This window comes from Clostridium moniliforme (assembly GCF_017873235.1).
GTDB classification, from domain to species: domain Bacteria; phylum Bacillota; class Clostridia; order Clostridiales; family Clostridiaceae; genus Clostridium; species Clostridium moniliforme.
Genome location: NZ_JAGGJZ010000001.1, coordinates 1 through 115,343 on the forward strand (window position 1 = coordinate 1; position 115,343 = coordinate 115,343).

At 26.4% G+C, this 115,343-nt stretch carries 117 protein-coding genes and 1 riboswitch (1 of these 118 running past the window's edge); of the genes, 28 read left to right on the forward strand and 89 right to left on the reverse strand.

Annotated elements, in window-relative coordinates; translation table 11 throughout:
• A partial coding sequence (locus J2Z53_RS00005; RefSeq protein ID WP_209795164.1) for a hypothetical protein occupies nucleotides 1-288 on the forward strand: 288 nt, incomplete at its 5' end.
• A gap of 22 nt (nucleotides 289-310) precedes the next feature.
• Here J2Z53_RS00005 and J2Z53_RS00010 read toward each other — a convergent pair.
• Nucleotides 311-700: a PadR family transcriptional regulator gene (locus tag J2Z53_RS00010; protein WP_209795165.1), complete on the reverse strand. Its 390-nt coding sequence runs from the start codon at nucleotides 698-700 to the stop codon at nucleotides 311-313.
• A 138-nt stretch (nucleotides 701-838) separates the two neighbouring features.
• Here J2Z53_RS00010 and J2Z53_RS00015 point away from each other — a divergent pair, with 138 nt between their 5' ends.
• From J2Z53_RS00015 to J2Z53_RS00085, 15 genes are all read left to right on the forward strand, one after another.
• Nucleotides 839-1,033: a hypothetical protein gene (locus J2Z53_RS00015; RefSeq protein ID WP_209795166.1), complete on the forward strand. Its 195-nt coding sequence runs from the start codon at nucleotides 839-841 to the stop codon at nucleotides 1,031-1,033.
• Between the two features lie 191 nt (nucleotides 1,034-1,224).
• On the forward strand, nucleotides 1,225-1,935 hold the full coding sequence (locus J2Z53_RS00020) for a pseudouridine synthase (protein ID WP_209795167.1): 711 nt from the start codon (nucleotides 1,225-1,227) through the stop codon (nucleotides 1,933-1,935).
• Between the two features lie 23 nt (nucleotides 1,936-1,958).
• Nucleotides 1,959-2,504 (forward strand): tRNA (mnm(5)s(2)U34)-methyltransferase, encoded by a 546-nt coding sequence (locus J2Z53_RS00025; protein ID WP_209795168.1) that lies wholly within the window; start codon nucleotides 1,959-1,961, stop codon nucleotides 2,502-2,504.
• A gap of 137 nt (nucleotides 2,505-2,641) precedes the next feature.
• Complete coding sequence (locus tag J2Z53_RS00030) at nucleotides 2,642-3,541, forward strand: MurR/RpiR family transcriptional regulator (protein ID WP_209795169.1); 900 nt, start codon at nucleotides 2,642-2,644, stop codon at nucleotides 3,539-3,541.
• A 297-nt stretch (nucleotides 3,542-3,838) separates the two neighbouring features.
• Entirely contained in the window at nucleotides 3,839-5,053 is a 1,215-nt protein-coding gene (locus tag J2Z53_RS00035; protein ID WP_209795170.1) for a BaiN/RdsA family NAD(P)/FAD-dependent oxidoreductase, read from the forward strand.
• A 73-nt stretch (nucleotides 5,054-5,126) separates the two neighbouring features.
• Entirely contained in the window at nucleotides 5,127-5,783 is a 657-nt protein-coding gene (gene cmk, locus J2Z53_RS00040; protein ID WP_209795171.1) for a (d)CMP kinase, read from the forward strand.
• Between the two features lie 10 nt (nucleotides 5,784-5,793).
• Nucleotides 5,794-7,701, forward strand: a complete 1,908-nt coding sequence (locus J2Z53_RS00045; protein ID WP_209795172.1) for a bifunctional 4-hydroxy-3-methylbut-2-enyl diphosphate reductase/30S ribosomal protein S1 — start codon at nucleotides 5,794-5,796, stop codon at nucleotides 7,699-7,701.
• Nucleotides 7,702-7,763: 62 nt separating this feature from the next.
• Nucleotides 7,764-8,621, forward strand: coding sequence for a GNAT family N-acetyltransferase (locus J2Z53_RS00050; RefSeq protein WP_209795173.1), 858 nt, complete (start codon nucleotides 7,764-7,766; stop codon nucleotides 8,619-8,621).
• A gap of 110 nt (nucleotides 8,622-8,731) precedes the next feature.
• Nucleotides 8,732-10,096 carry a tRNA (N6-isopentenyl adenosine(37)-C2)-methylthiotransferase MiaB gene (miaB, locus tag J2Z53_RS00055; RefSeq protein ID WP_209795174.1) on the forward strand — a complete coding sequence of 455 codons (1,365 nt, stop codon included), beginning with the start codon at nucleotides 8,732-8,734 and terminating at the stop codon, nucleotides 10,094-10,096.
• Nucleotides 10,097-10,209: 113 nt separating this feature from the next.
• Nucleotides 10,210-13,458 carry a DEAD/DEAH box helicase gene (locus J2Z53_RS00060; RefSeq protein ID WP_209795175.1) on the forward strand — a complete coding sequence of 1,083 codons (3,249 nt, stop codon included), beginning with the start codon at nucleotides 10,210-10,212 and terminating at the stop codon, nucleotides 13,456-13,458.
• A 295-nt stretch (nucleotides 13,459-13,753) separates the two neighbouring features.
• Nucleotides 13,754-16,438 (forward strand): DNA mismatch repair protein MutS, encoded by a 2,685-nt coding sequence (gene mutS / locus J2Z53_RS00065; RefSeq protein WP_209795176.1) that lies wholly within the window; start codon nucleotides 13,754-13,756, stop codon nucleotides 16,436-16,438.
• 13 nt (nucleotides 16,439-16,451) lie between these two features.
• Complete coding sequence (gene mutL, locus J2Z53_RS00070; protein ID WP_209795177.1) at nucleotides 16,452-18,419, forward strand: DNA mismatch repair endonuclease MutL; 1,968 nt, start codon at nucleotides 16,452-16,454, stop codon at nucleotides 18,417-18,419.
• Nucleotides 18,420-18,434: 15 nt separating this feature from the next.
• Nucleotides 18,435-19,367 carry a tRNA (adenosine(37)-N6)-dimethylallyltransferase MiaA gene (gene miaA / locus J2Z53_RS00075; RefSeq protein ID WP_209795178.1) on the forward strand — a complete coding sequence of 311 codons (933 nt, stop codon included), beginning with the start codon at nucleotides 18,435-18,437 and terminating at the stop codon, nucleotides 19,365-19,367.
• Between the two features lie 49 nt (nucleotides 19,368-19,416).
• The gene (hfq, locus tag J2Z53_RS00080; protein ID WP_209795179.1) at nucleotides 19,417-19,659 is read left to right on the forward strand and encodes an RNA chaperone Hfq; all 243 of its coding nucleotides are present in this window, start codon (nucleotides 19,417-19,419) and stop codon (nucleotides 19,657-19,659) included.
• Nucleotides 19,660-19,711: 52 nt separating this feature from the next.
• The gene (locus tag J2Z53_RS00085; RefSeq protein ID WP_209795180.1) at nucleotides 19,712-20,998 is read left to right on the forward strand and encodes a methionine gamma-lyase family protein; all 1,287 of its coding nucleotides are present in this window, start codon (nucleotides 19,712-19,714) and stop codon (nucleotides 20,996-20,998) included.
• A gap of 65 nt (nucleotides 20,999-21,063) precedes the next feature.
• On the opposite strand, the gene lexA is transcribed toward J2Z53_RS00085, so the two are convergent.
• Nucleotides 21,064-21,669, reverse strand: a complete 606-nt coding sequence (gene lexA / locus J2Z53_RS00090) for a transcriptional repressor LexA (RefSeq protein WP_209795181.1) — start codon at nucleotides 21,667-21,669, stop codon at nucleotides 21,064-21,066.
• 137 nt (nucleotides 21,670-21,806) lie between these two features.
• Between lexA and J2Z53_RS00095 the strand changes: the two genes are divergently transcribed.
• Nucleotides 21,807-22,232 (forward strand): hypothetical protein, encoded by a 426-nt coding sequence (locus J2Z53_RS00095; RefSeq protein ID WP_209795182.1) that lies wholly within the window; start codon nucleotides 21,807-21,809, stop codon nucleotides 22,230-22,232.
• Between the two features lie 115 nt (nucleotides 22,233-22,347).
• The gene (locus J2Z53_RS00100) at nucleotides 22,348-22,929 is read left to right on the forward strand and encodes a hypothetical protein (protein ID WP_209795183.1); all 582 of its coding nucleotides are present in this window, start codon (nucleotides 22,348-22,350) and stop codon (nucleotides 22,927-22,929) included.
• An 86-nt stretch (nucleotides 22,930-23,015) separates the two neighbouring features.
• Here the strand turns inward: J2Z53_RS00100 and J2Z53_RS00105 are convergent, their stop codons facing one another.
• The 7 genes from J2Z53_RS00105 to J2Z53_RS00135 form a co-directional block, all read right to left on the reverse strand.
• Entirely contained in the window at nucleotides 23,016-24,014 is a 999-nt protein-coding gene (locus tag J2Z53_RS00105; protein ID WP_209795184.1) for a tyrosine recombinase XerC, read from the reverse strand.
• Between the two features lie 798 nt (nucleotides 24,015-24,812).
• Nucleotides 24,813-25,202 carry a dihydroxyacetone kinase phosphoryl donor subunit DhaM gene (gene dhaM, locus J2Z53_RS00110; protein WP_209795185.1) on the reverse strand — a complete coding sequence of 130 codons (390 nt, stop codon included), beginning with the start codon at nucleotides 25,200-25,202 and terminating at the stop codon, nucleotides 24,813-24,815.
• A 101-nt stretch (nucleotides 25,203-25,303) separates the two neighbouring features.
• Nucleotides 25,304-25,930, reverse strand: a complete 627-nt coding sequence (dhaL, locus tag J2Z53_RS00115) for a dihydroxyacetone kinase subunit DhaL (RefSeq protein WP_209795186.1) — start codon at nucleotides 25,928-25,930, stop codon at nucleotides 25,304-25,306.
• 36 nt (nucleotides 25,931-25,966) lie between these two features.
• Nucleotides 25,967-26,965: a dihydroxyacetone kinase subunit DhaK gene (gene dhaK, locus J2Z53_RS00120; protein WP_209795187.1), complete on the reverse strand. Its 999-nt coding sequence runs from the start codon at nucleotides 26,963-26,965 to the stop codon at nucleotides 25,967-25,969.
• A 203-nt stretch (nucleotides 26,966-27,168) separates the two neighbouring features.
• The gene (locus tag J2Z53_RS00125; RefSeq protein ID WP_209795188.1) at nucleotides 27,169-28,689 is read right to left on the reverse strand and encodes a DUF2828 family protein; all 1,521 of its coding nucleotides are present in this window, start codon (nucleotides 28,687-28,689) and stop codon (nucleotides 27,169-27,171) included.
• A gap of 164 nt (nucleotides 28,690-28,853) precedes the next feature.
• Complete coding sequence (locus J2Z53_RS00130) at nucleotides 28,854-29,039, reverse strand: hypothetical protein (RefSeq protein WP_209795189.1); 186 nt, start codon at nucleotides 29,037-29,039, stop codon at nucleotides 28,854-28,856.
• A 21-nt stretch (nucleotides 29,040-29,060) separates the two neighbouring features.
• Nucleotides 29,061-30,962, reverse strand: coding sequence for an ABC-F family ATP-binding cassette domain-containing protein (locus tag J2Z53_RS00135; protein ID WP_209795190.1), 1,902 nt, complete (start codon nucleotides 30,960-30,962; stop codon nucleotides 29,061-29,063).
• A 109-nt stretch (nucleotides 30,963-31,071) separates the two neighbouring features.
• Here J2Z53_RS00135 and J2Z53_RS00140 point away from each other — a divergent pair, with 109 nt between their 5' ends.
• Nucleotides 31,072-31,926 (forward strand): S66 peptidase family protein, encoded by an 855-nt coding sequence (locus tag J2Z53_RS00140; protein ID WP_209795191.1) that lies wholly within the window; start codon nucleotides 31,072-31,074, stop codon nucleotides 31,924-31,926.
• Nucleotides 31,927-31,937: 11 nt separating this feature from the next.
• On the opposite strand, the gene J2Z53_RS00145 is transcribed toward J2Z53_RS00140, so the two are convergent.
• The 4 genes from J2Z53_RS00145 to J2Z53_RS00160 all read right to left on the reverse strand — a co-directional run bounded on the left by J2Z53_RS00145 (nucleotide 31,938) and on the right by J2Z53_RS00160 (nucleotide 34,074).
• On the reverse strand, nucleotides 31,938-32,591 hold the full coding sequence (locus tag J2Z53_RS00145) for a cysteine hydrolase family protein (protein ID WP_209795192.1): 654 nt from the start codon (nucleotides 32,589-32,591) through the stop codon (nucleotides 31,938-31,940).
• A gap of 22 nt (nucleotides 32,592-32,613) precedes the next feature.
• A complete protein-coding gene (locus J2Z53_RS00150; protein WP_209795193.1) occupies nucleotides 32,614-33,018 on the reverse strand; it encodes a hypothetical protein in 405 nt (134 codons plus the stop codon).
• A gap of 39 nt (nucleotides 33,019-33,057) precedes the next feature.
• Nucleotides 33,058-33,564, reverse strand: a complete 507-nt coding sequence (locus J2Z53_RS00155) for a DUF2179 domain-containing protein (RefSeq protein ID WP_209795194.1) — start codon at nucleotides 33,562-33,564, stop codon at nucleotides 33,058-33,060.
• 123 nt (nucleotides 33,565-33,687) lie between these two features.
• Nucleotides 33,688-34,074, reverse strand: a complete 387-nt coding sequence (locus J2Z53_RS00160; RefSeq protein ID WP_209795195.1) for a hypothetical protein — start codon at nucleotides 34,072-34,074, stop codon at nucleotides 33,688-33,690.
• Nucleotides 34,075-34,274: 200 nt separating this feature from the next.
• Between J2Z53_RS00160 and J2Z53_RS00165 the strand changes: the two genes are divergently transcribed.
• Nucleotides 34,275-34,553 (forward strand): hypothetical protein, encoded by a 279-nt coding sequence (locus tag J2Z53_RS00165; RefSeq protein ID WP_209795196.1) that lies wholly within the window; start codon nucleotides 34,275-34,277, stop codon nucleotides 34,551-34,553.
• A gap of 114 nt (nucleotides 34,554-34,667) precedes the next feature.
• Here the strand turns inward: J2Z53_RS00165 and J2Z53_RS00170 are convergent, their stop codons facing one another.
• The 4 genes from J2Z53_RS00170 to J2Z53_RS00185 all read right to left on the reverse strand — a co-directional run bounded on the left by J2Z53_RS00170 (nucleotide 34,668) and on the right by J2Z53_RS00185 (nucleotide 37,453).
• Nucleotides 34,668-34,862, reverse strand: a complete 195-nt coding sequence (locus J2Z53_RS00170) for a hypothetical protein (RefSeq protein WP_209795197.1) — start codon at nucleotides 34,860-34,862, stop codon at nucleotides 34,668-34,670.
• 117 nt (nucleotides 34,863-34,979) lie between these two features.
• Nucleotides 34,980-35,735 (reverse strand): exodeoxyribonuclease III, encoded by a 756-nt coding sequence (locus J2Z53_RS00175; RefSeq protein ID WP_209795198.1) that lies wholly within the window; start codon nucleotides 35,733-35,735, stop codon nucleotides 34,980-34,982.
• Nucleotides 35,736-35,812: 77 nt separating this feature from the next.
• Nucleotides 35,813-37,171 (reverse strand): PFL family protein, encoded by a 1,359-nt coding sequence (locus J2Z53_RS00180; RefSeq protein WP_407927649.1) that lies wholly within the window; start codon nucleotides 37,169-37,171, stop codon nucleotides 35,813-35,815.
• 12 nt (nucleotides 37,172-37,183) lie between these two features.
• Nucleotides 37,184-37,453: an ACT domain-containing protein gene (locus tag J2Z53_RS00185; RefSeq protein ID WP_209795200.1), complete on the reverse strand. Its 270-nt coding sequence runs from the start codon at nucleotides 37,451-37,453 to the stop codon at nucleotides 37,184-37,186.
• Between the two features lie 155 nt (nucleotides 37,454-37,608).
• Here J2Z53_RS00185 and J2Z53_RS00190 point away from each other — a divergent pair, with 155 nt between their 5' ends.
• Nucleotides 37,609-38,367 (forward strand): M15 family metallopeptidase, encoded by a 759-nt coding sequence (locus J2Z53_RS00190; RefSeq protein WP_209795201.1) that lies wholly within the window; start codon nucleotides 37,609-37,611, stop codon nucleotides 38,365-38,367.
• Nucleotides 38,368-38,461: 94 nt separating this feature from the next.
• Here the strand turns inward: J2Z53_RS00190 and J2Z53_RS00195 are convergent, their stop codons facing one another.
• Nucleotides 38,462-38,947 (reverse strand): QueT transporter family protein, encoded by a 486-nt coding sequence (locus J2Z53_RS00195; RefSeq protein WP_209795202.1) that lies wholly within the window; start codon nucleotides 38,945-38,947, stop codon nucleotides 38,462-38,464.
• A 287-nt stretch (nucleotides 38,948-39,234) separates the two neighbouring features.
• On the opposite strand from J2Z53_RS00195, the gene J2Z53_RS00200 reads away from it, so the two are divergent.
• A complete protein-coding gene (locus J2Z53_RS00200) occupies nucleotides 39,235-39,534 on the forward strand; it encodes a rhodanese-like domain-containing protein (RefSeq protein ID WP_209795203.1) in 300 nt (99 codons plus the stop codon).
• 70 nt (nucleotides 39,535-39,604) lie between these two features.
• Here J2Z53_RS00200 and J2Z53_RS00205 read toward each other — a convergent pair whose 3' ends face one another.
• Nucleotides 39,605-40,087 carry a QueT transporter family protein gene (locus J2Z53_RS00205; protein ID WP_209795204.1) on the reverse strand — a complete coding sequence of 161 codons (483 nt, stop codon included), beginning with the start codon at nucleotides 40,085-40,087 and terminating at the stop codon, nucleotides 39,605-39,607.
• Entirely contained in the window at nucleotides 40,080-40,781 is a 702-nt protein-coding gene (locus J2Z53_RS00210) for a radical SAM protein (RefSeq protein ID WP_209795811.1), read from the reverse strand. The genes J2Z53_RS00205 and J2Z53_RS00210 overlap by 8 nt, the downstream gene beginning before the upstream one ends.
• A 326-nt stretch (nucleotides 40,782-41,107) precedes the next feature.
• On the opposite strand from J2Z53_RS00210, the gene J2Z53_RS00215 reads away from it, so the two are divergent.
• On the forward strand, nucleotides 41,108-41,926 hold the full coding sequence (locus J2Z53_RS00215; protein ID WP_209795205.1) for a mechanosensitive ion channel family protein: 819 nt from the start codon (nucleotides 41,108-41,110) through the stop codon (nucleotides 41,924-41,926).
• Nucleotides 41,927-42,001: 75 nt separating this feature from the next.
• Here the strand turns inward: J2Z53_RS00215 and J2Z53_RS00220 are convergent, their stop codons facing one another.
• Nucleotides 42,002-42,664: a ferric reductase-like transmembrane domain-containing protein gene (locus tag J2Z53_RS00220; protein WP_209795206.1), complete on the reverse strand. Its 663-nt coding sequence runs from the start codon at nucleotides 42,662-42,664 to the stop codon at nucleotides 42,002-42,004.
• Nucleotides 42,665-42,890: 226 nt separating this feature from the next.
• Between J2Z53_RS00220 and J2Z53_RS00225 the strand changes: the two genes are divergently transcribed.
• Nucleotides 42,891-43,643, forward strand: a complete 753-nt coding sequence (locus J2Z53_RS00225) for an acyl-[acyl-carrier-protein] thioesterase (protein ID WP_209795207.1) — start codon at nucleotides 42,891-42,893, stop codon at nucleotides 43,641-43,643.
• Between the two features lie 189 nt (nucleotides 43,644-43,832).
• Here J2Z53_RS00225 and J2Z53_RS00230 read toward each other — a convergent pair whose 3' ends face one another.
• The gene (locus J2Z53_RS00230) at nucleotides 43,833-44,540 is read right to left on the reverse strand and encodes a B3/B4 domain-containing protein (protein WP_209795208.1); all 708 of its coding nucleotides are present in this window, start codon (nucleotides 44,538-44,540) and stop codon (nucleotides 43,833-43,835) included.
• A 47-nt stretch (nucleotides 44,541-44,587) separates the two neighbouring features.
• Nucleotides 44,588-44,682: riboswitch (guanidine-I (ykkC/yxkD leader) on the reverse strand.
• A gap of 193 nt (nucleotides 44,683-44,875) precedes the next feature.
• Here J2Z53_RS00230 and J2Z53_RS00235 point away from each other — a divergent pair.
• Nucleotides 44,876-46,288 (forward strand): DUF4317 domain-containing protein, encoded by a 1,413-nt coding sequence (locus J2Z53_RS00235; RefSeq protein WP_209795209.1) that lies wholly within the window; start codon nucleotides 44,876-44,878, stop codon nucleotides 46,286-46,288.
• Nucleotides 46,289-46,349: 61 nt separating this feature from the next.
• On the opposite strand, the gene J2Z53_RS00240 is transcribed toward J2Z53_RS00235, so the two are convergent.
• The 4 genes from J2Z53_RS00240 to J2Z53_RS00255 form a co-directional block, all read right to left on the reverse strand.
• The gene (locus J2Z53_RS00240) at nucleotides 46,350-46,829 is read right to left on the reverse strand and encodes a cupin domain-containing protein (RefSeq protein ID WP_209795210.1); all 480 of its coding nucleotides are present in this window, start codon (nucleotides 46,827-46,829) and stop codon (nucleotides 46,350-46,352) included.
• A gap of 21 nt (nucleotides 46,830-46,850) precedes the next feature.
• A complete protein-coding gene (locus J2Z53_RS00245) occupies nucleotides 46,851-47,462 on the reverse strand; it encodes a DNA-3-methyladenine glycosylase (RefSeq protein ID WP_209795211.1) in 612 nt (203 codons plus the stop codon).
• A 198-nt stretch (nucleotides 47,463-47,660) separates the two neighbouring features.
• Nucleotides 47,661-48,290, reverse strand: coding sequence for an alpha/beta hydrolase (locus tag J2Z53_RS00250; protein WP_209795212.1), 630 nt, complete (start codon nucleotides 48,288-48,290; stop codon nucleotides 47,661-47,663).
• Between the two features lie 101 nt (nucleotides 48,291-48,391).
• The gene (locus J2Z53_RS00255) at nucleotides 48,392-50,296 is read right to left on the reverse strand and encodes an FUSC family protein (protein ID WP_209795213.1); all 1,905 of its coding nucleotides are present in this window, start codon (nucleotides 50,294-50,296) and stop codon (nucleotides 48,392-48,394) included.
• Nucleotides 50,297-50,538: 242 nt separating this feature from the next.
• Here J2Z53_RS00255 and J2Z53_RS00260 point away from each other — a divergent pair, with 242 nt between their 5' ends.
• Complete coding sequence (locus tag J2Z53_RS00260) at nucleotides 50,539-51,561, forward strand: branched-chain amino acid aminotransferase (RefSeq protein ID WP_209795214.1); 1,023 nt, start codon at nucleotides 50,539-50,541, stop codon at nucleotides 51,559-51,561.
• Between the two features lie 92 nt (nucleotides 51,562-51,653).
• Here J2Z53_RS00260 and J2Z53_RS00265 read toward each other — a convergent pair whose 3' ends face one another.
• The 14 genes from J2Z53_RS00265 to purB form a co-directional block, all read right to left on the reverse strand.
• Complete coding sequence (locus J2Z53_RS00265; protein WP_209795215.1) at nucleotides 51,654-52,817, reverse strand: iron-containing alcohol dehydrogenase; 1,164 nt, start codon at nucleotides 52,815-52,817, stop codon at nucleotides 51,654-51,656.
• Nucleotides 52,818-53,130: 313 nt separating this feature from the next.
• Entirely contained in the window at nucleotides 53,131-53,448 is a 318-nt protein-coding gene (locus tag J2Z53_RS00270; protein ID WP_209795216.1) for a hypothetical protein, read from the reverse strand.
• Between the two features lies 1 nt (nucleotide 53,449).
• Nucleotides 53,450-54,988, reverse strand: coding sequence for a cobyric acid synthase (locus J2Z53_RS00275; protein WP_209795217.1), 1,539 nt, complete (start codon nucleotides 54,986-54,988; stop codon nucleotides 53,450-53,452).
• Nucleotides 54,989-54,999: 11 nt separating this feature from the next.
• Complete coding sequence (locus tag J2Z53_RS00280; RefSeq protein WP_209795218.1) at nucleotides 55,000-55,653, reverse strand: Dph6-related ATP pyrophosphatase; 654 nt, start codon at nucleotides 55,651-55,653, stop codon at nucleotides 55,000-55,002.
• A gap of 12 nt (nucleotides 55,654-55,665) precedes the next feature.
• Nucleotides 55,666-56,421, reverse strand: a complete 756-nt coding sequence (locus tag J2Z53_RS00285) for an ABC transporter ATP-binding protein (RefSeq protein ID WP_209795219.1) — start codon at nucleotides 56,419-56,421, stop codon at nucleotides 55,666-55,668.
• Nucleotides 56,422-56,429: 8 nt separating this feature from the next.
• Nucleotides 56,430-57,458: a FecCD family ABC transporter permease gene (locus J2Z53_RS00290; protein WP_209795220.1), complete on the reverse strand. Its 1,029-nt coding sequence runs from the start codon at nucleotides 57,456-57,458 to the stop codon at nucleotides 56,430-56,432.
• Nucleotides 57,439-58,362: an ABC transporter substrate-binding protein gene (locus J2Z53_RS00295; protein ID WP_209795221.1), complete on the reverse strand. Its 924-nt coding sequence runs from the start codon at nucleotides 58,360-58,362 to the stop codon at nucleotides 57,439-57,441. The genes J2Z53_RS00290 and J2Z53_RS00295 overlap by 20 nt, the downstream gene beginning before the upstream one ends.
• 33 nt (nucleotides 58,363-58,395) lie before the next feature.
• Nucleotides 58,396-58,992 carry a histidine phosphatase family protein gene (locus J2Z53_RS00300; RefSeq protein ID WP_209795222.1) on the reverse strand — a complete coding sequence of 199 codons (597 nt, stop codon included), beginning with the start codon at nucleotides 58,990-58,992 and terminating at the stop codon, nucleotides 58,396-58,398.
• Nucleotides 58,985-59,365: a bifunctional adenosylcobinamide kinase/adenosylcobinamide-phosphate guanylyltransferase gene (locus J2Z53_RS00305; RefSeq protein ID WP_209795223.1), complete on the reverse strand. Its 381-nt coding sequence runs from the start codon at nucleotides 59,363-59,365 to the stop codon at nucleotides 58,985-58,987. The genes J2Z53_RS00300 and J2Z53_RS00305 overlap by 8 nt, the downstream gene beginning before the upstream one ends.
• Nucleotides 59,366-59,377: 12 nt before the next feature.
• Nucleotides 59,378-60,130, reverse strand: a complete 753-nt coding sequence (locus J2Z53_RS00310; RefSeq protein ID WP_209795224.1) for an adenosylcobinamide-GDP ribazoletransferase — start codon at nucleotides 60,128-60,130, stop codon at nucleotides 59,378-59,380.
• A complete protein-coding gene (locus J2Z53_RS00315; protein WP_209795225.1) occupies nucleotides 60,117-60,677 on the reverse strand; it encodes a bifunctional adenosylcobinamide kinase/adenosylcobinamide-phosphate guanylyltransferase in 561 nt (186 codons plus the stop codon). The genes J2Z53_RS00310 and J2Z53_RS00315 overlap by 14 nt, the downstream gene beginning before the upstream one ends.
• A 26-nt stretch (nucleotides 60,678-60,703) precedes the next feature.
• On the reverse strand, nucleotides 60,704-61,804 hold the full coding sequence (gene cobT, locus J2Z53_RS00320) for a nicotinate-nucleotide--dimethylbenzimidazole phosphoribosyltransferase (protein ID WP_209795226.1): 1,101 nt from the start codon (nucleotides 61,802-61,804) through the stop codon (nucleotides 60,704-60,706).
• A gap of 105 nt (nucleotides 61,805-61,909) precedes the next feature.
• Entirely contained in the window at nucleotides 61,910-63,067 is a 1,158-nt protein-coding gene (locus J2Z53_RS00325) for an MFS transporter (RefSeq protein ID WP_209795227.1), read from the reverse strand.
• 111 nt (nucleotides 63,068-63,178) lie between these two features.
• Nucleotides 63,179-64,609: an adenylosuccinate lyase gene (purB, locus tag J2Z53_RS00330; protein WP_209795228.1), complete on the reverse strand. Its 1,431-nt coding sequence runs from the start codon at nucleotides 64,607-64,609 to the stop codon at nucleotides 63,179-63,181.
• Between the two features lie 167 nt (nucleotides 64,610-64,776).
• On the opposite strand from purB, the gene J2Z53_RS00335 reads away from it, so the two are divergent.
• Nucleotides 64,777-64,992 (forward strand): DUF378 domain-containing protein, encoded by a 216-nt coding sequence (locus J2Z53_RS00335; RefSeq protein ID WP_209795229.1) that lies wholly within the window; start codon nucleotides 64,777-64,779, stop codon nucleotides 64,990-64,992.
• A gap of 80 nt (nucleotides 64,993-65,072) precedes the next feature.
• On the opposite strand, the gene J2Z53_RS00340 is transcribed toward J2Z53_RS00335, so the two are convergent.
• From J2Z53_RS00340 to J2Z53_RS00525, 38 genes are all read right to left on the reverse strand, one after another.
• Nucleotides 65,073-65,333: an HPr family phosphocarrier protein gene (locus J2Z53_RS00340; RefSeq protein WP_209795230.1), complete on the reverse strand. Its 261-nt coding sequence runs from the start codon at nucleotides 65,331-65,333 to the stop codon at nucleotides 65,073-65,075.
• Between the two features lie 124 nt (nucleotides 65,334-65,457).
• Nucleotides 65,458-65,718 (reverse strand): stage V sporulation protein S, encoded by a 261-nt coding sequence (locus J2Z53_RS00345; protein WP_209795231.1) that lies wholly within the window; start codon nucleotides 65,716-65,718, stop codon nucleotides 65,458-65,460.
• 168 nt (nucleotides 65,719-65,886) lie between these two features.
• Complete coding sequence (gene rny / locus J2Z53_RS00350) at nucleotides 65,887-67,431, reverse strand: ribonuclease Y (protein WP_209795232.1); 1,545 nt, start codon at nucleotides 67,429-67,431, stop codon at nucleotides 65,887-65,889.
• Between the two features lie 309 nt (nucleotides 67,432-67,740).
• Nucleotides 67,741-68,799: a recombinase RecA gene (gene recA / locus J2Z53_RS00355; protein ID WP_209795233.1), complete on the reverse strand. Its 1,059-nt coding sequence runs from the start codon at nucleotides 68,797-68,799 to the stop codon at nucleotides 67,741-67,743.
• 147 nt (nucleotides 68,800-68,946) lie between these two features.
• The gene (gene pgsA / locus J2Z53_RS00360; protein ID WP_209795234.1) at nucleotides 68,947-69,537 is read right to left on the reverse strand and encodes a CDP-diacylglycerol--glycerol-3-phosphate 3-phosphatidyltransferase; all 591 of its coding nucleotides are present in this window, start codon (nucleotides 69,535-69,537) and stop codon (nucleotides 68,947-68,949) included.
• Nucleotides 69,521-70,867 (reverse strand): 30S ribosomal protein S12 methylthiotransferase RimO, encoded by a 1,347-nt coding sequence (rimO, locus tag J2Z53_RS00365; RefSeq protein WP_209795235.1) that lies wholly within the window; start codon nucleotides 70,865-70,867, stop codon nucleotides 69,521-69,523. Before rimO ends, pgsA begins: the two co-directional genes overlap by 17 nt.
• Nucleotides 70,868-70,964: 97 nt before the next feature.
• Nucleotides 70,965-73,334 carry an FtsK/SpoIIIE family DNA translocase gene (locus J2Z53_RS00370; RefSeq protein ID WP_209795236.1) on the reverse strand — a complete coding sequence of 790 codons (2,370 nt, stop codon included), beginning with the start codon at nucleotides 73,332-73,334 and terminating at the stop codon, nucleotides 70,965-70,967.
• Between the two features lie 105 nt (nucleotides 73,335-73,439).
• Complete coding sequence (locus tag J2Z53_RS00375; protein WP_209795237.1) at nucleotides 73,440-74,144, reverse strand: ClpP family protease; 705 nt, start codon at nucleotides 74,142-74,144, stop codon at nucleotides 73,440-73,442.
• Between the two features lie 71 nt (nucleotides 74,145-74,215).
• Entirely contained in the window at nucleotides 74,216-75,415 is a 1,200-nt protein-coding gene (gene dapG / locus J2Z53_RS00380; RefSeq protein WP_209795238.1) for an aspartate kinase, read from the reverse strand.
• 19 nt (nucleotides 75,416-75,434) lie between these two features.
• The gene (locus J2Z53_RS00385; RefSeq protein ID WP_209795239.1) at nucleotides 75,435-75,725 is read right to left on the reverse strand and encodes a YlmC/YmxH family sporulation protein; all 291 of its coding nucleotides are present in this window, start codon (nucleotides 75,723-75,725) and stop codon (nucleotides 75,435-75,437) included.
• 61 nt (nucleotides 75,726-75,786) lie between these two features.
• Nucleotides 75,787-77,064, reverse strand: a complete 1,278-nt coding sequence (locus J2Z53_RS00390; RefSeq protein WP_209795240.1) for a M16 family metallopeptidase — start codon at nucleotides 77,062-77,064, stop codon at nucleotides 75,787-75,789.
• A 48-nt stretch (nucleotides 77,065-77,112) separates the two neighbouring features.
• Entirely contained in the window at nucleotides 77,113-79,218 is a 2,106-nt protein-coding gene (locus J2Z53_RS00395; RefSeq protein WP_209795241.1) for a polyribonucleotide nucleotidyltransferase, read from the reverse strand.
• A gap of 78 nt (nucleotides 79,219-79,296) precedes the next feature.
• Nucleotides 79,297-79,560, reverse strand: a complete 264-nt coding sequence (rpsO, locus tag J2Z53_RS00400; protein ID WP_209795242.1) for a 30S ribosomal protein S15 — start codon at nucleotides 79,558-79,560, stop codon at nucleotides 79,297-79,299.
• 117 nt (nucleotides 79,561-79,677) lie between these two features.
• Nucleotides 79,678-80,607: a bifunctional riboflavin kinase/FAD synthetase gene (locus tag J2Z53_RS00405; RefSeq protein WP_209795243.1), complete on the reverse strand. Its 930-nt coding sequence runs from the start codon at nucleotides 80,605-80,607 to the stop codon at nucleotides 79,678-79,680.
• A gap of 22 nt (nucleotides 80,608-80,629) precedes the next feature.
• Nucleotides 80,630-81,505, reverse strand: coding sequence for a tRNA pseudouridine(55) synthase TruB (truB, locus tag J2Z53_RS00410; RefSeq protein ID WP_209795244.1), 876 nt, complete (start codon nucleotides 81,503-81,505; stop codon nucleotides 80,630-80,632).
• A complete protein-coding gene (locus tag J2Z53_RS00415) occupies nucleotides 81,493-82,479 on the reverse strand; it encodes a DHH family phosphoesterase (protein ID WP_209795245.1) in 987 nt (328 codons plus the stop codon). The genes truB and J2Z53_RS00415 overlap by 13 nt, the downstream gene beginning before the upstream one ends.
• 4 nt (nucleotides 82,480-82,483) lie before the next feature.
• Nucleotides 82,484-82,834 carry a 30S ribosome-binding factor RbfA gene (rbfA, locus tag J2Z53_RS00420; RefSeq protein ID WP_209795246.1) on the reverse strand — a complete coding sequence of 117 codons (351 nt, stop codon included), beginning with the start codon at nucleotides 82,832-82,834 and terminating at the stop codon, nucleotides 82,484-82,486.
• Nucleotides 82,835-82,853: 19 nt separating this feature from the next.
• The gene (gene infB, locus J2Z53_RS00425; RefSeq protein WP_209795247.1) at nucleotides 82,854-84,908 is read right to left on the reverse strand and encodes a translation initiation factor IF-2; all 2,055 of its coding nucleotides are present in this window, start codon (nucleotides 84,906-84,908) and stop codon (nucleotides 82,854-82,856) included.
• Between the two features lie 14 nt (nucleotides 84,909-84,922).
• The gene (locus tag J2Z53_RS00430; protein WP_209795812.1) at nucleotides 84,923-85,240 is read right to left on the reverse strand and encodes a ribosomal L7Ae/L30e/S12e/Gadd45 family protein; all 318 of its coding nucleotides are present in this window, start codon (nucleotides 85,238-85,240) and stop codon (nucleotides 84,923-84,925) included.
• Nucleotides 85,233-85,499 carry an RNase P modulator RnpM gene (gene rnpM, locus J2Z53_RS00435; protein ID WP_327786687.1) on the reverse strand — a complete coding sequence of 89 codons (267 nt, stop codon included), beginning with the start codon at nucleotides 85,497-85,499 and terminating at the stop codon, nucleotides 85,233-85,235. The genes J2Z53_RS00430 and rnpM overlap by 8 nt, the downstream gene beginning before the upstream one ends.
• Before the next feature lie 19 nt (nucleotides 85,500-85,518).
• Complete coding sequence (gene nusA / locus J2Z53_RS00440; protein ID WP_209795249.1) at nucleotides 85,519-86,613, reverse strand: transcription termination factor NusA; 1,095 nt, start codon at nucleotides 86,611-86,613, stop codon at nucleotides 85,519-85,521.
• A 19-nt stretch (nucleotides 86,614-86,632) separates the two neighbouring features.
• Complete coding sequence (gene rimP, locus J2Z53_RS00445; RefSeq protein ID WP_209795250.1) at nucleotides 86,633-87,094, reverse strand: ribosome maturation factor RimP; 462 nt, start codon at nucleotides 87,092-87,094, stop codon at nucleotides 86,633-86,635.
• 232 nt (nucleotides 87,095-87,326) lie between these two features.
• Complete coding sequence (locus J2Z53_RS00450) at nucleotides 87,327-91,673, reverse strand: PolC-type DNA polymerase III (RefSeq protein ID WP_209795251.1); 4,347 nt, start codon at nucleotides 91,671-91,673, stop codon at nucleotides 87,327-87,329.
• A gap of 80 nt (nucleotides 91,674-91,753) precedes the next feature.
• Complete coding sequence (gene ispG / locus J2Z53_RS00455; protein WP_209795252.1) at nucleotides 91,754-92,803, reverse strand: flavodoxin-dependent (E)-4-hydroxy-3-methylbut-2-enyl-diphosphate synthase; 1,050 nt, start codon at nucleotides 92,801-92,803, stop codon at nucleotides 91,754-91,756.
• Nucleotides 92,804-92,815: 12 nt separating this feature from the next.
• Nucleotides 92,816-93,829, reverse strand: a complete 1,014-nt coding sequence (rseP, locus tag J2Z53_RS00460) for an RIP metalloprotease RseP (protein WP_209795253.1) — start codon at nucleotides 93,827-93,829, stop codon at nucleotides 92,816-92,818.
• Nucleotides 93,830-93,840: 11 nt separating this feature from the next.
• The gene (gene dxr, locus J2Z53_RS00465) at nucleotides 93,841-94,998 is read right to left on the reverse strand and encodes a 1-deoxy-D-xylulose-5-phosphate reductoisomerase (RefSeq protein ID WP_209795254.1); all 1,158 of its coding nucleotides are present in this window, start codon (nucleotides 94,996-94,998) and stop codon (nucleotides 93,841-93,843) included.
• Between the two features lie 22 nt (nucleotides 94,999-95,020).
• Entirely contained in the window at nucleotides 95,021-95,983 is a 963-nt protein-coding gene (locus J2Z53_RS00470) for an AI-2E family transporter (protein WP_209795255.1), read from the reverse strand.
• Nucleotides 95,984-96,108: 125 nt separating this feature from the next.
• The gene (locus J2Z53_RS00475) at nucleotides 96,109-96,483 is read right to left on the reverse strand and encodes a phage holin family protein (RefSeq protein ID WP_209795256.1); all 375 of its coding nucleotides are present in this window, start codon (nucleotides 96,481-96,483) and stop codon (nucleotides 96,109-96,111) included.
• Nucleotides 96,484-96,649: 166 nt separating this feature from the next.
• Entirely contained in the window at nucleotides 96,650-97,444 is a 795-nt protein-coding gene (locus J2Z53_RS00480; RefSeq protein ID WP_209795257.1) for a phosphatidate cytidylyltransferase, read from the reverse strand.
• Between the two features lie 21 nt (nucleotides 97,445-97,465).
• Nucleotides 97,466-98,227 (reverse strand): isoprenyl transferase, encoded by a 762-nt coding sequence (locus J2Z53_RS00485; RefSeq protein WP_209795258.1) that lies wholly within the window; start codon nucleotides 98,225-98,227, stop codon nucleotides 97,466-97,468.
• 63 nt (nucleotides 98,228-98,290) lie between these two features.
• Entirely contained in the window at nucleotides 98,291-98,848 is a 558-nt protein-coding gene (gene frr / locus J2Z53_RS00490; protein WP_209795259.1) for a ribosome recycling factor, read from the reverse strand.
• A 14-nt stretch (nucleotides 98,849-98,862) separates the two neighbouring features.
• Nucleotides 98,863-99,573 carry a UMP kinase gene (gene pyrH, locus J2Z53_RS00495; RefSeq protein WP_209795260.1) on the reverse strand — a complete coding sequence of 237 codons (711 nt, stop codon included), beginning with the start codon at nucleotides 99,571-99,573 and terminating at the stop codon, nucleotides 98,863-98,865.
• Between the two features lie 72 nt (nucleotides 99,574-99,645).
• Nucleotides 99,646-100,554: a translation elongation factor Ts gene (gene tsf, locus J2Z53_RS00500; RefSeq protein WP_209795261.1), complete on the reverse strand. Its 909-nt coding sequence runs from the start codon at nucleotides 100,552-100,554 to the stop codon at nucleotides 99,646-99,648.
• Nucleotides 100,555-100,653: 99 nt separating this feature from the next.
• Complete coding sequence (gene rpsB, locus J2Z53_RS00505; RefSeq protein WP_209795262.1) at nucleotides 100,654-101,355, reverse strand: 30S ribosomal protein S2; 702 nt, start codon at nucleotides 101,353-101,355, stop codon at nucleotides 100,654-100,656.
• A 208-nt stretch (nucleotides 101,356-101,563) separates the two neighbouring features.
• Nucleotides 101,564-102,340, reverse strand: coding sequence for a GTP-sensing pleiotropic transcriptional regulator CodY (codY, locus tag J2Z53_RS00510; RefSeq protein ID WP_209795263.1), 777 nt, complete (start codon nucleotides 102,338-102,340; stop codon nucleotides 101,564-101,566).
• 191 nt (nucleotides 102,341-102,531) lie between these two features.
• Nucleotides 102,532-104,625, reverse strand: coding sequence for a type I DNA topoisomerase (topA, locus tag J2Z53_RS00515; RefSeq protein ID WP_209795264.1), 2,094 nt, complete (start codon nucleotides 104,623-104,625; stop codon nucleotides 102,532-102,534).
• A gap of 45 nt (nucleotides 104,626-104,670) precedes the next feature.
• Nucleotides 104,671-105,729: a DNA-processing protein DprA gene (gene dprA, locus J2Z53_RS00520; protein WP_209795265.1), complete on the reverse strand. Its 1,059-nt coding sequence runs from the start codon at nucleotides 105,727-105,729 to the stop codon at nucleotides 104,671-104,673.
• Nucleotides 105,730-105,745: 16 nt separating this feature from the next.
• The gene (locus tag J2Z53_RS00525) at nucleotides 105,746-107,275 is read right to left on the reverse strand and encodes a YifB family Mg chelatase-like AAA ATPase (RefSeq protein ID WP_209795266.1); all 1,530 of its coding nucleotides are present in this window, start codon (nucleotides 107,273-107,275) and stop codon (nucleotides 105,746-105,748) included.
• 102 nt (nucleotides 107,276-107,377) lie between these two features.
• Between J2Z53_RS00525 and J2Z53_RS00530 the strand changes: the two genes are divergently transcribed.
• Nucleotides 107,378-107,752 carry a YraN family protein gene (locus J2Z53_RS00530; protein WP_407927641.1) on the forward strand — a complete coding sequence of 125 codons (375 nt, stop codon included), beginning with the start codon at nucleotides 107,378-107,380 and terminating at the stop codon, nucleotides 107,750-107,752.
• 110 nt (nucleotides 107,753-107,862) lie between these two features.
• On the opposite strand, the gene J2Z53_RS00535 is transcribed toward J2Z53_RS00530, so the two are convergent.
• The 11 genes from J2Z53_RS00535 to smc all read right to left on the reverse strand — a co-directional run.
• Nucleotides 107,863-108,675 carry a ribonuclease HII gene (locus tag J2Z53_RS00535; protein ID WP_209795268.1) on the reverse strand — a complete coding sequence of 271 codons (813 nt, stop codon included), beginning with the start codon at nucleotides 108,673-108,675 and terminating at the stop codon, nucleotides 107,863-107,865.
• 22 nt (nucleotides 108,676-108,697) lie between these two features.
• The gene (gene ylqF, locus J2Z53_RS00540; RefSeq protein WP_209795269.1) at nucleotides 108,698-109,540 is read right to left on the reverse strand and encodes a ribosome biogenesis GTPase YlqF; all 843 of its coding nucleotides are present in this window, start codon (nucleotides 109,538-109,540) and stop codon (nucleotides 108,698-108,700) included.
• A 77-nt stretch (nucleotides 109,541-109,617) separates the two neighbouring features.
• Nucleotides 109,618-109,965 (reverse strand): 50S ribosomal protein L19, encoded by a 348-nt coding sequence (gene rplS, locus J2Z53_RS00545; RefSeq protein ID WP_209795270.1) that lies wholly within the window; start codon nucleotides 109,963-109,965, stop codon nucleotides 109,618-109,620.
• Between the two features lie 116 nt (nucleotides 109,966-110,081).
• A complete protein-coding gene (gene trmD, locus J2Z53_RS00550; protein WP_209795271.1) occupies nucleotides 110,082-110,798 on the reverse strand; it encodes a tRNA (guanosine(37)-N1)-methyltransferase TrmD in 717 nt (238 codons plus the stop codon).
• On the reverse strand, nucleotides 110,788-111,285 hold the full coding sequence (rimM, locus tag J2Z53_RS00555) for a ribosome maturation factor RimM (protein WP_209795272.1): 498 nt from the start codon (nucleotides 111,283-111,285) through the stop codon (nucleotides 110,788-110,790). The genes trmD and rimM overlap by 11 nt, the downstream gene beginning before the upstream one ends.
• A 154-nt stretch (nucleotides 111,286-111,439) precedes the next feature.
• The gene (locus J2Z53_RS00560) at nucleotides 111,440-111,667 is read right to left on the reverse strand and encodes a KH domain-containing protein (RefSeq protein ID WP_209795273.1); all 228 of its coding nucleotides are present in this window, start codon (nucleotides 111,665-111,667) and stop codon (nucleotides 111,440-111,442) included.
• Between the two features lie 51 nt (nucleotides 111,668-111,718).
• A complete protein-coding gene (rpsP, locus tag J2Z53_RS00565) occupies nucleotides 111,719-111,964 on the reverse strand; it encodes a 30S ribosomal protein S16 (protein ID WP_209795274.1) in 246 nt (81 codons plus the stop codon).
• Nucleotides 111,965-111,999: 35 nt separating this feature from the next.
• Nucleotides 112,000-113,355, reverse strand: coding sequence for a signal recognition particle protein (gene ffh / locus J2Z53_RS00570; RefSeq protein ID WP_209795275.1), 1,356 nt, complete (start codon nucleotides 113,353-113,355; stop codon nucleotides 112,000-112,002).
• A gap of 15 nt (nucleotides 113,356-113,370) precedes the next feature.
• On the reverse strand, nucleotides 113,371-113,700 hold the full coding sequence (locus tag J2Z53_RS00575) for a putative DNA-binding protein (RefSeq protein ID WP_209795276.1): 330 nt from the start codon (nucleotides 113,698-113,700) through the stop codon (nucleotides 113,371-113,373).
• A gap of 85 nt (nucleotides 113,701-113,785) precedes the next feature.
• A complete protein-coding gene (gene ftsY / locus J2Z53_RS00580) occupies nucleotides 113,786-114,700 on the reverse strand; it encodes a signal recognition particle-docking protein FtsY (RefSeq protein ID WP_209795277.1) in 915 nt (304 codons plus the stop codon).
• Nucleotides 114,701-114,724: 24 nt separating this feature from the next.
• Nucleotides 114,725-115,343: the final stretch of a chromosome segregation protein SMC gene (gene smc / locus J2Z53_RS00585; RefSeq protein WP_209795278.1), read on the reverse strand. The gene runs 2,939 nt beyond the window's last position; the window shows 619 of its 3,558 coding nt (coding positions 2,940-3,558); its start codon lies beyond the right edge, outside the window; its stop codon occupies nucleotides 114,725-114,727.

The window sequence follows — 115,343 nt, forward strand, 5'->3', positions numbered from 1 at the left end:
ATAATTGTTTCAATAATAATTTTGTTTATTACAAAAAGAATAAATAAAATTATTAGAATAGAAAATATATCAAATTTTTTTATATTTAAAAGATCAAAATATGTAATATCAATATTTTTATCAGTATTGATTGTAAGTTTTGGATTATTTGTTTTTGAAGATATGATCTTTAGATCAACTGGATTTCTTAGTTTTAATAAAGTCTTTATATTTTTAATATTTGAGGTATTAAGTATTATAGTAATTAATTTTATAATAAATAAAATTTTATCTAATTTTATAAAATAAAAAGAGGCTTAAATGCCTCTTTTTATTTTAATAACATTTTTTTTAATTTATCAAGAGTTGATTTTGTTTTATCTAAATTTAATATATATTCACTTAAATTAGAATTTAAAAAAGCTAAACCTCTATCTGTAATAGAATAGATTTTTTTGCTTCTTTTATTTGATATATCTTCACCACTCCATTTTGATATGACATATTCTCGTTCTTCTAGCTCATATAAACTTTCATATATTGTACTTGATGAAACTGGAAATGGCATAGTAGAACAATCAAACATATCTTTAAAATCTGTTAGTATTTTATTTCCAAAAACAACTTCACCTTTTGCAAGTTCTTTTAATATATAAAGCATATATAACATTTTTGTATTTACAACATTTCTTGGAGCTACAATACGATTTCTTTTATTCATAAAACTTCTCCTTTAAAATAAAACTATTTAATTTAATTATACTTTAATAATATCTAATGGTAAATAAGCACAAATAAGTAACACAAAAATTAATTTGGAGAATAGTATATATTAACAAAAGATAAGGAGTTGATAAACATGTCAAGAAGACATCATAGATGTAACTCATGTTGTTGTAACAATTGTTGTAATGATTATTGCAATAATAATTGTTGTTTTAATAGAAGATATAATAGAGGCTGCTGCTCATATAATCGTGGCTTTAATAATAATTGTGGTTGTTCTAATCCTTTACTATGGTTATTATTTTTAAGTGGAGGATGGTTTTTCTAGTATATTAGTTAAGTAGTGAGTGATAAAGAATCAAAAATATGAGTCTTTATCACTCATAAGATTTTATAATTAATTATATGTATACACTAAACTTAACTAACAACATAATATAATAAGTGAATTTTATTAGCATTGTAAAATATTAAATTAATATATATAATCATATAAGAACAATAATTTGGAGGATTATAATGGAGGAAAGATTACAAAAATATATGGCATCATGTGGTGTGGCATCTAGAAGAAAATGTGAAGAATTAATTTTAAATGGAAGAGTTACTGTAAATGGAAATATAATAACTGAATTAGGTACTAAAGTAATCCCTAATAAAGATATTATTAAATTTGATGGAAAATTGATTTCAAAAGAAGAAAATAAAGTTTATATAATTTTAAATAAACCTGAAGGTTACATAACATCTTTAAAAGATGAAAAAAGAAGAAAGACAATATTAGATTTAGTTAATATAAAAGAAAGAATATTTCCAATAGGAAGATTAGATTATGACAGTTCAGGTTTATTACTACTAACAAATGATGGTGAAATATATAATAAAATAATACATCCAAGAGTTAAACTTGATAAGAAATATATAGCTGTAGTAAATGGAAGATTTACTGAAAAAGAGATGGAAACTTTTAGAAATGGAGTTGATATAGGAGGATATATTACTGCAACCTCTAATATAAGAGAAATTTCTTTTGAAAATAATTTATCTACAGTAGAAATTACTATTCATGAAGGCAAAAATAGACAAATAAGAAAAATGTGTTCTTCTTTTAATCATAATGTAATAAGTTTAAAGAGAGTAGCTATTGGAAAAATAAAGTTAGGTTATTTAAAAAAAGGAGAATTTAGAAATCTAACTAAAGAAGAGTTAGATTACATAAATTCTTTATAATATTAAGAGGTGTTAATTATAGTATGTTTAATTACGTAGGAGATATAAGTGAACTTTCTCATTATATAATAGATAAATTTTTAAAAAATAAAAATATTGCAATAGATGGAACATTGGGAAATGGACATGATAGTGATTTCTTATCAGATAATTTTAAAAAAGTATATAGTTTTGATATACAAAAAGAGCCTTGCAACAATTATTCTAGTAAAGAAAAAGATAATGTCATAGTTATATGTGATTCTCATGATAAGTTTGATACATATATAAAAGAAAATGTTGATTGTATTATGTATAATCTTGGTTTTTTACCTGGAGCTTCCAAAGAAATTACAACTATGCATGATACTTCTATAAAAAGTATAGAGAAAGGTTTAGAACTTCTTAATAAAGGTGGAATAATGACAATATGCATATATACTGGACATGATGAAGGTCAAAAAGAAAAAACTTGCATATTAGATTATGTTGAAAATCTTTCTAAAAAAGAATATGGAGTTATGCTACATAAGTTTTTAAATAGAAGTAAAACTGCTCCAATGCTAGTAATTATCGAAAAAAATAACTAAAATTATATTGATTAAATTTAATTTTAAAAATATATATTATTTTTATTGTAAATTTCAAATATGAAATTTATATTGAAAAAAATATCATTAAATGATAAAATATGTTTACAAAAGATTGCAAAGTGGGTAGATAGTACATGGATAAAGATTTTAATGATAACAAAGATTTAATGAGATTAATTCAAATAAAATTCCAAAGACTTAGTAAAGGTCAAAAACTTATTGCAGAATATATATTAAATAATTATGATAAAGCTGCATTTATGACCGCAGCAAAACTTGGAACATCTGTCGGAGTATCCGAATCAACAGTTGTAAGGTTTGCTAATGAATTAGGATTTAGTGGATATCCTAAACTTCAAAAAGCACTTCAAGAACTAATTAAAAATAAACTTACTACTGTACAAAGATTAGAACTTTCTAATGAATATATTTCTGATGGAGACGCTTTAAAAGGAGTTTTAAAGGCTGATATTGAAAACATTAGAGCAACTCTTGAAAAAATTAATCCTAACATATTTGAAGAAGTAGTTAATGAAATTTTTAAGGCAAATAATATATATATACTAGGACTTAGAAGTTCAACGGCAATAGCAGAATTTTTAGGATTTTATTTAAATATAATTCTACAAAATGTAAGAACTGTTAGTTATGGTATATCAGATATATTTGAACAAATGATAAATGTTAAAGAAGGAGATTTAGTAATTGGAATTGGTTTTCCAAGATATGCTTCAAAAACAATTGATGCTTTAGATTTTTCTAAAAATAAAGGAGCTACAGTTGTTGCTTTAACAGATAGTTTAATTTCTCCCTTAGCTGCAAAGGCAGATTTAGCATTAATTGCTCAAAGTAATATGGCATCATTTGTTGATTCACTTGTTGCGCCGCTATCACTTGTAAATGCTTTAATTATAGCAGTAGGAATGAGAGAAAAAGAAAACATTGCAAATACATTTTGTTCATTAGAAGAAATTTGGCAAGATTATAATATATATCAAATAAATAATAAAACTATTGGAGATCATGATAATTAGTGTGTATTTTATACACACTTTTTTTATTTGGAAAACTAATGTTAAATGTAGAAAAATATGGAGTTTTGGTGTTAAATTTAAAAAATATTATATTTATTTAGTTAACTTTTTTTTATGACTGTAGTACAATTGTTTTAATAATAAGGTGTCTTTTTTTAAATTTAATTTTAGACTTATTTAAATTTTAGTTTTACTATATGCCTTAATTAAATTTTTAATACTAATAACAAAATAATAAAAAAAGTTAGTATTTAGTTAAAATTATAGATATCTCTTATAAATTAAGGAGCTGATTAAATGAAAAAAGTAGTAGTTATAGGAGCTGGACCTGCTGGAATGATGGCAGCAATAACTGCAAGTAAAAATAATGAAGTAATTTTAATAGATGGTAATGATAGATTAGGAAAAAAACTATTTATTACAGGTAAGGGAAGATGTAATGTAACAAATAGTAAAGACATTTCAGAGTTCTTTAATTTTATTCCAGGAAATCCATACTTTTTATATAGTTCTTTGTATACTTTTACTAATGAAGATACAATTAATTTTTTTGAAAATGAAGGAATTAAGTTAAAAGTAGAAAGAGGGGGAAGGGTATTCCCAAATTCAGATAAATCATCAGATATAATTCGTGGATTATCTAATGCTATATCAAGATGTAATATAAAAGTACTTTTAAATAATAGAGTAACAAAAATATTAAAAGAAAATAATAAAATAATAGGTGTTGAAACAAATAATGAAAATATAATAAATGGTGATTATTTTATTATAGCTACAGGTGGGGCCTCTTATCCACTAACTGGTTCAAGGGGAGAAGGTCAGAAGTTTTCAAAGGAACTTGGACACAAAATTGAACCTTTAAAACCATCTTTAGTTCCAATAGAAATTAAGGAGAATCTAGTTAAAGAATTAATGGGATTATCTCTTAAAAACATTGAACTTACTATATACGAGAATGATAAAAAAGTTTTTAAAGATTTTGGAGAGATGATATTTACTCATTTTGGAATTTCAGGTCCGTTAGTTTTAAGTGGTAGTAGATTCATAAAAGAAAATAAATCTTATAAAATATCAATTGATTTAAAACCTGCTTTAGATCAAAAAGAATTAGATATTAGAGTGCAAAAAGACTTTAAAAAGTATATAAATAAGAATTTCAAAAATTCTTTAGATGATTTATTGCCAAAAAAACTTATACCAGTAATAATAAAATTATCTAATATAGATGAGAATAAGAAAGTTAATGAAATAACTAAAGATGAAAGAAAAAAATTAGTTTCAATAATAAAAAAATTAGAATTAACTGTAGATGGATTAAGACCTATTGAAGAAGCTATTGTTACAGCAGGAGGAGTAGATACTAAAGAAATAGATCCATCAACTATGAAAAGTAAAATAATTGATAATTTATCTTTTGCGGGAGAAGTTATAGATGTTGATGCATTTACAGGTGGTTATAATGTTCAAATAGCATTGTCTACTGGATATGTAGCTGGAAGTAATCTTTAAAATGCTTGTTATAAAATGAATAAAATTATATAATTAGATTTATAGTTGTTAATTTAGAAAGGTGGAAAATAATTTGAAAATATCAGTTGCAATAGATGGACCAGCGGGAGCAGGTAAAAGTACAATAGCTAAACTTGTTGCTAAAGAGTTTAATTTAATGTATATAAATACTGGTGCTATGTATAGAGCAGTTGCACTTAAATCATCAGAAAAAGGATTAACTCCTGAAAATAAAGAAGAAATATGTAATTTAATATCTAATATGGAAATGCATTTTGAAAATGATGATTTAATTTTAAATGGTGAAAATATTCAATCTAAAATAACTATGCCAGAAATTAGCAGTATAGTTTCTGCTTATGCATCAATTCCAGAAGTAAGAAAGCTTTTAGTGAAATTACAAAGAGACATGTCCAATAAATATAATGTTATAATGGATGGTAGGGATATAGGAACTGTTGTATTAAAAGATTCAAAGTTTAAAATTTTTTTAACAGCAACTCCAGAAGAAAGAGCTGAAAGAAGATATACAGAATTAGTAAATAGAAATATCGCTTGTTCTTATGATGAAATTTTAAAAGATATAATAAGAAGAGATCATGAAGATAGTACAAGGGAGACAGATCCTCTAAGAAAGGCTTCTGATGCAGTTGAAATTGATACAACAGGTTTAAATATTAAAGAAGTTACAAATAAAATTAATGATTTTATAAGATCTAAACTTAATTAGGAGAAAATTTATGAAAGAGATTATATTAGCTGAAAATGCTGGATTCTGCTTTGGGGTACAAAGAGCAGTTGAAAAATCACTTCAAATTAAGAAAAATTATAATAAAAGAATATATACATTAGGTCCATTAATTCACAATAATGATGTAGTTAAATATTTAGAAAAAAATGATATTTATGCTATTGACTATAATAATATAGATAAATTGAAAAGTGGAGATGTTATTGTAATAAGATCTCATGGGGTTCCAGAAGATGTAATTAAAAACTTAGAAGAAAAAGGCTTTGAGGTTATAAATGCAACTTGCCCATTTGTTACTAACATACAAAAAAAAGTAAAAAAATATTCTGGAGATGGGTATAATATAGTTATACTTGGTGATAAAAATCACCCAGAAGTAATAGGTATAAATGGGTGGTGTGAAAATAAAGCTATAATTACACCAGATGGAGAATTTAAAAAAGAAATTCCAAATAAAATATGTGCTGTTTCACAAACTACTGAAAAGGAAGCAAATTGGAAGAACACAGTTAATAACTTATCCAAAATAACTGATGATCTTATTACATTTAATACAATTTGTTCTGCGACAGAAGTGAGACAAAAAAGTGCTTATGAATTATCAAATGAAGTAGATGCAATGATTGTTATAGGAGGTAAAAATAGTTCTAATACAACTAAACTTTATCAAATTTCTAAAACAAATTGTGAAAATACAATTCATATTGAAAATTCTAAAGAATTGCCACATAATTTTATAAATAATAAAAATTTTAAAAAGATAGGAATTACAGCTGGTGCTTCAACACCGGATTGGATAATTAGGGAGGTTATTAATATTATGCAAAGTGAAAACAACATTAATGATGAACAATTACAATTAATGAATGAAATGGATAAAAGATTTCATATAGGTGATGAAATTGAAGGTGAAATTTTATCAATAGGAAGAGATGAAGTTGTTGTATCACTTATTGGATACAAGTCAGATGGAATAATTCCTTTTAAAGAATTAACAGCAAAGGCTGATCCAAAAAAATATTCAGAAAAATTAAATATTGGTGATGTAATAAAGGCTAAAGTTGTTAAACTTAACAATGAAAATGGTTTTGTTGTTTTATCAAGACTAGAGTATGAGAAAGAAGAAACTATAAATGATTTAGAAAATTTATTTAAAAACAATGAAACCTTTGAATTAAAAATTTCTGAAATTAAAGAAAAAGGATTAGTTGGATATTATAAAGGAATAAGAATATTTGTTCCTGCATCACAAATAGATATAAAATTTGTTAATGATAAGGATATTTACAAAGGTCAAACATTAGTTGTAAAATTAATAGATTTTAATAAGGAAAACCCTTCAAGAGTAGTAGCTTCAAGAAGAATAGTTCAAGAAGAAGAAAAAAACGCTAATGAAGAGAAAGTTCTAAGCTCATTAAAAGTTGGAGATATTGTAAAGGCTGAAGTAAAAAGATTTACAAATTTCGGTGCCTTTGCAGAGGTTAATGGGGTAGATGGATTAATTCATTTATCACAAATATCATGGAATCATGTAAAAAGAGCAGAAGATTATTTAAAAAGTGGAGATATAATTGATGTTAAGGTTATAGAACTAGATAAAGATAGTAAGAAATTATCTCTTAGTATAAAAGAACTTACTCCAGAACCATGGCAAAATGCTAAAGAAAAATATCCAGAAGGATCAATAGTTCTTGGAAAAGTAGTTAGAATAAATGATTTTGGTGCATTTGTTGAACTAGAACCAGGTGTAGATGGATTAGTTCACATATCTAAAATAAGCCATGATAGAATAGATAATCCTGGAGATATACTAACAGTAGGTCAAGAAATTAAAGCAAAAATATTATCAGTAGATGAAGAAAATAAAAGAATAAGCTTAAGCATTAAAGACGTTTAATATTTTATAACCCCTAGTAATAGGGGTTATTTTACAATAATTTATGGGGTGGATATTTTTATATGATATATTACGAGAAATTAAATAGTAAAAATTTCTCTAGCTTAATTGAATTAGTAGATGAATTTTCTAAAATTAATAATTATAGATGTAATATAGTAGAAATTTATAACAAATTAAACTTTATAAAAAAATTTTTTTATAAAAATAAAATTACTCTTATTTTATTAGATGATAAATATATTGGATATATTTATTATGACTTTATTACAATTGATACTATAGTAATAAATGATTTATATATAAAAGAAGATTTCTTAGATTATGTAACTATAAAAGATTTTAATAAATTTAAAAATAAAATTTTAATTTATCAAGTATATGAAGATGAATTAACAAAAAAAATTGTTTTGCAAAATGATTTTAAAAGAAGAAAGACAACTAAATTATTACATTTAGATATATTATATTTTCATAAAATATATGAAAACAAGAGAATTTCTTTTAGAACTTTTAAAAAGAATGCTGATGAAACACTTCGTTGTAATTTGCAAAACAATATTTTTTATAGTAATGATAGAATTCCTCTTGAAATAAAAGATATAAAATATGAAGAAAAACAAGAATTTTATAAAAAAGATTTATGCATATTTATGTTATTAGATAATAAGGAAATAGGTTATGGACAAATTGTATATAATAAAAATATGTATATGATTGTTAATTTTGGAGTATTAAAAGAGTATCGTGGGCTAGGATACGGAGAATATTTTCTAAATTATCTTGTAAATATGGCTTATAATTTAAATATAAAAGATCTATATATTAGAGTTGATTATGAAAATTATAAAGCATTAAATCTTTATAATAAAATAGGTTTTAAGTTCCTTGGTTATTATACAACTTGGATAAAATCATAATAAAAATAAAAAGATTAAGTTTTAATAACCTAATCTTTTTATTTTTATACTATATATGCTATAATGTTTAAAGTATATTATAAAACATATTATATTTTGGAGGAAACGGAATGAATTTTGATATAAAAAATATTGAAAATAACATAGAAAAAAATAAAGGACAACACTTTTTCATTTCTACATTTGGATGTCAAATGAATGAAGAAGACTCAGAAAAACTTTCTGGAATGCTTAAAAGAATAGGATATACAAGAACAGAAAATATAGATGATGCTTCAATAATAATTTTTAATACATGTTGTGTAAGAGAAAATGCTGAAAATAAGGTTTTTGGAAACTTAGGAGCCTTAAAAAAGCGTAAGGCAGAAAATCCAGACTTAATAATTGGTATATGTGGTTGTATGATGCAACAAAAGGGAATGGCAGATAAAATATTAAAAACTTTCCCATTTGTAGATATTATTTTTGGTACTCACAATTCATATAAATTCCCTGAATATTTACATAGAGTTAAAACTGAAGGGGTACAAGTTAAAGAGATATTTGATAAAGAAACTGAAATAATTGAAGGAATTCCAGTAGACAGAGAAAGTTCTGTTAAAGCTTATGTAACAATTATGTATGGCTGCAATAACTTTTGTACATACTGTATAGTTCCTTATGTTAGAGGTAGAGAAAGAAGTAGAAAACCTTCTGACATATTAAAGGAAGTTAATGATCTTGTAGCTAAAGGATATAAGGAAGTTACTCTTTTAGGTCAAAATGTTAATTCTTATGGAAAAGGCTTAGAAGAAGATGTAGATTTTGCAAAGTTACTTAGAATGATAAATGAAGTTAGTGGTTTAGAGAGAGTTAGATTTATGACTTCTCATCCTAAAGATTTAAATGAAGATGTAATAACTGCAATAAAAGAATGTGATAAGCTTTGTGAACAAGTACATTTACCAGTTCAAAGTGGATCAGATAGAATATTAAAAGAAATGAATAGACATTATGATAGAGAAAGATATATGTATTTAATTAATAAAATCAAAAAGGAAATTCCAGATGTAGCAATAACAACAGATATTATTGTAGGTTTCCCTGGAGAAACAGAAGAAGATTTTGAAGATACATTAAGCTTAGTAAATGAAGTAGGTTATGATTCAGCCTTTACTTTTATATATTCAAGAAGAAACCATACTCCAGCTGATAGAATGGAAAATCAAGTTCCAGATGATGTTAAACATGAAAGATTTAATAGACTTGTTGAAGCTGTAAATAAAAATGTTATTGCTGGAAACAAAAAATATGAAGGTAAAATAGTAGAGGTATTAGTTGAAGGTCCTAGTAAAAATGATGAAACAAAATTAATGGGAAGAACTAGAAATGGAAGATTAGTTAATTTCTCAGGTGATGAATCATTAGTTGGCACATTAGTTAACTTAAAAATAGTTAGAGCACAACCTTTTTCATTAATAGGTGAATTAGTTTAATAATATATAAAGGATAGCTAAAAATAAGCTATCCTTTAATTTTATAAATCTTGCATATAATTAAATTTTAGCTTATTCTATGGATATGATTATATAATGAGGGTGAAAAATTAATGATTAAGCAGAATTTTATAGAAGGTTTTAATAAAAGTGTTATCACTAGAAATCTTTCTGATGGCATGAGAGTTTTAAACAATGATTTAATTGAAGATATAAATTATTCTTTTTCTGAAAGTACTGGAGAAATTACTATAGATACAAGTGTTATTTCAGAAAATCTTTATAGTAAATATAATTGTAATATTGTTATAAATTCAAACACATATGAAGTTTTAAATACAAAATGCACTTGCAAAGATTTTGAAAAAAACGAAATTACTAAACATAATTATGTATGTAAACATTTGTGTGCATCCTTTTATAGATTTTTAGAGAAACTTAGTGATGATGAACTTTTAAAGAAACAATTAAATACCAATATAGATAATAAATTTAAGTCAAAAAATTCTATAGATACATTAGATATTTTATTAGGTGATAACTATAAAGATAATTTAAGAATTGATGTTTATATAAATAAAAATTCCTGGTCAAATAAAATTGGTGCTGAATTTAGAATAGGTATAAAACCTTCAAAAATGTATTTAATTAAAGATATAAATATGTTTTTAGTTAATAAATATAATGAAGTTCCAATTAAATATAGTAAAGATTTCACCTTTGATATTAAAAAGCAAAAACTATCTTATGAAGATATACGATTATTTAAATTTATTGAAGTTTTAAAAAATATAGATATAAACTCAAATAATTTTAAAAGAAGTCAAGATAGATATGTAAATGGTAAAGAAATTTGGATACCAAATGGTATAATTAGAAACTTTTTTGAAATTATTAAAAATAATAGGGTTTATTTAAATAATGGTTTTTATGCTAGAAAAATTGAAAGTGAAATTATAGAGGAGGATATTCCTCTTCCAATTGAATTATCAGAAAAAAATAACAATATTAAGTTAAAGCTTTTAAGAGGAATGCCAGAAGATTTAAGCGGAAATGGTGATGTATTTTTGTATGATACAATAATATATCTTCCATCTATGAATCAATGTGAAAAGTTATCTAACTTTATTAAAGTATTTTTAAATACAGATGAAATTAAATTTTTAGAACACCAAAAGGATAGAGTGTATAAAGAACTTATTCCAAATTTAAGAAAAGTTTCAAATACAGTAATATTAGATAAAAGTATTTCTAAAAATATAGTTGTCTCTTCAGTTAAATTTAAATTTTATTTTGATAGAGAAACCTCAATAATATTAAAGTTAAATGTTGTTTATGGAGAATTTGAATTTAATATATTTGATAGTATAAAAGATAAGTTTATTTATAGGGATACTAAAAAAGAAGAGGAAGTATTAAATTTATTAAAAAATCTTGGTATAGAAAGAATTGATAATAGTAATATATTTACTTTCTATAAAGAAGACGAATATATATTTGATTTTTTTAAAAACAATATAAATATTATTCAAGATATTGGAGAGGTATTTTATTCTGAAAAATTTAAAGGTATTGTTTCATTAGATAAAAATAAATTTAATGTAGATGTAAGAAGAGGAAAAGAAAACTATTTTAATTTTAGATATTCTGTATCAAATATTTCAGAAGAAGAATTTTATAATATTTTAAAAAGTTTTAAAGATAATAAAAAATATTATAGACTAGAAAATGGAGAATTTATTGATTTAGAAGAAATTCAAAATAAAGAACTTTTAAGAATTATTGATACATTAAGCGAAGAGAAAATACATACAAATGAAGTGGAATTTAGTACAAATAAAGCAATTTATGCTAATTTTAAATTAAATAAATTGTTTGGAGACTTTAATGGAAGCAACTTACTAAAGGATATAACTAAAAAATTAGAAAATATATCATCTAGTAAAACTTTAGTTCCAAAGGATTTAAAGGCAGACCTTAGAGATTATCAAATAAGTGGTTTAAAATGGTTTAATGATTTATACTCCTTAGGTTTTGGAGGTATTCTTGGGGATGAAATGGGACTTGGTAAGACAATACAAGCTATAAGTTTTATTTTATCAAATAAAGGTTCAAAATCATTAATTGTTGCTCCAACTTCTTTAATATATAATTGGAGAGATGAATTTTTAAAATTTGCTCCAAATTTAAAAGTTGCAATTGTAAATGGAAGTAAAAAATCAAGATGTGAGTTAATTAAAAATATTGATAAATACGATGTAATATTAACTACATATAATTTATTAAGAATAGATATTTTATTATATGATAAAATATACTTTGATATTTGCTTTTTAGATGAAGCTCAGTATATTAAAAATCCATTAGCTAAAAATACTAAAGCCTGTAAAAAAATAAACGCTAAAAGCAAATTTGCATTAACAGGAACACCAATGGAAAATAATTTAATGGAGCTTTGGTCAATTTTTGATTTTATAATGCCAGGATTTTTATATAGTAAAGATAGATTTAATTCACGCTATAATAGAGCCTTAGAAGAAGACGAGGTTATTATTAAAGAGCTTCAAATGTTAATATCTCCTTTTATACTTAGAAGATTGAAAAAAGATGTATTAAGTGAATTACCAGATAAAATTGAAAAAGTAATAAGTATAGATATGACAAGAGAACAAAAAAAGGTATATGCAAGTTATGCCAAATATGTAAATGATATTATTGAAGATAAAGTTCAAAATGATGAATTTAATAAGAGTAAAATTGAAATATTATCATATATAACTAAGCTTAGACAAATATGTTTAGATCCATCTTTAGTTATGGAAAATTATACAGGTGGAAGTGGAAAGTTTGAAGCGTTAATGGAAATTTTAAATGATATGATAGAAAATAATCATAAAGTACTTATATTTTCTCAGTTTACTTCTGTATTATCAAAAATTAAAGAATTACTAAACGCTAATAATTTAAGTTATTATTATATAGATGGTTCTATTAAATCATCAAAAAGACAGGAATTAGTAAATAAATTTAACAATGACTTAACTAATATATTTTTAATTTCTTTAAAAGCAGGAGGAACAGGTTTAAATCTTACAAGTGCAGATATAGTTATACATTTTGATCCATGGTGGAATCCAGCAGTTGAAGAACAGGCTACTGATAGAGCCCATAGAATAGGACAAAAAAGTGTTGTTGAAGTTATAAAGTTAATTTCAGAAGGAACTATTGAAGAAAAAATAATAAATCTTCAAGAAAAGAAAAAAGAAGTTATTGAAAATTTAATTGGAGAAGATTCTTTAAGTAATATGGCTTTTAGTAATCTTTCAAAAGATACAATATTTAAATTATTTGATAGGGATTAAATATTAATAGGAGCTATGTACTACATTAAATTAGTATATAGCTCTTTTTTTACGATTATGAAAGTTGATTTATAGTGATAATTTTGTTCATTTATTATAAGATGCTTATAGTTTATTCAATTAAAATTTTATGTTATACTTCAATAAGTATATATAAAATTTTTGATGAAAAAAGTTATTAAGAATTACGATAATTATAATATATAAATTTTATTTGATTATAAACTATATTAAAATTTGTTTAACCCTTTATTTGAAAGGGTTAATTTAAAAAGGTTAAGTGAGGTGAACATATATGGGTTTAACCCCTATGATGAAACAATACTTTGAAATAAAGGATAAATATAATGATTGTATATTATTTTTTAGATTAGGAGATTTTTATGAAATGTTCTTTGATGATGCAAAAACTGCATCTAGAGAATTAGAATTAGTTTTAACAGGTAGAGATTGTGGGTTAGAAGAAAGAGCTCCAATGTGTGGTATTCCATTCCATGCCTCTGCATCATATATATCAAGACTTATTAATAAAGGTTATAAAGTTGCAATATGTGAACAGGTAGAAGATCCAAGTGTTGCAAAGGGCTTAGTAAAAAGGGATGTAATAAAGGTAATTACTCCAGGAACTTATGTTGATGGTAATAATGAGAATGATTCTAATACTTATCTTTTAGCAATTTATGAAGGAAGCAATAATATAGGTCTTGCTCTTACTGATATAAGTACTGGTGAATTTAAAACAACATCCTTTACTTCTTTAAAGAGTACTTTATTTGATGAAATAACAAAAGTAAATCCAAAAGAAATAATTATAGATATAAATACTAATGAGAAATTTATTAATGAACTAGAAGGATATACTAATGCACTTTTAACAAAAAAAGATTTAAATAATTTTAAAGTTACTGATGAGAACTTAGTAGAACAATTTGGAGAAAACTCAATTTTAGAGTTAAGTGATGAAAGTAAAACAGCTTGTAAAATACTTTTAAAATATATTTTTGAAACTCAAAAAATTAGTCTTGCAAATATAAATTTTATTGAAAGATATAGTATTGTAAATTATATGACAATAGATGGTAACTCTAGAAGAAATTTAGAACTTACTGAAAGTATAAGAGAAAAAAGTAAAAAAGGTTCTCTTCTTTGGGTTATGGATAAAACATCTACTTCTATGGGAGGAAGAGTTTTAAGAAAATGGATAGATGAACCTCTTATATCTAAACAAGAAATAGAAAGAAGATTAAATGGAGTAGAGGAGCTTTACTTATCTATTGAATTAAATGAAGATATAAAAACTGCCCTTAAGGATATATACGATATAGAAAGAATAGTTGGTAAAATAGCAAATGGAAATGTTAATGGAAAGGATATGGTATCTCTTAGAACTTCTTTAAGTAAACTTCCATACATAAAAGAAATATTATCAAAAACTTCTTCAGATATATTAAAAGATTATTATGAAAACTTAGATGTATTAGAAGATTTAAAAGAACTATTATGTAAGTCTATATTAGATGATCCATCTATAAGTGTAAAAGAAGGAAATATAATTAAAGATGGATATTCACCTGAAGTTGATGAACTTAGACGTGCAAAACTTCATGGAAAGGAATGGATTGCTTCTTTAGAAAACAGTGAAAGAGAATTTACTGGAATAAAGTCATTAAAGGTTGGTTACAATAAAGTATTCGGATATTACATTGAAATAAGAAAAGCAAATTATTCATCAATACCTGAGGGAAGGTATATAAGAAAACAAACTCTTGCAAATTCAGAAAGATTTATAACTCAAGAACTAAAGGAAATGGAAGATAAAATTTTAGGTGCAGAAGAAAAACTAATTAATCTTGAATATTCTATATTCCTAGATATTAGAAATAAAGTTTCAAATGAAATTGCAAGATTAAAAAGAAGTGCTAAAATAATAGGTAACTTAGACTCTTTATCTACTTTAGCATTAATTGCTCTTGAAAATGATTATGTTAAACCAATAGTAAATGAAGAAGGAATTATAAATATTAAAGAAGGAAGACATCCAGTAGTTGAAAAGGTAATTGGAAGAGGAGAATTTGTATCTAATGATACTTTACTAAATAAAGATGATAATAGATTACTTCTAATAACAGGACCTAATATGGCTGGTAAATCAACTTATATGAGACAAGTAGCCTTAATTACATTAATGGCTCAAATTGGTTCCTTTGTTCCAGCAAAGAGTGCTAATATTTCAATATGTGATAAAATTTTTACAAGAATAGGTGCATCTGATGACTTAGCTGGAGGAAAATCTACATTTATGGTAGAAATGTGGGAAGTATCAAATATCTTAAAAAATGCAACTTCAAATAGTTTGGTTTTATTAGATGAAGTTGGAAGAGGTACTTCAACTTATGATGGATTAAGTATAGCTTGGTCTGTTATTGAATATATATCAAAAAATAATAACTTAAAATGTAAAACATTATTTGCAACCCATTATCACGAATTAACAAAGCTTGAAGGAAAAATAGGTGGGGTTAAAAATTATTCTGTTGCTGTAAAAGAGTTAGATAATACTATAATTTTCTTAAGAAAAATTATAGAAGGTGGAGCAGATGAATCCTATGGTATTGAAGTTGCAAAGCTTGCAGGACTTCCTGAAGATGTTATAAGTAGAGCTAGAGAAATATTAAATGAACTTGAAGGAACTAATACTAATAGGCTAAATGAGGAAAAAGATTTAGATCAAAATAAAATAGAAAAAGTAGAAGCTATTAGTGATGAAGTATCTATAGATAATAGTTCAAAACCTGAAATAAAAAAGGAAGAAATAAAAGAATCTATAGTAAAAGAAAGTGATATGCAAATAGATTTTACATTTATGGAAAAGGAAAATCTTATAAAAGAACTTTCAGAAGTTGATATATTAAGTTTAAATCCTCTTGAAGCTATGAATAAGCTTTATAAACTAGTTAGTGATGCTAAAAAGTTAAACTAGGAGGTGATAATTCTTGAATAGAATAAACCTATTAGATGAAAATACATCAAATAAAATTGCAGCGGGGGAAGTTGTTGAAAGGCCTTCCTCTGTTGTAAAAGAATTAGTAGAAAATAGTATTGATGCAGGTTCTAAAAATATTACTGTTGAAATTGAAGAGGGAGGATGCTCTTTAATAAAAATTATTGATGATGGAAATGGTATACACAAAGATGACATTAAAAAAGCATTTTTACCTCATGCAACAAGTAAAATTAAATCAATTGAAGACATATTTACAATAAATACTTTAGGCTTTAGAGGGGAAGCATTAGCTTCAATAGCTTCTGTTTCTAAAGTTAACTTAAAAACTAAAACTAATGAAAGTGACTTTGGACGTGAAATTTCAATTGAAGGTGGAGAAATATTAGAAGAGAAAGATTGTGGATGTAATAATGGAACTACAATTGAAGTTAGAGATTTATTTTTTAATGTTCCAGCTAGAAAGAAGTTTTTAAAGACCTTTACTAGAGAAGGTTCTATAATAAATGATATATTAAATAGAATATCAATTGCTAATCCTAATATTAGTTTTAAATTATATAATAACGGTAAAAAAGTCTTAAATACATTTGGCAGTGGTAATATAAAAGATGTTTTAAGAGCTATATATGGTAAGAAGATAAGTGACAACTTAATTAGTTTTAAAGGTGATAGAGATATTATTTCTATAAGTGGGTTTATTGGAAAAGAAGATATAGCTAGAGGATCTAGAAATAACCAAAGTATTTTTGTAAATGGAAGGTATATAAAAAATAAAACTTTAGTAGCAGCTGTAGAAAATGCTTTTAAATCCTTTAGTACAGTAAATAAGTTTCCTTTTTTTGTTTTATTTATAAATATATATCCACAGTATCTAGATGTAAACATTCATCCAACTAAGGCTGAAATTAAGTTTAAAGATGATAGAATAGTATTTAAGGCAGTATTTGATGCAGTCCACAGCGCTCTTAAAGAAAGTGTTTTTAATGAATTTAAGCTTCCAGAAGAAGAAACTACTTACACTGAAGAAAGTCATAAAAATATTGAAATGGATTTAGTATTTCAAGAAGATAAAGTTAAATTTAACTCCTTTGAAAAAAATCAAAAAATTAATAATATGGAAGATTTTTCAAAGGCAATAATAGAAGAAAAAGAAGAATTAAATAAACTTAAAGAAAAGTTAAATAATAAAGATATAAAGGTTTATAGTAATGAAACTAATTCTTCTAATGATTATAATTTAAATTATAATGATGTTATTAAAGAGTCTAATGATAATCACTCTATAATTTATAATAAAGATATTAATGATAAATTTGAAAAAAATAGTGTTTCTAAAGAAAATACTAATTATAATGCAATAAATGAAAAAGTTGCAAAATTTCCTCCTCTTAGAATTATTGGTCAATTTAATAAAACTTATATATTAGGGGAGTTTAATGAAGTACTATATCTTATAGACCAACATGCAGCCCATGAAAAAATATTATTTGAAAAATATATGAAGGATATAAAAGAAGGAACTATAGTAGTTCAGCCATTGTTAATACCTACTTTATTAGAACTAACTATTGATGATTTATCTTTTTATGAAGAAAATAAAGATGTATTTTTAAATTCAGGGTTTAAGATTGAAAGTTTTGGCGGAAATACTTTAGCGCTAAAGGAAGTTCCTTACTTTTTAGGAAAGTTAGATCCTAAAACTTTATTTTTAAGTATAATTGATGATTTGAAAAATTTAGGTAGTGGTAAAACAGTAGATATAAAATACAATAAAATTGCAACTATGGCATGTAAGTCAGCTGTAAAAGGCAATGATACCTTAAATGAACAGGAAATGATAAAGTTAATAGAGGATTTAAGATTTATAGATGATCCATTCCATTGTCCACATGGAAGACCAACAATTATAAAATTTACTAATTATGAATTAGAAAAAAAATTTAGAAGAATAGTTTAAAGGATGATTTCACATATGAAAAAACAAAAAATATTAGTTCTAGGTGGTCCTACAGCTGTAGGAAAAACAGCTTTATCAATAGAACTTGCAAAAAAATTAAATGGTGAAATAATATCAGCAGATTCAATGCAAATATATAAATATATGGATATAGGTTCAGCAAAAGTTACTAAAGAGGAAATGGATGGTATTAAACATTATATGATTGATATAATAAATCCAGATACTAAGTTTTCAGCTGCCGACTACAAGAGTTTAGGAGAAGAGGCTATTAAGAAAATTTATTCTAAAAATAAGTTGCCAATAATAGCTGGTGGTACTGGAATGTATATAAATGCATTAACTTGTAATATGGATTTTACTGAAGCCTCTAAAGATGAAAAATATAGAAAATTTTTAGAAGATATGGCTGAGGAAAAAGGAAATGAATATATCCATAATTTATTAAAGGATATAGACCCTATAAGTTATAAAGAAATACATGCTAACAATAGAAAAAGGGTAATACGTGCCCTTGAAGTATTTAAATTAACAGGCAAACCCTTTAGTTCATTTAATGCTGGAGATGATTTTTATAAATCTCCATATGAAGTTTATTATTATGTTCTTACAATGGATAGGGAAAAGCTTTATTCCAGAATTAATAAAAGGGTAGATATTATGATTAATTCTGGATTAGAAGAAGAATGTTTAAAGTTAAAAGAAAAAGGATATACTCCAGATATGCAATCAATGCAGGGAATTGGATATAAGGAAATGTTATACTATTTAGATGGTAAAATTTCTTTAGATGAAGCTATAGAAATGATAAAGAAAGGATCAAGAAATTATGCTAAACGTCAATTGACATGGTTTAGAAGAGATACTAGAGTTATATTCTTAAATAAAGATAATCTAACTGATTTAGAAATAGTAGACAAAATAATTAATGACATTAATATGAAGTAGTTGTATAATATATTTAATGGTGTATTGGTATTTAAAGTGGAGGTATTTTATGAATAAACAACAAAATAATTTACAAGATATTTTTTTAAATGGTGCAAGGAAAAATAAAATTCCAGTAGAAGTATATCTTACAAATGGATATAAACTTAAAGGGTTTGTTAAGGGATTTGATAGTTTTACAGTAGTACTAGATTGTGATGGAAAGCAAATGTTAGTTTATAAACATGCAGTTACAACAATAACTCCCGCAACACCTATTCTATTTGTAAATAATGAAGTAGATAACGATTAATGAATAGGCACTAGTTGCCTATTTATTTTTGCGTTTAAAATAGGAGGAATATATGTTAAAAATTACAGAAGATTTTGTAACAAAAAAATATAATATTCAAAGTAATGCATTTGAAATTTATAAAAAAGCGTTAGATGATGTAAAAGAAAAATTTAAAAAGTTAGATGAAATAAGAGAATATAATCAATTTAAGGTATTATCAGCATTTCAAGAAGAAAGGATTAGTGATAGCCACTTTACTAATACAACTGGTTATGCTTATGATGATATGGGTAGAGATGGATTAGATAAAGTTTATGCAAGAGTTTTTAATACAGAAGCTGCTATAGTAAGACCTCACTTTGTAAATGGTACTCATGCAATTGGTACTGCATTATTTGGAAACTTAAGACCTGGGGATACTTTACTTGCAATTTCAGGAACACCTTATGATACCCTTCATGATGTAATAGGACTAAATGGCAAAAAGGGTATGGGTTCTTTAATAGAGTATGGAATAAATTATAGTGAAGTTGATTTAATTGATGAAAAAGATTTTGATTTAAATGGAATTAAGGAAGCTATTTTAAAAGATCCAACAATAAAAATGGTACATATACAAAGAAGTACTGGCTATAGTACAAGAAGTTCTTTAAAGCTTAATCAAATTAAAGAGGCTCTAAATTTAGTTAAAAGTTTAAATGAAAATATTATTGTTTTCGTTGATAATTGCTATGGAGAATTTGTTGATGTGATGGAACCAACAGATTTTGGAGCAGATTTAATGGCAGGTTCTTTAATTAAAAACATAGGAGGAGGAATTTCTCCAACTGGTGGATATATAGTAGGAAAAAGAGAATTAGTAGAAAATGCTTCATTTAGACTTACTGTTCCTGGAATAGGAGGAGAGTGTGGTGCAACGTTAGGAGTTATGAGAACACTTCTTCAAGGATTCTTCTTAGCACCTCATGTTACAATTGAAGCTGTTAAAAGTTCAATATTTTGTGCAAGAGTTATGGAGCTTGCTGGATTTAATGCAAAACCAGCATCTAATGAAGATAGAACTGATATAGTACAAACTGTTATATTTAATAATAAAGAGAAATTAATTGAATTTATTAAAGGAATACAACAAGGATCACCTATCGATTCTTTTGTACATTGCATACCAACTCCAATGCCAGGATATGAAGATGAAGTAATAATGGCAGCAGGTGCATTTATACAAGGATCATCTATTGAATTATCTGCTGATGCTCCAATTAGAGAACCATATATTGCTTATATTCAAGGTGGATTAACATTTGATCATGCAAAAATAGGAATATTAATTGCTTTAAACAGAGTTTTAAATAATTAAAAATCAAAAGCACCATTTAAAGATTAAATTTGTATAATCCTTAAATGGTGCTTTAAATTTATTTTTTAATATGCTCTAAAAATTCCAACTAATTTACCTAATATTTTGCAGTCATCAACTATTATAGGATCCATAGAAGCATTTTCAGGTTGAAGTCTTATATGATCCTTTTCCTTAAAAAATCTTTTAATAGTTGCATTATCACCTATTAAAGCAACTACTATATCTCCATTAATTGCAGATTGAGTTTTTTCAATTATAGCTAAATCATTGTTATTAATTCCTGCATTTATCATACTATTACCATTAACTTTAAGCATAAATAATTCATTATTATGTTTAATAAAATCAATTGGTATAGTAAAGGTATCTTCTATATTTTCTGTTGCTAGGATTGGAGTACCAGCAGTTATATTACCTACTATAGGAATATTAATCATTTCACGTTTTGGTTGCGAAAATTCAACAATTTCAAGAGCTCTTGGTTTTGTGGGATCTCTTTTTATAAGGCCTTTTTTTTCTAATCTTTTTAGGTGACCATGTACTGTTGATGTAGATTTTAAACTTACGGCCTCACAAATTTCTCTTACAGATGGTGGATATCCCTTATTTTCAGTATAGTTTTTTAAAAACTCATATATTTGACTTTGTTTATCTCTGCTCTCTAACATTGTATAGCACCTCACATTCTTTATAATAATTATAGCATATGAACAAAAAGATATCAAACTTATGTTCTATTTGAAATTATCATATTATTTTGTTATAATGTAGTTTGATTTTATACACTTAAAAAGGTGGTGTAATAATGAAAGAAAAATATACTGAAGATGATTATTGCGATTTATACGAAAATAAAATATGTGATAATTGTGGTAAATGCTTGGAGGATCAGGGAGTAGATATAAGAGCTATAAAAATTGAAGATATAGCTAAGAATGTTGAAGAAAATAAAATACTAGAAGAAGAATGGAAAAATATGATTGCTAAAGCTCAAAATATAGATCCATCTATTGATAAAGAAGATCTTGAAAAAGCTTTAAAAGAAGCTTATTCATCAATTAATCTAAAGGAAAGCGAAAATGTTTCAAAGGAAGATGAAGATGGTGAATATATTGACGCCTTTGAATTTGTTGAATATTTAGATGAAGCAGATCTTTTTGAAGATAATTTAGAAGAAGAAACAGAAGAAATATTTCCAGGTGTTAGAAAATTAATAAAGAAAAAGAAATAAATTAAAATTATTAAAGAAGTAGATAATAAATTCATCTGCTTCTTTTTATTTTAGAATAAAATATTTAAATTAAATGAATACTAATATTGAAATAATATATTAGGAGAGATGTAATATGAATAAAAGAAAACTAAGCAAAATAGTTTTAATAGCTGGTATAATCGCATCATCAGTTTCATTTATTGGTTGTAATGCAGCAAATAAAATGGCTAATGATACTAAAAATGCAGTTAAAGAAGGTACAAACGACACCAAAAATGCTATTGAAAAAGGTAAAGAAGATTTAAAAAACACTACAGAAGAAGTTAAAAAGAAATTTGATGAAACAGAAACAAAATATACTAAAGATCAATTTATGAAAGACTTAAAAGCAAAAGGATTTGATCCTAAAGTATCCAAAGAAGAAAATAATAGTTCAAAAAATAAAAATATGAAGATTTTTTCTGTAAATAAGGAAGTTATAAAAATAAAAGGAGGAGAGTTGTCTTTATATGAATATGGTCCTGATGAAAAGGGAACACTTGAAAAAGATATGAATTCAATAACAAATAGCGGAGCAAATATTAATGGCAATCCTATGACTTGGAATGTAAAACCTCATTTTTATAGAAAGGGAAGAGTTCTAATTGTATATGATGGTGATTCTAAAGAAATACTAACTTCCCTTAAAGAAATTTTAGGAGATCCTATTATATAAAGATATTTTAACTCTAAATAATTATACAAAGATAAAGATACTGTTTATATATGTTTTATAAAAAACAGTATCTTTATCTATGAAATTTATTTTATTTTTGATAAAGGGTTTGATTTTACAGCTTCTCTTAAAGTATCATCATCGACATGAGTGTATATTTGAGTTGTTGATATATTTTCATGACCTAATAAATCTTGAAGTGATCGTATATCCACATCTCCATACTTATACATTAATGTAGCAGCGGTATGTCTTAATTTGTGAGGAGTATATTTTTCATCTGTTAATCCTGCAGTTTTAGTATATTTTTTAACCATTAATTCAACTGTTCTCTTATTGATAGGTGTACCTCTATTAGATAAAAATAAATATTTTTTATTTTCTTCTGTAACTTTAGAAACATCTCTATGTTTTAGATAATTGTCTAAGGCCTTAAGGCAAGCTTCATTTAAATAAACAGTTCTTTCTTTATTACCTTTACCTATTATAGTTAATATATCTCCAGAAATCTTATCTAATCTAATACTACAAAGTTCAGATAACCTCATTCCACAATTTAAAAAGAGAGTTAATATACAGTAATCTCTATAATAATTTTTATTTTTTTTATCCATAGAATTTAATAACCGTATACTTTCATCTAAAGTTAAGTAAATAGGATGTCTTTTATTTATTTTAGGTGATTCAAGCTCTAAAGTTGGATTTTCATCTATTATTTTCGCTTTATTTTGTAAATACTTAAAAAATGATTTTAATGTTGCAACTTTTCTAGCTCTAGCATAAGAACTGTTATGTCTATATTTTTCCAAAAAACTCATAAAAGCATATAATTCTGATAACTTTATATCCTTAATAAATTTAGTATCAATATCATTTATAGGAATTTCATTAAGTTCATCAAGATTTTTATATAAATCTTCATATCTATATAATTTTAAAAATCTAAAAAACATAATTAAATCAATTTTATATCCATCTATCGTATTTATTGACTTTCCACGTATAGTTTCTAAATAATTTAAAAAATCTACTACAATTTTAGGTAGAAGTTCTTCCTTTTTTAAATCTTTAAGGTCATAGATCATTATTACACCTACTTTATTTAATTTATATTATCTATAAATTGTAGCATATTTATTATAAAAAGAGAATTATATAAAAAATTAAATATAATCAATTAAAAATTAATTATAATATAAATTATTTCGCTAAATATACATTTAGCGAAATAATTTATAAGTAACAATAAATATTGAATTTAAATTTTAATAATTTATATATATTTATAAGAAAAATTATTAGAAAATTCTACAGATTAGATAAATCTAACTATTTCAATTTATTTATTTTTAAAAATTTTATTTTTATTAATTTCTAGTATTTGTACCTTTGAAATTTTCTAGAAATATTTTTTTGAAATAAATCCATGTCGCTTTAAAAATTTTAAATGTTATTTTTATAATTTTAAATACTATAAGTAAAACCAACTTATAAATCTTTATTACTTAATAATATACTTTCCATCAATTAACTAAATGCTTTTTACTTGAATTTGGAGAAAATACAGAATTATCTTATAGTAGATATGAAATCCCAAAATTATTTAATGAATTATTTAAAGGATTAAAAGATATTAAATAGACTTTTTAAAAACAAGAACATATGTTCTTGAGTCTGAAAAAGTACACTTATATAAGTTTTTAGGTTAATAAATCCTTTAATAAATTAACTAAATTATATAACATATCAAAATTCCATATAAAAAAACACAAAAAGAATAAAACCAAGCTTAAGAACATATGTTCTAATTCTTAGTTTTATTCTTTTTTAATATAGTTAATAACTATATTAAATTATATAATTGAAAAACGTTACTTTATAAATTAATTAATTTTATTAAGCTTTAATTCTTCAAGTTCTTTTTTTATAACTTCTCTACTTTTTCCTATAGAGCTACTTACAGCTGCTGAAATTGTTCCTTCAATTAATGCAGCATCAACTAATTCAACATTTTTTTGTTTATCTTCAGCAAGCATTTCTAATGCCATTTCAGCATTCATAAGAGCTGACCCTAAATCAAATAAAACTAAAACTCCATCTTCACTCCAAATTTCATTTATTCCATCTAATATTATATCTATATCAGTTCCTATTCTACCGTCTTTTGTGCCTCCTGCTGCTACCATTTTTACTTCTGGAGCCATTTGTTTTGCAATTTCAATTGCTCCTTCGGCTACTTTCTTGCTGTGTGAAATAATAACTAATCCTACCATATAAATCTCCTACTCTTTTATTAAAATATTGAACCTACCAACCCATTAAATTATTTTTAGTTCTTTATAAAGCTTTATTACAAATAATTTATATAATCTTTTTATATATTGTCGCTAATACATTTAATTAAAAGGTAACTTGATTGAGCACCTGGGTCTTTGTGTCCTATGCTTCTTTCTCCTAAATAACTTGCTCTTCCCTTTTTTGCTATAATATCTTTTGTATACTCAACTCTTTCATAAGCTTTAGCTACTGCTTTATTAAAAATATCTTTTTTATCATCATTAGTTTCAGTTAAATCTTTTATTAAATTGCTTACAGGTTCTAAAACATCAATCATTGTTTTATCATCAATATTAGCTTTTCCTCGCATTTTAACTCCCTTAACTGCTTCTTCTAAAGAATTTGAAAAATCATTTATATTCATTTCCTCTTTATTTGATAAAGAAGCTCCTGCTTTCATAAATGCAGTTCCATATAATGGACCTGATGCTCCACCTACATTTGATACAAGATCTATTCCTACTTTTTTTAGTAAAGTTCCTATGTCATTATAAGAATTGTTTTCTAAATCTTCTTTTACTTTAGAAAATCCTTTAGCCATATTATGTCCGTGATCTCCATCACCTATAACAGCATCTAGCTCTGAAAGCTCTTCCTTGTTATCATTTATTACATCATTCATTGCTAATATTATTTTTTTAACGTCTTCTATATTTAAACTCATTATTTATTACCTCCCAAATTAAAACATTTTCATTTATTACATTGTCTTAAAAGCTATAGTATTAGACTCTGCATCTAATAATTCTTTTAATTCATCATCCAATTTTAAAATTGAAATTGAAATTCCAGCCATCTCAATAGATGTCATATAATTTCCTACTAATGTTTTGTAAATTTTAATTCCTTTTTTATCTAATATATCATTTAAGTGATTATTAGCAATATATAATTCCATATTAGGAGTTGCTCCTAAACCATTTACCATAACTGCTACTTCATCACCTGAATTTATAGTTATATCATTTAATATCTTTTCAGTTAAAATATCTACAATTTCATTTGCTGTCTTAATTTTATCTTTGTGTGTTCCAGGTTCTCCATGAATTCCTATTCCTATTTCCATTTCATCTTCTTTTAATTCAAAATTTGGTTTTCCAACTGCTGGAACTGTACATGGAGTTAGTGCCATTCCCATACTTCTGACATTTTTAATAACTTTTTCAGCAACATCTTTAACTTCAATTAATGATGCTCCTTTTTCTGCTTTTGCACCTGCTATTTTATGAACAAATACAGTACCTGCAATTCCTCTACGACCTGCAGTATAAAGACTATCTTCAACAGCAACATCATCATCAACAACTACTGATTCAACGTTAAAGCCTTCCATCTGAGCCATTTCTTGAGCCATTTCAAAATTCATTATATCTCCAGTATAATTTTTTATAATTAATAGTGTTCCATTTCCAGAATCAGTGTTTTTTATCCCCTCATAGACCTGATCTGGAGTTGGTGAAGTAAATACAGAACCTATTACAGCAGCATCTAGCATCCCCTTACCAACATATCCTGCATGAGCTGGTTCATGTCCGGAACCGCCACCACTTATTAGAGAAACTTTATTTTTTACTGGTGAATCAGCTCTTGTAATTACATCAAATCCATCTATTCTTTTTAGTTCTTTTGGGTAAGCTTTTATCATACCTTCTATCATTTCTTCAACAACATTTTCAGGATTATTTATTATTTTTTTCATAGTTATCATCCTTTCTAAATTAAAAATTATTTAAAGGTTTTCATTAAAGTTATGTTTTTATAAAAGTTATAAATGTTTTTAATTAAATAAGTGTAAATAAAATTATTTTTAAAATTAATTATATAAATATTATAACATACTTAACATTATAGAAATATATAACAAAAAAATTACCAGCATAAAGTTAATACTGGTAATTTTTATTATTTTAATTTATATCTTTCACAGGTTAAAATATCATTTAAATTTTTAAATCTTTCATTTTTATAAATATCATTATCTGAATTTATTATAAATTTAAAAGATTCATTTCCAGAACCTTGAATAATTTTAAAGTTATCATTAATTTCTTTTACTTTAAAAGATCCTTTATTTAAGATTAATACTTTTATTTCTGGCAATGTATAATTTGAATCTTTCCACTTTTCATGGATTTTATTATAAAATGATATATAGTCTTCACTAGAACATAAGTTCTGATGATATAATTCTTTAATATCATGAACAATTAATAAAAGTCCACTTGGTAAATCTTCATCATTTATATTATGTTTTATAGCTGCAAAAAGTATTAAATCTAAAATGCTTTCTATATTTATTTTGCTACTACATGAATTATTTATTATATTATTTGTTTTTTCTAAAATATCCTTAGCCTTAATTTTTTTTAAATTACAAACATCTTTTGTTTTAATTATATAATTTTTAAACCTTCCTGTATTATTATAAAGGTAAAACAAAGAAAAACTTAAAGCTTCCAATAAATATCTATTTTTATTTTTTATATCATTTTCATTTAATGTTATAGCTGTAATATAATTTTCTGACTCTAAATTATTTTTATCTATTATATCAATTATTGAATTTTCATATTTAGTACTATCTCCAATTTTATAGTCTTCATTAAATATATTATTTAATATGTTTATAAACACATTTATATTTAGATTTTCTTCTTTTAGATTTAAATTATTTATATTTTTATATTCACTAAATCTTTTGTTATCATTTTTCTTAAAAGCATTTTTATATTTGTTATATGCTAATGATGGAACATCTCCATATTTAGTTTCATTCCACTTATTTTCTGATAAGTCCGTTTCTAGTACTCCGATTTTACTCCTAAGAATTGATAATGTTTTTCTATAATGTTCATAAGACAAATTAAGTCCATCAGCTGTTTTTCTTGCAAGTCTCCTACTCTCTTCTGATGAAGTATTTATAGATTTAAGCCATTTACCTAAATTAGATGGATTATCATTATTTAAATCAAGATTTATTTGTTCTCTAAATAATTCTAAAACTTCTTTTTCTAAAGGCGTATCAAAAAGAGAATATAAATCATCAAATCTTCCGTAAATAGGAATTGATTTGATATAATTAACGTTAAGGTCCTCATTATAATTGTTTCCTATATATTTAATTGCTTCTTTAAAAAGGCTCCTCATTCCAAGACCATCTTTTATATCTCTTGAAAAGAATAATATTTTCATTGTAGATTCAAAGTTTTCTTTAAGAGCTTTATCTAAAATATCAAAATTTATTTTTTCTTCTTTATTTTCATATATATTTAAAATATGATTATATAAATTTTCTAACTCCTTAGAGCAAATACTTTCATTATTATAAAATTCATCATAAGAATCTGCATAAATTTCTCTATAAATATCTGAATCAATATTTATAATTTCATCCTTTAATTTATTTAATAGTTTTAAGGGCATTTAGTAACTCACTCCTTATAAAAACAAGACACATTTTTTATTATCCTTGTGCTGTAAGTGTCTTTACACAAGATATATTTAAATATTAATATATATCTTTACATTAATATTTATGTTAAATGAATTAAAATAATTCATTTTTAAATAATAAACTTAAAATTTTCTTATTTAACTTCCTTTATCCAATTTATTAATTTAGAATCTATATATTCAGATTTAGAGAAACCTTTTTTAAATATTCTAATTTGTTTATATTTAACTCCATCCATTTCAAAATCTAGAATATCAATTCTATCTCCTGAAATTCTTAAAAAATCTCTTTTTCCTTTTAATGATATTTTTATTTCCAAAGTAATATTCACTCCTAAATTTTATTGTTTTTTGTATTCCTCTATTGCTTTTGCAATACCATTTAGATACTCTTGTCTTTCATATTTTTCAAGGAGTATCATCTCTTTTTCTTCTTTGCTTTCTATTAGTTCTTGAAGTTTTGAATAGTTAGTTGAGTTTTTATCTATTTCATCTTGTAAATTATCTATTTCTAGCTCTAATTTTTCTATTACTCCATTTATTTCTTTAAACTCTTTTTGCTCATTAAAAGAAAATCTTGGGGCCTTATTTTCTTTTTTAGGTTTTTCTTTTTTTATTTTATTTGTTGAAGAATTAATAACCTCTTCTTTTGTTATATCTTTTTGATTTAGATAATCACTGTAATTTCCATGATATATTTTTATATTTCCAGTATTATCATAAGCAAAAATTTTATTACAAATTCGATCTAAAAAGTATCTATCATGGGAAACTACTACTACTACACCTAAGTATTCATCTAAAAAATTTTCTAATATTTTTAATGTTTCTATATCTAAGTCATTTGTAGGTTCATCAAAAATCAGAAAATTTGGAGCTTCCATTAAAACTCTAAGCAATTGTAGTCTTCTTTTTTCTCCACCTGATAACTTTTCTATCTTTGAATATTGCATAGTTCCGTCAAATAAAAATCTTTCACATAAAGTAGAAGCAGTTATTTTATTACCATCTGTAGTTGGAATATATTCTCCACCTTCTCTTACAAAATCAATAACTCTTAAATCATTATTTAATTCTTTTCCTTCTTGTGAAAAATATCCAAACTTTACTGTTTCGCCAACTTCTATTGAACCACTATCTAAATTCTCTTCTCCCATAAGCATCTTTAGAAAAGTTGTTTTTCCAGCACCATTTGGTCCAACTATTCCAATTCTATCTTCATTTGTAAATATATATGAAAAGTTTTCAATTAATTTTTTATTCTCGAAAGATTTATTTAAATTATTAATTTCTACTATTTTCTTTCCAAGTCTTGTTCCAATAAAATTTAGTTCTATGTCAGTATTAACTTCTATGTATTCTTTATTTTTTAATTCCTCAAATCTTTGAAGTCTTGCTTTTTGTTTTGTAGTTCTAGCCTTTGCACCTCTTCTAACCCATTTTAACTCATTCCTTATAAGTGCCTGCCTTTTAATTTCCTGAGTTTTTTCAGTTTCTATTCTTTCTATTTTTTTCTCTAAATACTTAGTGTAGTTTCCATCATAAGAATATAAATTTCCCCTATCTAATTCTATTATTTTATTTGATACTCTATCTAAAAAATATCTGTCATGTGTTATCATAAGTAATGAACCTTTTCTACTGTTTAAATATTCTTCAAGCCATTCTATTGAAGTTGAGTCTAAATGATTTGTAGGCTCATCTAATATTAAAAGTTCACAGGGAGTAATAAGTGCTGAAGCTAAGAAAACACGTTTTCTTTGACCTCCAGATAAATTACCCATCTTTTCTGAATAATTAGTTATTCCAAGTTTGTTAAGTACACTTTTAGCTTCACTTTCTAAATCCCATAAATTTTGAGTATCAATTCTTGATTGTAATTTTATTAATGTATCATTTAATGATACATCTCCCTTTTGAATTTTATCTAAAACTTCTTCATATTTCATTAGAAGTTTCATTTCTTCTGTTTCTCCTTTGAAGATTTGTTCTAAAATAGTTGAATCATCATTAAATTTTGTATCTTGAGATAGGTATTCAATTCTAACATTTTTACCTTGGATTCTTGTTCCATCAAAAAAATCTTCTTTTCCAGCAACTATTTTTAAAAATGTTGATTTTCCAGCACCATTTATACCTATTAACCCTATTTTATCTCCTTCATTTATTCCAAGGGATACATTTTTAAGTAATGTTTTTTCACTGTAACTTTTATTTATATTTTCTAATGTAATTAAATTCATCTTTTAATGCTCCTCTATAACAATTAACTACTCTTATTCTAACAAATTTATACCTATTATTAAAGTTTTAGTATATAATCATAATAATAATATGAATTGGAGTGATAATATGAAACTTAAAGAAAATGATAAAGTTCTTTTAGTAGCCTCTTCAAACCAATTACAAAAAAATAATAAAGAAATTTTAAATGAAATTATTTCAATATTAAAAGGATTTAAATTAAATGTAATCTTAGCAAAGGGTTTAATTAAAGAAGACTGCAAATTTTCTTCTGGTTTATTTAGAGGAAAGGAACTTATGAAAGGATTTGAAGATCCAAATATAAAATATATTTTTGATATTTCAGGTGGAGATTTATGTAATGAAATATTACCTTATTTAGATTTTGATTTAATAAAGAATTCAAATGCTATTTATTTTGGATATAGTGATTTATCTGTACTTTTAAATTCTATTTACTCAAACTCAAATAAGAAGTCCTATTATTATAATATAAAAACAATTTTATCCAATGAAGGACTTGAAAATTTTTACAATACATTTATAAATGAAAATATTAATGAATCTTTATTTTCTTCATGGAAATATAAATGGTTAATTAAGAAGGAGTTTTCTGGAATTGTAGTTGGTGGAAATATTAGATGTACATTAAAATTAGCTGGTACAAAATATATGCCTGAATTTAAATATAAAATATTATTTTTAGAAAGCAATGGTGGAGATATAACAAAGATAAGAAGTTTTATAGCTCAATATAAAATGCTTGGAATATTTAATGATATAAAAGGAATTATACTAGGACAGTTTACAGAAATAGATTTAAAAAACGAATGGGAAGAACTTGAAAATATTTTTATAAGTATATGCTCATCTAAAAATATTCCTCTAATTAAAACAAATGATATAGGTCATAGTATAAACTCTAAAGGAATTTGTATTGGTGGATTTTTAAAAATAAGCTAAAACTTGAAGTTTTAGCTTATTATACTTTTAACTATATCTATACCATTAGATTGCATCTTAAATAAAGATACAATATTCATAAAATCACCATTATGATTTCCAAAGGAATAAGTTTCTACACAATTTATAGGTACAACAATTCTTTTATTTATATTATTTTCATTAAAATAAGTTTTTAATGATATTGCAAATGTTTCTACACATATATCTGTACATACCCCTACAACAATAAAGTTCTTAATAGAATTATTTTCATTTAGCCATTTTTGAAAATCTAAAGAATGAAATCCATTAATAGAATTTTTCTTTATTATCTTATAATTTTTATCTTCTTTTAAAGAATCTTCTATTTCATCAATTAAATTCTCTTCGTTGCTACCTTTAACGCAATGAACAGGATAAGAATTAAATTCTGATGAATCTTTAGTATGGCTATCAATAAATACTATTTTCTTACATTCATTCATATTAGTTATTAAGTTACTTATAGGCAAAATAACATTTTCTACTCTATTAGATGCAAGCAATCCCTCATTATAAAATCCCTTTATCATATCTATAACAATTAGGGCGGTATCTTCCTTTAAATTGTTACTTATATCATTTATATTTATTTCCTTTGAATTATATATATCCTCTTTTAAAATTTCTACTAAATTTTTCATAAACCCCTCCATAATAAAAATACTAAATAGAAACATCTATTTTCTTAAAAGCAATTCTTTTTTCTAATTCTTTAGTTTCCTTATCAATAGTTATTTTGTATATGTTTTGACATCTTTCTTCTCTCCATTTTCTCATATATTTAGGAGTTGCAATAACTGAATAATAATAAGTATCCTCTATTTCATCTGAAAATTCTAAAAATGAAAGTATACTTCTTGTATCTAAAGTAATATTATCTTTATTTAAATTATTATATATCGGTACAAAATACTTCATTGGTATTTGATAATTATATAATCCTGAAATTTTTTTACCGCCTAAAATACCTCTATATAACAATCTGTTTTCTTTTATCTTATCTTCGTTAACTTTTATTTTAAATATTGGTTCACCTAAATTATTTTTATCAATACGTATTTTTATCATATTGCATTTTACCTCACGTCATTTTACTAAATATAGTATTTATTTTCTTAAGCCGTATCCTCCGTATACTGTTCTTGTATCTGCTATTGATATTACGGCTTTAATATCTAAATCTTCTATCAATTTTACTATTTCACCCTTCCTCTTTCTTTTAGCGTGTACTATTAAAACTGATTTTTCATTATCATATCCTTTCCCTGAAACTACAGTAACTCCAAGATTAGCACTTTTTAAAGCATTTAATATTTTATCTTCATTTTCTTTTGTAGTTATAATATTAAAAGTTACAAGTCCTATAGCTAACTTTTCTTCAATAATTGAACCTACATAATTTCCACATGCAAAACCTAATGCATAAACAAAAATCTTTATAGGATCCTGCTGAATATTTTGCAAAACATTTCCTACTACTACTAACCATATAATTACTTCAAAAAAACCTATAACAGATGCATATAATTTTTCTCCTCTAGTAAGTAATACAGTTCTTACAGTTGTTAAGGAAACCTCTATTATCTTTGCAAAGAAAATAATTAAATATAACATGATTAGCCTCCATTCCATATATTTCCAAGGAAATATTTTATTATTTCATCGTATGTTTAACTTATTTAGAAAATAAAAGCTAAATGATTTTTTACCATTTAGCTTTAAATTTTTAGTAATATATTATTTATTTGATTTAAAATAATCCAAAAGAATTTCTTTTTCTCCATCAATAAAATCATATTTATCAATAGTATTTTCGTTTATCCAACTAGCTTCACATACATTTTTCCCTAAATTCATATATTCTTTTATTTTGCCAGAATATATAAGAATAGTTTCTTCATTATTAGATAAATTAAACTCTTTTATTGGTTCTAAATCAAATACCAATGTATTTAAATCTTCTTTAATTGCATTTATAATACACTTTTCATTTGTCTCTCTTCCCTTTTTTAATCTTCCTACACATTTCCATCCTTCAGATTTTTTTTTCTTTCCTTTTTTTAAGATTAGAACATTATTAAAATCATCTTTAAGTATTATTGAACATCCTATAACCTTACCCACAGTAATATTTCCTCCTAGCCTTAACCTTTGTAAAATAATTTATATTCTTATTAGTAATACTTCTATAAAAGATACTAAAATCCTTTTTTTATTTTTATTTTATTAAAAGCTACAGTATTCCACATATTAAGATATTATTTATATTATACAGTTATTATGATAAAATTATTATTAATATATTTAGAAAGGATTTTTACATTATGAATAACTTTACAAATGACGATATTATAATTATTGTAAAAGAAATAATTAATTCATTAAAAGAAGAAGAATTAACTGGATATTTTACAGATGATGAATATCATTTTCCAAAATACATTTCTGATAAAATAGATTTATTATCTAAGGATGAATATATTAAATTTATTACTTCCTGTGAAAAAATAGCAAATAATTTATATGGTAAATATAATAACGAATTAAATTATTTAAATATGCTACATGAAGAAATATTAGAAGAGATTAAAATTTATTTTTAATTTCTGAATAGAGAATAAAATTTCACTCACTCTAAAGGGTTATATAAAATAACTTCTTAACAAAATATAGCCTAAATTTTAAATGGAATGTTAAAGCTAACATTCCACATTAAACTATTCTTCACTTTCAAAAAGTGCAAATAAAATTGTTGGAGATAATAAAATTAACGGAGAAATTCCACCCCAAAAAACTGGATTATTTAAATAACTAAAAGAAAATTTATTAAATACAAAAGGAGCTGCTATAAAGCCTATAAAAAGAATTAGTATAAAACTAAAGTATTTTAAAACTAAAAAATTCTTCTTCATTTTACCACTTCTTATTTAAATTTAATTTTATTACTATATATTATTCAAAAAAATATCTGTAAGTTACGTAAAAAAAGAAATAAGAGTCTATTAACTCCTATTTCCTATAATTTTTAATTATTCAATTATTAATTCAACTGGACAATGATCAGATCCAAAAACTTCTGAATGTATTTTGGCATCAATAAGTTTGTCTTTAAGTAAGTTCGATACTAAAAAATAATCTATTCTCCATCCAGCATTATTTTTTCTTGCATTAAATCTATAAGACCACCAAGAATATGCACCTTCTAATTCTGGATAAAAATATCTAAAAGTATCAATAAAACCACTATTTAATAATTCACTAAACTTTGCTCTCTCTTCATCACTAAAACCTGCATTTTTTCTATTTGTTTTAGGATTTTTAAGATCTATTTCATTATGTGCTACATTTAAATCACCACATACTATAACAGGCTTATTTTTTTCAAGTTCTTTTAAAAATGATCTAAATTCATCTTCCCAAATCATTCTATAATCTAGTCTAGCAAGTTTTTCTTTAGAGTTAGGGGTATAAACTGTTACAACATAATATTCATTAAATTCTGCTGTTATAACTCTTCCTTCCTTATCGTGTTCTTCTATACCTAATCCATATAATATATTTAATGGTTTCTCCTTAGTAAATAAAGCTGTACCTGAATAACCTTTTTTTTCTGCATAATTCCAATACTGATGGTATCCTTCTAAATTTAAGTCTAATTGACCTTCTTGAAGTTTAGTTTCTTGAAGACAAAAAATATCAGCATTAGCTTCATTAAAATATTCTAAAAAGCCTTTTTTTACACAAGCTCTAATTCCATTTACATTCCAAGATATTAACTTTTTCATTTTGAAAAAACCTCCTTTATATAGAGATTATTATAACATTAAATCATTATTAATAAATAACTATTTAATATATTATGTTAATTTTTAAAAGAATGTATTGGTGCTGGTATTCTTCCACCTCTTGCTATAAATTTATCAGAATTAAATTTATTTACTTTTATTACTGGTGCTCTTCCCAAAAGGCCTCCAAATTCTATTATATCTGAAACTTTTGATCCTGGTGCAGGAATAACTCTTACTGCTGTTGTTTTGTTGTTTATTACCCCTATTGCTGCTTCATCTGCAATTATTGCAGATATTGTTGATGCAGATGTTTCTCCAGGTATTGCAATCATATCTAGGCCAACAGAACATACACAAGTCATTGCTTCTAACTTTTCTATATTTAATGAATTATTTAAAACACCATCTATCATACCTGCATCTTCAGATACTGGTATGAAAGCTCCACTTAATCCACCAACATGTTTGCAAGCCATTATTCCACCTTTTTTAACGGCATCATTTAATAAAGCAAGAGCTGCTGTTGTTCCATGAGTTCCAACTCTTTCAAGTCCTATCTCTTCTAATATACGTGCAACAGAATCGCCTATTGCTGGAGTTGGTGCTAATGATAAATCAACTATTCCAAATGGAACACCTAATCTTTTTGAAGCTTCTGATCCAACTAATTGACCTATTCTTGTGATTTTGAATGCTGTTTTCTTTATTGTTTCACAAACAACATCGAAAGATTCTCCCCTAACCTTTTCAAGTGCTCGTTCAACAACTCCAGGGCCTGAAACTCCAACATTTATTATCTTTTCTCCTTCAGAAACTCCATGAAAAGCTCCTGCCATAAATGGGTTATCTTCAACAGCATTTGCAAATACAACTAACTTTGCACATCCAAATCCATTTGTATCTTTAGTAAGATTTGCTGTACTCTTTATAATTTCACCCATATCTCTAACAGCATCCATATTTATACCCGCTTTTGAAGATCCAACATTTACTGATGCACAAACTTTATTTGTATTTGCCAAAGCTTCTGGAATTGAATTTATAAGTATTTTATCTCCTTTTGTATATCCTTTTTGAACTAATGCAGAAAATCCACCTAAAAAATCTATTCCCAAATCTTCTGCTGCTTTATCTAAAGTTTTAGCTATACTTACATAACTATCAAGGTTAGTAGCACCTCCAATTATTGATATTGGTGTAACTGATACTCTTTTATTTACTATTGGAACTCCAAATTCTTTTTCAATATCATTTCCTACCTTTACTAAATCTTTTGCTGATTTAGTTATTTTATTATATATTTTCTCCAATAAAACCTTTTCATTTGAATCTATACAATCTAGTAAAGATATTCCCATTGTAATTGTTCTTATATCTAAATTTTCTTCATCAATCATTTTTATAGTTTCTAATATATTACTTGTATTCAAAATAATCTCTCCAATCTAAATAGTATGCATTGATTTAAATATTTCTTCTTTTTGAACTTTTATTATTACATTTAGACTATCTCCTATTTTTGAAAGACATTTACTAACTTCATTAAAATTGCAATTACATTTTTCTAAATCTACAATCATAAACATTGTAAAATTTCCATTCATTATTGTTTGACTTACATCTAGAATATTAATATTTAACCTAGCTAGTTCAGAGCTTATAGCTGAAACTATCCCTACTTTATCTTGACCTATAACAGTAATTATTGAATTCATATTATACCCTCCATATATAATTAAATTTAGTATTTAAAAATAACTATATATATATTATACAAAATTTTTATTATTTAACAAAAAGGGGATTATTGTATATTAACACCATTCATGGTAATATTAAGTGAAATATTACATTAAGAAAGGGCTTATTTATGTTAAAATCAAAATATTTTAAAGTTGTTATAATTAGTATTATAATATTTTTTGTTATAATAGGAATTTATTTTAGTAATAATAAAAAAGAAGAAATAAAAATTAAAAATACTAATTTATTAAAAAGTGAATTATCTTCTTTAGAGAAAGAAAGAAATGATCCTTATCTTCTTTTAGTAAATAAAAATAATTTATTAAAAGAAAATTATGTTGCAAAAGATATTTCTGAATCAAAGCTTCCTTTTTTACCTTATATAGTTACAACTAAATTAAATAAAACTGCTATTAAGAATGCAAAAAAAATGTTTGAAGATGCAAAGTCACAAGGTATATACTTACTTGGTGCATCTGGATATCGTACTCACAAAACTCAAGTTACCCTTTTTAATTCAAATGTTAAGAGAAAAGGTAAGAAAGCTACCTTAGAATATTCAGCTCCTCCTGGTGCAAGTGAGCATGAAACTGGACTAGCAATAGATATACTTAGCAAAGATAGTACAAATTTAGATGATAGGTTTGAAAAATCAAAGGCTTTTAAGTGGCTTAAAAATAATTGTTATAAATATGGATTTATTTTAAGGTATCCAAAGGATAAGGTTAATATAACAAAATATTGTTATGAACCATGGCACTATAGGTATGTAGGAAAAAAACATGCTGAAAAAATAATGAAAAATAATTTATGTTTAGAGGAATATTTAAATAATTTAGATAAAGATATTGAAAATTTAAAAGATAAATTAAATAGTCGAAAATAAAATAATATTACTTAAATATTATAATTAATTTAAAATTAAATAGTTTAAATAAAAAAAAAGAAATGTTAGATAAACCTAACATTTCTTTTTTATTTTATAATTTTCTAATCTTATCCCTTATATTATACATTATTGTTACTCCTAGAATGGACACAACAACAAATTCTCCAACTGCAACTTCTATTATTGTTAAAATTAAAGGTACATTAAGTAAGTAACTTAACATTGTTCCTATAATCAATCCATTAAATAAAGTTGGCCATAAAGAAGCCAAAAATAGTCTATATTTTTCTTTTAAATTAACTTTACTAGTTAAATATATTGCAATAACACTTATGAATGTAGCTAAAGTTCCAAATATAATATCCATTAGTCCATTTGGTCCTAGTATATTTGCAATAAAGCATCCAAGAGTAAGTCCAATTATATAAAAAGGATCAAAATAAGCAAGTAAAACAAGTACTTCTGACACTCTAAATTGAATTGGTCCATAAGCAATTGGAGCAAGTAGTAAAGTTAGCGCAGCATATAAAGCTGCTATAATTCCTGATAATACAATTCTTTTTATGGTTTTGTCCATGAAATCTTCCCCCTTAAAGTTAGATTTCAGCTCATCACCCAACAAAAATTTAAATATTTTTTTCTGCCTTAGTTTTATTTCTAGACAGGAGGCTCTCGAACTGTCTCTAATTTATTTGTTACAAAAATGATTATATACTGTAAGTTATTATAAATCAATATTTTTTAGTAAAATAATGGATAACTAATATAATGCAATTTTATTTTATTATTTATAAATATTTATTTTTAAATAATAAAAATAGTGATATAATAAATAATTAATAATACTTAAGGAGAATTTAAATTATGAAAGAAATATCAACAAATAAATTAAAAGATTTAATAAATGATCCATCTACATTAATAATTGATGTAAGAGAGAAAGATGAATTTATTCATGGGCATGTGCCTAAAGCAAAAAATATTCCCTTATCAGATATAGAAGATTATAGTGATAATATACCAACTGATAAACCTGTTTATTTTATATGTAAGAGTGGAAATAGAAGTGCTCATGCAGTATCACTTTTAAATGATTTAGATATAAAAAATGGAGTTAATGTCCGTGGTGGAATGTTATCATGGGACGGTGACATAGAAAAATAAAAAACTGTGTTAAAAACACAGTTTTTTATTTATATAAAATATCTGTTACTTTTGTAATAATCTATTCTATTTATTCTAAACATATAATATTCATAAATTTATTTTTTTCATTTAAAAATTTGAATAGTGGATATCCAATTATAGTTACTGATATAAACTCTCCTGCCATAAAGCCAAATAAGTATATAAAGAAAGGTAATCCAATTAATATATGCATTATAAAAACTACAGGAACACAAAAAATTGTAGGCCATAAAGTAGCAATAAATAAATTTTTACTTTTGCTTATAGCATAAACTGAAAAAAATGTTCCAAGAGTTCCAACAACTATATCAATCATTCCTAAAGGGCTTAAAAAATTTGCTATAAGACAACCTACAGTCAAACTTAGGATATATCGTTTATCATAAAAAGCTAATAAAACTAATACCTCTGATAATCTAACTTGAACTACTCCATAGCTTATAGGTGCAATAGCAAAAGTTATTACTACATAAAGAGTTGCTACTAAAGATAACTTTACAAATGTATTTAATGAATTGCTTTTAAGCATCTAATTCACTCCCAACTCCTAAGTCTGTATTGTTTATTAAAACTTCTATATTTTCATTTTTTTCTAAATACTTGTATTTATTAATAAACCATTGAACTAATTCCTCGTCCCTTTTAATATTAGTTGAATTTTCTACATATACGTTAACGCAACCTCGTTCAAAATAATTTTCTAATATAGAAATATCTCTATCTATCATTTCTTTAGTTTGTCCTTTTATTCCAACTAAAAGACATATAGAATTAAAATACTTATTTACCTCTTCATAAGATTCAAATCCTGCACCTTTATTTAATACCTTGTTTCTAAAATAATTATCAAAGGTTTCTACACCGCATCTAAATATAACATCTATATTAAAAAATTCTCTAATTTCATCTAGTCTATCCTTATAAAGATAGTGACATTCTACAAACAATTTTTTTATATTTTTAGTTATAATAATTTCTTTAATGTCTTTTAAAGTTTCCTGTGGTAATTCAAAAATACTACCTGAATTAATTACATCTAATACTCCTAATTCTCCTGTTACTTCTTTTAATACCTTTTTATTAAATTCTACTATTTCTTTTTCATTGTTGGAGTTATCATGAATGTAATCACAAAATTTACATCTTCCCCACTTACATGGAAAGCCTTTAAGCATTACCATTTCTCTCTTGTTTTTACCTAATATTTTACTGTACCTTTGCATGTCCATATTTTCTTCTCCTTTTTGTATGGCACAAAAACTAATACAAATAAAAAAGGACGACAAAAGTCATCCTCTAAATTACTATATTAGAAAATGCCTTAGTTTTGTTTAAAGACAGGAGGCTTACGAACTGTCTCTAATTTATTTACATGAACTATTATATCTTGTTAAGTCTTTATTTTCAATATTTTTTACTATATTCTAGCTAATATGGTTTTAAAAATAAATAGAATTTAATATTATTAAATTTAAATTACTTTTATTGATTAAAATAATCTATCAATTTATAATTACATAATAAATTAATTATAAAGGATTGATAAAATTTGGATATCACAACTATTTTCGACAAAATATTAAATTGGATTTCAACTAGTGGTTTGAAATTAGTTCTTGGACTAATAGGTCTTTGGATAGGTTTTAAAGTAATAAATAAAGTTTTAAAAACTTTAAATTCATTATTAAAAACACAAAATGTAGATTTAACATTAGTATCATTTTTCCATGCATTTGCTGATATATCTCTTAAAATTTTATTAGTAATAGCATTTATGGGATTTGTTGGAATTCCTACAGCTGGATTTGCAGCTTTACTTGCCTCTGCTGGATTAGCAGTTGGACTAGCTCTTCAAGGAAGTCTTTCAAATTTTGCAGGTGGCGTAATAATATTATTAATACGACCTTTTAAGGTTGGAGATTATATAGAGACTTCATCTTACCAAGGTAAGGTAGAAAAAATAAGTATTTTTTATTCTCATTTAGTTACAACAGATAATAAAGAAATAATGATTCCAAATGGTGCTTTAGCAAATGGAAGTTTAATAAATTATTCTTCAAAACCATTAAGAAGAGTTGATTTAACATTCAGTGTTGGATATGATGAAGATGTTATAAAAGTAAAGAATATTTTAACTGATATAATTAACAGACATACTTTGATTTTAAAGGAGCCTGAATCTTTTATAGCACTTAATGAACATGCAGCAAGTTCTATTAATTTCATTGTTAGAGTTTGGTGTAAAAATGAAGATTATTGGCAAGTTCATTTTGATCTTTTAGAAGAGGTTAAATTAAAATTTGATAATGAAGGTATTTCAATTCCTTATCCACAAATGGATTTACATATGCATCAAGTTAATCAATAAAATTAAATTACACTTATAAATAAAAATTAAAGAGAAGCATTTATTTTTGCTTCTCTTTTTAATAATATTTTGAAATTAATTTTTATTCTCATTGATAATTTTTAAAATAAAATATCCTACAAATAAAATTGTATATATAACTATTTTTAATAAATCTATTTTATGATTTAATAAAGCTAATAATATATGTATATAAACTAACAAATAAAATGGATAAGCAAATTTTTGAATCTTCTTCCACTTTTCAAAGTACATTTTACATCTAATCTTTTTTAATGAAGTTATAAATAAAGGAATCATTATAAAAAATGCTATAAGTCCAATAATTAAATATATTACATAAAGAACTCCTATTGGTTTTCCTGTGATAAATTTATTTATAAATCTAACTGCGTACATAATACAATGTGGCATTATAAGTATAGATCCTAAAATTGCAAGTTCTGCTCTAATACTTAATAATTTTTTTGTTACACTATATTTTTTATTTAATGCACCTGCAAACATAACAAGTACAAAGAATATAATTGCTACATTTCCTTTCATAAAGGCTTTTTCTAGTGCACCTATAAATCCATCTAGTTTATATCCTTCTGTTAACCTTAATATTTCATAAATTGTAACTAAAATTCCTATAATAGTAGCAAGTCCATAAAATATTTTTGAATTTTTCTTTATAAATCTTGGCATAATTAATGATAATGCCGTGACTATTATTAATGAATAAATTAAATACATAAAATGTCTCCCTTTCTTATTGAAAATTATTATCATTATCATATTGATAATAATATATTGAATTTATTAAGTCAATATTTATTTTTTGAACATTTTATTAATAACAAAATTTAATTTTTATAATTTATATGTTAAATAATTAATTTACCTATAATCATAGAAGTTTTAAAATTATGGTATAATTCTAAATATGAAATAAATAGCTTTATAAAAGGAGGCAATATAATTGAATGATGTTTTTGAAAAAAAATATAAAATAAATATCTTTGATGTTGATTTTAATCATAAATGTAAATTTTCAACCTTAGTAGATTATCTATGGGATGTTGTTATTTCTCAATCTGATTATTTAGGAGAAACTAAAGAAGGATTTGTTCATAATCAATGTATTTGGGTTCTTTTAAAGTATGATATAACTCTATATGAATATCCTAAATTTAGAGATATAATAACTGTTGATACTAAGGTATTAGGTACAAAAAAGTTTTATGGTTATAGACAAAATACTATAAAGAATTCTGAAGGAAAGGTTATTGGTGAAGTTGTTTCAACAGCTATATTAATAGATTTTCAAAAAAGACGTCCTATGAAAATATCACCTGATCAAAGTGAAATCTATGGACTTGAAGGAGAATTAGATAAAGTACCTGATTTAGATGATATTCCTAAAATTCAAAAAGAGGATTATGTTAAAGACTATCCTGTTAGATATAGTGATATAGATTCTAATGGACATGTAAATAATGTAAGGTATATGGAAATGGCAATGGATACTTTGCCAAGATCTATTTTAAATGAATACCAGTTATTTAATATTAAAGTACTATTTAAAAAAGAAACTACTGATGGAGATACATTACATATTTCATCTGAAGTAATTCATAATGATAATAAAGATATTACAACTATTCATAGTATTACAAGTTCTAATACTGGAAAACTTCTTACTAAATTACAATTTACATGGAAGAAAAAATAACATATATTTATAAAAAACTCTATATATAGACAATGGTAATTAGGTCTATATATAGAGTTTTTTTAGTATTTGTATGTAACAATATGTTTTACCTAATGATTTAGATTAAAAGGCTATTCTTTTAGAAATTTTGAATAAGCTTAATCTATTAAAATCTAATTCATATATTTTTTAATATCTTTAGTATGACTATTTTATTGTTACTTCTTTATTATTAATATCAAGAATTAAAACTTTACAAACTCCACCTAAATTATCTTCTACCATTTTAGCTAATTCATTTAAAGCACTTTCAAACTCTTTTACTCTTACTTCATCCATTAATTCTATGCATAAAAAAGCATTTTTTGTTTTTTCAGTAAGCATTGTTCTCACTGATTCACGCCAATTAAAGCATCTACAAATTGCACTTTCATTATCTTTATATACTATTTCACCTTCATATGGTGATGAATTTTCATTACTTCCAAGAGTTATAAAATTTTCATTTCCAATTGCTTTAGTAAGTTTAATATCTCCAACAAATTTATCTATATCTTCACCTCCACATGGCAAAGCATATTTTAATGAAATAGAATTATAAATATCAACTAAAGGATTAATATTTCCTAAATGATTTCCATTGCTAACTCTTTTTAATAATGCCTCTATTGATGATCTTGCTCCCTTCTTTTTCTTAAATTTTTGAAATGCATTTCTCCATACTTTTATAACTTCATTACTACTAAATTCATCATTACTTAAATATTTTAGTGATTCCTTTTCTGACTGATTAATCATATTTTTATATTTTTCTTCATCCTTTATAGAGTTATCTATATTTTCACAAATAACAACTCCTATTTTAGCTTCAGGAAATAACTCCCAAAAACTATCTTCAATAACAAACTTTTTCATTAAATCTACCTCCTTAAAATAAAAAAACCCAGGAAACATTATTAAATATCTGCCAGGCTTTTATTCTTCCGTGTACACAATTATATGTGTGTTTTCTCTCGGACCTGCTAGAAAAAACTACGGAACCCTAGAAAACTAAAACTATAATTAAATTTCTAAAATTTATATTTTAATTTTAGCATAACAAAAACTTGAAATCAATTACATAATTTTACATCACTATATTTAATTTAAGTTTATATAATAAAATCTTTAATTAATATAAAAAAAATACTATACTTATATAATGATAATAATTAATATGAAAAATAGTAAATTAAGGAGTTTATATATATATGAGAAAAAAAGATATACTTGAATTAAAAAAGCGTTTTAAAAAAGACTACTGCACCTTTAGTAAAATGTGTGGTTGTTATGTTAATGGTGAAAAAAAAATTATTTTAAAGTTTAAAGAAACATTTCTTAATTTAGATGAAGATGAATATTTTAAATACTTAGAACTTGCTAAAAAAGTTCTATCTGGAACTATATCAAATAATATTTTAGAACTTAAATTTCCACTTAATGAGGATCTTATAAATGAAAAACAAGTTTCACTTATGAAACTTAAAAGTAGTCAATTTAAAGATGATACTTTACTTGATGATTTTTATAAATCAATTATAGATAATTATGATTATACAGGTAATTTTTTAATACTTCTTTTTAATGATTCCTATGACATTTTAACTAAAACAAGTGATAACAATAAAATAGATGAATCAGAAGAGGTATATGAATATATTTTATGTGCAATATGTCCTGTTGAGCTTTCAAAACCAGGTCTTCGATATTTTGAGGAAGAAAATACAATAAAAGCACGTATTAGAGATTGGGTAGTTAAACCTCCAGTTAATGGTTTTGTATTTCCTGCTTTTATTGATCGTAGTTCAGATGTTAACTCTATTATGTATTATACAAAAAATGCAAAAGATCCTCATCCTGAATTAATGGAAGGGGCTTTAGGATGTTACTCAAAACAAACTGCTACTATCCAAAAAGAAACCTTTAAATCAATTGTTAAAGATTCTTTTGGTGCTGATGAAAAATTAGCTGATAAAGTTTTTATGGATATACAAGAAAATTTAAATAATTTTGTAGAAGAATATAATGATATGTATTCTGATACAGATTGTGATCCAATAACTTTAAAGGATAAAGACATACAAAATATTTTAATAGAAAGTGGAGTTTCTAAAGAGCTTACTACTAAAATTGAAAAATCTTATATAGAAAATTTTGGCGATGATATTCCTTTAGTAGAAAATTTAATTGACTCAAAAATACTTAAAGCAAATGAGCAAAGAAAAAAGGAAGAAAATTTAAAAAATCAAGTAAAGGCATTAAAAACTAGACTTGAAGAAGTTACAAAAGAAACTTCTTCAGATAAAGAAATAACTCTTACAAAAATAAATGAAAATAATATACCTTTAGAAGAGAATTTAAAAGATTCTATAGAAGAACATTTAGAAAATAATGAAGAACTTTCTACTGAAAGTTCAAATGAAATTTTAGAAGCTAATGATGAAAATACTAATGAAATTTCAGTATCTTCTGAAATTACTTCTGAGTATGATGTTGTACTTCAAGTTAAACCTGAAAAAGTACCTCAAATAAAATCTCAAGTAATTGATGGACAAAAATGTATAGTTATTCCTATTAATGATGATGAACAAGCTAAGGTTAACGGATTAGATGATTTAATTTAAACTATAATTTAACAAAAAAACAGCAAACCATAAAAAATAAGATTTGCTGTTTTTTTATTTTCTACTTACAAGTTAACTTTTCTATTATATTTTTATAATTAGGATATTTCTTTAATAAATCCTCCCTATTAAACAATTCAAAATCTTCAAATCTAAATCCTGGTGCTACCATACAACCTACTAATGAAAATCCTTCATTATTCATAGAAGATCCAAATATAAATCCTTTAGGGACTAAAACCTGAGGTGTTTCTCCATTATGTATATTAAGTCCTAATTGTTTTTCTATAAATTCTCCTTCAGGTGATATCATATATATAGTAAGAGCTTCACCTGCATGAAAGTACCACATTTCATCTGATTTTAATCTATGAAAATGAGATACTTCTCCTGTATGTAATAAAAAGTATATACTAGTCCATAATTTATTTTCTTCTCCATTAAATTTTAAAGTTTCTTCTGAAATAGAGGACTCTTTATAATATCCTCCCTCAGGATGCTTTTCCATATTTAAATTTTCTATAAAATATTTTGAATCCATATTGTAACTCCTTATAATGTATTATTTTTTGGAAATATATTTATTCCCTTCTATATAAAATCTCCAAAGGAAATCTTTTGCCTCCTCTGCATAATCTATCCCAATTCTTTTAGTTGTTATTATATTAAAATCTTTAAATTTATCATAGGTTAAGTATAAATCACCCTTTTCGTAAAGCTTACACCAATTTAAGTCTCTTTCTATAGAAAAGGCCTTACATAACTTTCCAGGACCATTTGTAAGTGCAACTTTTTGAGAGTTTTTTAATTCATCATATCCTTTATTAAACCTTTTTTTAGAAATATAGTCAAACTCATTAAGAGGTTCAATAGCTCTAATTAATACAGCCTCTGCTTCCTCCCTTATTCCTGAAACTACATTTAGACAGTTATACATTCCATATATTAGATAAATATAAGCTACTCCACCTTCTGAATAAAGTATTTCAGTTCTCTTAGTTCTTCTTCCATTATACGCATGACAAGCTTTATCTCCATTACCAATGTAAGCTTCAGTTTCAACAATTCTACCCTTTATTATTTTACCATCTATTTCTCTAACTAAAATTTTTCCAAGTAAATCCTTTGCTAAATCTAAAGCATTATTTTTAAAATAATCTTTATTTAATATCATAATGTATTCTCCTATTTATATAAAATTACATAATATTATTATATGTTATATTATTTTATTTAATATAAATTTTTTTAGAGTTTATAAGTTTACTTAAATTATAATATTATTTTCATATTTATTATATTAATTTTAAGTTAATATCTAATTATAAATTTTGGATTAAAAAAAGCTTAAGGAATATTCCTTAAGCTTTTTTTAATAGTTTAGAGAAATCTGTGATAAATATTTTTTTATACATTTAATTATATTTAATTGAACTTCTAAGCTCTTTATAGAATCTCCTTCAATATTCAAAGCATGATTTGCACCACTTATATTTATAAGTTTTACTCCATTTATATTCTTTATTTTTTCATTATTTTCTTTTGATAATAATGGATCTGAATCTCCTGTAATTACTAATGAATTTTCTTTTATTCCAATATCTACAGTTTTATTTATAGGGCTTAAATAAATATTTACTATATTATATCCTATGATATTATTGTTTAATATATTTTGAACGCAAGTTCCTATACTCTTTCCTATAAATACTATATTTTTATATTTACAATTTAATGTATTTTTAAGTAATGCAAGAGATTCTTCTACAATAATATTAAATTCACTTTCTGGATGGAAAGTATCTCTTCCAACTTGGAATCCATATTCTATTTTTAATAAATCAAAACCAAGTTCTAAAGCTAATGATGATGAATACTCTAGTGTTGCCCTATCTAAAGTATATCCTATTCCTGGTAACACAACTGCTAATGTGTTACTTCCCTTTCCAACAACTAAAGGCTTTAAATCCATTCCCCAATATGATTTTACTATATTACACATATTCTCATCTTCCTTCTAATATTTATATAATAATATTTCCCTTTTTAAAGTATATCATAAATAAATATATAAACTTTAAACATATTGTTTCAAGTTATAATTTATAAATCTTTTTTTAGATTTATAAGATCATCACTAACATCACTTGCTTTATTTAAACATTTTAATAATAATATATTTTCATAGGATGACTTGTGTTGTATATTATTTATATTTACACAAAAATTATTCTTATCATTTATTTCATTATTAAAAAATTCTTTCATATAATCAAAAATATCATTTATATTACTTATACATTCTTTTATATATATTTTATTTAAGTTATGTTTAGTTTCATTAGAAAATATAATACAATTATGAGCTAATAAAGTTACTAATTCATTATTTTCAAGTAATAATTTTTTAAAGTTCTCATTACTTCTTTTAGAATAATGCATTTCTAACTTACCGCTTATTAAATAAGAAGAATATATTATAAGCCTTAACTCATCTTTATTAAAGTTTCCATTTAATATATCTTCAATTTTACTTAAAAGTATTTTATCTAATTCAATTAATTTGTTTATCATAGTTATAAGCTCAATGTGATTTCTATTTTTTAATATAAAATTATTAGCAAATAATACAGTAACTGCTGATATAGCTGTATATAAGAATCTTAATATTATAGCTTCATTATCTCCCATTGATATTGTAGTTATAGCTAGAGAATAACATGTTAAATAAATAGTCATTGTTCCATAATCACTAAAAGCATACATTAAAAATGTAGTAATTATAAGTATTATTATATGAGATACTTTTCCTGTAAAAATTGAAAAAACTATAAATGAAATACTTAAACCTAAAATTGTTCCATTAAATCTTTGCTTTACTTTTATTTTACTATCTTCATAAAAAGGTAAAGTTAATATAAAGATTGTCATAGGTATCCAATAACCTTTAGGAATAGAAAACATTTTTTCTATAGAAAAGGATGTTGCTATAAGTAAGGCAAGTCTTATTGAAAATCTTATTTTAAATCCATTTAAAGAGAACTTATACTTACTATATTTTTTAAAATATTCTTTTGAATCTTTAAAATTAAGATATCTTTTTAATCCTTCCTTATTTGATTTTTCAGCTTCAATTAATGCCAAAGAATAATAATTTAACATGTAATGAATATAATAATTTATCTCTTTATTATTAAATGAATTTTTTGAGCAAAAGTCTAAAATCATATTACTATAATTTATTTTGTTTTTAATTAACATTTCAAAATTTAAAAATAATTTTCTAAGATTTTTAATACTCTTTTCATTTAAGTTATTTTTATTATCTACAAGTTCTGATACTATATTAATCATATGATGAAATACAACTATAAATGGATAGTATTTTTTCTTTCCACTTGAATAAACAAACCTATTAAGTTCTTTACATATTTCAAATAATTCATATTGTTTATTTTTAATATCTTTAAAATTTCTATTAAGTATAAGCTCTAATTGAATACTTATATTATCCATACCTTCCTTTATTAATTGAAATATTTTAGAATGCACTCCCCTTGGAGATATAATTCTTAATGCAATAAATACTATTATGTAAGATATAAATATAGCTAATAATCTTCTAGGAATCTCATGTATACTTGTAGGGAATATTTGAAGAAATACAAATGCCATTAAATATGGGAAATAGCTACTTGGATTATATTCATCTGTTAAAAAATAAGCTAACACAAAAACTGCTATTAAATTTATAATAAATGTTCCTGCTGAAAGATCACTTGCAACTGAAGCTAAAATTCCTATAAATAAATGAATAAATAAAGGCTTAAATATATTTTTTTCTATTGTTAGATAATTTTTCATTCTTATAAAAGTTAATGTCATATATGGTGCAATTATAATATTATTTAATCCAAAAAACATCAAATTCACACATAATATTGTAAGTGATACTATAGCTTGTGGATATGCTCCTTTAAATTTTTCTTGTAAATTTTTAATATTCATTTTAATTTTCCTTTTATTAATTATTATAATGGTTTATTATACTAAATTTTATTAATTAATTTGTTAACAAATAATTATAAATATGTTAGTTTAACAAAAATACAATCTTTAATGCTATTATTATACAATAAAATAAATTAAATTTTTTCTTTATCTGGTATTTCCTTTATAATATAATATTTAATGTAAGCAATTTTGAAGGGAGGCAAGTTACTTTAAGTCTACTTAAGGTAATGACTATTATGAGTAAAGTAAATATCGATTGGAAAAATTTAGGTTTTGATTATATAAAAACTGATTTTCGTTACATATCAATTTGGGAAGATGGTAAATGGGATGAAGGTAAATTAATAACAGACAATAAACTTACCATTGAAGAAGGTGCCCCTGCACTTCATTACGGTCAACAATGCTTTGAAGGATTAAAGGCATATAGAACAAAAAATGGAGACATTCAATTATTTAGACCTAATAGAAATGCTAAAAGGTTAAATGATAGCTGCAAAAGACTTCTTATGCCAGAAGTTCCAGAAGAAAAATTTATTGATGCATGTATGAAAGTTATTAAAGCTAATGAAGATTATGTTCCTCCATATGGAACAGGTGCTACATTATACTTAAGACCATTTATAATTGGGGTTGGAGATAATATAGGTCTTAAACCAGCTAGTAAATTTATATTTTCTATATTTTGTATTCCTGTTGGTCCATATTTTAAAGGTGGCATGAAACCTGTTAACTTTATGGTGTCTGATTATGATAGAGCTGCTCCAAATGGAACAGGAGCTCAAAAAGTTGGAGGAAATTATGCTGGAAGTCTTATTGCTCAAAAGAAGGCTAAATCTCTTGGTTTTGCTGATGCAATATTCCTAGATCCTGCAACTCATACAAAAATTGAAGAAGTTGGTTCTGCAAATTTCTTTGGTATAACTAAAGATAATAAATTTGTAACTCCACTTTCACCATCAATACTACCTAGTATTACTAAATATTCTCTTCTTGAACTTGCAAGAGATTATTTCAATATGGAAGTAATTGAAGGAGATGTATTTATAGATAAATTAGATATATTTAAAGAAGCAGGCGCTTGTGGAACTGCTGCTGTTATAACTCCTATTGGTGGAATCTTTTATAAAGATAATCTTCATGTTTTTTATAGTGAAACTGAAGTTGGTCCTATAACTAAGAAACTTTATGACACTTTAATTGGAATGCAATTTGGTGATGTAAAGGCTCCAAAAGGATGGATATACAAAGTTAAATAAAAAATAAATATCAATTATTAATTATAAACCCCAAATGTTAAATATACTTTCATTTAATATTTGGGGCTTTTACTTTATATAAATATTATTTTCTATTTATAAGAATTTTCTATTATTTTTACTACTTCATCCTCAGTTAATGGTCTTCTATCTTGTGCAAATACCCTTGTCATAGATGACATTGCTTTTTCTGCAAACATTCTACTTTCTTCTTTTTTAATTCCATAGTCTGACATCTTTAAATCATTAACATTACATTTTTCTCTTAAATCATTTAAAGCTTTTATAAACGCTTCTCCACCTTCAACATCACTCATAGAAGATACATCTACACCTGCTGCTCTTGCCATATCTTTCATTCTCTTTGGCGCAATTGTATTATAAAATCTATAAAATGCATCTGAAATCATTAAAAGGCCTGCTCCATGTTCTAATTTTGGATAAAAAGCGCTTAAAGCATGCTCTATTCCATGTGAAGAAATACTTGAAGAAATTGAAAGCATAAATCCTGATAAAGTATTAGCAATAGCTACCTTTTCTCTAGCTTTTATATTATTTCCATCTTCATAAGCTATTGGTAAATATTTAAATATAAGTTCAATAACTTTAATGGCATACATATCTGATATATCAGAAGCACATTTAGCTAAATATCCTTCTGTTGAATGGAATAATGCATCAAAGCCTTGAAATGCAGTTAATCTTTTAGGAACTGTAAGCATTAATTCAGGATCTACAATAGCTATGTGTGGGAATAATTTTTCGTTTTTTATTCCAATCTTTTCATTAGTTTTGCTATTTGAAATAACTGCAATACCATCTGCTTCTGTGCCAGTACCTGCTGTTGTAGTAATAGCAATAACCTTTAATGGATCATTTTCTATTTTACGTCCCTTTACATATTCCCAGAACTCTCCATCATTTGTTGCCATTAAACTAATTGCTTTTGCAGAATCAATTGAGCTTCCGCCACCCATTCCAATTATAAAATCACAATTTTTCTCTCTAGCTAAATTAGCACCTTCTTCTACATGTTCAATAATAGGATTTTGAAGTATTTTATCAAAAACAACATATTCACAATTATTTTTTTCTAAAAGACTTTTTAGTCTATCTAAATATCCAAACTTTTTCATTGATGTACCAGATGTAATTACAATTAAAGCTTTTTTACCTGGTAAATCTATATTACCTATTTCGTTAAGTTTTCCTTCTCCAAAAAGTATTTTTGTTCCAATATAATAATCTAAATTCATATGTAAAGTCTCCTTTTTTAATGTTTTTTGTATATTATATCACTTGAATATTATTATTTATATAATTTATAAAGATTATATTTGTGAATATTATGTTCATTTTTTGTTTTTTTACTTCCATAATTTATATTATGGAAGTTTCCTAGTATAATATTATATCTTTGTATAATAATTATATCTTTAATTTTTTTGTGTTTTTAATTTTTTATTTTATTTTTAATCATCATTTACGAGTATTTTATTTAAGATATATTTTTTTTAATATTAATTAACTATTTAAAAATATGCTCCAATAGAAAAAACAGATAACACATTAATTTGTGCTATCTGTTTTTTCTGTGTAATTATCATTAAATATAAGTGAAGTTACAAAATATAATACTAGTAAGCTAGAACCTTTAATTAAAAGTTTTACTTTATCTTCTCCTAATAAATATCCACTAAATATTTTTTCTAAAAATATACAAATTACAATTAATACTATTGATACTAATGTTAATATTACTTTAGTATGTCTTTTATTTAGAATTTTATTTGAAACTATAGATTTATATAATTTGCTATGTCTCCAAAAAAGATCTAGAATATAAAACATTCCAGCTATAGCTAGTACATTTAATACATAATTCATATTACTCTTCTAAAGATTTCTCCTTAGTTTCCTCCTCTTTTTCATTCTTTAGTATTTCTAAAATTTTATCCATATTTATATGTTCTTCAAAAAATTCACCTAAATTATCATATTGTTCTAATTTATATTTTTTATAATGTTCTTTTTCTTCCTTACTGTTTTCAATAACTACATTATATTTTTTCTTTAGATCATTTATCAAATTTTTTCTAAATTCTTCACCTTCTAATATTCCATGAATATAAGTTCCAAATACATCTCCCTTTTCATTGCAAAGACCTATTACATTATTATTTTTATCAATAATAAATACTTCTCCATTATCTAGCATTTCTCCAAACCCATTATGAACTTCATATCCATAAACTCTTATGTTAGAAAGACTTTTTAATTCATTTTTCATAGAACAGACAATTCCATTTGAAATAGCTGTTTTTTTATCAGAAGATAATGTAGTATTAAGGGGTAACATATTAAAACCCTTTATAATTTTATTATCTTCTTCATTAGATGAAGAGTCAATTATATTTTTGCCTAACATTTGAAATCCACCGCATATACCCATTACTGTAGCTCCGTTTTTTTGTAATTCTACTATCTTATCATATAAGCCATTTGATTTAATATATTCTAAATCATAAGTTATACTTTTGCTTCCAGGTAATATTATTAAATTAGCTCCTTCTAACTCATTTGGAGTTTTTACATATCTTATATTAACATTCTTTTCAAGTTCTAAAGGATAAAAATCTGTAATATTTGATATATGCTGAAATTTTATTATAGCAACATTAAGACCACTTCTCTTATTGCTTCTAAGCCTTTTGGTAACTGTTTCCTCATTTTCTATTGTTAATTCTTTATAAGGTAATACCCCTAAAACTGGTATGTTTAGTTTCTCTTCAAGAATAGATATATTATTCTTAAATTCATTTATATCACCTTTAACTTTATTTATTATTATTCCTTTTATTAATTTTCTCTCTTCTTCTTTAAGTAACATTACAGTTCCATAAATTGATGGAATTGCCCCACCTTTTTCATCATTTCCTACTAATATTACATCTGAATTTGTCAAGTTTGCTATATAAAAGTTTGACATCTCATTGCATTTTAAATTTACATCAAAGGCACTTCCTCTTCCTTCAACAATTATATTATCGTATTCTTTTGATAATTTTTCAAAACCTTCCTTTAAAAACTCCTTTAAATCTTTGTTTACTTCATCATCATTGCAATTTTCTTTATTACAATAGGATTTTCCATTAACAAATATTTTAGCTTTATTATCTGAAGATGGCTTAATTAAAATAGGATTCATTATTCCTTTTGGAGTTATTTCACAAGCTTCTGATTGAATAAATTGAGCTTTAGCAATTTCTTCACCCATTTTATTTTTAGTTGAATTTAAAGATACATTAATTCCTTTAAAAGGTGCTACATCATATCCTTTTTTCTTTAAAACTCTACATAAAGCTGTTAAAACAGTACTCTTTCCTACAGAAGATGCAGTTCCTAAAACCATTATATTCTTTTTCATTGTATTCACCTCTATAAATTATCTGTAATTAAAATATGATTATAATTATTATTTTTAAATTTCTCACCTATTTTAAAGCCTATTTCATTTTTAAAAATAGGTCCATCATAAACAAAGGTATGATATTCTCCATTTTCACCACAAGGATCTGCACCTGTTTTTTTTATTTTTTCTACAAGAGAATGAGTTAAAACCTTCCCTAAATAGCTTTCATCTAGTTCAGTATCATTACAACATTTTATTATGCTTTTAAATCCATTATCTATAAATTCTTTAGTTAGTTTTTCTCTATCTTCCTGCCAAAGAGGAAATTTTGCTTCCATATTTACATTGTTACATCTATCTGTACACCAAGTTCTATGTCTATCTATATCTATATCTCCAAAGGCACAAAACCTAGCTCCCATAGCTTTACCTTTGTTTAGCGCTTCTTCAAATGCTTTTTCATACTCTTCTCCTATGCAATTAACCTTTATAAGAGAAATAGACAATGCTTCTGATACTTTGTCTAATATATCACTTGGTATTCCATGGAACCAAGATTTATCTTCATTCTTATTCACCGTTACAATAAGGCCTACAGGAATATATCCTTTTTCTATTAATCTATATAATGATAATGTACTATCTTTTCCACAACTATATGATAAAATAAACTTTTCCATTTTTTATTCTCCTTAATTCCACTTTTCTAAAACTTTTAACATAAATTCTCTTATATTTATTCCATAAACCTCTTCAAGTTTTTTAGACTTTAAAATATTTTCACTATAATCTATATCTACTATTTTCCCATCATTTATAAGGACAACTCTATCTGCATATAAATTTACTAAATTTAAATCATGTAAAACACCTATTACTGCCCTGTCTCCTGCTTTACACCACTTTTTTATATTATCCAAAAATTCTATTTGATGTTTAAAATCTAAATGATTAGTTGGTTCATCTAATAATATAACTTTCGGATCTTGTACTATTGTTCTTGCCAAAAATACCCTTTGAAGTTGTCCTCCTGAAAGTTCACTAATATATTTATCTTTAATATTAGTTAAAGATAAATCCTTAATTACATTTTCAACAATTATTTTATCATCTAAACTTAAAGTAGAAAAGGCTCCATTTATATGAGAATACCTTCCTAAAGAAATAGTATCATATACAGTATACGAAAAGTATATTTCTGTTATTTGAGACATTAATGCTATATTCTTAGCTAAATCTTTTCTATTAAAATCCTTTATCTCTTTATTAAATATTTTTATGCTCCCTTTATAATCATTAATATTTGCTATTGCTTTTAATAGAGTACTTTTTCCACATCCATTAGGTCCTATTATACAAAATAATTCATTTTTATTCACCTTAAAACTTACATCTTTAATAATATTAATTTTATTATATCCTGTATATACATTTTTAACTTCTATCACTTTTACACCTACTTCTTTTTAAAATATATATAAGCAAAAAATGGTGCCCCTATTAATGCTGTAATTGCTCCTATTGGAAGTTCTGATGGTGATATTATAGTTCTAGATATTAAATCTGTAATTACCATTAAGCTTCCTCCTAATATAAAAGACATAGGTATTACTAAATTATGTTTAGCTCCAAAAATCTTTCTTACAATATGTGGTGCTATTAAATCTATAAATCCAATTATACCACTTAAAGATATTGCACTTCCTGCTAAAACTGCAGTGAAAACAAAAAGCCTTGTTTTTACTTTGTTAGTATCTACTCCAACTGACTTTGCATTATCTTCACCAAAGGTTAATATATCCATTTCTTTTGTATAAAGTGAAATTCCAAACATTCCTATAAGTAAAAAAGGAATAAATGCGTAAACATAACTCCACCCCTTCATAGAAAAGGATCCCATCTGCCAAAGTGAAATTGCCTTTAGACTATCTCCATTTAATGCTCCAGCTGTTGTAAGTATTGCATTTAAAAATAAAGAAAACACCATTCCAGCTAATATTATAGTGTTATTAGATAAAAATATATCTACTCTTTTTGAAAATGATATTACTATTATAACCGTAAGTAAACCAAATATAAAGCCAACTATTGGTAAAGTAAAATCACCTAAAAATGAAATATTAAATCCAAAAATTATTACTAAAGCTGCTCCAAGGCCTGCCCCTGATGAAACACCTAAAGTATAAGGAGATGCCAGTGGATTTTTTAAAATAGATTGAATGGCTGCACCACTTACTGATAAAGCTCCCCCTATTAAAAATGCTAATAAAACTCTTGGAAATCTAAGTTCCCATATAATTGCAACTTCTTGCCCTGTTATTTTATAATCTAAAGGAATATTTAAAACTTTATTCCCTATTATTGAAAAAATGTCAAATAAATTAATATTGGAACTTCCAATAGAAGTTCCAATACATATTATTAAAAAAGCTATAGGAATAGTTAATAAAGCTTTTTTTCTCTTACTAAAAATTTTTGTATTCATTTGGATATATATCCTTTGCCATTTCTTTTAAAGCTTTTATAATATGCTGTGATGGACGTGATGATGAGTTTGTATCTATTTGATATACAGCTTTATTTTTAACAGCCTTTATAGTATTCCATCCTTTTCTTTCTTCAATTTTTTTAACAGGGTCTTTTATATAATTTACATTTGTTAAAATAACATCTGGATTTTTTTCTATAACTGATTCTGCACTAGGTGAAATCCATCCTTTATCGCTACTAAATATATTTTTTGCTCCAATTATATTTATCATTTCATTTAGGAAAGTTCCTTCTCCAAAACTATAAAGTGAAGGACTTGAGCCTATTTCAAAATAAACAGTCTTTTTATTTTTTATTTTATCTCCAACCTTTTTTATACTATCTATTTCCTTTTTCATATTAGAAACTAATTCTTTTCCTTTATCTTCTGTGTTAGTTAGTTTAGCTAAAAATTCAATATCTCCATATATTCCTTCTATGTTTTCGCTGCTTTTAATATATACAACTGGTATTTTTGCATCTTTAATAGCCTTAAATGGATCGCTACCACCTGCTTTATTATGAGTTGATGCAATTATTATATCTGGTTTAAGGGATACTATCTTTTCAGCATCTGGATGTAAAAAGTCTAATGTAGCAGCATCTTTATTTACACCCTCTATATCCTTTGAATATTTATCTGTTGCAATTATTTTATCTCCAAGACCTAATGCTACTAAAATTTCTGTATTAGATGGTGCAGTAGATATTATTCTATCCATTTTCTTAGGTACATTAAAATCATTTCCTGCCCTATCTTTCATAGTTTTAGTTTTGTTTGTACAACCTGCAAAAATACCTAAAACTAGTATAAAAGAAAGTATTAAAGCAGATATTTTTAATTTTTTTAAATTTCTCATATATGTAACCTCCTATGTAAAACTTATTTATTTTTAAATATTAGATATACTACTAATTCTAATATTTTCATTATCTACTAATATGTTAAGTACGTAACCTCTTCCACAAGATGGCTGCCATTTAAATAAATCTTTTTCATTACTATAAAACTCTTCTAAAATAGTTCCTATAGTTCCTCCATGACATACTAATATAACATTTTTTTTATTTTCTTTTATAAGTTTATTTATAAAAGATTTAAATGTTAATTTTGTTCTTTCTCTATATTGTTTTTTACTTTCTCCATTTTTAATAATATAATTTCCTTCTGTATCCTCTATCCAATTTATATAACCCTTTGAATTTTTTAATTCTTCATAACATTTCATTTCAAAATCCCCAAAATTATATTCTCTAAAACCTTCTTCAATTAAATAATTACAAGTATCAAATAATATACTCATTGTTTCATTAGTTCTTTTTAATCCTGTTGTATAATATCCATCTATGTCCCTATAGGGCTTTTTTAGTTTTATTAATTCTTCTTTCCCTTCTTTTGTAAGAGATATATCTGTCACTCCACAATATAATCTTTTTTCATTAGCTTCAGTTTTTCCATGTCTTATTAAATATAATTTTAATTTATACATCCTTTAAAACCTTCTCTATTCCTAAAAATACTCTTATAACCTTTTCACTATTTAAGGTTAAATACTGAATAGCTCTTCCATGTTCATCTCTCCATACTCTATCTTTCTTTTCAAGAGGAACTATTCCAGAACCTATATCATCAGTAATTATTATCTTATCTTTTAAATTTTCTATATTATCTTCTATGTACTTTAAAACATCTTTATTATTTAAAATTCTTTCCCTAACAAATATGTGAAATCCTGATATAACTTTTTTATTAAAATTAAGTTTATCACAATTACAGTAAAATATGTCTTCATTATTTATTTTATATTTATTTTTTACATAGGATAACTTACCATTATAAGCTCCTCCAAAAACTAATATCATACTTTTTCTCTCCTATATTAATGCTAATAATAATAGTCCTGTAGCTTCACCAATAATTAAACCATAACCTGCTACGTCACCATTTATTCCCCCAAGTTCCTTAATATTTCTATCTGTTTTATATAACATAGCTAAGCACATTATAATTAAAATTCCGTCATATAATATTCCTATAGTAAAAAATATAATAATTAATAGAGCTATTAATATTATAACTTGCAGGCCTCTATCAAAGGAATTTGTTTTAGTTTTAAAAATTTTTACTAAAGTACTTTCTTTTATTTCTTTTTTTATTAATATCATAAGTGCCATAAAGCTTCTTGATATTATAGGAATAAATAATAAAAATAAAACATTTTTATTATCACTTAATATTGTATAAATAGATGCAAATTCAATTATTAATAATATTATTACACTTATTACAGAAAAAGCTCCAGTACAAGAGTCTTTAAGTATTCTAAGTTTTTCTTCTCTATCTCTTCTTGATAAAATTGCATCACATATATCCATATACCCATCTAAATGAAGCATTCCAGTAATAAATATAGGAAATATTAAAAGTATAGCACTTATTAGTACAATATTTATATTAAAATATTTAAGTATATTGTAAAGTGAAAACCAAAGTACTCCTATTATTAATCCAACTGCTGGATAAAACTTTAATATATGCCTTGTATTTTTATCATCCCATTTATATCTTGGAGCAGGTATTACTGAAAACATTGATACTGCCATAAGAAAACTTCTAATATATTTCATTTATTAATTTTCTCCCTTCTACTTCTCCTTTATGTATTTCATAATTGTTGTAAATACATTCAATAACAATATCACAAAATTCTATAATATTTCTATTTAAATAGGCAAGCTCTCTTTTATAATTTTCAGTAAAAGATTCATATATAATTGAATCACTAAAAATATAATCACTTACAATTACAATATTTTTGCAAAAATCACTTAATTCTTTTATATCTTTAGCTATTTTTTCATGTAGCTTTTCTTTTATTCCATCTTTTGTAAACATTTCATTATTTAATAAAGTTGTAACACTATCTAATAGTAGTGTATCATTTTCTTTAATTTTACCTTTTATATTATTTACATCCTTAAAAGCCTCTATAGTTTTAAAGTTTTCACCTTTTCTTCTATTTAAATGACCTTCTATCCTACTTAAATCTTCACTGCAATTTGGTTTCATTGTTGCAATATATATTATGTTATCTGAAGTATTTATTTTTTTGCATAATTTCTCACCAAGAAATGATTTTCCACTTCTAGTTCCACCTATTATTGCTATCTTCATTTATATTCTCCTAAAATTTATGTAAATTATATTTTATAACATTCCTCATCTCTTATTTCATCTAAATACTCACAATTAATTCCTGACTCTTCAAAAGTAGCCATATTTCTTAAAATAGCATTTGCTGTATCTATTATAGAAAAGGCTATTGGACATCCACTTCCTTCTCCAAGTCTCATATCTAAGTTAACCATAGGTTTTAATCCTAACTCATTAATTGCCAAAGAATATCCTATTTCCTGTGATAAATGTGATGCAAATAAATAATCTTTTATATTTTCATTTAATTTAACTGCTAAAAGAGCTGCAACTACTGATATAAATCCATCTATAACTATTGGAGTTTTATAATAACTAGCTCCAATAAAGGCTCCTGTCATTGCAGCTAAATCAAATCCTCCAACCTTCATTAATATATCTATTGGATTATCTTTATTTGGTTTATTAATTTCTAAAGCTTTTTTAATAACCATCTTTTTCTTATTAAATGCATCATTTGTAAGACCTGAACCTCTTCCTACAGCAGCTTCAATATCACATTCTTTTAATGCTATTAAAACTGAACTACTAGTTGTTGTATTTCCTATACCCATTTCTCCAACCCCTAGCACATCATAACCTTCATCATAAGCTTTTTTAGCGGCTTCTATACCTGTTAATATAGCTTGTATACATTCATCTTCAGTCATTGCAGATCCCTTTGCTATATTATTAGTTCCCCTTCTTATTTTTCTATCTATTACCCCTTCAATTTGAAGTGAACTATTTATTCCTACATCAACAATCATAAGGTCACTTCCATTTTCCTTTGCAATTACCCCAACACCTGATAATCCTTTAGTAAAATTAATAGTTTGAGCAACTGTTACATATTGAGGAGTACTTGCAACACCTTCTTCAAAAACTCCATTATCAGCACAAAATATAATAACACATTTCTTTTTAAATTTATTTTTAAGAGAACCTGTTATTCCAGTTATTTTAATTCCTATTTTTTCAAGTTCTCCAAGACTTCCTAATGGCTTTGCTAAAGAATCCATCCTCTCTTTAGCTTCATCCATTATATTTTTATCTGACTTTTCTATATTATTTATTATATTATATAACTCATTTTTTTTGTTTTCCATTTTATATTACTCCTTAATAATATATTCTCCTCTTTTAATTAAATTTTTAACATACTTAAATTAAAAATTAGCTGAATACATACCTAATGCATTCAGCTTAAATAGTTATCTTGATTTTATAACTTTACTTGCCAAAACTAAAAATACAAATGTAATTAATATTGATACTGGCATTATAAATACTGCATATTTTATTCCTATTGAATCTGAAATTACTCCTACAAGTAAACTTAATACTGTATTTACAACACTTCCAAGGGCTATTATTATTCCAGTAATATAAGCTGTATTTTTTTTAAATGTATTACTTATAATAACAACTATAGTTGGAAACATTATTGAAAAGAAAAATCCTGCAGATGACACTATGTATAATCCATTTTTACCAACTAGTAATCCAATAACAAATAAAATACCTCCTATTAAGGAAAATATTTTTACAGCTTTCATTGCCCCTATCTTTTCAACTATAAATCCACCAATTAATCTTCCTATTGTTAATAACAAGAAAAAAATTGATATATATGAAGCTATTTTTGATTCTGTCATATTATTATATGTAGATTTTATATATGTAGGAAGCCATCTTCCTGTACCTTGTTCTGCCATTATATAAAAACCTAATCCTATAAAAAAGAACCAAACTAACTTGTCTTGTAATACTACTAATAAAGAAATTTTTTTCTCTTCTTTTTCTCTTTTTACAGAAGGAAGTTTAATAAATAAAAACATTACAAATACAATTATTGTAAGAATTGCTGATCCTATATAAATTCTTCTCCAACCTACACCATCTGTCATAAGTACTCCAGACAGCTTTTGTGATGCTGAAAGACCAACTCCATATGCAAAGTGAGTTAAATTCATTGCTATTGCCTGTCCTGTAATCCATATTATAGGTATTACTGTATTTGCAGCTATAGACATTAATCCTAAAAATCCTTGAATAATTGCAAAGGCAATTAAAAATATTGTAAAGTTTGGAGACCACGCTTGTAGTAAATTAGTTAATGCTGCTCCAAATAATCCTATTAAAAATAATTTCTTTTGCCCTATTTTTTCGCAAAGTGCTCCCCCTACATAGTTACATATTAAGTATGCTATTGTACCAAACATAAACATTAATGATAACTTTGTATCTGTTATATGAAAGTCATTTTTTATTGGAACTGTAAATATGTTTATTAATCCTTCTGTTATTGCAGTTATTATCATAACAAAATAAATTAATGTAGTTGCTATAATTTTACTTTTTTTATTCATTTTTTCATTCCCTCATTTCTATACAAACAAATGTATTATAGCATAGATTTGTTTGTATTATAAAGGGAAAACTAGAAGTTAAAATATATAACTTCTAGTTTTAATAGTTAATTAAACGTTAATTTCACTTTTAACTTCTATAGCATCTTTGTTCTTATCTATAATTGGAGTTACATATTCATCAATAAATTCTACAACTTGACTTGGAGCTCTACCGATAAATTTATTTGGATCTATAATCTCTCTAATTTCTTCTTCTTTAAGACTAAAAGTATTATCACTAATTATTCTTTCTATTAGATCATTATTAAGACCTTCTCCTTTTACTCTTTGAGCTGCAGCCATTGAGTGAGTTCTTATCTTTTCATGAAGTTCTTGTCTATCTCCACCTCTTTTTACAGCTTCCATCATTATATTTTCTGTAGCCATAAAAGGTAATTCATTATTTACATGAGCTGCAATTACTTTATCATATACAACCATGTTTTCAGCTATATTTATATAAAGATTTAAAACACCATCTAAAGCTAAAAATCCTTCAGCTATTGATAATCTCTTATTAGCTGAATCATCTAAAGTTCTTTCAAACCATTGTGTTGAAGCTGTAATTGCTGGATTTAAAGCATCCACTATTACATATCTTGCAAGAGCCCCCATTCTTTCACTTCTCATAGGATTTCTCTTATACGCCATTGCAGATGAACCTATTTGATGCTTTTCAAAAGGCTCTTCAACTTCTTTCATACTTTGAAGTAATCTTAAATCATTACTAAACTTATAAGCACTTTGTGCAACTTCTGATAGTGTGTTTAAAACTATTGAATCAAGCTTTCTTGGATAAGTTTGGCCTGTTACTGCATAACATTTAGAAAAGCCCATCTTTTCAGCTACTTTTTTATCTAATAATTTAACTTTTTCTTCATCATTTTCGAAAAGATTCATAAAACTTGCTTGTGTTCCTGTTGTTCCCTTAACTCCTCTAAGCTTTAAAGTGCTTAAAAGGAAATCTATATTTTCTATATCCATTACTAAATCTTGCATCCATAATGTTGCTCTCTTACCTACTGTAGTAAGCTGCGCTGGTTGAAAATGAGTAAATCCAAGAGTTGGCATATCTTTATATTTTAAAGCGAATTTACTTAATCTATCTAATACAGTAACAATTTTCTTTTTAACTAAAAGTAATGCATCTCTCATTATAATAATATCTGTATTATCTCCAACATAGCAACTTGTTGCCCCAAGATGTATTATTCCCTTAGCATTTGGACATTGTAATCCATAAGCATAAACATGGCTCATAACGTCATGTCTTACTTCTTTTTCTCTTTTTATAGCTTCTTCATAATTTATATTATCTACATTATTTCTTAATTCTTCTATTTGCTTATCTGTTATATTAAGACCTAATTCCTTTTCACCTTCTGCTAATGCTAACCATAATTTTCTCCAGGTTGTAAACTTCTTATCATCAGAAAAAATATAACTCATTTCTTTTGATGCATATCTTGAATTTAATGGTGTGCTATATAAATCTCTCATCTAAAAGTACCTCCGTACGAATATATTTTTAATATTAAATAATATAGTTCGTATTATAACATAATATTTTTTTATTTTCACCTTTTTATTAAAAAATTTTTGATAAGGTCATTATTTATATAATAATTTCATATATATATTTTAGATAGTAATTGGAGGAGATTTTTATGTGTAAGATAAACATATTAGACAAACTGTCCTTTATTCTAGTTATAATTGGAGCTTTAAATTGGGGCTTTATAGGTTTATTAAACTTCAACTTATTTACATTTATAACTTGTAGTATACCTGTAATATCTAGAATACTATATATACTTATAGCATTATCTGGAATTAACTTAATAAGCCTTTTATTTAGGTGTAAATTCATTTCTCTAAAATAAAATATATGTAAATTTTTATATACATATATTTTTATAAAGAAAAAGGTTCCTATAAAATAGGAACCTTTTATCTTTAATAATTAATCTTCTAAGTTTTCGATTAATTTTGAAATTTCTTCTACAGCTAAAGCTTCGTCATCTCCTGAAGCAATAACGTTTACTGTTGAATTAGCTGTTACTGCTAATGAAAGAACTCCAATTAAGCTCTTAACGTTTGCTTTCTTTCCGTTAAATTCTATGCTTACATCTGATTTGAATGAAGACGCTTTTTTAACTAATAAAGTTGCTGGTCTAGCATGTAAACCTGTAGCGTTTTTAACTAAAACCTCTTTAGATATCATGTAAATACACCTCTTTGCTTTATTTTTATAGGTTAATGTTTTATTAACCATTTCATTATAAATGTTTTTTAGAAAAATTTCAACCATTGTATAATTTAATTAAATATAATTTTTTAACTTTTAATTATCTAGGTTGTACAATAAGTTTTATAGCTGTTCTTTCTTCCCCATCTATAACTATATCAGTAAAAGCTGGTACACATATTATATCTTTTCCGCTTGGTGCCACAAAGCCTCTTGCTATAGCAATTGCCTTAATTGCTTGGTTTATTGCTCCTGCTCCTACTGCTTGAATTTCTACAATATTTTTTTCTTTTATTATTGCAGCTAATGCTCCTGCTACTGAATTTGGGTTTGATTTTGTTGAAACTTTTAATACTTCCATTCTTATTTCTCCTCCTACATTTTACTAATCGTTTACATCAATGCTATGCTTTTGCAATATCATGACACAATATATATATTCTACTTTTATTTTAAAACTCCTTTATTTTTCTTTTATAATATAAAAAATACATTTTGTAAAACAAAATGTATTTTAATGTTTATTATTTTATTTAGCAAAATCAGTTGCTCTAGTTTCCCTAATAACATTGATTTTTATTTGACCTGGATATTCTAATTGTTCTTCTATACTCTTTGCAAGATTTCTAGCAAGTTCAACTGATCCAGCATCGTCAATTTGATCTGGTTTAACCATAATTCTAATCTCTCTACCAGCTTGAATGGCATATGACTTTTCTACACCTTCATATGAGTTAGCTATTTCTTCTAACTTCTCTAATCTCTTTATATATGCCTCCAATGTTTCTCTTCTTGCTCCTGGTCTTGCTGCTGATATTGCATCTGCTGCCTGAACCAATATTGCCTCTAAAGATTGCATTTCAACATCTCCATGATGGGCTCCTATTGCATTTACTACTAATTTTGATTCACCATATTTCTTAGCAAGATCTGCCCCAATAATTGCATGAGGTCCTTCTTGCTCTTGATCTACAGCTTTTCCTATATCATGTAATAAACCGCTTCTTCTAGCTAGAGTAACATCTAAACCTAATTCTGAAGCCATCAAACCAGCTAAGTATGAAACTTCTATGGAATGTTTTAAAACATTTTGACCATAACTAGTTCTATACTTTAATCTACCAAGTAATCTTGTAAGCTCTGGATGAAGACCATGAACAGCTGTTTCAAGTGTCGCTTGTTCTCCTTCTTCCTTAATGTCATTTTCAACATCTTTCTTAGCTCTTTCTACCATCTCTTCGATTCTTGCCGGATGTATTCTACCATCTACTATTAACTTTTCTAGTGCCATTCTAGCAACTTCTCTCCTAATCGGATCAAAACTTGATAAAATTACTGCCTCTGGAGTATCATCTATAATTAAGTCAACTCCTGTTAAAGTTTCTAGGGTTCTAATGTTTCTTCCTTCTCTACCTATTATTCTTCCCTTCATCTCATCATTTGGTAAAGCTACAACGTGTACAGTAGTTTCTGAAACATGATCAGCAGCACATCTTTGTATTGCTGTTGTAATTATTTCTCTCGCCTTCTTATCAGCTTCTTCTTTTGCCTTGCTTTCAATATCTTTTATCATGATAGCAGATTCATGAGAAACTTCTTTCTTTACTTCTTCTAAAATAATTTGACGAGCCTCTTCACTTGAAAGATTAGCAACTCTTTCAAGTTCTTCTCTTCTCTTCTCATGAAGATTATTAGCTTCTTTCTCTAACTGTTCAATGTCATTAATTCTACCATTAATGGTTTCTTCTTTCTTTTCAAGAAAATCACTCTTTTTATCAAGGGATTCTTCTCTTTGTAAAACTCTTCTTTCAAGTCTTTGGATTTCATTTCTTCTCTCACGAGAATCCTTTTCTAAATCACTTCTTAATCTATGAACCTCTTCTTTTGCTTCAAGGATAGCTTCTTTCTTCATAGCTTCTGCTTCTCTTTTTGCATCTTCTACAAGCTTTTCAGCTTCTTTTTCAAGAGATTCTACTTTATTTTTTGATGTACTTTGTATTGTTTTATAAAGTACTATTCCTAATATTAACAGCACAACTATATCAATTATAATCATTGGTACAATTTGTGGCATATTAACACCCCCTCGCTTATTTTTAAGTGAAAGCGTAGTAGGTGTCATAATGTGTTCTCACTGTTATCTTTGGAATATGATAAACCAGTATTTGTTATTATTGTATAGTAAAAATAAAATTATGTCAAGTTGAGTAACTTTAAGTGTTAAATCTATCTCCTTCTTTATTATTCTCATAAATTCTCTTTTTTACTCTAATTTTTACCTTAATTTATTTATTTTAAGTAAACCTTTACTATTCAAAATTTATCTTTTAATATAAAAAGTGAAGTATCCTATTTTAAGATACTTCACTTATAATTTGTTTAATTATTTATCTTCCTTTTCTTTGGAACTTATTTCTTCTTTTGTTTTCTCTACAGCCTTAGCAATAGGAAGATTATGTTTTGCTCTAATTTGATTTTCAATATCTAATGCTACTTCTGGATTTTCTTTTAAATATCCCTTTGCATTTTCTCTACCTTGACCTAATCTTATATCTCCATATGAGAACCATGCTCCACTTTTTTGTACAATTTCTTCTTTAACACCAACATCTATTATATTTCCTTCTCTAGAAATACCTTCATTATACATAATATCAAATTCTGCTTGTCTAAATGGTGGTGCAACTTTATTTTTTATTATTTTTACTCTTGTTCTATTACCTACAATATTTTCACCTTGTTTTATTGAATCAATCCTTCTTACATCCATTCTAACTGATGCATAGAACTTTAAAGCTCTTCCTCCTGGAGTTGTTTCTGGATTACCAAACATTACTCCAACTTTTTCTCTTAATTGGTTTATAAATACTGCAACACAGTTTGTTTTACTTATTGTTCCAGCTAATTTTCTAAGGGCTTGTGACATAAGTCTTGCTTGAAGACCTACATGAGAATCTCCCATTTCCCCTTCAATTTCAGCTCTTGGTACAAGAGCTGCAACTGAATCGACAACTATAACATCAATAGCTCCTGAACGAACTAAAGCTTCTGCTATTTCTAATCCTTGTTCTCCTGTGTCTGGTTGAGATACTATTAAATTTTCTGTATCAACACCAATTTTTCTAGCATATGAAGGATCTAAAGCATGCTCAGCATCAATAAAGCCAACTGCTCCTCCTAATTTTTGAGCTTCAGCTACAATATGAAGTGCAACTGTTGTTTTACCGGAACTTTCTGGTCCATATATTTCAATAATTCTTCCTCTTGGAACTCCGCCTATTCCAAGTCCAATATCTAAATCCAAGCAACCAGTTGATATACAATCTACATTTAAAGTAGATTCTTCACCTAATTTCATAACTGATCCTTTACCAAATTGTTTTTCTATTTGTCCCATAGCAGCTTCAATTGCCTTTAATTTATTTGAATCTATATTATTCATAAATACACCATCCTCTCATCGAACTTATGTTCTGTATATAATTATAAATTACTCATTATATATAGTCAACCATAAATATAGATAAAAGTTCCAACTTTTAGAAGGAACTTTTAATATCATTGACATATATTATGTTTTTTAATCATCCTATCTTTTAGTTGATATAACTTTTTTATTTTTTATAAAATAATCATATCCTGAAATTATAGTTATTATAACTGCTGCATATAATGCTATATTCGGAATATATTTAAAGAAATTAATTAAAAACTTGCTATTTGTTACAAATTCATTTAAAACTACACTCTGTGATATATTTACTTCTATCAAAAGCAATATTATAGCAATTATTTGAATAACCGTTTTAATTTTTCCCCACCAACTAGCTGCAATAACTTTACCATCAGCTGCTGCTAATGTTCTAAGTCCTGAAACTGCAAATTCTCTTGCAATAATTATTATAGCTGCAAAACTTGGAACAACTCCAAACTCTACAAGTGAAATTAATGCAGTTGTAACTAACAACTTATCTGCTAATGGATCCATGAATTTACCAAAATTAGTTATTTGATTTCTGCTTCTTGCAATATATCCATCAAGTTTATCTGTTATTGAAGCTATAATAAAAATAAAAGTTGCAATAAAAGTTCCATAAGGTATATCCTTAACAACAATAAATATTAAAAAAATTGGTACTAAAAGCATTCTTAATACTGTTAGTTTATTTGCAAGATTCACATATACCAACTCCTATTAAATCATACTCTGTATTCTCTTCGATTTTAACCTTAACAATATCTCCATTATTAACCTTGCAATGTTTTTTAAAGAATACATTTCCATCTATTTCAGGTGCCATTTCATAACTTCTTCCATAATAATATTCCCCATTATATCCTTCAACAAGAATATCATAAATTTTTCCTATTTTCAAACTATTTATTTCCTTTGAAATATCTCTTTGAATTAACATAAGTTCATTTTCTCTTAAGTCCTTAATATTTTCTAGAATTTGTCCTTCCATTTTAGCAGCTGGTGTTCCTTCTTCTCTAGAATACTTAAATACTCCAACCTTTTCTAGCTTATATTCTTTTAAAAATTCTTTAAGTTCATTAAAATCTTCTTCTGTTTCATTTGGGAATCCTACTATTAATGATGTTCTTAATGCTATTTCAGGCATTTTCTCTCTTAGTTTCTTAATTTTATTTATTATATCTTCTTTTGTTGTTTTTCTTCCCATAAGTTTTAGTATATTGTTACTTATATGTTGAATTGGAAGATCTAAATATTTTAAAACTTTATCATTATTTTTCATCTCTTCAATAAGATCATCATATATTTCTTCTGGGTAACAATATAAAACTCTAATCCATTTAATTCCGTCTATCTTTGATAATTTATGTAGGAGGATATGAAGACTCTTTTTTCCATATAAATCACTACCATAAAGAGTTGTGTCTTGGGCTATTAATATTATTTCCTTAATTCCTTTTTTAGCTAAATCCTCTGCTTCTTTTAAGATGCTCTCTATTTCCCTACTTCTAAATTTTCCTCTTATTTTAGGAATTATACAATAAGTACAAAAATTGTTACAACCCTCTGCTATTCTTATATAAGCAGTGCCTTTATCTGTTGTAAGAACTCTTTCACCTTCATTTATATTTTCATCTGAATAGTTTACTTCTGTAAATTTACTTTTTATATTTTCTTTTGTTATAAATTCTTTTATTAATTTATCTATTTTAGTATAGTCATTTACTCCAAGCATTATATCTATTTCAGGCATTAAATCTTGAAGCTCTTTTCCATATCTTTGAGTTAAACAACCAGTTGCAATTAATAATTTACATTTATTTTCTGTTTTATACTTTGCCATTTCTAAAATAGTATTAATTGATTCTTGTTTTGCCTTTTCAATAAATCCACAGGTATTGACTATAATTATATCTGCTTCTTTTGGATTATTTGTTATATCATATTCTTTATTCATTACTCCAAGCATTATCTCAGAATCTACTCTATTTTTGTCGCATCCTAAACTGACCATTCCTACTTTATATTTTGCCAAAACTTTTTTCCTCCTATGTTTTAAAAAAATACTTTCATACCTAAATATTTTATAACTGTTTCTATTCTATTACAAGATAAAATTTATTTATGTTCACTTAAACATTATCTTCTTTGCTCTTTTCTTCTACTAAATCATTTCTTGTAATTAACACCTGTCTTGGTCTACTTCCATCTTTAGGAGATATTATACCCCTACTTTCTAAATCATCCATTATTCTAGATGCTCTATTAAATCCAATTCTTAATCTTCTTTGTAAAAATGAAGTTGATGCTTGTCCATAATCTACAACTATATTAATAGCTTCATCTAAAAGTTCATCTACATCTTCTCCTTGAGAATTAGAATTTGACATTTCAGCCTCATTATTAATATGTTCTATAATATCTTCTTTATAAATAACTTCATCTTCTTTATTTTTTATAAACTCAACAACCTTTTCAACCTCTTCTTCAGAAATAAAACAACCTTGGACTCTAAGAGGTTTGCTTTCTCCAACTGGATAATATAGCATATCTCCTTTTCCTAAAAGTTTTTCTGCTCCACTAGCATCTAATATAGTTCTTGAGTCTATCTGAGAAGAAACAGCAAAAGATATTCTAGACGGTATATTAGCTTTAATTACCCCTGTAACTACATCAACTGATGGTCTTTGAGTAGCTATAACTAAATGCATTCCAGCAGCTCTTGCCATTTGGGCTAATCTGCCTATATAATCTTCCACATCATTTGGACAAACCATCATAAGATCTGCAAGTTCATCAACAATAATAACTATATATGGCAACTTTTCTTCAATTGTTCCTTTATCATAAAGGGCATTATATGAATCAATATTTCTTGCACCAGAATCTGCAAAAAGTTTATATCTTCTAGTCATTTCATTTACAGCCCAATTAAGTGCACCTGCAGCTTTTTTAGGATCTGTCACTACTGGTATTAAAAGATGTGGTATACCATTATATACACTTAATTCAACTACCTTTGGATCTACCATTAAAAGTTTAACTTCATCAGGAGAGTACTTATAAAGCAAGCTTATAATCAATGTATTTATACATACACTTTTACCTGATCCTGTTGCTCCTGCTATCAATGTGTGAGGCATTTTACTTAAATCACCAACAACACATTGCCCTCCTATATCTTTACCTAATGCAAATGCTAATTTTTTATTAGTATTTAAGAATTCTTGTGATTCTAAAACTTCCCTTAAAAATACAGGTGTTTGTTCCTTATTCGGAACTTCTATTCCAACAGCTGCTTTACCTGGTATTGGTGCTTCTATTCTAACCCCTGAAGCTGCAAGACCTAAAGCTATATCATCAGAAAGGTTTACTATTTTACTTACTTTAACTCCAGGACTTGGTTGTAGTTCAAATCTTGTTACTGAAGGTCCTTTTATAACTTGAATAACTTTTGCATCTACTCCAAAGCTTCCTAATGTTTCTGATAATTTACTTGCACTATCCATTAATTCCTGCTTATCATTACTATTTAACTTTGTACTATTATTACTATTTAAAAGAGAAATATCTGGATAAACATACTGTGTTTTTTCCTCTTTTCCTTCTAAAATACTATTCTCAATTTCATTATGAACTACAGCTTTAACTGAATTATCTAATTTTTCTTTATTAGATTTTATATTCTGATTTTGAATATTCTCTTTTTGTGATGGTTCTACAATATCATTTTTTTCTTTTAAGTATGAACTTTCATCTTTATATAAATCGTCATTATCATCATCTAAAGATGAATTTTTCATAAAATCTAATATTTTAATTTTATTGTTTACTCCGTTTAAAAATTCTTTCTTATCTAAATTTTTTTCTTCATCCTTTTCAACTACTTGTATGAATGTATCATCTATATAACCATCTTCTAAATCTTTCTCTTTTTTTCTAGATTTTTTAATTTCATTTTTCTTATTTTTTACCCTCACACCTAAATCATAAAGAGTAATATCAAATGTAAGGACAGTTGCAATTCCAATAAGTGCTAAATAAATAATATATGATCCTACAGCTCCAACAAATTTAAATAAAGGATATGATATAATATAACCTATCACACCACCATTTAAAGTAGAGTTCATATCTAATATATCTTTAATTCCATAACTAAATGAATCTATTCCATTAAGTCTTTGAATGTAAATAGTTGAAAATACTAATATTGCTATTACGGAATATATAGTTATTCCATAAAAATTTTTACTTAAGGTAATTTTTCCCTTAGATTTTATATATTCATATCCTAAATATAACAAATATATTGGTAATATATATGATCCAATCCCTATTAAAAAATGAGATAATCTTTGAGAAATCTTTGATAATGCTCCTATTAAATCTGTATATATAGCCACAGATAATAATATACCTACTGCAATATAAATTATTCCACGTATATCAGTATTTTTACTTTTATTTTTTCGTCTACTTTTTTTACTAGTTCTGCTCAAAAATAATCACCTCACTTTAATATTTTCTACAAATAAATTAAAATTCCTTTTAAGCATAATAAAATCAGCTATAAAGCATTTACAGCTGATTTATAATTTATAATATTATTTTTCTTCATCTATTAAAGAATTTAATTTTGAAATTGCCTCTTTAAGTCCTCCTACTTCATTTATTAGTCCACATTCTACTGCTCCATTTCCAATTAAAATTGTACCAACATCATTTAATAACTCTCCTTGTTGTCTTAGAAGTTTTTCCAGTTCATCCTTTTTAATATTTGAAGTTCTAATTATAAATTCATTTATCCTCTCTTGCATTTTCTTTAAATATTCAAATGTTTGTGACACTCCGATTATAAATCCATTCATTCTAATTGGATGTACAATCATAGTTGCAGATGGTGTTATAAATGAATAATCTGATGAAGTTGCAAGTGGAACTCCTATAGAATGCCCTCCTCCTATAACTATAGATACAGTTGGCTTTGATAGTGAATTTATCATTTCTGCAATTCCAAGTCCAGCTTCCACATCTCCTCCAACAGTATTTAAAACAATGAGTACACCTTTAACATTTTCATTTTGTTCCATTTCAATAAGCTGTGGTATTACATGTTCATATTTTGTAGCTTTATTTTGAGCTGGAGAAACTATATGTCCTTCAATCTGACCTATAATAGGCAAAACTCTAATTCTTTCATTTGGATTAATTACTCCTGTATTTCCAAATTCCTTAATAGCCTCAACATTTTTATCTAATTTTTCTTTTTCATCTGTATCATTTTCATTATTTAAAAAACTTATATTCATAAACATTCCTCCTATACACTTTTATTTTGTACAAGAGGAATTATTTTATACTTATATAAAGACCTTTAAATTTATGATAATTCAAATGCCTTATGTAAAGAATTTATAGCTTCCTTAACATTATCTGAATGTATTAAACACCATATAGTCATATGAGAATCAGCTGTTTGTAAAACTTCAATATTATTATCATTTAATGTTTTTACTATACTTGCTATAACACCAGGTATTCCTTTCATCTTAGAACCTATTAATGCTATTTGACTACAGTTTTCAATTAATGAATATTTTATATTAATTGCATTTAATATGCTTTCTAAATCTTTTTTCTTATCTTCCCCAATTGTAAAAACTTGCTGATCTGGAAAAATATTTATCAAATCTAAACTTATTTTATTTGCAGCAAGTAAACTTAATAAGTCTTTATATTTTTCATTATTTAAATTTTCACAGGCTTTAATTTTAACTTGTATTCTGTTGTTTTGATAAGTTATACCTGAAATTATTTTACCGTTATTTATATCTCCACTATTATTAATTAATGTTCCTTTTGCATTACTCATTGTATTTTTAATGAAAAGTGGTACGTTACTCTTCATTGCAATATCAACAGCCTTTGGATGAATTACTTTAGCTCCTTGTTCTGCAAGTTGGAAAACTTCATTATAACTAATAACATTTATTAATGATGCATCCTCTACTATCCTTGGATCAGCTGTCATAATTCCATCAACATCAGTATATATTTCTATTCTTTCTGCATTTAGTGCAACTCCTAATATAGCTGCACTTGTATCACTTCCACCTCTTCCAAGTGTAGTAAAAAATCCATCTTCATTCATTCCTTGGAATCCTGTTACTACAGGAACTTTACCTTTAGCTACTGCATCTAATATTTGTTTAGGATTAACTTCTAAATGTTTTGCATTTGTAAATACACTATCAGTTTTTATTCCAGCCTGACCTCCAGTTAATGGAAGTGCATCAATACCTTCATTAAATAAATCATTGCTCATAACTACTGAGCTTATTATTTCTCCACAACACATTAAAAGATCTAATGCTAGTTTATTTGTTGATTTAAATTTATCTCCAACTAATGAAAGAAGGGTATCTGTTGCATATGGTTCTCCATATCTTCCCATTGCCGATACAACAACAACAGGAGAAAGTCCCTCATCAATAGCATTTTTTACTTTTTCAATTACTCTTTGTCTTCTCTCTTTTGTAGATACAGATGTGCCACCAAATTTTTGTACTACAATTTTCATTGTCTTTCCCCCTTAAAAATCATACCTTTGCTCTTTTTATACTCTTTTCGTCAGCATCAAGTATTATTGTTTTTGCTCCAACTTTTTGGACTGCATTCCAATCTATTTCAAGTATTTCTCTAGCCCCACCAAAAATACTAAATTTTGAAGAAGAAGTATCTATTAAAAGATATCTTATATTGCCATCATCATCTATTACTAAATCATTATTTTGTAAGCAATCATATTTTTCTCCATCATTAATATTTATAAGTTCATACTTTTCTAATTCACTAAGATACTTTATATTTTTTTCACCTTGCACATACATATAAAAACTTCCTTTCTAACTTTCATAGATAAAATATAATATGAGTTAGTAAGGATTTTTATTACTTATAAGCTTCTATTGATTTATATATACATGAATCCAAATAATCTTTATCTATTTCACTTCCTACATAAGCTGTATTTATAACACCTTTTCCAAAACAATTTTTAAGAACATAATCTATATCTTCCTTGCTTATAGAATCTATTTTTCTAATTACTTCTTCTTCTGTTCTAATTTCATTTCTTAAAAGTAAAGACTTTGCATTTGCAAACATCTTTGAACTAGTACTTTCTAATCCTAAAATATAATTTGCTTTTATCTTTTCTTTATTAATTTTTAATTGTTCTTCTGTTATTCCATTATTAGAAAATTTTTCAATCTCTCTTTTTATAACTTCTAATGCTTTATCTGCATATTCTTTACTTAATCCAACATATATACCTATTAATCCTGATTTTTGAAATGGTTGTATGTAAGAATAAATTGAATAACAAAGTCCTAATTCCTCTCTAACCTTTTGAAATAAAATAGATGAAGCACCTCCACCCAAAATATTATTAAGAAGAACTAACGCATAACCTCTATTGTCTTCAAAAGGTAATCCTTGAAGTCCTAAAGCGATATGCAACTGTTCAATATCTTTTTTCAAAAAGACTGAATTGGATTTAATATTTGATGGTTCATATTTAGGCTTATATACATTTTTACTTTCCCATTTGCCAAAGAATTCTTCTACTAATTTAATTACTTCTTTTTCATCAAATTTTCCACATATTGATATAACTGAATTATATGGAGTATATTTTTCTTCTATAAAGTTAATTATATCTTCTCTTTTTAATTTTTTTATCTTATCTATAGTTCCTAAAATAGGATATGATAAAGAATTATCTTCAAAAGATGCCTTTGAATGTATATCATCCAATACTTCTACTGGACTATCTTCATTCATATTTATTTCTTCAATTACTACTCCTTTTTCTTTTTCTATATCATTTTCATAAAACTTTGAATTTAAAAGCATATCTGATAATACATCTAATGATATATCTAAATGAGTACTTAAAGCTTTTATATAATAGCAGGTGAACTCTTTACTTGTAAAGGCATTTATCTGCCCACCTACATTTTCAATTTCTTCTGCAATCTCTTTTGCATTTCTTTTATAAGTACCTTTAAAAAACATATGTTCAATAAAATGAGATATTCCATTTATATCTAATGTTTCATTTCTTGAACCATTTTGAATCATTACTCCTACACTAACTGAATTAACCCCATCCAATTTTTCTGTTACTATTCTAAGTCCATTTTTTAGTGTAAAAATTTTATGCATGAATGCCTCCCTTTAGCAAAAAAAGGCAATTATATTGCCCTTTTAATATTATTTATCTTCTTTTTCTTCATTATCCTTAAGTGCGTCTTTTCTTGAAAGATTTATTCTTCCTTGATTATCTATTTCTGTAACCTTAACAAGAATTTCATCTCCAACTGAAACTACATCTTCAACCTTATTAACTCTATTCTTATCAAGTTTTGAAATATGAACTAATCCCTCTTTATTTGGAAGAATTTCAACAAAAGCTCCAAAAGTAGCTATTTTAGTTACTTTCCCTAAGTAAACTTCTCCTGTTTTTACTTCTTTTGTTAAACCTTCTATTATTTTCAACGCTTCATTTACGCTTTCATGATCTACAGAAGATACAAATACTGTTCCATCTTCTTTTATATCAATCTTAACTCCTGTATCTTCGATTATTTTATTAATAACCTTTCCACCAGCTCCAATTACATCTCTAATTTTTTCTGGATCAATCTTTATAATTGATGTCTTTGGTGCATATTCTGAAACATCTTTTCTTGGTTCAGCTATACATTCATGTATTTTTTCTAAAATTGTCATTCTAGCTGTTCTTGCATTTTTTATTGCTGTATTAACAACATTAAAACTTAACCCTTTAAGTTTTGTATCAACTTGAATTGCAGTTATTCCCTTTTCAGTACCTGCAACTTTAAAGTCCATATCTCCAAAGAAATCTTCTATTCCTTGGATATCTGTAAGAACTTCTTCTTCACTTAAATCATCTGAAGTTATAAGTCCCATTGCAATACCTGCAGCTGGTCTTTTTATTGGAACTCCAGCATCTAATAAAGCTAATGTTGATCCACAAACTGATGCTTGTGATGTTGATCCATTTGAACTTAATACTTCTGAAACTAATCTTATAGTATATGGGAATTCTTCCTCAGAAGGAATTAATGGTGCAAGGGCTTTTTCCCCAAGTGCTCCATGACCAATTTCTCTTCTTCCAGGTCCTCTAAGAGGTTTAACTTCTCCAACACTATATGCTGGAAAATTATAATGATGCATATATCTTTTTGATTCTGCTTCATCTATACCATCTAAAATTTGAATATCTCCAACAGAACCTAAAGTTGCAACAGTCATTACTTGAGTTAGTCCTCTTGTAAATAATCCTGTTCCATGAGTTCTTGGTAAAATTCCAACTTCACAGCTAAGAGGTCTTATTTCGTCAAAAGCTCTACCATCAGGTCTTCTCTTATCATTTAAAAGCATGTTTCTTACAACTTTCTTTTGCATTGTGTAAAGAACTTCTTTAATATCCCCTTCTTTGCCTTCATACTTCTCTTCAAATTCAGCAAATACCTTATTATTTACTTCTTCTATTGCAGCATTTCTTTCGTCTTTATCCATGATATACATTGCTTCTTTTATCATATCACTTGCAAAAGCTTTAACATCATTTTCTATTTCATCATCAACTTTAAAAAGAACTGGTTCTACTTTTGTCTTTCCAAACTTAGACATAGCTTCTTCTTGGAATGCTATTATTGATTGACATGCATCAAATCCAAATTTGATAGCTTCTATCATTGTATCTTCTGGAATTTCATCTCCACCAGCTTCTATCATCATAACCTTTTCCTTTGTAGCACAAACAGTAAGGTCTAAAGTACTTTTTTCTCTTTCTTCTGATGTTGGATTTAAAATGTATTTACCATCGATAAAACCAACTTGAACTCCTGCAACTGGAATATCATATGGTATACTTGATAAACATAACGCCATTGAAGCTGCATTAATTGCTAATATTTCTGGCAAATTATCCTTTTCAACTGAAACAACAGTACAAACAACTTGAACATCATTTCTATATCCTTTTGGGAATAGTGGTCTTATTGTTCTATCAACTGCTCTTCCATGAAGAATAGCCTTTTCTGATGGTCTTCCTTCTCTTTTTATAAATCCTCCTGGTATTTTACCAACTGCGTATAATCTTTCTTCATATTCTACGCTTAAAGGAAAGAAATCTATGCCTTCTCTTGGTTCCTCTGATTTATTTACATTAGTTAATATTACAGTATCACCATAACTAAAAAATATTGCTGCATCTGATAGCATACCAAATCCACCAAACTCAACCTTCATTTCTCTTCCAGCTACTACTGTACTAAGTGTGTTCCTCATAAAGGGACCTCCTTTCGTTTCCATTTACAAATTTTTCTAATGATTTTAAAATAATAGAGCGGTTTTACCCGCTCTAAGCTATCTTCTTAAACCTAATTTTTTGATTATAGCTCTATATCTTTCGATATCTTGCTTTGCTAAATAATTTAAAAGACCTCTTCTTTGTCCAACCATCATTAATAATCCTCTTCTTGAGTGATGGTCTTTCTTGTGAACTTTTAAGTGTTCAGTTAATTCATTAATTCTTTCGCTTAATAATGCGATTTGAACTTCTGCTGATCCTGTATCTTGTTCACTTCTTCCAAATTCTTTAATTATTTCTTGCTTTCTTGCCTTATCCATAAGTGCACCTCCGTGTAAATTATCCCCTTAGTTCCATGTAATAAGATGGCACCTCATAACATAGGACTAGGTTTCCGCTATTATTATAACAAAACAATATACTATTGTAAATAATATTTATACAATAACAACTAATTCTTTTGATCTTGCATATTTTTCATCTTCTTTAAGCTGCTCTTTTAAGCAGTCAATAGAATTAAATTTTTTTTCATTTCTTATTTTCTCTATGAAATATATAATTATTTCATTATCATATATATCCATATTAAAATTTAATATAAATGTTTCAATAGTTAATTTATTGCCATTAACCGTTGGATTACATCCAACTGATGTTATACCTTTATAAATGTTATCTTTCCATTTTACATTAGTATAATATACACCTTTTGCTGGTATAATTTTTTTATCTAAAATTTTTAAGTTAGCAGTAGGAAATCCAATTAAGGTTCCTCCAATTTTCTTTCCATGTTCTACTGTTCCAGTAAGACTATATGGTCTAGTAAGCATTTCATTTGCTTCTTCAACTGCTCCATCAATTAATGCATTTCTAATTCTAGTACTACTTATAATATCATTTTTAAATAGCAATGGAATTATAACTTCTAATTTATAATTGTACTTTGATGAAAATTCTTCTAAAAGATTTATATCTCCTAAATTTTTGTGTCCAAATCTATAATTAAATCCAACTACTATCCCTTTAATCTTATAATCACTACAAAGTTTTTTTATAAATCCTTCTGGTGATAGCTTCATAAATTCTTTATTAAATTCTTTAAGAACGACTTTATCTATCCCCTCTTTTTTTAAAATATTTAATTTTTCTTTATTGTTCATTAAATATTTTAATTTACCACTTGGATTTATTACAGTTCTTGGATGATTACTAAAGGTAAAAACCATACTCTTACAATTATCTTCTTTTGAAAGTTCTATGCACTTGTGAATTAATGACAAATGTCCTTTATGTAATCCATCAAAACTTCCAAGTGCAACATAATACTCATCATTTTTATCTAAATTCTCTATATTAATTACCTTCATATCTTTTTAGTCTTCTCCTAAGTTATATTAATAACTTTTCAAGTTTAAATCCCTCTTCATCTTTTTTACCAAGACCAATAAATAAATCTTCTTCATCATAAACCCTATACAATATATTATTTTCAATATTTTCTTTTAATAATCTTTTATCATAAACTTTTGCTCCATTTATTAAAAGATTTTTAAACTTATTATTAATCCTTACCTTAGGGTATGAATCTAAAGCCTTTTCAATTGGAATTAGATAATCTTTAATATTTTCTTCTGTTAAATCATCTATATTTATACTATCTTCTTCTTTGAAAGTTGATGTAGCTATTCGTCTTAAATTTACCATAGTCCCATATACTTTAAGTTTTTCTCCTATGTCATAACATAAACTTCTTATATATGTTCCTTTTGAACAAGTTACTGTCATTGTTATTTCAGGTAACTTTATATTAATATCTTTTATTTCATAAATAGTAATATTTCTTCCTTCTCTTTCAATTTCAATACCTTGCCTTGCTAATTCATAAAGTCTAACTCCATTTTTTTTAATAGCAGAGTACATAGGTGGAATCTGATTATATGTTCCAACAAAAGAATTAATAACTTTTAATATATCATCTTCTTTTATATTGGAAATGTCTTTTTTGTCAACAATATCTCCTTCTAAATCGTAAGTTGTTGTTTTTAAACCTAATTTAAAAGTTACTTTATATGTTTTAGGCGCCTTCATTATATAATCTATTATTTTAGTTGCTTTTCCTAAACATACCGGAAGCACTCCAACTGCTTCCGGATCTAATGTTCCTGTATGACCTACCTTTTTCTCATGAGCAATCTTTTTTACTTTTCTTACAACATCAAATGATGTCATTTTAGAATTTTTGAAAATATTTATTACTCCTTGCATAGATAAATCTCTCTTTCAATTTCTTTTAAAATATTATCTTTTATATTATGAAGCAAAATCCCTTTTTGCATTAATCCTGCTGCTTTAGGATGTCCTCCACCTCCAAAAACTTCTGCTATTTTTCTAACATCAAAGTCATATTTAGATCTAAGACTACATTTAACGCCTTCTTCAACTTCTTTTAAAAGAATTGCAACTTCTACAGTTTTTAAACTTAAAAGATTTCCAATAATATCAGAAGTATCTTCCTTTTCACTGTTAAATTTTTTTAATATATTATTATCCAATACTGTCAAAACAACTTTACCATCAAAGTATAGTTTTGCATTTTCAAAAGCATATCCCATAAGATTTAATTTATTTATACTTCTGTTATCAAATAAATTATTATATATACTTGAATTATTTACTCCTACTCCAATTAATGTTCCAGCTATTTCATGAGTTCTTTTTGTAACATTAGAATGTCTAAAAGAACCAGTATCAGTTATTAATGATGTATAAAGACATGTTCCTATTTTTTTTAATATTTCTTCTTTAACAGAAAACTCATATCCTATTTCTTTTAATAACAAAAATACTATTTCCGCTGTAGCTGCTGCTTTAGTATCTACATAATTAATAAAACCATATTTATCATTAGATACATGATGATCTATATTAATTATCATTCCATTAAAATTGGAAAGGTCTGCTGAAATTCTTTCTAAATTTCCACAGTCTAATACTATAACTAAGTCAGTACCATCCATTGGCTCTTTTACCTCTCCATTTATCTCTTCTGAATAAGGTAAAAATGAAAAATCTTCTGAAAGTGTATCTTTTGAAATTATATACACTTCTTTTCCAAGTTCTCTTAATCCGTTTAAAAGTCCTAATGCACTCCCTATTGCATCCCCATCTGGTGATGTATGAAAGGTAATTCCAATTTTATTAGCCTCAATGATAATTTTTTTTATATCTTTAAGTGACATAATACTATTGCTCCTTAGCCTTTCTTATTAATCCATCAATTTTCATTCCATAGTCAATTGATTCATCTAATTCAAAAATTATTTGAGGAGTAACTCTTAATTTAACTCTTTTGCCTACTTCTCTTCTAATAAATCCACTAGCACTCTTTAATGCTTTTATATTATTTTCTTTTTCTTCTTCACTATTTGCAAATATACTTACAAATACTTTAGCATATCCTAAATCTCTAGTTACTTCAACTGCTGTTACAGATATCATAGCAGTTAATCTTGGATCTTTTATCTCATTTTGAATTAGATTGCTTACTACCTTTTTGACTTCTTCATTTATTCTTCCACTTCTATAATTAGCCATAAGTATCACCTCTTATCAATTAAAGTTCTTTTCTTTCTATGGCTTCCATAGTATAGGCTTCAATAATGTCTCCTTCTTTAAGGTCATTAAATTTCTCAATGCTTAATCCACATTCATATCCACTTCTTACTTCCTTAGCATCATCTTTAAATCTCTTAAGGGAAGCTAAAGTTGATTCAAATACTACAATACCATCTCTAATTATTCTAACATCAGAGTTTCTTGTAATTTTTCCTTCAAGAACATAACATCCTGCAATTGTTCCTACACTTGAAATTTTATAAGTTTCTCTAACTTCTGCTTTTCCTTCAATAACTTCTTTATATTCAGGTTCTAGCATTCCTACCATAGCTGATTTAACATCTTCTATAGCATCATAAATTATTCTATAAGTTTTAACATCAACGCCTTCTTTTTCAGATGCTGAAATTGCATTTGAATCAGGTCTTACATTAAATCCAATTACTATTGCATTTGATGCACTAGCTAATGTAATATCAGTTTCTGTTATAGCTCCAACACCACCATGAATAACTCTAACTTTAACATCATCTGTTGAAAGTTTTTCAAGAGATTGTCTTATAGCTTCTACAGAACCTTGAACATCAGCTTTTACAATTATATCTAGTTCTTTAACAGTACCTTCTTTTATTTGGCTATATAAGTCTTCAAGAGATACTCTATGTCTAGCATTTAAATTTTCATTTTTAATTTTTTCTTTTCTAAGGTCTGCCATATTTCTTGCAGTTTTTTCATCTTTAACTTGATTAAATCTATCTCCTGCAGCTGGCACTTCTGAAAGCCCTAATATTTCAACTGGAATTGATGGTCCTGCTGATTTAATTTTCTTTCCAGTATCATCAAACATAGCTCTTATTCTTCCATATGTTGATCCAACAAGTATTGAATCTCCTACATTTAATGTACCATTTTGAACAAGTAGACTTGCAACTGGACCTCTTCCCTTATCAAGTTTTGCTTCTATTACTGTACCTTTTGCTTTTCTATTTGGATTTGCTTTTAATTCTAGCATTTCTGAAGTTAAAAGAACCATTTCAAGTAATGTACTAATTCCTTCACCTTGTTTTGCCGAAACAGGAACACATACTGTGTCTCCACCCCAGTCTTCTGCAATTAAGCCATATTCTGTTAACTCTTGTTTAACTCTATCTATATTAGCATTTGGTCTATCAATTTTGTTTATTGCAACAACTATTGGAACTCCAGCAGCTTTACAGTGGTTTATAGCTTCCTTTGTTTGAGGCATTATACCATCATCAGCTGCAACAACTAATATAACAACATCTGTAATTTGAGCTCCTCTAGCTCTCATAGCTGTAAAAGCTTCATGGCCTGGAGTATCTAAAAAAGTAATTTCTTCTCCATTTACATTAACAGTATAAGCACCTATATGTTGAGTTATTCCACCTGCTTCTGTTGCTGTAACTTTAGCTTTTCTTATTGCATCTAAAAGTGATGTCTTACCATGGTCAACATGCCCCATTACTGTTATTATTGGAGGTCTCTTTTGAAGATTTTCTTCACTATCTTCTTCCATTTCTAATGCATCTAATTCTGCTGTTTCTTCTTTTTTTACTATTAAAGCCTCATATTTTTCACATACTTTTTCTGCTGTTTCAAAATCTATTTCTTGATTTATTCCAGCCATAACACCTGTAAAAATAAGAGTTTTAATTACATCTGCTGTTGGTTTATTTAACTTTTCTGCTAATTCTTTAACTAATATTGTTTCTCCAACTTCTATTACTTTTTCAGAATCATCATCGTCTTCTTTTCTTTCTTCAGAATTCTTTTTATATTTTTTCTTTTTCTTAGGTCCTTTATTCACTTCTTCATCAATAATTTTTTCATACTCTTCTACTACTTCATTTTCACTTATAGGTTCACCAGTTTCATTTCCTAAAAGTTCTTTTATAAGTTCTGCATCTTCATCTTCTATTACGCTCATATGATTTTTGACTTCTATGTTAAATTCATCCATTAACAATTGAATTAATTTCTTTGAACTTATATTAAGTTCCTTTGCTAGTTCATATACTCTAATTTTTGACATACAGTCACCCCCGATTAATTTCTACATATACTTTCCTCCTCATAAAGAGATATTAGCTTTTTAGCCATATTTTCATCTTGCACAGCTAGGATTTTTATTTCATCTCTTCCTATACTAATGCCTAAATCCTCTTTAGAGAAATCTTCAATACATGGTATTTTATTTTCATTACAATGTTTTTTAAATTTATTTCTTGTTGATTCTGACACATCATTTGAAATAATAAAAAGATACATCCTTTTTTTATTTCTTAATTCATTACATTTGCTGTAACCCTCAACTAGATTTCCAGCTCTTTTAGCTAAGCCTAGAAAATTGAAAAATTTATTCATCATCCATCTCTTCCCTTAGTCTGTCATATATTTCTTCGTTTATTTGAATATCAAGATTTCTACTTAATCTCTTTGTTTTAAAAGCCTTTTCTAAGCATTCACAAGATTTGCAAACATATGCTCCTCTACCTGATTTTTTACCTGTTAAATCAACTGAAACTTCGCCATCTTTTGATCTAACAACTCTAATAAGCTCTTTTTTAGGCTTCATTTCCATACATCCAGTACACATTCTTAAAGGTATCTTTTTTGTTTTCATCAAAACACCTCTCTTATTTTTATATTTCTTCTGAATCTACTTCTTCTGATAAAGACTTTTCATCTTCTAATTCTGCTTGACTTTTGCTTTTTATATCTATTTTCCAGTTAGTAAGTTTTGCTGCTAATCTAACATTTTGGCCTTCTTTTCCTATAGCAAGTGAAAGTTGATTATCATCAACTATAACCTTAGCTGATTTTTCTTCTTCATTAACTTCAACATTTAAAACCTTTGCTGGACTTAAAGAATTTGCTATAAACTCTGCTGAATCATTGCTCCATTTTATTATATCTATTTTTTCATTTTTAAGTTCATTTACTATATTTTGAACTCTTATACCCTTAGGTCCTACACATGCACCCATAGCATCAACTGATTCATCATTTGAATATACTGCTATTTTGCTTCTTGAACCTGCTTCTCTTGAAATACTCTTTATTTCAACTATTCCATCATATATTTCTGGAACTTCAAGTTCAAATAATCTTTTTACTAATCCTGGATGAGTTCTTGAAACATGAATTTGAGCACCCTTTGAAGCATTTTTAACCTCAACTATATATAATTTTAATTTTTCATTAAAGTTATATTCTTCTCCCTTCATTTGTTCGTTAGGACCTATAACTCCTTCTATTTTCCCAAGATTAACAAATACTAATCCTTTATCTTTTCTAAGAATTGTTCCTGTTATTATGTCAAATTCTTTTTCTTTATATTCATTATACACTATATTTCTTTCTGCTTCTTTTATTCTTTGAGTTACTACTTGTTTTGCAAGTTGTGCTGCAACTCTTCCAAAGTTTCTAGGTGTAACTTCTATATCAACAACGTCATCCACTTCATATTTAGGATTTAACTCTTTAGCTTCTTCTAAACTTATTTCAGTTACTTCATCATAAACTTCATCTACAACTACTTTTTGTGCATAAACTCCAATTTCTCCACTTTCTCTATTAATTGTAACTTTAACATTTTGAGCTGAAGTATATTGGTTTGCATAATTTTTCTTATAGGCTGCAACCATAGCATCCTCAATTGTTGTAAATATTAAATCTTCACATATTCCTTTTTCTTTAACTATCTCTTTAAGAGCACCTATAAACTCTTCGTTCATTTTATTATCCTCCCTACTTTTATAATTCACCCTCTAAATTAGCTGACTTTATTTTATCTTTTGGTATTTTTATTATCTCATCACTTTCAATTTCTAAAAAATCTCCATCACAAGATTTTAATATACCCTTTACACTCTTTCTTCCACTTACTGATCCTGTAAATTTTATAAATACTTTGCTTCCTAAAAATCTTTTAAAATGTTCTTCCTTATATAAACCTCTATTTATACCAGGTGAAGAAACTTCTAAAAAGTATGAAACAGAAATTGGATCCTCTAGGTCTAGCATCTCACTAACTCTTCTTGAAACTTTTTCACAATCATTAAGTGTAATGCCTGATTCTTCATTATCTATATATATTCTTAAATAATTTTCTCCATCTTCTTTAACAAACTCTACATGATATAATTCGTAACCTAATTCATCAGTTATTGGCTTAACTAGATTTTCTAATTTTTCTATTAAGGCATCCTTTTTCATATGTTAACCTCCTTCTTCGCTATTCAATTTTATAATTATATTATCTCCAATATCTAAAAATCTATTTTAATTAAAAACGCAACTAAAGTAGTTGCGCTTTAAACAGAAAGAGCGGGTAAATAACTTTCCCACTCCTTTAATCTAGCTATTAGTAATAATCATCATTTTTTATTTTATCATATAATATATATTTTTTCAAGCATGTTTGAATAATTTACAAATCTACAAAATATTAAAATAAAGATAATTGATTTGTTTCTGGTAATCCTTCTAAACATCCATGATTATCTAACATCTCAACAGCAGTTTTTGTAATTTTTGCTCTAAGTCTTAAATCTTCCTTAGATATAAATTCTCCAAAGGCTCTAGCTTCTACAATAGATTTTGCCGCATTATCTCCAACACCTTGAAGAGCATTAATTGGTGGCCTCAAACCATTTCCTTCAATTATAAATTTTGTAGCTTCTGATTTATATAAATCTACCTTTAGAAATTTAAATCCTCTCTTGTACATTTCAAAAGCCATTTCTAAAGATGTTATCATTCCTTTTTCTTTTGTTGTAGCTGCATTTCCTAAATCATATAATTCATGAAGTTTTTCATAAACCGCACCTTCACCTTTACAAATAAGATCTGCATCAAAATCATCTGCTCTTACTGTAAAGTAAGTTGCATAATAAGCTTTAGGATAATATACCTTATAATAAGCAATTCTAACTGCCATCATTACATATGCAACAGCATGACCTTTAGGGAACATATATTTTATTCTTTTACAAGATTCAATATACCAATCAGGCACATTATATTCTCTCATTAGTTTTTCATGTTCTTCACTAAGGCCTTTACCTTTTCTTACTTTTTCCATTATTGTAAAGGCCATTTTAGGTGGAAGTCCTCTGTGCATTAAATAAACCATAATGTCATCTCTTGTTGCAATACAATCTTTAAGTGTAGTATATCCTTCTTTAATAAAATATTGTGCATTATTAAGCCAAACATCAGTACCATGAGAAAGACCTGAAATTCTAACTAAATCTGCAAAACTTTTAGGCTTTGTATCTACAAGCATTTGACGAACAAATTTTGTACCAAACTCTGGAAGACCATAACTTCCAACTTCACATTCTAATTCTTCCTTTGTAACTCCAAGAGCATCTGGCTTTGTAAATAAACTAATTACTTTCTCATCATTTAAAGGAATAGTTTTCGGGTCAAGCCCAGTTAAATCTTGAAGCATTCTAAGTACTGTAGGATCATCATGTCCTAGTATATCAAGTTTTAAAAGTCTACCACTTATTGAATGATAATCAAAATGAGTAGTAATTATATCAGTATCATTATCATCAGCTGGATGTTGTATTGGAGTAAAATTATAAATTTCATTGTCACTTGGAACAACCATAATTCCACCTGGATGTTGTCCTGTTGTTCTTTTTATTCCAGTGCATCCAATTGTAAGTCTTTCTATTTCTGCACTAGATACCCTAATATCTCTTTCATCTAAATATTTTCTAACATATCCATATGCAGTCTTTTCAGCTACTGTACCAATTGTACCAGCCTTAAATACATAACCTTTTCCAAATAAAACCTCACAATACTTATGCACTACCCCTTGATATTCTCCTGAAAAGTTAAGATCAATATCAGGTTCTTTATCCCCTTCAAATCCTAAGAAAGTTTCAAAAGGAATATCATGACCATCTCTTTTATAATCTGCACCACATTTTGGACATTTTTTAGGAGGTAAATCAGCACCTGAACTTACAGAACCATCTAAGAAAAATTCTGAATTCTTACATTTAGGACAAACATAGTGTGGTGGAAGTCCATTAACTTCTGTTATATCTGACATTGTAGCTACAAAAGAAGATCCAACAGATCCTCTAGAACCAACTAAATATCCATCTTTAAGCGACTTTGCAACTAGTTTTTGTGCTATAAGGTACAAAACCGCATATCCATTATTTATAATAGAGTTTAATTCCTTATCCAATCTTTTTTGTATAACATCTGGTAAGTTTTCTCCATATATTGAATGTACTTTTTTTCTTACCATATTTCTAATTTCATCTTCCGCACCTTCTATTTTAGGTGGGAAAGTTTCATCAGGAATTGGCTTTATATTTTCAACTTCAGATGCAATTTTATTTGGATTTGTTATTACAACTTCTTTAGCCTCTTCTTCTCCTAAATATGAAAATTCTTTAAGCATTTCATCTGTTGTCTTAAAATATAATGGTGGTTGATCATCTGCATCTTTAAATCCTTTTCCCGCCATTATTATTCTTCTAAATGCTTCATCTTGTGGTTCCAAAAAGTGAACATCTCCTGTTGCAACAACAGGTTTATTTAGTTTTTTACCGATATTGTATATTTTTCTATTTATTTCTCTTAATTCTTCTTCATCTTCAACATTTCCTTTTTTAATTAAGAAATTGTTATTTGCAATAGGTTGTATTTCTAAATAATCATAAAACTCTGCAACCTTAGTAATTTCTTCATCACTTCTTCCATCTAATATAGCTCGATATAACTCTCCTGCTTCACAGGCAGATCCAATTATAAGTCCTTCTCTCATTTCTTGAAGTTTACTTTTTTTAGTTCTAGCACTTTTAAAGAAATTTTCAAGGTGCGCCTCTGAAACTAATTTATATAAATTCTTTAGACCAGCTTGTGTTTTTGCTAGTATGATTATGTGATATGTAGGTTGCCTTTTTATATCAAAGTTTGATAAAAACTCATCATTTAAACTTTTCAAATCATATATTTCTTTTTCTTCTTTTAGCTTTTCAAAACACTTTAATAATATATCACAAGTAGCTTTTGCATCATCTACAGCCCTATGATGATTTTCTAAAGATATTCCTAAATGTTTTGCTACAATGTTAAGTTTTACTTTTTTAAGTTCTGGATATAAAAATCTAGCTAAAGGAACTGTATCTAATATAGTAAAGTCAAAATCTAATCCTAATCTTCTACAATTTCCTTTAATAAATCCAGTATCAAAAGCAGCATTATGTGCAACTAAAACACTTCCTTTAGAAAACTCTAAAAACTTTGGAAGTAATGTTTCTATATCCTCACTATTCTTTACCATATCATCTGATATTCCTGTAAGTTCAGTAATTTTATATGGAATATTTCTTTTTGGATTTACAAACTCACTAAATCTATCAATAATTTTTCCATTTTCTATTTTAACTGCACCAATTTCAATTATTTTATCATTTTTAGGAGAAAACCCTGTAGTTTCTAAGTCAAATACTACATAAGAACTATCTAAAGTTTCTCCCTTTTCATGAAGAGCTATTGGAATACCATCATCAACTAAATATCCTTCAACTCCATAAAGAACCTTTATTCCAAATTTCTTTGAGGCACTTTGAGCATCTGGGAAAGATTGGACTACACCATGGTCTGTAATAGCTATAGCTTCATGACCCCACTTTGCAGCTCTTTCAATAAGTCTACTTGCAGATGTCATTCCATCCATAGTACTCATATTTGTGTGTAAGTGAAGTTCTACTCTCTTTTCTAAAGACCCATCCATTCTTTCTATTTTTTTCATTTTAACTATATCTCTACCCATTATTACTACTTCTCTAGCATAAGTATCATATATAGCTTCCCCTCTTACTTTACAGTAAAGTCCCTTTTTAACATTTTCTAATACTTCATCTTTATCCTTTTCTTTTAAGAAACATTTAACTGTTATAGAACTTGTATAATCTGTTATAAAGAATGTTAAAATTGTTTTTCCTGTTCTAGTTTCAATTATTTCAGTTTTAAATACTTCTCCAATTATTGCAACATAACCTGAAGTTTCATCAATATCACATATTTTCATTGCTTCTTGACTTATATTTCTTCCTAAAATAGTGTTTTCACCTTTAGGCTCTCTTTTATATTTTTGATATCCTTCATTTTTATTATTTTTAGAAGAAGTTTCTCTCTTTTCTTTTTTCTCTTTATTTTCTTGTGAAGAGGATGAATTCATTTGAACTATCTTTCCTTGTAGTACATCTTCAACTATTTTCTTGTTTTCTTTTGCTTTATTTTCCTCATAATTATTATCTTCAAGCAAACTATCATATTTTAATTCAATTCTTACATGAACTCCAAAAATATCATGAATTCTAGCTGAAACTTTTCTCTCAATATCCTTATTTTTTAAATGTTTTACTATTGCTTCACTACCATATCTAATTATAATTACATCTTTATCTATATCTTTATGTTTAGAATATAAAACATTTTTAGATAATGGATTTTTCTTAACTATATTTAAAACAACATCAGACCAATATTTTTCTAATATATCCTTTATACTAGCCCCTTCTACATCTTTATAAACTAGTAATTCTACATTTATATTAATGCCTAGGTTTTTTACTATTAATTTTTTAAGAAATTCTTCTTCACTTTCAGTTAAACTTTCCTTACACTTTAATATAACCTTTAAAACATTGCTTTTTTTATAAAATTGAAATCTATTTAATTTTATTTCTTTATCTTCTAAATTTTCCTTTTTATTTATTTCTTTATTAAGTCTCTTAATGAACTCTTCGCTCAAAGGATTCCCTCCTTTTTTCTATTAAAAATATTAACCCTCAAAATAAATTTAATTTTGAGGGTTATTTTATAGTATGAGCCTTATAATGATTCTATTTCCTTTATAAGTTCATCAACTAAATCTTCTTCTTTTACCTTCTTTACTATTTCGCCTTTTTTAAAGATTATGCCAACGCCTTTTCCACCAGCAATACCAATATCAGCTTCCCTTGCTTCTCCTGGGCCATTAACGACACATCCCATAACAGCAACCTTTATATTCTTTTTTGAGCCTTCAAGTCTTTTTTCAACTTCATTTGCTATTTTAATTAAATTTATTTCAGTTCTTCCACAAGTAGGACAAGACACAAACTCTATTCCTTCCTTTATATATCCTAAAGATTTAAGTATTTCTTTTGCAACTTTAATTTCTTCAATAGGATCTGATGTTAGGGATACTCTTATAGTATTTCCTATTCCTTCTGCTAAAAGAGTTCCTATACCTACACTTGATTTTATTGTTCCTTTAAATGTTGTTCCAGACTCTGTAACACCTAAATGTAATGGATAATTACATTTTTCACTCATAAGTCTATAACTTTCTATCATCATAGGAACATTTGAAGATTTTATTGAAATAACTATATCATAAAACTCTAAATCTTCCAATATCTTAACATGTCTTAATGCACTTTCAACTAATCCTTTAGCTGTTGGTTTACCATCTCTTTTTAAAATATCCTTTTCTAAAGAACCTGAATTAACCCCAATTCTTATTGGTATTTTCTTCTCCTTTGCCTTTTCAACAACTGCTTTTATTCTATCTACACTCCCAATATTGCCTGGATTTATTCTAAGCTTAGCTACTCCATTATCAATTGCTTTAAGAGCTAATCTATAATCAAAGTGAATATCTGCAACTATTGGCACCTTAGATTTTGCTGTAATTTCTTTAAGTGCCTCGCAAGCTTCCATATCAGGTACTGCACATCTTACAATTTGACAGCCTTCCTTTACTAATTTATCTATTTGTTCTAATGTTTTATCTACATCTCTTGTATCTGTATTAGTCATTGATTGAATAACAACTGGTTCTTCTCCACCAATTAAAATCCCTCCAACATTAACTATTCTTGTTATATTTCTATCCATTTATGTTCTCTCCTAAAATTTTATTGGGAATAATATATCCTTAACTGTTACTAAAACCATAAGTCCCATAAGCATTGCAAATCCAATAAAGTTTAAAGAATTTACTACTTTTTCTGGTACTTTTCTTCTAGTTATAAGTTCTATTAAAAGTATTACTGTCCATCCACCATCTAAAGCTGGTAATGGTAATAAATTAAATACAGCAAGGTTTATACTTATAAGTGCCGTAAAGTTTAATAAATTCCATATTCCTGTTTTTGCAACTGCACCTGATAATCTTATAATAGTTACAGGACCTCCAACATCAGTTTTCAAGTTTGCTTTACCAGTAACTATCATTTTAAGTCCATTAAATGTTTGACTTATTGCTGATGCTGTTTGATTAAAACTTTCTCTAAAACTTTCACCTATTGTTGGTTTTTTTACTATTTCAAATCCAAATCCGATTAAATCTCTTTTTTCTTTTTTATTATATTCTGGTTTTACATCAAAGTTAAGTAACTTTCCATCTCGCTCAACCTCTAAATTTACAGCCTTACCCTTTGCAAGACTTACTCCAATTGTAATATCTTCTGATGTAAAAATCTTATGACCATCTATTTTTTTAAATTCATCTCCTGGTTTTATACCAACTTTGTAAGCTGGACTTCCATCTACTACAGTTGCTACCTTTGGTAATGCAAAACCAAAATGTGCTGATAATGCAGTATAAATTACTAATGCAAGAACTATGTTCATTATAGCACCTGCTAAAATAATTGTAATCTTTCTAAGTGGAGATTTAGAAGAAAAACTTTTATCATCATTAACCTCCTCTTCCTCTCCAAGCATTTTTACATATCCACCTATTGGTAATATACCTAATGAATATTTAGTTTCCTTTCCATCTATAGAAAATACTTTAGGTCCCATACCTATAGAAAATTCTTCAACCTTTACTCCATTTATTTTAGCAAGTATAAAATGACCAAATTCATGAACTATTATAAGTACGCTAAAAGCTATTACTGCATATAATATATACATTAAGTTTCCTCCTAATTATATTTCTTTCTCACATATTCTTTAACTTTCTTATCTAAAAGGATAACATTTTCTAAAGTTACTTCCTTTTTACCTTCTTCTTTAAAGTGTTCCATACATTCCTCTATTATATCTGCTATTTTAATATAAGGAATTTTTTCATTTAAAAATAAATCTACAACTTCTTCATTTGCTCCATTTAAAATTGTAGGCATAAGACCTCCATCCATTCCTGCTTTAAAAGCTAATTTTAGACATTTAAATGTATCCATATCAGGCTTTTCAAAAGTAAGTTTTGATATTTCATAAAAATCTATTCCCTTTGCAACAGAATTTTTCCTATCTGGATAATTAAGTGCATATTGAATAGGAAGTCTCATATCAGCTGAACCAATTTGCGCAATTATACTGTTATCAGAATATTCTACCATAGAATGAATAACACTTTGAGGATGAACTAAAACTTGAATATTTTCATAAGGACAGTTAAATAACCAATGAGCCTCTATTACTTCAAGTCCTTTATTCATAAGCGTAGATGAATCTATTGTTATTTTTCTTCCCATACTCCAATTTGGATGATTTAATGCTTCTTCTACTTTAATATTTTCTAAATCTTCTATCTTTTTGCCTCTAAAAGGTCCACCTGAAGCTGTAAGTATTATTTTCTTTAATGTATTTAAAGAATTTCCTCTAAGACTTTGAAATATTGCACTATGTTCTGAATCAACTGGAAGTATCTCTACTCCATATTTTTTAGCTTCATTCATAACAAGTTCTCCTGCAACTACTAAAGTTTCTTTATTTGCAAGGGCAATATCCTTCTTATGTCTTATTGCTTCAATTGTTGGCTCTAATCCTATCATACCAACAACAGATGTCACAACTGTGTCAATTTCATCTAAAGAAGCTATTTTCTTAAGACCTTCTATACCATAAAGAACTTCTATATTTAATCCTTTATATTTTACATATTCTTTTATTTCATTTTTTGAAATCTCATCCATCATAGCTACATATTTTGGTGAAAATTCATCAATTATTTCTTTTATTTTATTAACAGAAGTATTTGCAGTTACCCCTATTAAATTTATTCCTTCTGAATGTCTAATTACATCTAAAGTTTGTGTTCCAATAGAGCCTGTAGCTCCTAATATTGAAATATTTCTCATTTTATCTTCCTCCGTCTATTTCTTAATCCCCACAAAATATATCTCTAACCATCATACTATATAAAGGCCCTATAATAATTCCAAGAATACCAAAAACCTTTATTCCAATATAAATTGAAAGAAATATAATTAAAGGATGTACATTAAATTTATTACTTAAAAGTTTTGCCTCTAATATTTCTCTTATAACTTGAACTAATATATATAAACATATAAGTCCAAAAGCAATCAAATAATCTTTTACTATAATATTGTATATTATAATTGGTATAAATACAATTATGGTTCCTACATATGGAAGTAAATCTAAAATACCACAAATTACTCCCAAAATAAAAGAATTTCTTATATTAAGTATAATAAATCCTATAATAATTATTAAAGTTGATATTAAAACTAATATAATTTGAATTGATATAATACTTTTTATGTTATTACTTCCCTTATTTATTCTTTTTAGAATATTTTTAGGTATAAGTCTATTCATATATACTTTAAGTTTATCTTTGTCAGTTAAAATAAAAAATGAACAAATATTACCTATAAAATAACTTATTATCCCTTCTCCTGTAGTTAATGCCCCAGCTGTGATAATTTTAGGATGAAAAATTTTAACAGCTTCTTTACTAATATTAATATTTCCAATTATACTCTCTAATAATTCAGTAATATCTAATAAAAATTTATTTACAATATTTATATTGCTAATATAAATATTATTTATTATTTCAAAAATATTTCTTCCTAAATAATAAATAAATAAAAAGACAAAAATATTTAAAATTAACAAACTTAAAGTTGCAGCTATTTTTTTACTTATTTTAAGTTTTGTAAAAATATTATATAAAGGACTACTTAATACAAATATTATTACTATCCATAAAAATGGCTTAAAATAATTTTTAATAATAATTACAAAAATAAATATACCTATTAATAATATTAAAGATTCTAAAAGTTTTTTATGGTCCTCTTTTAACTTCACCTCTACTAATCCTCCTTTATTTTATATTTATATGCAATAAAAAAAGCCTTAGAATTTTTCTAAGGCTTATAATCTTTAAAATTTTTATATAGATTTTTATGTTGTTTAAATTAAAACTTTATATATTACATCACTTTTCCAGGTAATATTGCATCTATTATTCCAATAACTACTGCAGCTAATATTGAACCTATTATTGATACTCTCATATTTGGAACTAAAAATTGTGCTAAGTATATTATTATAGCTGCTATTACAAATCCTTTTATTCCTTTACCAAAAGGGGATGCATCTACACCCATAAATGATTCTATTAAATAATCTACTACAGTTATTATAAATGCAGCTAATAAAAATGACCATAATCCATTAATTGAAAAACCAGGTGTAAAAAATGATGTTATCCCTAATACTATTGCAAATAATATAAGTCTTACTATCCATCCAATAAAACTATTACCATTTGAATCTTTCCTTTGAGTATATTTATTATCATCCATTAAAATTCCTCCTTTATAAGTTTTTCTTATAAATATATTGTGCTCTTATAAATTAGAAATATACTATGTAATAATAAAATATTATTTTTTCTTTTATTTTTTAATAATATAAATATTTAATTTTATAAAAAAAAGCTCTAAAAGCTTTACTTTTAGAACTCTTTTCTTATATTCCTATAATAAATGTTAAATAATAAAATACTACAAGTCCTGAAAAAAGTATACTATCAAATCTATCTAATATACCACCATGACCAGGTATTAAGTTACTGTAATCTTTTATTCCAACATACCTTTTTATAGATGATGCTATTAAGTCTCCAAATTGACTAAACACACCACATAAAGCCCCTATTATAAAATAATTATATAATGGGAACAAATTCTCACTTTTAGATACTATAAAACCAAAAATTCCACAAAATATAGTTGCACCTAAAATTCCTCCAATTGATCCTTCTATTGTTTTTTTAGGGCTTACTTTTGGACATAATTTATGTTTTCCAAAAAACTTTCCTGAGTAATAGGCAGCTGTATCTGTAATCCAAGAACCTATAAATATAAGCCACACTAAATATTCTCCACCTATTTTCTTATTCACAAGGTAAATGAAACTGAAAAACACTCCTACATATAAAAAACCAAGTAAAGTTAAAGATACATCTATAAACGTATATTTTAAATTTATAACAGGTATCATTAAAAGTATAAATGTTGCAAATACAAATATATAAGTTAATATACTAAAGTTTGTTTTCGTAAAATAATAAAATAATACAAGTATATATCCTATAATAGGAATTGGATGAAAATCTTTTTGTTTTAATGCATTATAAAATTCATACATTCCAAGTAAAGACAATACTATCGTAAACCCTTCAAGCCATACTCCACCTAAAAATACAAAAACAATAAATGGAGCAATCATTAAAGCACCTAAATATCTGTTATTTGATTTCATTTAAAAATCACCTCATTTATTTTATTTTATACCACCAAATCTTCTATCTCTTCTTTGAAAATCATAAATAGCTCTATGAAGATCTTCTTCTTTAAAATCTGGCCAACAAATATTAGAATACCAAAATTCTGAATATGCACATTGCCATAAAAGAAAATTACTAAGTCTTTGTTCTCCTGAAGGTCTTATTATTATATCAGGATCTGGAACTCCTTTTGTATATAAATAATTTTCAAATAAACTTGAATCTATATTTGAAGAATCTATATTTCCATTTAAAACATCTTCAGAAATTAATTTTACTGCTCTTAATATTTCATCTCTTCCACCATAGTTTAATGCAATATTCATTGTTATTCCAACATTATTTTTTGTTTTCTCAATAGACTTTTCTATTTCATCTTGACACTCTTTTGGCAATTTAGAAATATCACCTAAAACATTTATCCTTACACCATTTTTATGTAATTCGTTTATTTCTTGTCTTAAATACTGAACTAAAAGCTTCATCAATGCATTTACTTCATCTTTAGGTCTCTTCCAATTTTCAGTTGAAAATGCATAAAGAGTCATATACTTAATTCCAAGCTTATCCGCTTCTTTTAATATTCTACGAATTGTTTCAACACCTGCTTTATGCCCCATAGTTCTTGGAAGTTTTCTTTTTTTAGCCCATCTTCCATTACCATCCATTATAATAGCAACATGTTTAGGAATATTATCCATATCAAGACTTATATCTTCATTCTCACTAACTTTTTCCCCTTTAAAAAACTTAAGCATGAGTTTTCCTCCCACCTTTTCTTAGTACAAAAAACCTGCTAGAGAGCAGGTTTTTTATTTAAACTAAATTGACATTATCTCTTTTTCTTTTGCTTCTATTAATTTATCAATTTCTTTTACAAATTTATCTGTAATTTTTTGAATATCATCTTCTAATCTCTTAGTTTCATCCTCTGTAATATCTCCATCTTTCTTTAAAGATTTGATTTTATCATTAGACTCTCTTCTAATTGATCTTAAAGCAATTTTTGAATCTTCTCCAGTTTTTTTAACATTTTTAACTAGATTTTTTCTAGTCTCTTCTGTTAATTCTGGTATTATTAATCTAATAACAGCTCCATCATTTGAAGGATTTAATCCTAAATCTGAAGTAAGAATAGCTTTTTCAATATCTTTTAAAAGTGTTGTTTCCCAAGGAGTTATTTGAAGAACTCTTGGTTCTGGAGCTGATATGTTTGCCACTTGGTTTATTGGGCACATACTTCCATAATATTCAACTTGAATTCTATCAAGCATTGTAGGATTAGCCCTTCCAGCTTTCATTGTTGACAAATCGCTTTCTAAAACACTTATTGTTTTTTTCATTTTCTCTTCAGCATTTTTAAGAATGTCTTTACTCATAAATATCCTCCTTATTATTTTGACACTAATGTGCCTATTTTTTCTCCACTAATAGCCTTTTGAATATTGCCTGGCTCATCTAAACCAAATACTAATATTGGAATTTCATTATCCATACATAAAGAAGTTGCAGTAGAATCCATTACTTGTAATCCTTGTTCTAAAACTTCTATATATGATAGTTTATCATATTTTTTTGCATCTGAATACTTATGAGGGTCTTTGTCATAAACACCATCAACTTTTTTAGCTAGAAGAATAACATCAGCTTCTATTTCTGCTGCTCTAAGAGCTGCTGTAGTATCAGTTGAGAAATATGGATTACCTGTTCCTGCTGCAAATATAACTACTCTTCCCTTTTCTAGATGTCTCATAGCTCTTCTTCTTATAAATGGTTCCGCAATTTCTTTCATTTCAATAGCAGTTAAAACTCTAGTATCTACTCCAACTTGCTCTAATGAATCTTGAAGAGCTAATGCATTTATACATGTTGCCATCATTCCCATGTAATCAGCAGTAGTTCTATCCATTCCTTCACCACTTCTGCCTCTCCAAATGTTTCCGCCACCAACAACGCAACCAACTTCTACACCTGCATCTATTAATTGCTTTATTTCTAAAGCTATTCTTGTTGCAACATTAAAGTCTAGTCCGAATCCATTAGTTCCAGCAAGAGCTTCTCCAGATAATTTTAATATTACTCTATTATATTTACAATCTGCCATTATAATCCCTCCGAAATATTCATTGTTATTTTTAAAAAAAGAGAACACAAGGTGTTCTCTTTTTTAAGGTTACTATTTACCCATTTGTTTTGCAACTTCTTCAGCAAAGTTTTCTTCCTTCTTTTCGATTCCTTCGCCTCTTTCAAATCTAACAAACTTTGTTATAGTCATTGGAGCACCTGCTTCTTTTGACTTTTCTTCTAATAACTTAGATATTGTCTTGTCTCCATCTTTAACCCATACTTGATCAACTAAGCAAACTTCTTTGAAGTACTTTTGAATTCTTCCCATAACCATTTTTTCAACGATCTTTTCTGGCTTTCCTTCATTTAAAGCTTGAACTCTGTAAATTTCTTTTTCTTTTTCTAAAGATTCTTGATCTACTGAATCTCTATTTAAGAATAATGGGTTTGCAGCAGCAACTTGCATACAAACTTCTCTAGCTACGTCAGAAGCTACATTAGCATCTCCTTCAGTTGCAATTTCAACTAAAACTCCTATTCTTCCACCACCATGAATGTAGCTTTGAATAGCTCCGTTTTCAACTGATAATCTTTCGAATCTTCTAACTGTCATATTCTCACCAAGTTTAGCAACTAAAGCAGTAAGAACTTCTTGTACAGTTGAATCTCCCATCTTTTCATTTAATAATTCTTCAACAGTTTGAACTGAAGTGTTAGCAACTAATTTTGCTACTTCATCAGCAAAATTAACGAATTCTTCGTTAGCTGCAACGAAATCTGTTTCACAGTTTACTTCTACGATTGAAGCTTTCTTATTATCTTCTGATATGAAAGTTTTAACTAAACCTTCAGCTGCGATTCTTCCTGCTTTTTTAGCAGCAGCAGCTAATCCTTTTTCTCTTAATACTTCAACAGCTTTTTCCATGTCTCCATTAGTTTCTGTTAAAGCCTTTTTGCAGTCCATCATACCTGCACCAGTTTTTTCTCTTAACTCTTTAACTAGCTTTGCAGTAATCATTTAAATTCCTCCTTATTTTTAAAAAGTAACCCTTATCACTTAGGTTAAAAGGTAAATGAAGAAAATCCTCACCTACCTTTTTGTACATACTTTGTGATATTATTCAGCTATTTGTTCACCTTGTCTTCCTTCTATAATAGCATCAGCCATTTTAGCAGCTATTAATTTAACAGCTCTTATAGCATCATCATTACCTGGAATTACGTAGTCAACTTCTTCTGGATCACAGTTAGTATCTACTATAGCTACTACTGGAATTCCTAATATCTTAGCTTCTGAAATAGCATTCTTTTCTTTTCTTGGATCTACAACAAACATAGCTCCAATATTTCTTGCATCTAAATTCTTTATTCCGCCAAGATTCTTTTCAAGCTTTTCCATTTCACCTTTTAATTTAATAACTTCTTTTTTAGGAAGAACATCAAATGTTCCATCTTCTTGCATTCTTTCTAAATCTTCTAATCTCTTGATTCTTGTTCTTATAGTTTTGAAGTTAGTTAACATTCCACCTAACCATCTGTTGTTAACGAAGTGCATGTTTGATCTGATTGCTTCTTCTTTTATAGCTTCTTGAGCTTGCTTTTTAGTTCCAACGAATAATACATCTTTTCCTTCTTCTGAAACTTCTTTTAAGAAGTTATAAGCTTCTTCAGCTTTTTTAACTGTCTTTTGAAGATCTATTATATAGATTCCATTTCTTTCTGTGAAGATATAAGGAGCCATTTTAGGATTCCATCTTCTAGTTTGGTGTCCAAAGTGTACACCAGCTTCTAATAATTGTTTCATTGATATAACTGACATTTTGTTACCTCCTGGTTTTTTCCTCCACTATCGTTGCACTTATAAGAAACCTTAAAATCAAAGGCACCTAACTTATAAATTCGATAATGTGTGTATTTTGTTACCTATGATAGTATAACATAAGCTTTTTTTTCTATCAACATAATTTTAAATTTTTTTATTTTCAAAATAAAAGTGACTAAAATCAATTAGTCACTTTTATAATTTATTATTTTATCTTCTTTAATTCATCAAGTAATCTGTCATTTAATATCTTTATATGAGTTCCCTTCATACCTAATGATCTTGATTCTATAACTCCAGCACTTTCAAATTTTCTTAAAGCATTTACTATAACACTTCTTGTTATTCCTACTTTGTCAGCAATTTTTGATGCTACAAGTAATCCTTCATCTCCACCAAGTTCATTAAAAATATGTTCTACTGCTTCTAATTCAGAATAAGAAAGAGTTCCTATTGCTAATTGTACAACAGCCTTTTTTCTTGTTTCCTCGGCAAGTTCTTCTTGTTTAGCTCTTAGCATCTCCATTCCAACTATAGTTGCACTATATTCACAAAGAACTAAATCATCATCTGTAAATACTTCTCCAAATCTAGCTAAAAGAAGAGTACCAAGCCTTTCTCTGTTTCCAATTATAGGAACAATTGTTGAAAGCTTGTCTTCCATAGTACAATTTCCTATTCCTTCAAAAACACATTCCCCTTTATTAGGCAAATTAGATAAGGTCTCAGATACCTTTAATAACTTTTCATTATATTCGTTTGGAAATCTCTTTTCATCAAGTACTTTTTCTCTCATTATAGCACATTCAAAACTTTCTGAGAAACTATGACCTATTACATTCCCATTTTTGCTTACAAGGTAAACGTTACAGGCTAAAACATCACTTAAAAGTTCACAAATATCTTCAAATGCTACTGGTTCAGTACCTGATTTTTGTAATATTTTATTTAATCTTCTCGCTTTATTAAGTAATGATGACATTAAAAATCCTCCTTGGTATCTATATAATTTCAGATTCATATTGCCATTTGTTATAACATTCAAAAATTTTTTAATTTTTAACAAATCCGTAATACTAATACAGTTTATCATACTAAATTGCATATTTCAATAATATTCTTCTCTTTTTGCCAAAAGGATTTTTTTAGTCATATTATCACATGTATATTTGTTTATTCTTTGTTTTCTGTTTTATCGCTCTTAATTTCTTCTTTATATTTGCATTCACTATTTGAACATTCAATATAATCTCCTGATTTTTTTGAATATTTCTTCACCATATATGAATTACATTTTGGACATTTTTTTTCAACTGGCTCATTCCAACTTACAAAATCGCAATCAGGATATCCTGAACATCCATAAAATCTTTTTCCCTTTTTACTTCTTTTTGCAAGTACCTTTCTACCACACTTTGGACAAGGTGCCTTAATTTCTTCTACTATAGGTTTAGCATTTTTGCATTCTGGATAACCAGGACAAGCTAGAAATTTACCATATCTTCCTCTTTTTATAACCATCATTCTTCCGCATTTATCGCAAGGAACATCACTTACTTCATCTTCAATAACTACCTTTGACATTTCTTTTTCAGCCTTTTCTAGTTCTATCTTTAAAGGTTTAAAAAATTCTCCAACAACAGATTTCCACTCTATTTCTCCTTCTTCAATATGGTCTAAGTTTCTTTCCATACTTGCTGTGAAATCTACATCGGCTATTTGTTTAAAATATTCACAAATTATGTTGTTTACAATAAATCCAAGCTCTGTTGGTACTAAATTTTTCTTTTCTCTATTTACATAATCTCTACTTAATAATGTAGAAATTGTTGGTACATAAGTACTTGGTCTTCCTATTCCTTTTTCTTCAAGAAGTTTAACAAAAGAAGCTTCTGTATATCTTGCAGGTGGTTGAGTAAAATGTTGTTTACCTTCAAGAGATGCTGCTTTTAAAATTTCCCCTTCTTCAAGTTCTGGTAATGAAGTATCGTCCTCATCACTCATTGCATATTCATATATTTTCATAAATCCATCAAATTTAATTGTAGATCCGCTAGCTTTAAATTTGTAATCACCATTTAATATATCAATTGAATTAGTATTAAGTATACATGATGCCATCTGTGATCCTACAAATCTTTTCCAAATTAATGAATATAATTTATACTGATCTGCTGTTAAATTAGCTTTTGCAACTTCTGGTGTTATTTCTATATTAGTTGGTCTTATAGCTTCATGTGCATCTTGTATATTTTTCTTTCCTTTATAAACTCTAGTTTCTTCTGGTAAATATTCTTCTCCATAATTACTTAATATAAAGCTTTTTGCAGAATCTTGTGCTTCCTTTGATATTCTAACAGAATCAGTTCTCATATAAGTAATAAGACCAATAGTTCCATATCCTTTAACTTCTACACCTTCATATAATCCTTGTGCTACTGACATTGTCTTTTTTGTCATAAAATTAAGTTTTTTACTAGCCTCTTGTTGAAGTGTACTAGTTGTAAATGGAGCCATAGGATTTTTTAATTTACTTCCCTTTTTAATTTTGTTAATTAAAAAATTATCCTTGTCTATTTTATTAATAACTTTATTAGTATCTTCTTCATTTTTTAAATCTATTTTATTATTTTTATATGATATTAATTTTATAGGAAATTTCTTTCTTCCCTTTTTTAATGAACAATCAACTGTCCAATATTCATCTGGAATAAACTTTTTTATTTCTTCTTCTCTTTCGCATATTAATTTAAGTGCTGCTGACTGAACTCTTCCTGCACTTAAACCCCATTTAACGTTTTTCCAAAGAATTGGACTTATTTCATAACCAACTAATCTATCCAATATTCTTCTTGCTTGTTGAGCATCAACTAAGTTTTGATTTATTTTTCTTGCATTTTTTATGGAATTCTTAACTGCACTTTTTGTAATTTCATTAAAAACTATTCTACATTCTTCTCCAGATTCAATATTTAAAAGATTCGCTAAATGCCATGATATTGCCTCACCCTCACGATCTGGGTCAGTTGCAAGATAAACTTTATCAGCTTTTTTAGCTGCTTTTCTTAAAACTTTAAGGAGTTCACCTTTTCCTCTTATTGTTATATATTTTGGTTCAAAATCGTTATCTATATCAACACCTAATTTACTTTTAGGTAAATCTCTAACATGCCCCATTGAAGCTTCAACAATATAATTTTTTCCTAAATATTTTCCTATTGTTTTTGCCTTTGCTGGTGACTCTACTATTACTAACTTTTGGCCCATAACTAACTCCAATTTTTTATAATGGAGTTATTCACCCCCTTAAACTTATGTTATTCTGACATAATAATTGCCAGGTAGACTTAATATTTCATTTTTAATTTGCAGTTCAAATAATAAACCATATAAAGTATTTCTGTCAACCTGTGACTTTATGAATATATCGTCAAAATGAATTGGTTCATTTTTAATTATTTTTAAAATATCATTATTAACGATTTCATCACTCTTATATTCTACCTTACTCTTTTCTATATTTAAAAGCAAATAAATATCTTCAATTGAAGTATATATAAATGCCCCATCTCTTATTAAAAGATTAGCTCCTGTCCCTGTTTTTGAAAATATTGACTGTGGCACAACTAAAACATCTTTTCCTTGAGCTAAAGCACATGAAACTGTTATTAAGGATCCACTTTTTTCTGTAGCTTCAGTAACTATAATAGCTTCAGATAATCCACTAATTATTCTATTTCTTCTTGGAAAGTTATATGAATATGGTTTAGTGCCTGGAAAAAATTCAGAAATTAATAATCCTTTTCTAGATATTTCATTAAATAATCTTTTATTAGCTTTAGGATAACATATATCTATACCACATCCTAATATAGCTATTGTTTTTCCATCATTTTTTAGAGTTTCATCATGGGCTATTGTATCAATTCCTCTAGCCCCTCCACTTACAACACATATATCATTTTTTACTAATTCTTTAGTAATTATTCTAGTTGCTTTTTCTCCATACAAACTATTGTCTCTAGCTCCAACTATTGAAACACTTCTTTTATTTAGTAATTCTAAATTTCCTTTATAAAATAATACATACGGAGGTTCCTCAATCTTTTTTAAACTTTCTGGATACATAGGATCACTAATTGTTATAAAATTTACTTCTTCCTTTTTTAAACTTTCCATGTTAGACAATATTTTATTCATTTCTTTGGTTTTATCATAATTTGCAAATTTTCTATAATTACTTAGGTATAGTTTTATTATTTCTTCAAAATTATCAAATATCTCTTTTTCGTTTGAAAAAATATTAAGTAACTTTATTTTTTGAAGATTTGTACATTCTAACATTATTAACCATAATATATATTTTTCCATTTGTCTACCTCTCTAATTAAACTATTTCTCCATTAACATCTTTTCTATAACTTATTGCTTCTATTACGTGTTCAGCCTTTATTTCAGCTTGAAGTTCAAGATCTGCAATAGTTTGAGCAACTTTTATTACTTTTCCATATGCTCTTAGTGAAGGAGAATTTACCTTAAAATAATTTTCTAAAATTTTTTTTGCATTTTTAGAAATTTTACAAAATTCAAATATATCTTTTCCTTTTATATCTGAATTAAAATTATAACAAGTTCCTTTTAATCTTTCTTCTTGCAAATTTCTTGCTCTTATTACTCTATTCCTAATTTCTATACTACTTTCACCTTTATGAGTTTCTTTTAAATCCTCAAGATTTAATGTTGGAACATAATTAAACATATCTATTCTATCTTTTAGTGCCTTAGAAAGTCTTTTTTGATATCTTCGTATTTCATATTCACTACATTCACATTTATCAGATCCTTTGTCTATTATAGACATTAAGCCACAGGGACAGGGATTGAAAGAAATTATAAGCTGAAACTTACTTGGTAACTCTACTTTTTCATTTAATCTATCTATTCTAACTACCCCTTCTTCTAATGGTAATCTTAAAACTTCCAATACTTCTTTTTTAAATTCTAGAACCTCATCTAAATATAACACTCCATTATGTGCAAGAGTTATCTCTCCAGGTTTTATATCCTTTCCACCTCCAATTAGAGCAATTTTTGTAATAGTGTTATGAGGCTCTCTAAATGGAATATCTATATTTTTATATGTATCTATCATTCCGCATACTGAATATATTTTTGCAACTTCAACTTTTTCCTTTTTAGAAAGTGGAGGTAATATTGATGGAAATGCTTTTGCAAGCATTGTTTTTCCAGATCCCGGATTTCCAAACAATGCTAAATTATGTCTTCCAGCAGCTGCAATTTCTAATGCTCTTTTTGAAGAGCATTGTCCTATTATAGAATTAAAATCATTATTAATTTTTATAGGCTCCTTTTTATATTCTTCATTAAAATCTAAAGGTAATAAATCATTATAAATTATATAATCTATCCCTTCCTTTAATGTACTAATTAAATATAAATTTCCTTCTTCTATTTCTGATACTTCATGTATATTTTCTCTTGGAATAATAAAATTTTTAATTCCACATTCTAACCCTTTAAGTATTATTGATATTGTTCCTCTAATTTTTTTAAGTTCTCCTGCTAAAGAAAGCTCTCCTATTAATAAGTACTCATCCAAATCTTTTTTAGGAATTTGATTAGACTCCATAAGTATTCCTATTGCTATAGGTAAATCTAAAAGAGTTCCTAATTTTCTAATATCTGCTGGTGCTAAATTTATAACTATTCTACCTAAAGGAAACTCAAATCCTGAATTTACAATTGCTGTTCTAACTCTTTCTTTAGCTTCCTTTACAGCAGCATCTGCTAATCCTACTATAGCAAAAGACGGTATACCTGTAGTTATATCGACTTCTACATTTATTATTAAACTATCTATTCCAATATTCGTAGCACTCTTTATATTTACAGCCATTTTACTCACCTCATAGTGGATTATTACCAATTAAAAATATTTTTAATCAATTATTTATTTATGTAATTATTAGTATTAATTTTGTCAATACTTTTTATAGAGGTGTTTATATTGAAAAAATATAATAAAGATATTGGATATTATGGAGAAGATATTGCATCAGACTATTTAATTAAAAATGGTTATAAAATTATAAAAAGAAATTACTCTAATAGATTTGGAGAAATAGATATAATATGCTCAAAAGAAAATATATTATCTTTTATAGAGGTAAAAAGTAGATATTCTAAAAACTTTGGAAGAGGAATAGAAGCTATTAATTACTATAAAAAGAATAGCATAAAAAAATTAACAAAATATTTTCTTTTAAATTATAATTTTAATAGCTATTTTATTAGATTTGATGTTATAGAAATTTATTTTAATTATGAAAATTCAAAAAATCATATAATTCATACAAAGGATGCTTTTAGATAATTTAATATAAATCTATTAATGTCAAAAGTATTAAATACTATTTACCCTTAAGTTTTCACTAAAAAATAGATAAAACATAAAAAAATAGTAATAACTATTTTTAGTTATTACTATTTTTCTAATATATTCCTTAAAAAACTCATTCTATGAATAGGAGTTGCTCCGTATTTTTTTATTGCATCAACATGTGTTTTAGCTCCATATCCAACATTATGTTCAAAGCCATACTCTGGATATTTTTCTGATAATTTCTTCATTAAATTATCTCTGTAAACTTTAGCAATAATTGAAGCTGCTGCAATTGATGCACTTTTTGTATCACCTTTTATTACTGATTTATTTTCTATATTAATTCCCTTAACTTTGTATCCATCAGATAATACAATACTAGGGTTTGTGATAAGTCCATATACTGCTTTAAGAAATACTTCATTATTACAAACTCCAATACCTTTTTCATCTATTTCATCATTAGAAGCTTCACTTATATAGTAAGCTATTGCTTTTTCCTTTATAATTTTTGAAAGTTCTTCTCTCTTTTTTTCAGATAACTTTTTAGAATCATTTAAATAAAATATCATTTCATCATCTATAACATTTAAATCAAGTATAACAGCAGCTGACACTATAGGACCTGCCAAAGGCCCTCTACCAACTTCATCTACTCCAGCTAAAAGTTTACCCTTTGAAAAGCCTCTATCAAAATCATACATTTTTTTTACTCTTTCAAGTTCATTTTCTATCTTTTTCTTTTCCTTTAATATTTTATTTCCTAAGCTTTGAACATTTTTTCTTTTATCAGATAATAAAATATTACTTAACATCATCATTTTTTCATCATTAAAATCAAATTCTATTTTATCAAACTCTTCTTTTATTGACTTATAACTCATATTTTCTAAATTCATATTTAGAAGTTCCATAAAACCCCTCCAAATAGACAAATTAAGGTCTTTCTAAAGATATATTACCTATCTTTCCACCTCTAAATTCATCCAATAAAATTACTGCTATTCTATTATAATCTATTTCTCTTCCCTTCATTATAGCTCCTCTTTTTATAGCTATTGCATCAAGGGTTTCTAATGGATTTTCATATACAGTATCTATTTTATATCTTTCCATTAACTTTTCTGGATAAAATTCTTGAAGTCTTTCAACAAGTTTATATGCTAAATTTTCAATATCCATAATTTCATCTTTTATTGCTCCTGTAAAAGCAAGATTTAAAGCTGTTTCATCATCTTTAAATTTTGGCCATAAAACTCCAGGAGTGTCTAACATTTCTATATCCATTGATGTTTTTATCCATCTTTTAGATTTAGTTACACCAGGTCTATCTCCAGTTTTAGCTATATTATTCTTTGCCATTTTATTTATAAAAGTAGATTTACCTACATTTGGTATTCCAACAACCATAACTCTAGTCATAATTACCTTTAAACCCTTACCTTTAAGCCTTTCATGCTTTTCTTTTAAAAGTTCATTAAGAGCTGGTTTTATTTTTTGAAGTCCACTTCCCTTTAGGCAATTTACTTCTATTGCCATAACATTATCTTTAGTTAATTCTTTCATCCATTGTTTAGTAACCTTTCCTTCTGTTAAATCACTTTTGTTTAAAAGAATTAATCTTGGTTTATCTAATACTAATTTATCTATATCTGGATTAGCAGAACTTCTTGGAATTCTAGCATCTCTAATTTCAATAACTGCATCTACAAGTTTTAAATTTTCTTTAATCTCTCTTTGGGTTTTTTTCATATGCCCTGGAAACCAATTAATTGCCATAAAAACCTCCTAATTATTTTAAAATATATTTATAGAAAAAAAAGAGACTTACTTCTAAGCCTCTTCTTTATGGTTAATTATCTTAATAATTCTTTAACCTTAGCAGCCTTACCTACTCTGTCTCTTAAGTAGAATAACTTAGCTCTTCTTACTTTACCTTTTCTTGACACTTCGATCTTTTGGATCATTGGTGCATTCATTGGGAAAGTCTTTTCAACACCTGTACCATAAGCTAATCTTCTTACAGTAAAAGTTTCTCTTAAACCACCGTTTTGTTTCTTTATAACAGTTCCCTCAAATACTTGAACTCTTTCTCTGTTACCTTCTTTTATTAATTGGTGAACCTTTACGTTGTCTCCAACATTAAAGCTTGGTAAATCAGTTCTGATTTGTTCTTGTTCTATTGCTCTTAAAATTTCGTTCATTGTGCATTCCCTCCTAAACTTAATGTGACGTTCTTTCCGAAGCTATAATCCGGAAGAGGACCGCCCGTACTAGCACAAAGCATATTTTAGCACAAAATATTACCTATTGCAACATTTTATTTGTTACTATCTCTTAACAATTTTTTATCTTCTTTACTAAGCTCTATTTTTTCAAATAAGTCTTTTCTCTTTTCTCTTGTACTTATTAAGGATTGCTTTCGTCTCCATTTTCTAATATTTTCATGATGACCTGATAATAATATATCTGGAACTCTAATGCCTTCAAATTCCTCTGGTCTTGTATATTGAGGATACTCTAAAAGACCATTAGAAAATGACTCTTCCATAAAACTTTCTTCTTTTCCTAAAACACCAGGTTTTAATCTAAGTACAGAATCTATTATAGGAATTGCAGCCATTTCTCCACCTGTTAATATAAAATCTCCTAAAGAAATTTCCATATCTATATAATTGTATATTCTTTCATCAATTCCCTCATAATGTCCGCATAAAAATATTAGTTCTTCTTCTTTTGCAAGTTCCTTTGAAATTGAATGATTAAATTTTCTTCCTCTTGGACCTAAAAAAACTACTTTACCTTTATTATTCTTTTTACATTCTCTTATTGTATCTATAACTGGTTGAGGTGCCATAACCATTCCTGCACCACCACCATAAGGATAGTCATCAACTTTTTTATGTTTATTTTTAGTAAAGTCTCTTATATTCAAACATTCAATATCAACAATTCCTCTCTCCTTTGCTTTTCCTATAATGCTATGATCAAATATAGAAAACATTTCAGGAAATAAAGTTAATATACTAATCTTCATCTTGCCATTCTCCCACAGGTCTTATAACAATTTTTTCATTTTCTAAATCTATATCTAAAACTATCGTTTTAAGTACTGGAATTAATAATTCCTTTGGTTCTCTTATCCAATAAACATCATTATTTTTTGTTTCTATAACATCATATATTGGTCCAAGATCCTTTCCCTCTGTATCAAAAACATGAATACCTATAAGATCTGTTACATAAAAAGTATCCTCTGGAAGTTCTGGTTCTCTCTCTCTTGGAACTTCTATTAATTTATTTTTATATTTTTCTGCATCATCAATGGAATTTATACCTTCAATTTTTAAAATAACTCTATCTTTTTGAAATTTAACTCCTTCAATAGCTCTTTCTACACCATCTATAAAAACAGTTCCATACCTTTTAAAATTATTAACATCTGAAGTAGAAGGCATAACCTTAACTTCCCCTTTTAATCCATGGGTATTCACTATTTTTCCTACTCTAAAAAAGTTTTCCAATAAATTCACCTCTTCTTATAATAACTTAAAAACATATTATTATTTTATATTATTTTTAAAATTTATAATACTACTTTATTATTTTATATTACAAGAATTTAATATTAAAAATTTTAAACTTTATATAAAAAGAGTTAGGACAGGCCTAACTCTTCTAAATAATTTCAACTACTACTCTTTTTTCTTCTTTTATTGCTGCAGCCTTTACTACGGTTCTAATAGCTTTTGCTATTCTTCCCTGTTTTCCAATAACTTTTCCCATATCTTCTGGTGCAACCCTAAGTTCTAGTATAATTGATTGCTCACCTGCAACTTCATTTACTTTAACTTCATCAGGATTATCCACAAGTGATTTAGCTATTACTTCAACTAATTCTTTCATAAGTGTCCTGCATTTAGTTTATGTACTATTTGCAGTATTCACCTCCTAAAATTACTTGTTTAGGCCTGCCTTTACGAAAAGCTTCTTAACAACTTCTGTTGGTTGAGCACCATTTTGAAGCCATTTATTAGCTTTTTCTTCGTTGATTTTTATTTCAACTGGTTCTGAAACTGGATTGTAGTATCCGATTTCTTCGATGAATCTACCATCTCTTGGGCTTCTTGAATCAGCAACAACTACTCTATAGAAAGGTGCTTTTTTAGCTCCCATTCTTCTTAATCTTATCTTTACTGCCATTTTAAATTTCACCTCCTTTAAATAATAATTATATATTAACTCATAAAAGGCATTTTACCAAAGAGACCTTTTTTAGCTCCCTTTTGAAATGATTTCATTTGTTTCATGTTTTTCCTCATCATTTCATATCCTTTAATAAGTTTATTAACATCTTGAATTGTTGAACCTGAACCCTTTGCAATTCTTTTCTTTCTTGAAGAGTTACTAATTACAAGGGAAGGATTCTTTCTTTCCTTTGCTGTCATCGAAAGAATTATAGCCTTAACTTTTTCCATTTGCTTTTGCCCTTGGTCAAAGTCAATTCCTTTTAATTCTTTAGAATTAACACCTGGAATCATCTCCATTAATTTATTTAGTGGTCCAAGTTTTTTCATTTGTTCCATTGCTGTCAAATAATCTTCAAAATTAAGACCTTGGCCCATCATTTTCTTAGTAAAATCAGCTGCTTCTTCTTCATTAATTGCAGATTGTGCTTTTTCAATAAGAGATAATACATCTCCCATCCCTAATATTCTTGATGCCATTCTATCTGGATGGAATACTTCAAAATCATTCATCTTTTCACCAACACCAATAAATTTTATTGGCTTTTCAGTTATAGATCTAATTGAAAGTGCAGCTCCACCTCTTGTATCACCATCTAGTTTAGTTAAAATAACTCCTGATATATCAAGATCATTATTAAAACTTTCTGCAACATTAACTGCATCTTGTCCTGTCATAGAATCTACTACAAGTAAGATTTCTGATGGATTTACAACTTCTTTTACTTCTTTTAATTCTTCCATTAAGCCTTCATCTATATGTAGTCTTCCGGCTGTATCTATAATAACTACGTTATTTCCATTATCTTTTGCATACTTTATACCAGCCTTTGCAATATTAACTGCCTTTTCTTTGTCTCCCATAGAGAAAACTGGTATATCTATTTGTTTTCCCACAACTTGTAATTGCTTAATAGCTGCAGGTCTATAAATATCACATGCTACAAGAAGCGGTTTTTTATTATTCTTTCTAAGATTTAATGCTAGCTTACCACACATTGTAGTTTTACCAGCTCCTTGAAGTCCTACAAGCATTATTACTGTAGTTCCACTGCTTGAATAATTTATTTTACTTTCGCTTCCTCCCATAAGTTCAGTAAGTTCATCGTTAACTATTTTAATTACTTGTTGTCCTGGTGTCAAGCTTTGCAACACATCGCTTCCAACGCATTTTTCTCCAACACTTTTAACAAACTTTTTTACTACTTTATAGTTAACATCAGCTTCTAATAAAGCAAGTTTTACTTCCCTCATAGCTTCTTTAATATCTTTTTCATTAAGCTTACCCTTACCTCTTAATTTCTTAAAGGTATTTTGAAGCTTTTCTGATAATCCCTCAAAAGCCATATTAAACCTCCTATGTTATAAATCTTCTAGTTCTTTCTTTAGCATATCACATTCTTTATCAGAAATAGAATACTTTTTTTTAAAGTTTTTTAGAAGTTTTATAATTTTTTCTTCTCGATTTATACTCTTTTGAAGTAAATTCAATTTACTCTCATAAGTTAAAAGTTGTTTATAACATCTTTTAAGTAAATCATGAATGGCTTGACGACTTGTGTTGTTTAATTCAGCAATTTCAGCTAAGGATAAGTCATCTTCAAAATAAAGTTCCATGATATTTTTTTGCTTTTCAGTTAATAATGGTTTATAAAAATCCATTAATAATGAAATCTCAACCCTATCTTCCATCATATAATCACCTTACCCACAAAAGAGATAATAACAGATATATTTTAAGGTGTCAAGTATTTTTACTTAACACCTTTGAAAATTTTTAAAATAATGCTTCTGCAAAACTTTCTGCATCAAATTTTTGAAGATCATCTATACCTTCACCAACACCAATATATTTAACTGGTATATTAAGAGATTGTTTTATTGATATAACAACTCCACCCTTTGCAGTTCCATCTAATTTTGTTAATATAATTCCATCAATAGGGCAAGCCTCCATAAATTGCTTAGCTTGAATAACTGCATTTTGTCCTGTTGTTCCATCTAAAACAAGAAGAGTTTGCTTTTTAGCCTCTCCATACTCTCTATCTATTATTCTATTTATTTTTGAAAGCTCATTCATTAAGTTTTTCTTATTATGAAGTCTTCCTGCTGTATCACAAATTAAAACATCTACATTTCTAGCTTTTGCAGCTTGAACTGCATCAAAGACAACTGCCGCTGGATCTGAACCTTCATTTTGTTTAACTATATCAACATGTGCTCTTTCGCTCCAAACTTCTAATTGATCAATAGCTGCTGCTCTAAATGTATCAGCCGCTGCAAGTAAAACTTTCTTACCTTCTTGTTTATTTTTAGCTGCAAGTTTTCCTATTGAAGTTGTTTTACCTACACCATTTACCCCAATTACAAGTAAAACTTCTTTTTTGTTTTCTTCATCATTTTCTTCATTATCGCCTTCTAAAAGCATATCTCTTATTACTTCTTTAAGTGCTGGCTTTACCATTTGAGGATCATTTATCTTTTCTTTTCTAATTTTAACTTTCAATCTATCTATAATTTCAATAGTTGTATCCATTCCAATATCTGAAATTATTAATATTTCTTCTAATTCTTCATATAAATCATCATCTATAGTTACAGCTAAATTTAAAGCCTCATTAATTTTATCTTGTAATCCATCTCTAGTTTTACTTAATCCTGTTTTTAATTTTTCAAATAATTTTCCAAACATCTCAAGTCCTCCAATTTTAAATATTTATTTTGTCAAATCAACAGATACAACTTTAGAAATTCCCTTTTCTTCCATTGTGATTCCATACATTATATCACTTACTTCCATAGTTCCTTTTCTATGAGTAATTACTATAAATTGAATATTTTTTTCTGAAAACTTCTTTAAAAATTCTGCATATCTATAAACATTTGCATCATCTAATGCAGCTTCAATTTCATCTAATATACAAAATGGTGTTGGTTTCATCTTTAATATTCCAAAAAGTAATGCTATTGCAGATAATACCTTTTCTCCTCCAGACATTAAATTTATATTTTGAAGTTTCTTTCCTGGAGGCATAACATTTATTTCAATATTACAAGTAAGCTCATCACCTTCTCCTAAAATAAGTTCAGCACTTCCACCTTTAAATAGTTCTCTAAAAGTTTCATTAAAATTTTTATTTAATATTTTAAAATTCTCATTAAATAAAACTTTCATTTTTGATGTCATTTCTGAAATAACAGAAATAAGTTCTTCTTTTGCTTTTTCTAAGTCTTGTTCCTGAGAAGTCATAAAATTATATTTTTCACTAACCTCTTCATATTCTGAAATAGCAGCAAGATTTACTGTTCCAAGGGAAGAAATTCTTCTTTTAATT

What these genes read in the sequence shown, in the direction of transcription:
- J2Z53_RS00010 (WP_209795165.1), bottom strand. Translation starts at nt 700, where the DNA reads ATGAATAAAAGAAATCGTATTGTAGCTCCAAGAAATGTTGTAAATACA.
- J2Z53_RS00015 (WP_209795166.1), top strand. Translation starts at nt 839, where the DNA reads ATGTCAAGAAGACATCATAGATGTAACTCATGTTGTTGTAACAATTGT.
- J2Z53_RS00020 (WP_209795167.1), top strand. Translation starts at nt 1,225, where the DNA reads ATGGAGGAAAGATTACAAAAATATATGGCATCATGTGGTGTGGCATCT.
- J2Z53_RS00025 (WP_209795168.1), top strand. Translation starts at nt 1,959, where the DNA reads ATGTTTAATTACGTAGGAGATATAAGTGAACTTTCTCATTATATAATA.
- J2Z53_RS00030 (WP_209795169.1), top strand. Translation starts at nt 2,642, where the DNA reads ATGGATAAAGATTTTAATGATAACAAAGATTTAATGAGATTAATTCAA.
- J2Z53_RS00035 (WP_209795170.1), top strand. Translation starts at nt 3,839, where the DNA reads ATGAAAAAAGTAGTAGTTATAGGAGCTGGACCTGCTGGAATGATGGCA.
- J2Z53_RS00045 (WP_209795172.1), top strand. Translation starts at nt 5,794, where the DNA reads ATGAAAGAGATTATATTAGCTGAAAATGCTGGATTCTGCTTTGGGGTA.
- J2Z53_RS00050 (WP_209795173.1), top strand. Translation starts at nt 7,764, where the DNA reads ATGATATATTACGAGAAATTAAATAGTAAAAATTTCTCTAGCTTAATT.
- miaB (WP_209795174.1), top strand. Translation starts at nt 8,732, where the DNA reads ATGAATTTTGATATAAAAAATATTGAAAATAACATAGAAAAAAATAAA.
- J2Z53_RS00060 (WP_209795175.1), top strand. Translation starts at nt 10,210, where the DNA reads ATGATTAAGCAGAATTTTATAGAAGGTTTTAATAAAAGTGTTATCACT.
- mutS (WP_209795176.1), top strand. Translation starts at nt 13,754, where the DNA reads ATGGGTTTAACCCCTATGATGAAACAATACTTTGAAATAAAGGATAAA.
- miaA (WP_209795178.1), top strand. Translation starts at nt 18,435, where the DNA reads ATGAAAAAACAAAAAATATTAGTTCTAGGTGGTCCTACAGCTGTAGGA.
- hfq (WP_209795179.1), top strand. Translation starts at nt 19,417, where the DNA reads ATGAATAAACAACAAAATAATTTACAAGATATTTTTTTAAATGGTGCA.
- J2Z53_RS00085 (WP_209795180.1), top strand. Translation starts at nt 19,712, where the DNA reads ATGTTAAAAATTACAGAAGATTTTGTAACAAAAAAATATAATATTCAA.
- lexA (WP_209795181.1), bottom strand. Translation starts at nt 21,669, where the DNA reads ATGTTAGAGAGCAGAGATAAACAAAGTCAAATATATGAGTTTTTAAAA.
- J2Z53_RS00095 (WP_209795182.1), top strand. Translation starts at nt 21,807, where the DNA reads ATGAAAGAAAAATATACTGAAGATGATTATTGCGATTTATACGAAAAT.
- J2Z53_RS00100 (WP_209795183.1), top strand. Translation starts at nt 22,348, where the DNA reads ATGAATAAAAGAAAACTAAGCAAAATAGTTTTAATAGCTGGTATAATC.
- J2Z53_RS00105 (WP_209795184.1), bottom strand. Translation starts at nt 24,014, where the DNA reads ATGATCTATGACCTTAAAGATTTAAAAAAGGAAGAACTTCTACCTAAA.
- dhaM (WP_209795185.1), bottom strand. Translation starts at nt 25,202, where the DNA reads ATGGTAGGATTAGTTATTATTTCACACAGCAAGAAAGTAGCCGAAGGA.
- dhaL (WP_209795186.1), bottom strand. Translation starts at nt 25,930, where the DNA reads ATGAGTTTAAATATAGAAGACGTTAAAAAAATAATATTAGCAATGAAT.
- dhaK (WP_209795187.1), bottom strand. Translation starts at nt 26,965, where the DNA reads ATGAAAAAAATAATAAATAATCCTGAAAATGTTGTTGAAGAAATGATA.
- J2Z53_RS00125 (WP_209795188.1), bottom strand. Translation starts at nt 28,689, where the DNA reads ATGCCCTTAAAACTATTAAATAAATTAAAGGATGAAATTATAAATATT.
- J2Z53_RS00135 (WP_209795190.1), bottom strand. Translation starts at nt 30,962, where the DNA reads ATGAATTTAATTACATTAGAAAATATAAATAAAAGTTACAGTGAAAAA.
- J2Z53_RS00140 (WP_209795191.1), top strand. Translation starts at nt 31,072, where the DNA reads ATGAAACTTAAAGAAAATGATAAAGTTCTTTTAGTAGCCTCTTCAAAC.
- J2Z53_RS00145 (WP_209795192.1), bottom strand. Translation starts at nt 32,591, where the DNA reads ATGAAAAATTTAGTAGAAATTTTAAAAGAGGATATATATAATTCAAAG.
- J2Z53_RS00150 (WP_209795193.1), bottom strand. Translation starts at nt 33,018, where the DNA reads ATGATAAAAATACGTATTGATAAAAATAATTTAGGTGAACCAATATTT.
- J2Z53_RS00155 (WP_209795194.1), bottom strand. Translation starts at nt 33,564, where the DNA reads ATGTTATATTTAATTATTTTCTTTGCAAAGATAATAGAGGTTTCCTTA.
- J2Z53_RS00165 (WP_209795196.1), top strand. Translation starts at nt 34,275, where the DNA reads ATGAATAACTTTACAAATGACGATATTATAATTATTGTAAAAGAAATA.
- J2Z53_RS00170 (WP_209795197.1), bottom strand. Translation starts at nt 34,862, where the DNA reads ATGAAGAAGAATTTTTTAGTTTTAAAATACTTTAGTTTTATACTAATT.
- J2Z53_RS00175 (WP_209795198.1), bottom strand. Translation starts at nt 35,735, where the DNA reads ATGAAAAAGTTAATATCTTGGAATGTAAATGGAATTAGAGCTTGTGTA.
- J2Z53_RS00185 (WP_209795200.1), bottom strand. Translation starts at nt 37,453, where the DNA reads ATGAATTCAATAATTACTGTTATAGGTCAAGATAAAGTAGGGATAGTT.
- J2Z53_RS00190 (WP_209795201.1), top strand. Translation starts at nt 37,609, where the DNA reads ATGTTAAAATCAAAATATTTTAAAGTTGTTATAATTAGTATTATAATA.
- J2Z53_RS00195 (WP_209795202.1), bottom strand. Translation starts at nt 38,947, where the DNA reads ATGGACAAAACCATAAAAAGAATTGTATTATCAGGAATTATAGCAGCT.
- J2Z53_RS00200 (WP_209795203.1), top strand. Translation starts at nt 39,235, where the DNA reads ATGAAAGAAATATCAACAAATAAATTAAAAGATTTAATAAATGATCCA.
- J2Z53_RS00205 (WP_209795204.1), bottom strand. Translation starts at nt 40,087, where the DNA reads ATGCTTAAAAGCAATTCATTAAATACATTTGTAAAGTTATCTTTAGTA.
- J2Z53_RS00210 (WP_209795811.1), bottom strand. Translation starts at nt 40,781, where the DNA reads ATGCAAAGGTACAGTAAAATATTAGGTAAAAACAAGAGAGAAATGGTA.
- J2Z53_RS00220 (WP_209795206.1), bottom strand. Translation starts at nt 42,664, where the DNA reads ATGTATTTAATTTATTCATTAATAATAGTCACGGCATTATCATTAATT.
- J2Z53_RS00230 (WP_209795208.1), bottom strand. Translation starts at nt 44,540, where the DNA reads ATGAAAAAGTTTGTTATTGAAGATAGTTTTTGGGAGTTATTTCCTGAA.
- J2Z53_RS00235 (WP_209795209.1), top strand. Translation starts at nt 44,876, where the DNA reads ATGAGAAAAAAAGATATACTTGAATTAAAAAAGCGTTTTAAAAAAGAC.
- J2Z53_RS00240 (WP_209795210.1), bottom strand. Translation starts at nt 46,829, where the DNA reads ATGGATTCAAAATATTTTATAGAAAATTTAAATATGGAAAAGCATCCT.
- J2Z53_RS00245 (WP_209795211.1), bottom strand. Translation starts at nt 47,462, where the DNA reads ATGATATTAAATAAAGATTATTTTAAAAATAATGCTTTAGATTTAGCA.
- J2Z53_RS00250 (WP_209795212.1), bottom strand. Translation starts at nt 48,290, where the DNA reads ATGTGTAATATAGTAAAATCATATTGGGGAATGGATTTAAAGCCTTTA.
- J2Z53_RS00255 (WP_209795213.1), bottom strand. Translation starts at nt 50,296, where the DNA reads ATGAATATTAAAAATTTACAAGAAAAATTTAAAGGAGCATATCCACAA.
- J2Z53_RS00260 (WP_209795214.1), top strand. Translation starts at nt 50,539, where the DNA reads ATGAGTAAAGTAAATATCGATTGGAAAAATTTAGGTTTTGATTATATA.
- J2Z53_RS00265 (WP_209795215.1), bottom strand. Translation starts at nt 52,817, where the DNA reads ATGAATTTAGATTATTATATTGGAACAAAAATACTTTTTGGAGAAGGA.
- J2Z53_RS00270 (WP_209795216.1), bottom strand. Translation starts at nt 53,448, where the DNA reads ATGAATTATGTATTAAATGTACTAGCTATAGCTGGAATGTTTTATATT.
- J2Z53_RS00275 (WP_209795217.1), bottom strand. Translation starts at nt 54,988, where the DNA reads ATGAAAAAGAATATAATGGTTTTAGGAACTGCATCTTCTGTAGGAAAG.
- J2Z53_RS00280 (WP_209795218.1), bottom strand. Translation starts at nt 55,653, where the DNA reads ATGGAAAAGTTTATTTTATCATATAGTTGTGGAAAAGATAGTACATTA.
- J2Z53_RS00290 (WP_209795220.1), bottom strand. Translation starts at nt 57,458, where the DNA reads ATGAATACAAAAATTTTTAGTAAGAGAAAAAAAGCTTTATTAACTATT.
- J2Z53_RS00295 (WP_209795221.1), bottom strand. Translation starts at nt 58,362, where the DNA reads ATGAGAAATTTAAAAAAATTAAAAATATCTGCTTTAATACTTTCTTTT.
- J2Z53_RS00300 (WP_209795222.1), bottom strand. Translation starts at nt 58,992, where the DNA reads ATGTATAAATTAAAATTATATTTAATAAGACATGGAAAAACTGAAGCT.
- J2Z53_RS00305 (WP_209795223.1), bottom strand. Translation starts at nt 59,365, where the DNA reads ATGATATTAGTTTTTGGAGGAGCTTATAATGGTAAGTTATCCTATGTA.
- J2Z53_RS00310 (WP_209795224.1), bottom strand. Translation starts at nt 60,130, where the DNA reads ATGAAATATATTAGAAGTTTTCTTATGGCAGTATCAATGTTTTCAGTA.
- J2Z53_RS00315 (WP_209795225.1), bottom strand. Translation starts at nt 60,677, where the DNA reads ATGAAGATAGCAATAATAGGTGGAACTAGAAGTGGAAAATCATTTCTT.
- cobT (WP_209795226.1), bottom strand. Translation starts at nt 61,804, where the DNA reads ATGGAAAACAAAAAAAATGAGTTATATAATATAATAAATAATATAGAA.
- J2Z53_RS00325 (WP_209795227.1), bottom strand. Translation starts at nt 63,067, where the DNA reads ATGAATAAAAAAAGTAAAATTATAGCAACTACATTAATTTATTTTGTT.
- purB (WP_209795228.1), bottom strand. Translation starts at nt 64,609, where the DNA reads ATGAGAGATTTATATAGCACACCATTAAATTCAAGATATGCATCAAAA.
- J2Z53_RS00335 (WP_209795229.1), top strand. Translation starts at nt 64,777, where the DNA reads ATGTGTAAGATAAACATATTAGACAAACTGTCCTTTATTCTAGTTATA.
- J2Z53_RS00340 (WP_209795230.1), bottom strand. Translation starts at nt 65,333, where the DNA reads ATGATATCTAAAGAGGTTTTAGTTAAAAACGCTACAGGTTTACATGCT.
- J2Z53_RS00345 (WP_209795231.1), bottom strand. Translation starts at nt 65,718, where the DNA reads ATGGAAGTATTAAAAGTTTCAACAAAATCAAACCCAAATTCAGTAGCA.
- rny (WP_209795232.1), bottom strand. Translation starts at nt 67,431, where the DNA reads ATGCCACAAATTGTACCAATGATTATAATTGATATAGTTGTGCTGTTA.
- recA (WP_209795233.1), bottom strand. Translation starts at nt 68,799, where the DNA reads ATGAATAATATAGATTCAAATAAATTAAAGGCAATTGAAGCTGCTATG.
- J2Z53_RS00375 (WP_209795237.1), bottom strand. Translation starts at nt 74,144, where the DNA reads ATGAATATAAGTTTTTTAAATAATGAAAATGATACAGATGAAAAAGAA.
- dapG (WP_209795238.1), bottom strand. Translation starts at nt 75,415, where the DNA reads ATGAAAATTGTAGTACAAAAATTTGGTGGCACATCTGTATCTACAAAA.
- J2Z53_RS00385 (WP_209795239.1), bottom strand. Translation starts at nt 75,725, where the DNA reads ATGTATGTGCAAGGTGAAAAAAATATAAAGTATCTTAGTGAATTAGAA.
- J2Z53_RS00390 (WP_209795240.1), bottom strand. Translation starts at nt 77,064, where the DNA reads ATGCATAAAATTTTTACACTAAAAAATGGACTTAGAATAGTAACAGAA.
- J2Z53_RS00395 (WP_209795241.1), bottom strand. Translation starts at nt 79,218, where the DNA reads ATGAGGAACACACTTAGTACAGTAGTAGCTGGAAGAGAAATGAAGGTT.
- rpsO (WP_209795242.1), bottom strand. Translation starts at nt 79,560, where the DNA reads ATGGATAAGGCAAGAAAGCAAGAAATAATTAAAGAATTTGGAAGAAGT.
- J2Z53_RS00405 (WP_209795243.1), bottom strand. Translation starts at nt 80,607, where the DNA reads ATGAAGGTAATTAATATAGAGAATTTAGATAAAAATGATGAGTATTAT.
- truB (WP_209795244.1), bottom strand. Translation starts at nt 81,505, where the DNA reads ATGCAAGGAGTAATAAATATTTTCAAAAATTCTAAAATGACATCATTT.
- J2Z53_RS00415 (WP_209795245.1), bottom strand. Translation starts at nt 82,479, where the DNA reads ATGTCACTTAAAGATATAAAAAAAATTATCATTGAGGCTAATAAAATT.
- rbfA (WP_209795246.1), bottom strand. Translation starts at nt 82,834, where the DNA reads ATGGCTAATTATAGAAGTGGAAGAATAAATGAAGAAGTCAAAAAGGTA.
- infB (WP_209795247.1), bottom strand. Translation starts at nt 84,908, where the DNA reads ATGTCAAAAATTAGAGTATATGAACTAGCAAAGGAACTTAATATAAGT.
- J2Z53_RS00430 (WP_209795812.1), bottom strand. Translation starts at nt 85,240, where the DNA reads ATGAATAAATTTTTCAATTTTCTAGGCTTAGCTAAAAGAGCTGGAAAT.
- rnpM (WP_327786687.1), bottom strand. Translation starts at nt 85,499, where the DNA reads ATGAAAACAAAAAAGATACCTTTAAGAATGTGTACTGGATGTATGGAA.
- nusA (WP_209795249.1), bottom strand. Translation starts at nt 86,613, where the DNA reads ATGAACGAAGAGTTTATAGGTGCTCTTAAAGAGATAGTTAAAGAAAAA.
- rimP (WP_209795250.1), bottom strand. Translation starts at nt 87,094, where the DNA reads ATGAAAAAGGATGCCTTAATAGAAAAATTAGAAAATCTAGTTAAGCCA.
- ispG (WP_209795252.1), bottom strand. Translation starts at nt 92,803, where the DNA reads ATGGATAGAAATATAACAAGAATAGTTAATGTTGGAGGGATTTTAATT.
- rseP (WP_209795253.1), bottom strand. Translation starts at nt 93,829, where the DNA reads ATGTATATATTATATGCAGTAATAGCTTTTAGCGTACTTATAATAGTT.
- dxr (WP_209795254.1), bottom strand. Translation starts at nt 94,998, where the DNA reads ATGAGAAATATTTCAATATTAGGAGCTACAGGCTCTATTGGAACACAA.
- J2Z53_RS00475 (WP_209795256.1), bottom strand. Translation starts at nt 96,483, where the DNA reads ATGGATGATAATAAATATACTCAAAGGAAAGATTCAAATGGTAATAGT.
- J2Z53_RS00480 (WP_209795257.1), bottom strand. Translation starts at nt 97,444, where the DNA reads ATGAAATCAAATAACAGATATTTAGGTGCTTTAATGATTGCTCCATTT.
- J2Z53_RS00485 (WP_209795258.1), bottom strand. Translation starts at nt 98,227, where the DNA reads ATGCTTAAGTTTTTTAAAGGGGAAAAAGTTAGTGAGAATGAAGATATA.
- frr (WP_209795259.1), bottom strand. Translation starts at nt 98,848, where the DNA reads ATGAGTAAAGACATTCTTAAAAATGCTGAAGAGAAAATGAAAAAAACA.
- pyrH (WP_209795260.1), bottom strand. Translation starts at nt 99,573, where the DNA reads ATGGCAGATTGTAAATATAATAGAGTAATATTAAAATTATCTGGAGAA.
- tsf (WP_209795261.1), bottom strand. Translation starts at nt 100,554, where the DNA reads ATGATTACTGCAAAGCTAGTTAAAGAGTTAAGAGAAAAAACTGGTGCA.
- rpsB (WP_209795262.1), bottom strand. Translation starts at nt 101,355, where the DNA reads ATGTCAGTTATATCAATGAAACAATTATTAGAAGCTGGTGTACACTTT.
- codY (WP_209795263.1), bottom strand. Translation starts at nt 102,340, where the DNA reads ATGTCATCATTACTTAATAAAGCGAGAAGATTAAATAAAATATTACAA.
- topA (WP_209795264.1), bottom strand. Translation starts at nt 104,625, where the DNA reads ATGGGCCAAAAGTTAGTAATAGTAGAGTCACCAGCAAAGGCAAAAACA.
- dprA (WP_209795265.1), bottom strand. Translation starts at nt 105,729, where the DNA reads ATGGAAAAATATATATTATGGTTAATAATGTTAGAATGTACAAATCTT.
- J2Z53_RS00525 (WP_209795266.1), bottom strand. Translation starts at nt 107,275, where the DNA reads ATGGCTGTAAATATAAAGAGTGCTACGAATATTGGAATAGATAGTTTA.
- J2Z53_RS00535 (WP_209795268.1), bottom strand. Translation starts at nt 108,675, where the DNA reads ATGGAACTTCTAAATATGAATTTAGAAAATATGAGTTATAAGTCAATA.
- ylqF (WP_209795269.1), bottom strand. Translation starts at nt 109,540, where the DNA reads ATGGCAATTAATTGGTTTCCAGGGCATATGAAAAAAACCCAAAGAGAG.
- rplS (WP_209795270.1), bottom strand. Translation starts at nt 109,965, where the DNA reads ATGAACGAAATTTTAAGAGCAATAGAACAAGAACAAATCAGAACTGAT.
- trmD (WP_209795271.1), bottom strand. Translation starts at nt 110,798, where the DNA reads ATGAAGATTAGTATATTAACTTTATTTCCTGAAATGTTTTCTATATTT.
- J2Z53_RS00560 (WP_209795273.1), bottom strand. Translation starts at nt 111,667, where the DNA reads ATGAAAGAATTAGTTGAAGTAATAGCTAAATCACTTGTGGATAATCCT.
- rpsP (WP_209795274.1), bottom strand. Translation starts at nt 111,964, where the DNA reads ATGGCAGTAAAGATAAGATTAAGAAGAATGGGAGCTAAAAAAGCACCT.
- ffh (WP_209795275.1), bottom strand. Translation starts at nt 113,355, where the DNA reads ATGGCTTTTGAGGGATTATCAGAAAAGCTTCAAAATACCTTTAAGAAA.
- J2Z53_RS00575 (WP_209795276.1), bottom strand. Translation starts at nt 113,700, where the DNA reads ATGGAAGATAGGGTTGAGATTTCATTATTAATGGATTTTTATAAACCA.
- ftsY (WP_209795277.1), bottom strand. Translation starts at nt 114,700, where the DNA reads ATGTTTGGAAAATTATTTGAAAAATTAAAAACAGGATTAAGTAAAACT.